Below are 115,343 nucleotides of genomic sequence, written 5' to 3' on the forward strand. Positions count from 1 at the left end.
ATATGGTGAAAAAGTTCGGGCAGGACCGTATTGTGGCAGGCGTTGACGCTAAGGATGGTATGGTAGCGGTGGAAGGCTGGGAAAAGATCAGCGGAATCACCGCATCAGAGCTTTGCAACAGGATGAAAGAATATGGTGTCCGCCATATCGTTTATACCGATATATCCAGGGATGGGATGCTGACAGGCCCCAATGTGGAGTATACGAAAAAGCTGACGGAAGAAACCGGAATGGATATCATTGCGTCCGGCGGAATGTCTTCCATGGAAGATTTAAGGCAGCTTTATCATGCAGGTGTCCGCGGTGCCATCATAGGGAAGGCGTTGTATGAAAAGCGGATCGATTTAAAGGAAGCCATTGAAGCCTTTGAAAAGCAGGATCATCAGGGGAGGATATGATGATGGAGTATAAAAAACTAATTGCAGGTTTTGGAATCCGGGAGGGGAAGGCAGTAAGGCTTGATGATCAAAAGGCGTGCTATGGAGAAAATCTTTTGACGCTGGCATGTTTTTTCGGTGACAGCGGAGCAGATGAGCTCTTTCTACATGATCTGTCTGAATCAGAGGAAGATCATGAACGTACAATCGGCCTTATGAAGGAAATTGCAAGGCTGTCAGATATTCCTGTGATTTTAGGGGGAAGAGTCAGGCGGCTGGAAGATGTGAAGAAATACCTTTACGCAGGAGCAAAAGCAGCATTTCTTGACGTAAGCCTTGATGAAAATGTGGATTTGATGAAAGAGGCGGCAGACAGGTTCGGAGATGATAAGATTTATGCTTATCTTCCGGACTGTTCGTATTTGGAGCGGACTAAGGAATACGCCCAGTTGGGTGCTTCCGTCATGATTCTGGGGGATAAAGTCACAGAAGAAAAACTCCAGGCTGTTTCAGCCTGTGAAGAGGCCTTTTTGATCACCAGCTGCGGGGAAGATGCAGATCTCTTTGCTTATGCCCTTGGAGTGGAAAATGTGGAAGGCATGGTGGGAAGCTTTGACGGGGAAGTGAACTGCATGGATTTGAAGCAGGATTTAAAAGCCCTTGGAATCGGAGTAGATACCTTTGAAAGCCCGGTAAGCTTTGACCAGTTTAAGCTGGGCGATGATGGCCTCATTCCAGTAATCACCCAGGATTACAGGACAGGAGAAGTGCTCATGCTGGCCTATATGAACGAAGAGGCCTTTCACGAAACGCTAAAGACAGGATGCATGACCTATTACAGCAGAAGCCGTAAAAACCTCTGGCGGAAGGGAGAAACCTCCGGCCACTTTCAGTATGTGAAGTCCCTGGACATAGATTGCGACAATGATACGCTGTTAGCAAAAGTGAACCAGATCGGTGCTGCCTGCCATACAGGGGCGAGAAGCTGCTTTTATCAGAATCTGGTAAAAAAAGAGTATCAGGAGAGCAATCCCTTAAAGGTATTTGAAGAGGTATTTAATGTAATCCTTGACAGAAAGACAAATCCAAAGGAAGGTTCCTATACCAATTATTTATTTGACAAAGGTCTTGACAAGATATTAAAAAAGCTGGGAGAAGAGTCAACGGAAATTGTTATAGCAGCTAAAAATCCAAATCCGGAGGAAGTAAAATACGAAATTTCAGATTTTCTTTATCATATGATGGTGCTCATGGCTTATAAAGGAGTATCCTGGGAAGATATTACCAGAGAACTGTCCAATCGATAAACTTTATAAAAACGCTGGGAAGGCTGCTTGCTTTTCCGGTGTTTTTTGTGTACATAGAGCCATGGACAGCCTGATTGTTCCATGGTATAATAAAAAAATGGAAATTATGGGAGGCTATGGGTATGAAAGAACAGATGTCTGGCAGGATGAAACGGATGACACGGATTTACAACTGGGTGTTACCGGTTATTTTCCTGTATATCACCGCCGTTTCCTTTTTTGGTGCAGGAATGGGCATGAAGCTTTTGGGAAATACGAAGCCTGGTGTGGAACCGATGGAGTTTCATGTATATGATGGCGCAGATATTTACAGCAGCTTAAAGGCCCATATGATGACATGGGAGTTTGCGTCGGATTTTAAAGAAACCAATCATTATTACTTTGCTTACGATGAAAACCTGCTTCCTTATATTGTACAGGTCCATGGGGACCTGCCGGAGGAATATTTACAGATTCAATCCTATTTGTACGATGAGTCCGGGGAAGCACCGGAACCAGCGGTATTTTACGGAATGTCGTCGCACATTGAGGCTGATATCCGGGAGTATGCCATGGAAAGCTACAATGAGATGTGGGGAGAGAAACTTGTAACGGAGGATAATTTTTCGGATTATTTCGGAGAATACTATCTGGATACCACCAGAAAGCCGGCCTCCAATGCTTCGGAAACAATTTCTCTGATTTTTTCATACGGATTTCTGGCCGCCCTGGCAGGGACTCTGCTTTTGGTATGGAAGCTTAACAGCCGGAGGTTTAAGATAAGCCGTACAACCTTAAAGGCATGGACGGGAGAAAGACTGCTTGCATTAGACAGACAGCTTAATGGGGCCAGTACCTCCTCCTATGAAAAAGAACAGCTTTACCTGACCAATGATTATATCATTGCCAATGCAGAAGGATTTGATATCATCCCATATGAGGCTGTTGTGCGGATTTATGATACCTCCTATGCAACTGGAAAAAGGCTTATGGTTGAAACGAAGGATCAGAAATACCATACCCTTGCTATGGGGGGAAGAAAGAACAAAGATGGATTCCAGGAACTCATCAACCAGGTGAAAAGGAAAATTGAGGATAAAAAAGAGGATTTACCGGAAAATATTCTGACCGGGGAATCCCACAAGTATCCTGAAAATGTGGATCCAGAAGCGATTCTTCAGGTATCCGCCTCCCTTGAGCAAAAGCCTTCCAATCCTTTCTTTGGCGTAATCGGGGCGCTGTTTGCCTCTCTTATAGGAGTGGGACTTTGGGTGCTCATCGGTCAGGTGGGATTTGTTGCCGGAATAGCCGGATTTGTTATGCTGAAGCTCGCCTTAAGCGGCTATCAGAAGCTTGGAGGTTCGCTGGATAAAAAGGGGGCCGTCATTTGTCTTATCATAACAGCCGGAATGATCACCGGAGCCAATCTTCTGGATTATGCAGTATCCATGACAAGGGGATACTTCCAGTATGAAGCCAGCTTTGAAACCTTAACCTATGTTTTCTCCAACTTTGGAAAACTGATGTCCGATATGGATATGTGGAGAGGATTCATCATTGACCTTGCCATTGGCTATGGTCTGTCCATATGGTCCGCGGCAGGAGCTATAAAAGCCATTTTAAATATGGAAAAATAAATTTTAGAAAAAGAGGCGATTTGATTATGTCACAAGTATTAGAAAATTTTTTAAAGTATATATCCTTTGACACGCAGTCGAAGGAGGATATGGAATCAGTTCCAAGTACGGAAAAGCAGCGGGTATTAGCCAGAGAACTGGCAGCCCAGCTTCAGGCCATGAAGGCGGAGCATGTGATGGTGGATGAGCATAGCTACGTTTATGCTACCATACCTGCCACCATGGAAAAGCCTGTTCCGGTGCTTGGCTTTATTGCCCATATGGATACCGCTCCTTCATATTCCGGAACGGGAGTGAAGCCGCAGATCGTGAAAAATTATGACGGCAGTGATATTCTGATGAATAAAGAAACCGGACTGGTCATGAAAGCAAGCGATTTTCCGGATCTATTAAAGTACAAGGGACAGGATATCATTACAACGGATGGAACCACCCTGTTGGGTGCGGATGACAAAGCCGGAGTTGCCGAGATCATGGCTATGGCGGAGTATCTTTTATCCCATCCGGAGATTCCCCATGGAACCATCCGCATTGGCTTTACACCGGATGAAGAGGTTGGAAGAGGCGCAGATTTCTTTGATGTAAAGGGCTTTGGCGCAGATGTGGCTTATACCGTAGACGGCGGTGGCTTAGGAGAGCTGGAGTATGAGAATTTCAATGCAGCTTCCGCAAAGGTCCGGGTGCACGGCTCCAGTATCCACCCAGGATCTTCCAAGGGAAGAATGAGGAATGCCCTGCTTATGGCTATGGAGTTCCACAACATGCTTCCAGCTGCTGAAAATCCTATGTATACGGAAGGATATGAGGGGTTTTTCCATTTGGATTCTATGAGCGGAACGGTGGAAGAAGCCCGTATGGATTATATTATCAGGGATCATAACAAAGAAAGATTTGAAGAGAAAAAGATATTTATGGAGAGGGTGGCGGAATATCTCAACAGCCGCTATTATGCAGGAACCGTGGAACTTACTTTAAAGGACAGTTACTATAACATGAAGGAAAAGATCCAGCCTCACATGTACCTGATCGATATAGCAAAGACTTCCATGGAGGAAATCGGAATAGAACCTCTGGTAACTCCCATCCGCGGAGGTACGGACGGAGCCCGTTTGTCTTATGAAGGGCTTCCTTGTCCAAACCTGTGCACCGGAGGCTACAACTACCATGGAAAGTTTGAGTTCATTCCTGTTCAGTCCATGGAGAAAGTGGTAGAATTGCTTCTTAAAATCGTAGAGAAGTTTGCAGAAAGATAATATGCAGAGGGAATAGTACTCTGCAATTCAGATTAAAAAAGCAGCTATTGATAAAGTAGAATTCTACTCATATACCATTGGTAGAATTCTACTTTGATTTTTGGAGGTGATTTTATGCTTTCAACTTTAAGTAAACCAAGTGCTGATTTTTATATCCAGAGTATTGCGCTGTCTTTGCGCTATATGAACGATCAAAAGTTAGAGGAATTTGGCATAACGAACCAGCAGGCCCGGCTGTTAGGTGGAATCAGCAGTAGTCTTTACGATGGAGCTAATATCAGCCGCAAGTTTTTGGAGGATATGATGCAGCTTAAAGGCCCCTCTGTGACCAGTTTACTAAATGGCTTAGAGAAGAATGGTTTTATAATTCGCTATAGCCGTGAAGATGATGGCCGTGCAATGAATATCAAAGTTACTGAAAAAGGTGATAAGGTTTTAGAAGCACTGCGTGACATATTTAAAAGCACAGAACAGCAGCTGCATAGCGGTATGACGCCTGCAGAGCAGGAACAATTTCTGATGTTACTCCAAAAAGCTCATGATAACCTTTCGAGGAATAAGCATTCAGGAAATACAATACCGGTAGATGCAGGGAAGGGGTAAGCAGGCACATTGAGTGGTAGAAAACGAAGATGTTGCTTGCTATTATCTTCGGTGTTTATGGAGTTCTATATATTTTTTAATCTATTATGTAGGGTTCTACATATATATAAGACCAGGCTAGGAAATTATCTAAAAATTGGTTAATTGTTCATGAGATGAAGAACGGTAGGGTAATAGGAATGACAACATCAGCACCTGCAGCTTGTACATCTTCACATCTTACGGCATCATGAATCTCCAATCCTATATCATCGCCAACCTGGATGCTCATTGTTGAGGCCGGAAAACAGAGAATGTCATTTATATATGATAACTAATGTGGTAAAATAGTGGTATATTATGGAAGAAAGATTGAATTTACATATTTGTAGGTATGGTTTTTGGACAGGGAGAAAATAGCAAAGGAATGTGAGTAATTATTTAAGAAGCTTTGAATATGGCTGGAGGGATTGGTGAAGAAAATGTATGAAAGAATGATGGATAAAAGTGCTCAGCCGGAAATAAACGACATTGAACAGCACATCGGATTGAACGGCTGTAAATTCTTACAGATCTTAGAAGACGCATTAAAGAAACGGTATGATTTAAAACGTGAAATACGTTTTCCATTTGGCAATAATTACGGTTGGGGGTACAAATACTCCCATAAAACAAAGCACCTCTGCTATACTTTTTTTGAGAAAGATGCAATTACAATTACCTTGCAAATAGGCGATAAAGAAGTGCAGTTGCTCAATCAGGTACTATCTACGCTTTCATCAAAAACGCAGTCCCTTTGGGAGAACCGCTATCCTTGCGGTAACAATGGCGGCTGGGTGCATGTCAGGATACTCTCGGAAGATGATTTAGATGATGCGATAAAGCTGGTTGAAATAAGAAAGAAACCTCGTATTGTACAAGAAAAATAAAAGATATAAATAATATAGACAATATATAATCAAAGCGATACCTTGCAGCTATGAGTTGGACTCTGGCTCCTCAGGATCGTATTTAACCTATCAAGTAGTGAAGCGGATTGCGAATATCCGATTGACTGATATGGTTTCATACTTTAAAAGCTAGTAGAAAGGATGGAATAAGAACTATGAAACAATATTTTGTTATAGGCAGTTACACGGAACCGATTTTATTTGGAACAGGCGAGGTATTTCAAGGAAAAGGAAAGGGAATTTCATTCTGTACGTTTGAAGACGGCAAAATAGAAATAAAAAAAGAAATTGCAGTCAAAAATCCTTCTTTCCTATGTGTAGATGAGATAAATAAAAAGATTTATGCAGTTAATGAGATGAAAGAATATTTGGGAAAGACCGGCGGCGGTATGACCCAGCTCACTTATGATGAGGAAGGCAATATGAGCATAGAAGGAAGCTGGAATACTTATGGGGAAGACCCGTGTCATATTGCAATTGGGCCAAACGGACAATTTGTTGCTATAGCTAATTATTCCAGCGGCTCAGTGACTTTGTATCCAATGGATGAAAAAGGAAATGTAAAAAATGATTACCAGTTATCTAAACATGAGGGCAGCAGTATTTATCAGTCACGTCAGGAAAGCCCCCACGCCCATAGCTGTATTTTTGCGCCGGATCAGGAATTGCTTTATGTCGCTGATTTGGGAATCGATAAGCTTGTAGCATATCGATATGAAGGAAGCGTTGCATATTCTGAGGATAGCGCCTCGGTTCGTATACCTGCAGGAAGCGGCCCCAGATACGGAGAGTTCGGAAAAGATGGGAAGCATTTTTATTTGATTAATGAAATTAGTTCGCAGGTAATGCATTTTACATATGTTGCCGGCAAGATGGAATTTCAGAATGCCGTGAATACACTTCCGCCGGATTTTACTGGGAATAATACATGCTCTGATCTTCATATTACTCCAGATGGAAAATTTCTCTATGCATCAAATCGTGGACATGATAGTCTGGCATGCTATCAAATCGAAGTGGATGGTAATCTGACATTCGTAGAAAGACAATTCTGCGGTGGAAAAACGCCTCGGAATTTTGCAATTGACCCGACTGGAAACTATATTTTAGTTGGCAATCAAGACAGTGATACAATCACAGTATTTGAAATCAAAGAAAATGGTCATATGAATCAGGTAAACCAAATGAATACCGGAACGCCAGTATGCATCCGTTTTTTCAAGCTGTAACTAGTGGAAATGATACATTTTCCATCTGGTTCAGTAACGATCTATCTTGAATATAAAGTAGGTTTTAATGGAGATTTTATCTATTGAAGCCTACTTTTTTACCTTTTTTTCAACTTTACAGAACATAACCTTAATCCTCATAACGATAAGTGTTGAAACAAATACGAGTCAATTGAGGACAAGACTTTACATTACAATAAGAGGATGTATTTTATTAATAACATAGCAGGATATAATAAAATAAGTAGTAGGTGCCCTTTCCGGAAATACTCTAGCTTAAAATCTTTGAAGTCATCCGGAAAAACCGTCAATAAATATAAAATAATATAAATGAGAAGACAGGGAAACACCTATATCATTAACTCGGAAAAGAAATGTTCCAACAGCAGAGCCTGCCCCATTTTCAAAGGGGTGGGCTTTTGAGGTCTTTGTAGGGCTTTTTTCATGAGCCCAATTTTGCGCAATGGAGAAATTGATAATTGTACACAACGCTTGTGGCTAAGGGGGTGGTCCAATGGTATAATTTGCACATAACAAATTGCTTTGATTATTACCGGTACATGATAAGCATTAAAGGAGGTTACATTTGAAAAAGGATATGTTATTTCGGGATCTGGTTCAGCTGGACTTAGAAGCGGCGGACCAGACCGAAGTGTTTAGACGGATGGCAGACATTCTGTTTAAAAAAGGATTTGTAAAAGAAACTTATCTGGAGTCACTAAAGGTAAGGGAAGAAAGCTATCCCACAGCACTCCCCATTAAGCCTTATTCGGTTGCCATTCCCCATACAGATATCAGCCAGATCATCCGGCCGTTTATTGCTCCTATTCGGCTGAAAGAAGCTGTTGAATGGAGGGAAATGGCAAATAATGATGAAGTCCATCAAGTCAGATTTATTTTTATGCTGGGATTTTTAAAATCAGATGAACACATTGATCTGCTTCAGATATTAGTGGAAAGTTTTCAAAGTGAGGAATTAATGGAGCGCTTAAACAATGCCAAAACAGCAGATGAATACTTTGAGCTGGTCTGCGGCATCAAGGGTATGGAATCGTAAGGATCCCATATGAAATCAGAGGAGGGTTTAGAACATGGGAATCAGAGTTATTGTAGCCTGCGGAAGCGGTGTGGCTACTTCACAGACAGTAGCAAGCAAGGTAAACCGTATGTTAAAGGAAAAGAAAGTGGATGCTTTGGTGGAGGCAGTGGATTTAAAGTCTGTTGACCGTTATATGGACGGCAGCGCAGCCTATATTACCATAGTTAAAAATGCCAAGGAATACCCGATCCCTGTGATCAATGGAATCGCATTTCTCACAGGAATTGGGAAAGATCAGGAGTTTGATAAACTGTTAAAAGCAATCGCTGATTACAAAAAGAAGAATCTATAAAATTAGAGTTTGTAAAATAAGGAGGTAAAGAGGATGCAGATGTTAGCGAATACTGTAAATTTCTTTCTGGGGCTTGGGGCTGCTGTATTTGTACCGGTAATTATTATCATAGCCGGATTAATTGTTAAAATGAAAGTAAAAGACGCTGTTTCATCAGGCATTACCCTTGGTGTGGCATTTTCGGGAATGAGCATGCTGATCAACTACATGACCGGTGTGATCACACCGGCGGCAACTGCCATGCTGGAGTTTTCCGGTATTGATCTTCCCATTACCGATGGGGGCTGGACCACAATGTCCACGATTTCCTGGTCCTGGCCTTATGCATTTTTGATGTTTCCCCTTTTAATCGTAATTAATATTATCATGCTGGCCATGAACAAGACGGATACCTTTAATGCGGATCTATGGAATGTATGGGGGAAAATCTTTACGGCAGTTGCAGTATACTACATAACCGGCAATGTAATCGTGGCGTTTGTCGTTGCGGCAGTTCAGGTTGTTTTTGAACTGAAATCCGCTGATTTCCATCAGCACCGTATCAGTAAGCTTTCCGGAATTCCGGGAGTCACCTGTACTCATAAGATGGTTTTTCTTGCAGCACCTATGTATATTGTAGACTGTATACTCCGCAAGATTCCCGGGCTCAACAAATCATTTAATGCAGAGGACTTAAAAGAAAAGCTTGGTATTTTTGCGGAAAATCATATTTTGGGTTTCCTTTTAGGGATTATTTTCGGAGCTTTGGCAAGGTACGATATAGCAGGAATATTAACTCTTGGAGTACAATGCGCCACTGCCCTCACTTTATTCCCGGTGATCTCAAAATACTTCATGCAGGCTTTGGAGCCGATCTCCAACGCGGTTTCGGAATTTATGCAAAGCAAATTTGCAGACAGAGAGATGTATGTAGGTTTAGACTGGCCGTTTCTTGGCGGGGCCAATGAGATTTGGCTGGCTGTTATCTGGACGGTGCCTGTGACCCTTATTATGTCCTTTATCCTTCCTGGCAATAAGATATTGCCTTTTGCCGGCATCATTAACATTGCCATTGCAGTGCCTGCATACCTGGTGTGCAGGGGAAACATCCTGCGCATGCTGATTCAATGTACCATTTTTACACCGGTATTTTTATGGGTGGGTACTGCCTTTGCCCCCTTTATGACAGAGCTGACAAATACCACAAAGGCTGTGGAGCTTGCGCCTGGGCAGATGATTTCCAACTCAAGCATTGACGGCCCTATATTTACGTATGCATTTTCACACGCAGTAAAGGCGCTGCAGGGAGATTTCCTTCCGTTAATTATTCTGGTTCTGTGGATCGTGTCTTTTGTACTCTATTCGAGAAGCCTGATTCAGGAAAAGAAGGAAGACCTGGCAAAGGAAAGATTATAACATGAAAATCGGCCAACGAAATTGCTTGATTTTGAAAGAAATTATTAATCATAGTGCATCTGTCACGGGAAAGGCTCTGGAGGCAAAATTACATCTCTCAAGAAAACAACTGGAGTATGGGATTACTAGAATTAATGAATATCTGGAGGAACAGCAGCTGCCGATTTTGGAACGAGTAAATAACGGGAGGATTCTCATCCCAAATGAGGTCATAGAACAGCTGGATTTCACCCAGCTGGAACAGGAGAATCAGGATGTCTGGCTTACTAAGGAAGAGCGGGGAGATATCATTCAGTTGATGCTGCTTACAAAACAGCAGGAACTGTCGCTGCAGCATTTCATTGCTGAGTTAAAGGCCAGCAAAAATACGGTGCTGTCGGATTTAAAGCGCTTAAAGGAAGAACTGTCTGATTCAAGCATTCGCTTGATATACAGCAGGGAAAAGGGCTACCAGCTGGAAGGCCGGGAATATGATTTGAGGCAGCGGCTGTTTCTGGTACTGCGAAATATTTTGTCAGGACGAGGGCAGCAGGCAGAGGTTTTTCGGATCGGAAAGATCACTCAAAAGCAGATGGAGCATATGCGGAATATGACGGAAACCATTGAAGGGGAATTGAAAACCCGTTTTACGGACGAAATGATTGAAGTGAACCGGTGCTTTTTCACCCTGGTGTTAAGGAGGATCCGGGACGGTATGGCTTTAGATACGGTTCCGGAAACCTTCCGCCATGTGGCAGGAACAAAGGAGTATATGGTGATCAAATCCTGCCTGTCTGCCGAGGGCGTAAACAGCATCCAGGAAACCATGTATTTTACCGCCCATATCCAGAGCATGAAGATCAACACCCATTTGGAGGCTGTTGCAGGGCAGGAAGAGGTTTATCAGGCAGTGGAGGAAACCATCCACAATTTCGAACGGATCGCCTGCATTTGCTTTGAGAATAAAGAGAATACCTTACATTTGCTCATGAACCACAGCCTGCCTGCCCTGTACCGCATCAGATATAATTTTCATATCGGTCCCGATATTTCTGAATACGTACTTCCTGCTTATCAGGAAGTACATGATATGGTGAAAAAGTCCGTGACACCTCTGGAAAAAATCATCGGAATGTCTTTTCCGGAAAGTGAACTGGTTTATATTACCCTGATTTTTATTGCCCAGACCAGCAGGGAGGATGAGGAAGAGAAAACAGACAGACGCCCAAGGGCTGTGGTGGTATGCCAGAACGGCATTACCGTATCCCACTTTCTTCTGACCTCATTAAAGCACACCTTTCCGGAAATCGACTTTTTAAACTATATGTCGGCGCGCCAATTCTATCAGTACGAGGAAGACTTTGACCTGGTATTTACGACAACATCCTTAAGAACATCAAAAAAACAGTTTGTGATCGAACCTTTGCTGGACAAGGAAAGAAGAAGGAAACTTCGTAAAAATGTATTTGATAGCCTGAAAAGTTCAGGGGAGATCTTTCCTCAGGTAGAGACAATCCTTCAAATCATAAAAAAGCATACTAACGAAAGTGTGTTTCAGAAGCTGAGAATGGAAATTGATTCGTACATGGTACAGTCTGACCGGAAAGCAGGAGAAACCATAGAGAAAAGGAAACCGGACTTAAGGGAATTGCTGACAAGATCCAACATCAGGATCATTAAGGAACGCATGGGCTGGAAGGAAGCCATAGAATTTGCAGCAGTACCCCTGCTGTATAAAAATATTATCAAGTACCAATATGTTGAAACGATTATCTCTAATATTATCGAACATCAGCAGATCATGCTAATTACAGAGCATGTCATGATTGCTCATGCGGGAATCGATGCAGGGGTATATGATGTGGGACTTTCCATGCTTTTGCTTCCTCAGACCATAATGGTAAATGATTACATGGAGGTAAAGGTGATTTTTGTGCTGGCAACTCCGGATTATGAAAGTCATTTGGCAGCGTTAAACCAGTTAATCAATATTTTAGAGGATGAAAAGAAGCTGGCTTCCATGAAGGAGGCCAAGACAGCAGATGACATTTTGGAATTACTATAGGCTGCAAAAATGTAATAGAAAAGAGGAGATTAGAATGCTTGAAACATTGAAAAAAGATGTATGTGAAATTGCAAAACGTGCTCAGAGAGATGGTTTGTGTAAGCATAAGTCAGGAAATTTCAGCGCACGGGATTTAGAAACGGGTTATGTGGTCATTACTCCAACCAGTGTTGACCGGGACTTGCTGACTCCAAGGGATATGGTGGTCATGGATCTGGAGGCCAGGGTTATTGAAAACTTGTCCGGTTTAAGACCGACCAGCGAATCCCTGATGCATCTTATGATCTACCGGCAGAGATCAAAAGCGGCGGCTATCGCCCATACACACTCTGCCTATGCCACTGCATTTGCCTTACTTAACAAGCCGATTCCGGCAGTTGTGTATGAAGTAGCTAACTTAGGCCTGACAAAAGCCCGTGTCCCTGTCGCCCCCTATGGACGTCCGGGAACCACCGGACTGGCGGACAGCGTCATTGAAAGCTGCCTGGAGGCAGATTGCTTTTTGCTGGAAAAGCATGGAGCCGTTGCAGTGGATGAGCGTGATGTTTATGAAGCGTTTTTAAAGGCATCTTATATTGAAGAACTGGCAGAATTATATTATCTGGCATTGACCGCAGGCGGGGGAATAGAGCCGGAAGGTTTTGCTCAGGAGGAGCTGCAAAGGTGGGAATATCCGAGAGAAATTTCGTTTCCCAGTGTAAGATAAGGAGGAAATGATCTTTGAAGCTGTATCTGATCCGGCATGGAAGGCAATGTGATAAACGATGCAATGTGGATGTGTCTCTTTCAGAAGAAGGGATCCACCAGGCTAAGCTGGCTGGAATGCGGATGAAGGATTGGGGCATCGAGATGGTTTATTCCAGTGACATGCTTCGGGCTAAGGAAACCGCTTACTATGCAAACCAATACTGGAATGTGCCCCATGAAATTATTCCGGAATTCCGGGAGCTGTGCTTTGGCGATATGGAAGGACTGTATGGCGAAGAGATCGAAGGTAGGTTCCGGGAGTTTAAAGCAAAGCAGGACGAGATGAAGGAGGATATCCCCTATCCGGGAGGGGAATCTGCAACAGAGCTGGTACGAAGGGCAATGCCCAAGCTGATAGAAGTTGCCGGACGGCATAAGGGCAGCATCGCCATAGCAACCCATGGGGTATGGATCCGCGCGGTCCTCTGCCATATTCTTGGTATGGATATGGCAAAGTGGAGGACCATGGGAGTCACATTTGAGAATGGGAGCATTACCGAGCTTCATTACCGGAAAGAAAAAGGGCAGTTTACATTGGAGCGGTTTAATGATTATGCCCATTTGGAACCATATCAGGAGCTGCTTCGCAGTGCATGGGGAGTAAAGGAAAATTAGGTAGATTTAAACCATAGAAAGAAAGGGATTATATGAAAAAGATTATCAATAGTGCGGACACGTTCGTGCAGGATACCATGGAAGGCATTATCTGTGCATACGGTGATAAGGTGAAGCTGTTACATAATGATTTTCAGGTGCTTGTATCCAATTACCCGGCCAAGGAGGGAAAGGTCGGCGTGGTAACAGCCGGGGGAAGCGGCCATCTTCCGGTATTTTTAGGATATGTTGGAAAAGGACTGATGGACGGCTGTGCAGTAGGAGAAGTCTTTGCCTCCCCGGCAGCAGCTAAAATGGCTGACATGATCCGCGCCTGTGATAGAGGAAACGGAGTGCTGTGTTTATACGGAAATTATAACGGTGACCGCTTTAATTTTACCATGGCTTGTGAGGAAGTGGAATTTGACGATATTAAAACAAGAGCAGTCCTTGTAAAGGATGATGTTGCCAGCTCTCCTCAGGAAAATGCAGAGAAGCGCCGGGGTGTTGCAGGCATGGTATATGCTTTTAAAATAGCCGGGGCGGCTGCCGATAACATGATGAATCTGGAAGAAGTGGCGGCTGTGACCACAAAAGCTTTAAACAACATCCGTTCTATGGGGGTTGCCCTGTCTCCCTGCATCGTTCCCAAGGCGGGAAAACCGACCTTTGCAATAGAGGAAGATGAGATTGAAATTGGAATGGGGATTCATGGAGAAGCAGGTATTGAGGTAAGGAAGATGATGACCGCTGACGAGATAGCGGAAACACTGGTGAATACGATTATGAAAGATATGTCTTTGAAAGACGGGGATGAAGTATCCGTTATGGTCAATGGTCTTGGAGGAACCCCCTTGGAGGAACAGCTGATTGTGTATAGAAAAGTGCATCAGATCCTTTCCCATTCAGGAGTCAGCATTGTAATGCCACACATCGGAGAATATGCAACTTCCATGGAAATGGCCGGCCTTTCTGTAACGATATTTAAACTGGATCAGGAATTAAAGGAATTGCTACAGGCTCCGGCAGAATCTCCGTTCTATACCAATTCTAATAAATAGGGAGGAATGTGGCATGAATCGGGAATCAGTAAAGAAAATCATGGAGGCGATCAGCAAGGAAATGTCTGCAAACCGGGGTTATCTGGTGGAACTGGATCAGGTAAACGGGGATGGGGACTTAGGGATTTCCATGGATGACGGCTACCGGGCAGTGGTGGAATTTTTAAAAACTGCAAAAGAAAAGGATCTTGGGAAGCTTTTTAAGGCATGCGGCAAGGTATTCAATGCCTCTGCTCCGTCTTCCCTTGGAACAATCACTTCTTTTGGCTTTATGGGCATGGCAAAGGCGTTAAAGGGAAAAGAAGAGGTGGGTTTTGATGAGGCAGCAGGGGCGATGCTTGCAGCAGTGGAAAATATCATGGAAAAGGCGGAATCAAAGGTGGGAGAAAAGACCATTCTTGACTCCCTGTATCCGGGAGCAGAAGCCCTATTAAAGCATGCATCTGACCCGGAAACGGCAGTGATGGAAGCGGAGAAGGCAGCAGGACAGGGTTCGGAGGCTACACGGCAGATGCGGGCAGTCCATGGGCGTGCCGCTTATTCGGCAGATCGCAGCATCGGCATTTTAGATGGCGGTTCTGTTGTTGGAAAATTGATATTTAAGGGGATTGCAGGTTATTATAGGGCTAAGTAATTAAATATAATTAACAGGGGAGTATTGATGTGGAAGCGTGAAACTGGCAATGTCAGTTTCACGCTTTTAAACATGGATTTCACGGTTAGGGCTTAGATTTGGTTTCACATTATCCCTGCTGCCCTTGTACTTGCTGAAGGAATGTACTATAATGTTAGGAGGCCATGGGCATTAGGAAGTAAGGAGATATTGGCATATGGGAAATGGATCAAATAAAAAGTTTACTGACCACATCGGATTTCACATGCTTTTGGCTGCAATAGGCGGATTAATGGATGCGTATTCTTATGTTGACAGAGGCAATGTATTTGCCACCGGCCAGACAGGGAATTTCGTACTGGCTGCAATTCGTTTCCTATCAAAGGACTATAAAGGCATGGGGCGGGCATTTGTGCCCATCGGAGCGTTCTGGCTGGGGGTTTTTCTCGCAAGACATATTTATTATAAAATTTATAATGAAAAACACACCCATTGGATATCGGGTATTTTATTTCTGGAAATTGCCGTATTGTTTTTGGTCGGATTCATTCCTCACACCCTGCCGCACCTGTTTGCCAATACGGCGGTGTCATTTGCCGCTGCGGTGCAATTTTGTACCTTCCGAAACTTTGGAGGGAATGCCGCTTATGCGCCGGTTTTTTGTACGGGAAATATGCGTTCCTGTGCGGAAATGTATTACGAAGGTTTTGTCAGAAAGGACAGAGTATGCCGGATAAGAGCATATCATTACTCGGGAATCCTGTTGGCCTTTTTCACCGGAGCCCTTACAGGGGGCTGGCTATCCTTCCGGTTGGGAGAAAAGGCGATTTGGATGGCTTGTGTGCTGCTATTGGTATCCTGGATAACCGTTGGTATAGAAAAGAAAGGACAAAAAGCTGGCCAGCCTCTGCTTTAGTAAATTAGGGATTTCGGAAACGGATACCGGGACATTTAACTCATCAAGTAGCGAGTTGGATTGCGAATATCCGAAAGACTAATAATAAGCCCCATGGATCGCTGCCTTTTTCTGTGTTCTATGGGTTTTTCCATGTCCGGATTCCCATAGGTAATTTTTGAGTTGATTAATCCCCGAAAATATCCTATAATTATGCAAAGTATCATTAAGAATGGTTCGTTGGAGAAAATAAAGCGGCTGCAGTTTTATGCGATCGCTGGTTTTCATTGACAGCTTTATAACAGATAGCTACTAATAAGCTTCATAAACTGCAAATAATAAAAAGGAATGACCATGAGAAAACTAGCATTAAGCGATGAGATTTTATTGAGAATTGAAAAACCGGCCCGCTATATCGGCGGCGAAGTAAATATGGTAAAAAAAGACCTGTCTGCTGTGGACATCCGTTTTGCCATGTGTTTCCCGGATGTTTATGAGATTGGGATGTCCCACTTGGGAATGCAGATTTTATATGATATGTTTAACCGTAGAGAGGATATTTACTGCGAGCGTATTTTTTCCCCCTGGACGGATTTAGACCAGATCATGAGGGAGCAGCATATTCCTCTTTTTGCTTTGGAATCCCAGGATCCTATTAAGGAATTCGATTTTATTGGAATCACCCTTCAATATGAAATGTGCTATACAAACATCCTCCAGGTTCTTGATTTGGGGCAAATTCCCCTTCACTGGGAGGACCGGGCAGAGGAGGATCCTATTATCATCGGCGGAGGCCCGTGTGCCTACAATCCTGAGCCCTTGGCGGAATTCTTTGACATGTTTTATATCGGCGAAGGAGAAACCGTTTATTTTGAACTTATGGACCGTTATAAGGAAAATAAGAAGAAGGGAGGAAGCCGCCGGGAATTTCTGGAGATGGCTTCAGAGATTGATGGTATCTATGTACCGGCTTTTTATGATGTATCCTATCATGAGGATGGCACTATAGAGAGCATGAAGCCCAACAATCCCCACGCAAAGGAAAAGGTAACGAAGCAGCTGGTCGTCACTATGGATGAGGCTTATTACATTGAAAAGCCGGTAGTTCCTTTTATTAAGGTGACTCAGGACCGGGTGGTCTTAGAGGTCATGAGAGGCTGCATCAGGGGCTGCCGTTTCTGTCAGGCCGGTAATGTTTACCGTCCACTAAGGGAACACAGTCTGGAATATTTAAAGGATTACGCCAGCAAGCTCTTAAAGAGCACCGGACATGAAGAAATTTCCCTTAGCTCTTTAAGCTCCAGTGATTACACCCATTTAGAGGGAATTGTGAATTTCCTGATTGATGAATTTAAGGACAAGGGAGTCAATATTTCCCTGCCTTCCCTTCGTATTGACGCTTTTTCCCTTGATGTCATGAGCAAGGTCCAGGATATCAGAAAGAGCAGTTTAACCTTTGCTCCTGAGGCTGGTTCCCAAAGGCTTCGTGACGTAATTAACAAAGGACTGTCAGAAGAGATCATCTTAAAAGGAGCAGGAGAAGCCTTTCAGGGCGGCTGGAACCGGGTAAAGCTTTACTTTATGCTGGGACTTCCAACAGAAACCGTAGAGGATATGGAAGGAATTGCAGAACTGTCGGAAAAGGTGGCGGAAGTCTACTATGATATTCCAAAGGATCAGAGAAACGGAAAGGTCCAGGTAGTAGCAAGTTCTTCCTTCTTTGTTCCAAAGCCATTTACTCCATTCCAGTGGGCGAGAATGTGCACAAAAGAAGAATTTTTAGAAAGAGCTTATATCGTTAAAGATAAATTTAAGAAGATGCTGAATCAAAAGAGCTTAAAATATAATTATCATGAAGCTGACTTGACGGTTCTGGAAGGTGTTTTGGCACGTGGGGACAGAAAAATCTCTTCCCTGATTGAAGAAGTTTATAAAAACGGTGCCTTGTATGATTCCTGGTCCGAACATTTTAAAAATGATATCTGGATGAAAGCTTTTGAGACCTGCGGCCTGGATGCGGATTTCTATACGGTCAGGGAAAGGGATTTAGAGGAAGTGTTCCCCTGGGACTTTATTGATGCAGGCGTATCAAAAGAATTTTTAAAGAGAGAATGGCAGAATGCCATCGATGCGAAAGTTACCCCCAACTGTAGGGAGAGATGTTCCGGCTGTGGGGCTATGAATTTCGAGGGAGGAGTCTGCTATGAAACTGAGAATTAAATTTTCCAAGCAAGGTCCGGTCAAATTCGTAGGTCATCTGGATGTGATGCGTTATTTTCAGAAGGCTATGAGAAGGGCTGGGATTGATATCAAATACAGTGAAGGCTTCAGCCCGCATCAGATCATGTCTTTTGCAGCACCTTTAGGAGTGGGGCTTACCAGCAATGGAGAATACATGGATATTGAAGTGAATTCCATGGAGGATTGCAAAACCATGGTGAGCCAGTTAAATGAAGTAATGGCAGAGGGAATCCAGATCATGGAATGCCATATCCTTGAAGAACGGGCGAAAAATGCCATGTCTCTTGTTGCTGCCGCAGACTATACGCTGACGTTCCGGGACGGAAAGCAGCCAAACGATTTGGTTGCATTTCTAAACGGCCTTTCGGATTTTATGGGACAGGATCATATCTTTATTACCAAAAAAACGAAAAAGGGCGAAAGAGAAATAGATTTAAAAGCTTTTATCTATGAACTCTCGGTTCATGGAGAGACGATCTTCATGAAGATATCTGCCGGAAGCGCAGATAATATAAAGCCAGAGCTGGTGATGGAGGCTTATTATCAGTGGCTTGGACAGACCTGTCCGGAGTTTGCCTTCCAGATTCAGAGAGAAGAGGTTTACGGCAATAAGGTTGACGAAGAACATAGAATGCTTGTGCCTTTGGGGCATATAGGAGAATCCCTTGAATAAGTTAATCATAACAAGATGGAACGGCTCGGTCATCACCCTTCTCCAGTCGGGAAAAGAGACGGTTCAGGTCAACATCGAACCGGAGGAAAACCAGTCTGTTTTGGGTAATATCTATATAGGAAAAGTAAATCATATTGTTAAAAATATCAATGCGGCTTTTGTAGATATTGGAGGGGGACAGATGGGATATTTAAGTCTGTCTGACGCCAATATCCTCTTTGTGGACCAGCGGACTTATAATGGAAAGCTTCGTCAGGGCGATGAAATCATCGTCCAGGTAGAACGGGACGCGGTGAAGACAAAGGCTCCGGTTCTCACTGGAAATTTAAATGTTACCGGCCGGTATTTTGTACTGACCTCCGGAAAGAAACAGATTGGATTTTCAACCAAGATCACGGATCAGGCATGGAAACAGGAGATGAAGTCCTATCTGGAATCCAGGAAGGATGAAGACTTTGGTATGATTGTCCGCACCAATGCCTATAAGGTTCCAAAAGAGGAACTGGAGTCGGAACTGATCCAGTTAATGGATTCTTTTAAAGAGATGCTGGACAATGCAAAGCACAGAACCTGCTACAGCCTTCTTTACAGTTCAGCCCCTTCCTACCTGACCGGCTTAAGAGACAGTCTTAAATCTTCCCTGGAAGCAGTCATTACCGATGAACCAGATATATACGATGCTATAAAAGATTATCTTACCCAGTGCCAGCCGGAAGATCTGGGGCTTCTTACATGGTATGAAGACAATCTGCTTCCTTTAGGAAAGCTTTACCGGATAGAAAAGACTATGGATGAAGCGTTGGGGAAAAGGGTCTGGCTGAAATCAGGGGGTTATCTGGTCATTGAACCTACGGAAGCCCTGGTAGTCATTGATGTAAATACAGGTAAATATTCCGGAAAAAAAGAACTTCGGGAAACGATCAAAAAAGTTAACTTAGAGGCTGCCGAAGAAATCGGGCATCAGCTTCGGCTTCGAAATTTATCCGGTATCATTATTATTGATTTTATTGATATGGAAGCAGAAGAAGACAGACGGATCCTTATGGAACGCCTGGAGGGGATTCTGTCCAAAGATCCGGTTAAAACGACCGTTGTAGAAATGACAAAATTAAATCTGGTGGAAGTGACCAGAAAAAAAATACGAAAGCCTCTTTATGAGCAGGCATTGCAGATGAAGGAGAAGGTTTCACTATGAAAATCATAATCGTGGGTTGCGGTAAGGTAGGTGCAACCCTGGCAGAACAGCTGAACAATGAGCATCATGATATTATGCTTATTGATAAAAGCGCAGATGTCATTAACTCTATTACGGAAAGAATCGATGTCATGGGCGTCGTGGGAAATGGGGCAGTTTATAAAGTACAGATGGAGGCTGGGATTCAGGAGACAGATCTTTTAATTGCCACAACTAATTCCGACGAGCTGAATATGCTATGCTGCCTGATTGCGAAGAAGGCAGGAGACTGTCATACCATTGCCAGGATCCGTAATCCGGAATATCACTCTGAAATCAACTATATCAGGGAAGAGCTTGGACTTTCCCTGGCTATTAATCCGGAGATGGCTGCAGCCATGGAAATCGCCAGGCTGCTCCGGTTTCCGTCTGCAATCAAAATTGATACATTTGCCAAGGGCAGGATTGAAATCTTGAAATTCCTGGTACCTGATCATTCCATCCTCAATAACATGAGGGTGCGGGAGGTCCTGTCAAAGCTTCATTGTAATGTGCTGATCTGTGCCATTGAGCATGGCAGTGAAGTTATCATCCCAAGCGGAGAATCCGTCATGATGGCAGGAGATAAGATATCGTTTATCGCATCACCTGCGGAAGCCAACGAGTTCTTCAAACAGGCAGGGATTGATAACAATACAATTCGGACAGTAATGATGGTTGGCGGCGGAAAGATTACATATTATGTTGCGAAATTGCTGGAAAGTACAAAGATCAACGTAAAAATTCTGGAGCAGAATATGGAGCGCTGCAATGAACTGAGCGAGCTTCTTCCAAAGGCTATGGTCATTCATGGAGATGCTTCTAATCAGGAACTGCTGCTTCAGGAAGGAATCGGTCAGATCGATGCCTTCGCTTCTCTTACCGGCTTTGACGAGGAGAACATCATGCTATCTCTTTATGCAGCAAGCCAGTCCAAGGCAAAACTTATTACAAAAGTAAACCGGATCGCTTTTGAAAATGTCATTGATTCCATGAATTTAGGCAGTGTGATTTATCCCAAACTCATCACGAGTGAGACCATTCTCCAATACGTCCGCGCCATGCAGAATTCCATGGGGAGCAATGTGGAGACCCTCTATAAAATTGTGGCGGACCGTGCGGAAGCTTTGGAATTCCGTGTTGCAAATGAGCCAAGTATCGTAGGGATTCCACTTGAAAAGCTTGAGCTTAAAAATAATCTTCTTGTGGCCTTTATCAACCGGAAGGGACAGTTTATCAGTCCCCGCGGAAAAGACACACTGGAGGAAGGCGACCGGGTGATCGTAGTCACCACGGTGACCGGGCTTAATGACTTAAAGGACATACTAAGGTAGAAAAGGCGAAAAGGCTATGAATAAAAAAGTTATCATCTATCTGATGGGCTGGATTTTAAATATTGAGGCAGTTTTTATGTTGCTGCCTTGCGTCACTGCATTGATCTATAAAGAAACCAGCGGTTATTGGTTTCTGGCAGTTATGGCAGTCTGCGGAGGCATTGGAATTATTTTAACACGCAAAAAGCCTGAAAACATGGTTTTCTTTGCAAAAGAAGGCTTTGTTTCCGTTGCACTAAGCTGGATTGTTTTAAGTTTTTTTGGGGCAATGCCCTTTTATTTAAGTGGGGAGATCCCCAGATTTGAAGATGCCATGTTTGAAGTGATTTCCGGCTTTACGACTACCGGATCCAGTATTTTGACGGATGTGGAATCTCTTTCCCAATGCATGATCATGTGGAGGAGCTTTACCCACTGGATTGGAGGTATGGGAGTTCTGGTATTTATTCTATCCCTCCTGCCTCTTTCTGGCGGTTATAATATGTACATTATGAAGGCAGAAAGCCCTGGCCCTTCCGTAGGAAAACTGGTGCCAAGGGTGCGGTCGACCGCTAAGATCCTTTATACAATCTATTTGTTTATGACGGTGCTGCAGATCATTCTTCTGCTGATAGGAGGTATGCCGCTGTTTGATTCCCTGGCAATCAGCTTCGGAACAGCCGGTACCGGTGGATTTGGAATCAAAAACAGCAGTATGGCTTTTTATGATAGTTACTATCTGCAGGGAGTTGTTACCGTATTTATGATTTTATTCGGTATAAACTTTAATGTGTATCACCTGCTTTTAACCCGCCATCCCAAAGAAGCCTTCCGCTGTGAGGAAGCCAGGGCATATCTTGGAATCATTGCGGCGTCTGTTTTATTTATTACCTTTAATATCCGCGGCAGCTTTGGAAGCCTGTTTTCCGCTTTTCATCATGCGGCCTTTCAGGTGGCCTCGATTATTACCACAACGGGCTATTCCACCGTTGACTTTGATTTATGGCCGGAATTTTCAAAGGGGATCCTGGTTGCACTCATGTTTATCGGTGCATGTGCAGGAAGTACGGGCGGAGGTTTTAAGGTATCAAGAGTCGTTATCCTTTTAAAGGCTGTAAAAAAAGAACTGGGATCCTTGATCCATCCCAGAAGCGTAAAGGTATTAAAGCTGGATGGAAAGCCCATTGAACATAACGTACTCCGGTCCATCAATACATTTTTATGCGCTTACATCGTGATTTTTACGTTCTCCGTTCTGATTGTCAGTCTGGATAACTTTGATTTTGCTACTAATTTCACTGCTGTTGCTGCAACCTTTAATAACATTGGACCAGGACTTGCAGGAGCCGGTCCGCTCCAGAACTTCTCTAAATTTTCTGCTTTGTCTAAATATGTCATGATGTTTGACATGCTTGCGGGACGTTTGGAGGTATTCCCATTGCTATTGATTTTTGCACCTTCTACATGGAAAAACAGTTAAGAAAAGAAAAGGCCGCAGCTATTTTAAGCTCTGCGGCCTTGCTGCGTGGAGAGGGTAATGAAATACTACAGGATTCCCTTTGTGCCTTTTTCCGGAAGACTTTCATTTCTGTTTCCGTTATGATTGCCGCAATAGACTCCTTTCTTTATTGGTGCGAATAAAAAGCCAAGGACGCAGCCAAACAGAAATGCTGACACGATTGAAAGCCGTTTTTCAGGTAAACTCCATTCTCTGTTAAAAAAGTTTCTCATAGTCTGAACTCCTTTCGTTTGCTTATGAAAAATGTTAAGCGCCATAAACCGAACGCTCCTTATACTGATAGCATGTTTATGACAGAAGCTGGTAAATATGTGATTATTTATGCCCAACTGTTTCTATTCGTATCCCCTTGTTTTATCTGATGGCTTCTATTATACTGGACACCAGAAACAAATATGAGGAAAAGCCTTGCTGCAGGCGGAAAAACTGATTATTTTTTATTTAAAAGATATTGACAGAACAGTTTGGGAATGATATATTAATAAAGTATGCCGCACAATGAGGTTAAAAAGTTTCCATTTATTTGGAACACCGCAGTTGGCGAGTAATGATAATAGGAGGTGCCATATGTACGCGATTATTGCAACAGGTGGAAAGCAGTACAAAGTAGCGGAAGGCGATATCATTAAAGTGGAAAAACTTGGTGTTGACGCTGGCGAAGCTGTCACATTTGACCAAGTACTTGTTGTAAACAATGGTGAATTAGCAGTTGGTTGCCCAACCGTAGCAGGTGCTACCGTAACAGGTACAGTTGTGAAGGAAGGCAAGGCTAAGAAGGTTATTGTTTACAAGTATAAGAGAAAATCCGGATACCATAAGAAAAATGGTCACAGACAGTCTTATACTCAGGTTAAGATCGAAAAGATCAATGCTTAATTATGATAAGAGTAACCGTATTGGTTGATTCAGAACAGCATTATGCTGGAATCCAGATGTTAGGACATGCCGGTTTATCTGATGATCATCAGGAAGGACAGGAACTAGTCTGTGCTGCAGTGTCGGCACTTACATTTAATATGACTAACAGCGTGGAACAGTTTACTGAAGATTCCTTTGAAGTGGATCAGGAAGAGAAGTCAGGTGCTTTTCATTTCCGTTTTACATCAAGTATCAGTTCAGGATCACAACTCCTAATGAATTCTTTGGTATTGGGTTTACAAGATATTGAAGAAGAATATGGAGAACCATATATTAAAATCCGATTTAAGGAGGTGTAAGTAATGTTAAGAATGAACCTTCAATTTTTCGCTCATAAAAAGGGTGTTGGTTCTACCAAGAACGGTAGAGATTCCGAGGCTAAGAGATTAGGTGCCAAGAGAGCTGACGGTCAGTTCGTGTTAGCAGGCAATATTCTTTATAGACAGCGTGGAACTCACATTCATCCAGGCATCAACGTAGGCCGTGGCGGTGATGATACATTATTCGCTTTAGTGGATGGCGTTGTAAGATTTGAGAGAAAAGGCAGAGACAAAAAGCAGGTTTCTGTTTATCCAAAAGCAATTAACGAATAATTGGACCGGCTTCATACCTTAGACGTATGGAGCCGTTTTTTAAAATACAGGACCTGCCTGGCTGCCTGTATTCAAAAATTCGCTGCTCATGCTCAATTTAGGGTTGAACCCTTTAAGAAAGGGGCTTAACCCTTTAAAGGAAGGGTTAAACCCTAATTTTAATCGAAAAGAAAGGTAACAGGTGAATGAATGTTTGCCGATAGAGCAAAAATATTTATAAGATCCGGAAAAGGCGGTGACGGTCATGTCAGTTTCCGGAGGGAACTTTATGTTCCGTGCGGCGGTCCTGACGGCGGTGACGGCGGCCGCGGCGGTGATATTATATTTGAAGTAGATGAAGGCCTTAACACATTAAGTGATTTCCGGCAAATTCACAAATATACCGCCCAGGACGGGGAATCAGGCGGAAAACGCCGATGCCATGGAAAAGACGGCGGAAACTTAGTGATCAAGGTTCCGGAAGGCACGGTGCTCAAGGATTTTGAGTCCGGAAAAGTTATTGCCGATATGTCCGGCGAAAATCGCAGGGAAGTTATATTAAAAGGCGGAAAAGGCGGACAGGGGAATATGCATTATGCAACTCCTACCATGCAGGCCCCCAAGTATGCCCAGCCTGGACAGGCTTGCCAGGAACTTTGGGTACAGCTTGAATTAAAGGTGATTGCGGATGTAGGCCTGGTTGGTTTTCCAAACGTAGGAAAATCCACCCTTCTTTCCAGAGTCAGCAATGCAAGGCCTAAAATAGCCAATTACCATTTTACAACCTTAAACCCACATTTGGGCGTTGTAGATATGGATGGGGGAAAGGGCTTTGTTATGGCTGACATTCCAGGGCTTATTGAGGGCGCTTCTGAGGGTGTTGGATTAGGACATGATTTTCTCCGCCATATTGAACGGACAAGAGTCCTGGTTCATGTGGTGGATGCCGCATCTACAGAAGGAAGAGATCCCATTGCGGATATCCATGCCATTAATAAAGAGCTGGAGGCTTATAATCCGGAGTTGATGGAACGTCCTCAGATCATTGCGGCCAATAAGACTGATGCGATCTATGATGACGGTGAAGATCCGGTTGAAAAGCTTAAGGCTGAATTTGAGCCTCAGGGTGTTAAGGTTTATCCTATATCCGCAGTAAGCGGCAAGGGCGTAAAAGAATTGTTATATGCTATTTATGAACTGCTTCAGACCGTGAATTTAAGTCCGATTATATTTGAAAAGGAATTCGATGTTAAGAGCCTGCGTGATGCACTCCTTCCATATTCTGTAGAAGTAACAGAAGATGGAGTTTACGTGGTAGAAGGTCCCCGCATTGAAAAGATGTTAGGCTATACGAATCTGGAATCAGAAAAAGGCTTTACCTTCTTCCAGAAATTCTTAAAAGAAAACGGAATTTTAGATGAGCTGGAACAGGCGGGAATTGAAGAAGGAGATACGGTCCGCATGTATGGTCTTGAATTTGACTATTACAAATAGCAGAGGAGAATAATATGACAAGTAAGCAGAGATCCTATTTAAAGGGATTGGCGATGAATATAGATCCTATCTTCCAGATTGGAAAGTCCAGCCTCACACCTGAGATCACCAATGGAGTTGCAGAGGCACTGGAAGCCAGAGAGTTAATAAAGATTACGGTACTAAAGAATTGCCTGGATGATGGAAGCAGTATTGCTGCAGTATTATCAGAGAGAACTCACTCCGAGGTCGTTCAGGTGATCGGAAGAAAGATTATCCTTTATAAGCAGGCGAAAGAGGAAAATAAGAGGAAGATTGTGCTTCCAAAATAATCCTGTTTCATTTTTGGGTCAGGGAGTCAAAGATTATGGGTAGAATAGGCATTATGGGCGGTACGTTTGATCCAATCCACAATGGACATTTAATGATTGGCGGGCAGGCATATAAGGAATATGGCTTAAAAGAAGTCTGGTATATGCCTTCCGGACATCCGCCTCATAAAAAGAATCGTAATGTGTCAGATCCGGCTACCCGTCTTGCCATGACAGAACTTGCCGTGAAAGATCATGAAGGCTTTGTCTGTTCGGATTTTGAAGTAAGGCGAACCGGAAACACGTATACGGCGCAGACGTTAAGATTGCTGCGCGAAGAATACCCGGAGCATTCCTTTTATTTCATCATTGGAGCTGATTCTTTATATGAGATTGAGAATTGGTATGAGCCGGACCAGGTGTTGGCTCAGGCAGTCATATTGGCTGCCCGGCGGGAATATGAGGAAGCGGACCGTTCCATGGACAAGCAGATCGCTTATCTGGCCTCTAAGTATGGCGCGGATATACGCACACTTCACTGCGGGGAAATGGATATCTCTTCTGCAGAGTTACGCCGCATGATTGCCAGGGGGCAGTCTATATCAGACTATGTATCGCGGGAGGTCATCGAATTTATCGAAGCCCACGGTTTATATCAGGAGTTGGAACCATGAAAGATCTGATCTTAGAGTTGAGAAATGATTTAAAGGGGAGATTAACTCCTTCCAGGTTTGAGCATACGATCAGTGTATCATTTATTTGCACCGCATTGGCTATGCGCTATGGATGTGATTTAAATAAAGCGGAGCTGGCCGGCCTGCTTCATGATTGTGCTAAGCCTTATGGAGATGAAGATATTATCAGAAAATGCAGGAAACAAGATCTTCCATTAACTGATGACGAACTGGGGGCCCCGGTCGTGCTCCATGCGAAATATGGGGCATGGCTTGCAGAGCATAAATACCGTATCAATGACGAAGAGATCATAAACGCGATCCGATGGCATACCACCGGCAGAGCGGAGATGTCTATACTGGAAAAAATCGTTTTTACGGCGGATTATATTGAACCCAGACGTGACAGAGCGGTGAATCTGGCTCTTGTGCGGTCTGTAGCATTTGTGGACTTAGATGAGTGTGTTTATCAGATCCTTAAGGAAACCTTGGATTATCTGGAAGGAAGAGGCAGTTTTGTGGACTCTATGTCAAAGCAGGCATATGCTTATTATAAGCAGGTTCACGAAGAAAAGAAGGGAGAACAAGGATGAATCAGTCAGTTGAGATGGTAAAAACCGCTTATGCGGCTTTATCAGATAAAAAAGGAGAAGATATCAGAATTATTGATATCTGCAAAGTATCCGTAATGGCAGATTATTTTATTATTGCCAGCGGTAACAATGCAAATCAGGTACAGGCTATGGTTGACAATGTAGAGGAAGAACTTGGAAAAAAGGGATTTGTCTGCAAACAGATAGAAGGCTATCAGTCTGCTAACTGGATACTCATGGATTACGGTGATATCATTGTCCATGTATTTGATCGTGAAAATCGTTTGTTCTATGATCTGGAAAGAATCTGGAGAGATGGAAAGAAAATTGAGGCTGACGAATTGGAAGCTTTAGCATAAGAACGGAATTTAATTAGGTAAAACGGCTTAACAGAATCTGTGAGCCGTTTTTTTTATTACAGTTTTCATTGCAGCTCTAAAGAAGTGTGAAATTGCTAATATTTATGCTAAATCAGTTTTGTCTTATTTTATGTTTTATTTTATGTCTTGTTACAAGTCTTGTAATGATTGGATTGATGAATGTAATTGATTAATCAATATTTTAGTCAGCCAAAGGTTTACATAAAAACATTATGTAAACCTTTGGCTGGAATCACGTTTCTCAAATAAAAATATCAATGTATTCCCAAACGGAACAAACCGATTACCTTGCCCAGGATCTCTACATTGTCTACAATAATCGGATCCATGGAATCATTCTCTGGCTGCAGGCGGTAATGTCCTTTTTCTTTAAAAAACCGTTTTACAGTTGCGGAATCATCCACCAATGCCACCACAATTTCTCCGTTATGGGCTGTCGGGCAGTGTTCAACAATAATCTGATCACCCTCAAGTATGCCTGCATTGATCATGCTGTTTCCCTTAACTTTTAACATGAAGGTCTCGGCGTTTGGGAGAATATCAGCTGGTATGGGATAATAATTCTCAATGTTTTCCTCAGCATAAAGAGGCTGTCCGGCCGCTACGGTACCAAGAAGCGGAACGTTTACAACTTCCCTGCGTGTCAGCTGAAAGCAATCGTCTATGATCTCAATGGTTCTGGGCTTGGTTGGGTCTCTTCTTATGTATCCTTTTTCTTCAAGCGTCTCCAGGTGAGAGTGTACGGATGATGTTGATTTTAAACAGACCGCTTCGCAAATTTCCCTGACTGCCGGTGGATAACCCTTCTTTAAAATTGTTTCTTTTATATATTCCAAAATTTCTTTCTGTTTTGGGGTAATTCTCTCTTGCGCCATAATACGGCCTCCTCAATCCTTATTCATTAAGACTATAGTAACATATGTTCGATAAAAATGCAAACCTTTGTTCGAAAAAATGCAAAATCAATTGACAAACATATGTTCGCAGTGATATGATAATGACAGAAAAAGAACCTATGTTCTGTTTGGGATTGTTTTAAAGGAGGTATGCATATGATGAAGCAATTAATTGCACTATCATTGGTCGTTTTACTTGGTTCTCATTTTTTTGGCAATTCTTTAATGAATGCCCTTGCCGGAGAGACGGAAATTCCGGCATTGGAGAAGTATTATACAAGCATTGAGATCCAAAAAGGGGACAGCTTATGGAGCATTGCCGGAACGTATCTGGAGAACAGCGGTATGACCACTGCCCAATATGTAAAAGAATTAAAGAATATTAACGGATTAAAAGAAGATACCATACACAGCGGACAGTATCTGACTGTCGTATACTTTGCATCTGATTCAAGAGTGAGATAAATAGAAAAACCAGACTGCCGCTATTTTTAAATCCATTGATTTTATTGGAATTATATCTTAGAATAATAGAAGGGGCGTCTCTTAAAGAGGCGTTAAACAGGTATTATTAGGTTCAGAATTATTCTTATAGTCAAAGGATTAAAAATAATTATGAAGATAACTTTTGGAATATTAGCCCATGTAGATGCTGGAAAAACCACCTTTTCGGAGCAGGTTTTATATAGAGAAGGGGTAATCAGGGCTCTGGGCCGTGTAGATGCTAAAAACGCATGTATGGATCATGATATTATCGAAAGGGCGAGGGGAATAACCATATTTTCGGATATGGCCTGCTTTACCCATGACGATAATACCTATTATCTGATTGATACGCCTGGCCATACAGACTTTTCTGGTGAGATGGAACGGGCCCTGGAGGTAATGGACTATGCAGTTCTTATGATTAACGGTACGGACGGTATTCAGGGACACACAGAGGCCATCTGGAACCTGCTGGAGCGTTATCATATTCCTGTTTTTTTATTCATTAATAAACTTGATGTAATCTCTGCATCTTATGAAAGGGTTTTAACTGAGATTCGAGAGCGTTTTTCCGGTAATATCCTGGATTTTCAAGACATTACCCTTAAGAAGGGAAATGAGGTTGCCCTGACAGACGATTTCATTGAGAATGTATCTGAATGGGATGAAACATTACTGGATAAATGGTTGAATGGAAGTATTACTTTTGAAGATTTAAGGCCTGCCGTAGTTTCTCAGATTAAAAACCGGAAGCTATTCCCCTGTTTTGGCGGCAGCGCTTTAAACGGAGAGGGGATAGAAGCATTTTTTAATATCTTTTATAATTATTCAGAAACTTCCTATCCGGTATCAGTTCCATTTAGAGGGAGAGTGTTTAAGATCCGTTATGACGGGCATGGAGAGCGAATGACGTATATGAAGATATTAAGCGGCATTCTCAATGTCCGGGATTCCTTATCAACGGATGAGAAGGTTCATCAGATAAGGATATTTCAGGGAGAACGTTTTACGGCGCTTCAGACGGCCTCTGCAGGAGATGTGGTGGCTGTTACCGGGCTTCGGACTACCAGGGCAGGCCAGGGGCTTGGGGAGTGCTATGATACGGTAGTTCCGACACTTCAACCAACCCTACAGGCAAGAGTTCTGTACTCGTCTGAGATACCCGACCGGGCAATCTTACAGATGTTTCACATATTAGAGGAAGAAGAGCCTGGGCTAAGTGTGGTATGGGAAGAGTCTTTGCGGCAGTTAAAAGTGAATATCATGGGTAAAATTCAGCTTGAGGTTCTGGAACAGGTTGTGTTAGAAAGGTTTCAGACAAAGATAACCTTTGGGCAGCCAGAGATCATCTATATGGAAACCGTAGAGGAACCGGTAACAGGATATGGACATTTTGAACCTCTTCGCCATTATGCAGAAGTAGCATTAAGGTTAGAGCCCGGTGAGAGAGGGAAGGGGATTACATTTGAGAGTCAATGTCATGTAGACAGGCTTGGGATCAATTATCAGAATCTGGTACGTACCCATGTGTTTGAAACCATTCATAAAGGAGTTTTAACCGGATTAGAACTGACGGATATTAAGGTTATCCTGGTTGATGGGATTTCTCATATTAAGCATACTGAGGGCGGGGATTTCCGTGAGGCAGTATATCGAGCGATTCGCCAGGGTCTTATGAAGGCCCATAATCTAATACTGGAGCCTTATTACAGCTTTACGATCTTAATTCCAGATCCACTAGCTGGAAGGGTATTAAATGACATCACAAAATATTCCGGCCGGTTTGAAGCTCCGGTTCCGGATGGAAGAGGAAAAACTGTAATAAGAGGTCAGGGTCCTGTTGCTTCATTTATGAATTACGGGGAAGAGCTGATGATAATGTCCGGAGGCAAGGGAAATATATCTATGGTGTTTTCTCATTATGATAGATGTCATAATGAAACCCAGGTTATTGATCATTATCAATATAACCCAAATGAGGATATTAATAATCCTTCTTGTTCTGTATTCTGCCAAAAGGGAACTTCGTTTGTAGTTAATTGGGATCATGCAGAAGAATATATGCATACTCTTAAGTAATTGTTGCTTATTAATTTTATTCTTAGTTTGAGTTTATGGATTGATAAAGATTATGAAGTCTGAAAAAAGCCACATAAAGAAAAGCGGCAATAAATTGTTTGCTGCTTCAGGCTGTCAACATTCGATATGTTGATAGCTTTTTTATATCTTTCAATAACAACGAGCTATGTTATAATGAACATTAGTAGGATAGGAAGAAAATAATTAATAAGATCAAAGGAGATATTATATGATTACATATAAAAAGGTGGATAAGACATATTTCGCACAATATGACTTAATTCCTATGCGTGTTCATGTTTCCAGTTATTATAAAATAGATAAAATTAATCGTGGGTTAGATGGTATTAATCTTGTCGAAACCCCTATAGAACCATATTTAAAAGACTTTTGTACCGGCGAAGACGAAACTGTAATGTGCTGGGAAAGACAATGGGATATTTCAAAATGGGCTTTTTTTATGGCTTTTGATGGTGATAAGCCAATAGGAGCAGCAACTATTGTATCACGAACAAAAGGAATAAATATGCTTTCAAATAGGGATGACCTTGCAGTATTATGGGATATTCGTGTGGCTGATGCATACAAGCAGCAAAAAGTTGGTCAAACATTATTTGACATGGCTGCAAATTGGTGTCGCAGTCAAGGATTTGTACAGATGAAAATAGAATGTCAGAACAATAATGTTCCTGCCTGTAAATTTTATCATAAGCAAGGAGCAACTCTTAGTGTGATTGATGAGTATGCGTATTATAATGAACCTGAATCTAGGCATGAGACTCAGTTTATTTGGTTATTAAATTTATAAATAATCCTAAACAGTATTATACCATCTTTGCCTTATGTTCTGTTTGTTAAAACAGAAGATGCATTGTATAATAAGTTTAATATGATATTATGACGGGGGAAGAGTACATATGGTCAAATTAGAAGAAGTCTTTGGAGTCAGTAGAAAACCTGTGCTAAGCTATATTGAACGCCAGGAAGTTGATGGCGCATTTGAGAACGCATTAAGATCGGATAAACAAATAATAGTTTATGGTGCATCAAAACAAGGAAAAACTGCTTTGGTCAGTAAATATTTGCCATATGGCGAATGCTTAGCTGTTAGCTGCAGTCCTAAAAGTCAAGTTTCAGATATTTATAAATCGATTCTTAGAAAGCTTGGTATCGAAATATTAACCGATAAGCAGAAGAGTAAGAGCGGAGATGTTGAAATTGGAGCTGTAGCAAAAATTAAATCAAAATTACCATTTTTAGCAGCTGCGGAGGTCGAAGGGTCTGCAAAAGTTAATGCATCAGCTGAACAGCAGCTTAATTATCGATCAATAGAGTTTAACCTGGAGCTGCCGCAAGACATTTTTGACTTGTATAAACAAGCTAATTCTGATAAATTTGTAATACTTGAAAATTTTCATTATCTTTCTAGTGATGTTCAAAAGCAATTAGCGTTTGATTTGCGCACTTTTCAAGAGCTAGGATTAAGATTTATAATTTTAGGTGTATGGAAAGAGAAAAACAGGCTTATTCAATTTAATGGTGATTTACAAGATAGGATTGCAGAAATACCTGTTGAGCCGTGGGATAACACAGAATTTATTAGCGTGGCAAAAAAGGGAGCAGAAGAGCTTAATGTTGAAATTTCAGATGAAATATTACTAAGACTCTGCGAGGAATCGATGGGAAGCATAGGAGTTGTTCAGGAGTTATTAAAACTATTATGCTTGGAAAATGGTATATTACAAAAGCAAGGACTTAGAAAACATATTGTTGACCAGATAACTCTTGATCATGCTATTACAGCAAAATGTGATGATTATTCTTCAAGACATGTTCGTGCACTGGAAGATATTGCGAAAGGGCAGAGTGATGTGAAAGATAAGGAGAAAAAGCCTCTTTTCTTGCCATACTACTTTGTTATTGCAATTTTAAGTATGGATTTTTCAACTATATTAATGGGTGTGCCACGTAAAAAGATAGAAGAAATAATTAAAAGCCGTCATCACAGAAGTGCCGATATAAGGCCAAGTGATATTGGGTATCTATTGAGTAGTTTGGCAAAATTGCAAACAGCGAAGAAAATTCAGCCACCATTATTTGATTATGATATTTCTCAACGTACTATTAATATAATTGATTCAACATTTTATTTCTTTTTAAAACACTGTGATAGAGGGGAAATAATAGAAAATATTGAAAATCCATTAGAATAAGTTAATGGTTTTTAATATTGTGCAAAGAACTTGAGTTTCTCGAACTGCATCTTTATATTCTTTTAATCTTTTCATCAGGAAAAATATGTTATACAAATCGAAAACTTGACAATTGTCAGATTTATACTATACTATTAATTATATGTTATTTAAAACTCTATGTGATTTTTTAAATAATAAATAAAATAAGTTTGTATTAAAGAAATAAATTCAAATTTAAATCTACGATAACTTATTTAAAATACATTTTCTTTGAGAAGTTTATTTTCTTTTGACAATTTATATTTTGTTATGTTAAATCACATTGAAATTTAGGTAACAGGTTTTCATCATTGAATCATAAGATTTTAGATGATTGCCATAATATAATTATAAATCAAGGAGGCTTATAACTATGGAAAATACTGGAGTTATGAACGTTGAGTTAAGAAAAAGTACCAGAAAGGGTGACAATAATCAGTTAAAAAGAGAAGGATATTTACTGGGGAACATAGCTGGTAAAGGTGTTGATTCAATATCAATAGCTGTTAAGAAAGATGTATTTAGAAGATCAATGAAAGAGTTTGGCCGGAATGGCATTTTTAAACTGGTTGTTCCTGATGGCCAGAGTTATACCGTAATGGCAAAAGAAATACACATTGAACCTGTTAAGAACGAAATCTCTCATTTGGATTTTCAAATGGTATCTTTTTCGGAAAAAATCAAACAAGAAGTGGCCATAAAAATTACCGGAGCAGAACTTCTTGAGTCAAAAAGATTGTTGATTAACAGTACCATAGATTCAATTTTACTGGAGGGCTTACCTCAGGATATTCCCGATGAAATAGTAATTGATGTTTCTAATATGGAGGCTGGTGAAAGTATTCAATTTAGTGATGTTAAACTTCCGGAAGGACTTACCTCAACTTTTGATCCGGAACAAAAAATGATAACAGTTGTTGGCTCTAAGATACGTGAAGCAGTTGAAGGTGAAGAAAAGGCCGAAAGCTAAGAGGAATAACGGCATTCACTTTTCGTATGAAAATATTATAAGAGCCTGATGATAAAGGTGAAAAAAGAAAGCTCTAATTTAGATATTAGATGCTTTCTTTTCTCTTTAAAATTTTTTTTACTTATTTACTTTACATTTTTTCCCGCAACTTCACCTTATTTCTGGCACTGCGCCGGCGTTCATCCTCCAAAGCAGCATAGTGTTTTTTCGTAGTGTTAACATCTGAGTGTCCCAAAACGTCTGCAACCAGATAGATGTCACCGGTTTCCTTATACAGGCTTGTTCCATAGGTGCTGCGCAGTTTATGTGGGGTAATCTTTTTTAAAGGTGCTACGAGTTTGGAATATTTTTTTACCAAATTTTCGACGCTGCGTACTGCAATCCGTTTCTTTTGAAGGGATAGGAAGAGTGCTTTTTCATGGCCTTCCTCAGGAATGACGAAACTGCGTTCGTCAAGATAATCAAGAAGGGCATCCTCAACTTCGGAACCAAAGTACACAGTGACTTCTTTTCCTCCTTTTCTATGAATCCGGATCCCGCCATTTTTTAAATCAATATCATCAACGTCCAGACCAACACACTCCGATACCCGGATACCGGTTCCCAGCATTAGAGTTAATAGTGCGAGATCACGGATCTTGGTTTTCGCATGGTAAGCTTTTTGCTTTTCTGTTAAAGATTCCCCGTTTTCTACTTCATCGAGCAAAAGAGCTACCTCATCAATATCTAACCGGATAATATCCTTTTCATGCATCTTTGGAAGCTGCACCAGAGAAGCGGGATTTGTTTGAAGCCGTTCATTTCGGTAATAATAATTATAGAAGCTTTTCAGTGAAGAGACTTTTCGCATGATTCCTCGCTCTTTGTTGGTCACTTCCTGATTTTTATCATTAAAACGGTATTTTAAATATTCCATGTATTCTTCAATGTCCACGACCCGAAGCGAATCCAGGTGGTCTAAAGTAATATCCTGAACCTGAAGTTTGCCGATTACGGGGTTTTCCTTAATTAGAAAGTCAAAAAATACCCTTAGATCATAAGCGTAAGCTATCCTGGTCCGGGAAGAAGTGCGAGGTTCAATTCCCCTGAAGAAATCTCCGCAGAAATTTGGAAGTTCCTTTACCAACTGGCGCAGGTGCTTAACGTTTTCAATATCTTTTTGCTGATGGTAGGAGAGAGAAGAACTCATAATTGGACCTCATTTCTTTAAGTATTTGGTTTGTAAATGATTTTTGAAAGACCAGTCATTTATATTTCCCTCATTAATTAGTTTTTCTTTTTCAGGCTTAATATATATAGTCTGAGTCTTAGGTAAAGGTGTTTATAGAACTTTACATACTCTGGTATAAAGAGGGTAAGTATTGGGAGCATATCAGAGTAATAGTAATCAAGGATATGAGAGGTAAAGTTCGTTAAGTTATAAAATTAATTGTGTAATTAATAGTTCTATTATTTTCTTTTCCAACTATTCGTTAAACTAGACTTTCGCGAATAGTTGAAACTCTCTGTATCTATCTTAGCATTTCTTTCGTTCTGTGTCAAATTACTTTATTACTCAAGTTTTTCTGCGTATTCCTCTACAATACAGTTTGATAACCGAAAAAAAATTCACTGCTGTTTTGTCGTTTTTCACTGTTTTTCCCGGAAAACCGAAAAACTCAAATCATGGGGGTTTTGTCGTTTTTCTATTTAATACTATCATTAAGTATATCATATTGGCATTATCTTAGTCCAATGATATTCATAAAAAATGATGCATTTTTCTGCGCAATCCTTTACAATACGGACAAGGCTCCTTTTTCCTCTTTTGATAATATAACCTCTTTTTTGGACTCATAGCATAAGAATTTTGACACTCGGAACAAGTCCACCAAACACTATCCGAATAATTTTCTATAATATCATCTGGATCAATAAAGAGCCAGTTACCTAAATTCCATTCCTTCATCAAATCAGAATGTAATGCTTTGAATGAAGTTTTTCCACGTATAGCTTCTCTTCCATTACAATAAGGACAATCTATTTCTTCGTTCACTCTATCTTTCACTGAGCCTTTCCAAGACATTTTACAAACGAGACAATCCCATTCAACTAGAGGTGAATATGTAGATAAAATAGTATCTGAAGTTACTTCATTATTTGAAGAATATTCTGCAGCCTTTTCAGGATACAGTGCTTTAAAAGAGGTTTTGCCTGGAATGGCTTTCTTACCACTACAATAGGGGCAGATTACACTCCTATCTACTCTATCTTTTACAGAACCTTTCCAAGCCATAGCGCACTTTGAACAATCCCAAGTAATAGGTAGACTATATGTTGGAAGAATGTTATCGAGATCCACTTCATTCGTTATAGAGGCTTCTGCATCCAATTCGGGATACAGTGCTTTAAAAGAGGTTTTGCCCGGAATGGCTTTCTTACCACTACAATAGGGGCAGATTACACTCCCATCTACTCTATCTTTTACAGAACCTTTCCAAGCCATAGCGCACTTTGAACAATCCCATGTAATAGGTAGACTATATGTTAGAAGAATGTTATCGAGATCCACTTCATTCGTTTCAGAGGACTCTGCAGCCATTTCAGGATACAGTGCTTTAAAAGAGGTTTTGCCTGGAATGGCTTTCTTGCCACTACAATAGGGACAGATTGCGTCCCCCTCTACTCTATCTTTTACAGAACCTTTCCAAGCCATAGCGCACTTTGAACAATCCCATGTTATAGGTAGACCATATGTTGGAAGAATGTTATCGAGATCCACTTCATTCGTTTTAGAGGATTCTGCAGCCATTTCAGGATACAGTGCTTTAAAAGAGGTTTTGCCCGGAATGGCTTTCTTACCACTACAATAGGGGCAGATTACACTCCCATCTACTCTATCTTTTACAGAACCTTTCCAAGCCATAGCGCACTTTGAACAATCCCAAGTAATAGGTAGACTATATGTTGGAAGAATGTTATCGAGATCCACTTCATTCGTTTTAGAGGATTCTGCAGCCATTTCAGGATACAGTGCTTTAAAGGAGCTTTTGCCTGGAATGGCTTTCTTGCCACTACAATAGGGACAGATTGCGTCCCCCTCTACTCTATCTTTTACAGAACCTTTCCAAGCCATAGCGCACTTTGAACAATCCCAAGTAATAGGTAGACTATATGTAGGAAGAATGTTATCGAGATCCACTTCATTCGTTTCAGAGGACTCTGCAGCCATTTCAGGATACAGTGTTTTAAAGGAGCTTTTGCCTGGAATGGCTTTCTTGCCACTACAATAGGGACAGATTGCGTTCCCATCTACTCTATCTTTTACAGAACCTTTCCAAGCCATAGCGCACTTTGAACAATCCCAAGTAATAGGTAGACTATATGTTGGAAGAATGTTATCGAGATCCACTTTATTTGTCTTAGAGGATACTGCAGCCATTTTAGGATACAGAGCTTTAAAAGAAGTTTTCCCAGGAATGGCTTTTCTACCATTACAATATGGGCAATCTATTTTACCATCAATTCTATCTTTTATCGAACCATTCCAAGACAATCCACAAGTTATGCAATCCCAAATTACTGGAAATGCACGGGTTGGAAGAATGGTATCTGGATCTACATTATTTTCTACAGAAAATTCCGATGCGAGTTCCGGATATAATGCTTTAAAAGAGGTTTTTCCAGGAATAGCCCTTTTGCCTTCAACACAGGCACAATCTCTTGCTTCAATATAACGTTCTTTCATAGAAAATATAAAAATTTTATTGCATTCCTTACATAACCATTTGAATGGTGCCGTATAATCTGGCAATATAAGATCATAATCTGTGACATTTCCATTACTAATATGAAATTCACTTTTTAGGAACATATAACGTTCGACTGATATTGGATTCTCACTGTTGCAATTTTTACAACCTTTTATTCCCTGAACTTTATCGTATACAGTGGCAACATGTAAAGTATGACATTTCTTACATCTCCATATAAAAGGCATTAAGCGGTTGTCTGGAAATATAGCATCTGGGTGCATCATTTCATTTGCTTCGTATACCCACTCTTCTGCTACACCTGGATATAACGCCATAAATGAATTTATTCCTGGAAGAGGAAGCTTTTTACTGCAATAAGGACATGATCTTGTGCCAAATCTTCGTTCTTCTATCATTGAGCTCCAAAGATTATTACAAATTTTGCATTTCCATTTAACTTCTAGCGGATAATAAGATAAAACTTCTGTCACCGGGAGAATATTGTCTGTTGCCCATTCTTTAGCTAATTCGGGATACTCTTCGGCAAAACTTATCTCAACTACATCCTCATCAAAACAATTACTACAGTAAGTATCTGTAGGAATTGTATCGCTACTTTCTGTAAACCAAACTTTTTTACATTTCTTACAATGCCAAGTATTAATGACATAATTCATGTTTCGGCGCCTACTCTTGAACCCCCTTTCAACAGCTAATAATTCTGGACCATTTTTATACATCTTAATATTAATACAAATCGGGCATTCAATATCAGTTTGTGCTTTCGTATATATATGAGATGCCCAAACATGTTTTAATTCATTATTGCATTGCCAATAAACAACCTCTTTTGATGAAGATGATATGTTTTCCAAATTTAATCTTTTATTTTTTTCAAAATGCCATTGTTTATATGCAATTTTGCTTACTTCTTTTAGTTTCATTTTGTACTACTCCTAAATTTTATCAAACAAGTCGTTTAGAACAGAAAAATTGGTTTTATTTTCTTCATTCTTCTTTATGGCCATAAGTATAGAATCTTGATCTTGAATAACATTTTTGAATCCTTTCGGAGATATAATCTGATCCCCTCCATCTAATAATCTATTTTTACGTAATAGCTCATTTGCAATTTCCGGATATACATGTACTTTCAGTACATTGAGCATTGTTTCCAGTTTCTTTTTAAACTTCTGATTTTCTTCAAGTAATTCATTTTGAGTATTATGTAGTTGCTCAATTTTCTTCTCGTTTTTACTGTTTATTTCTCTTGATTTCTTTAATTCTTTAGTGGCAAACTGAGCTTTTTTTATATTGTCAACTGCATAATCACAAATATCAGAGTAATAAGCATCTCTTTCTGCCAAAGCACTCCGTAAACTATAAATATCATTGTTTCGTTTAAGGAAGTCATTAATATCAAGACTTTGAAATACAACAGTATTATTATCTAAAGATTGGACAATTTGATTACTCCCTTTTAATTCTTTGATATAGTTGGCTACTTCCTTGTTACGTCTAAGGTCGTATTCTTTTATTGATAATCCGTTTTCTTCAAGATAAGAGGCTATCATTGCATATTTTAGCTTTTGTGGGTTTCTATCACATCGTTCAAGCCAGTATTCATCAATTATAGGTATTATATTTTCAGTGATTTTCTTTGGACGTGCCATGGTTACTACTCCTCTCCTCTTCCCAGCTTTTTACCAATTTTTGCATATAATAAGATTCGTACTGATTAGAACTGGCTTCTAATCGCATATAAGCAGATTTTACATCTTCTTCATATCCCATGTTTTTCCGGTACTTTTCAAGGCTGTTGATAAAAAATTGAAGTTCTTTATCTATTCTAGATTTATAAATATCATCGTTATCTAAAAAATATGACATATGATTTTTGCGATAATATGGGCAATTATAGCAGTAGCCAATTTCTCCGTTATCCCCTACTACTTTTTTACAATCAGAGATATCAGAATTAGCAAAGGCGACGGAATAACATCGGCCGGAATTTTCAAGTTCAACATAAATATTTCTTTGTTCGATTTTTGCTGACGGATAATAATTAGTACCTAAGGTGTATTCACTGTTTTTTTCCAGCATTGATTTATATTTCATATAAGTACGGCATTCAATCATATTACTTAAATTGGCATAGTAATGTGAGCTGATTTCTATATTGGCATGTCCAGCAAGGAGCATTGCCATAGTAGGTGTTCCACCTTCTGCTATGATATTGATCATTGCAATATGCCTGGTATCTCCAAGATAAATGTACTCAATGTCATTATCTCCAAGAATGTATTCAGTTGTATCATTCCCTTTTATCACATGAAAGTGCAACATTTTTGATATTATTTCATGATAAAACAGACGCAAGCAACAGCTTAAGTTTGTATAGGTGTAAAAGCGGTTATTTTTATGTTTAGGTTGCCTGAATTTTGCAAAATGTGGATCTGTACGAAATAATGTATCGAGAGCATTTGCTTCATATGTTTCTGTTAGATCAATGTATCGTACAATTTCTTCCTTAAGTGAATCAGGGATTGTATACAATACCTCCACATAATCTTGGTTGATGTTATAATGAACTTTTCCTCCGGAACCTTTTAGCTTATTTCGTCTTAACTTTATCTGAGTCTTTCCATTTTCAACAGTCATCAGACAAGCTCGTGGTGTTAAAAGAAATTCTCTGGGTCTAAGGGGAATAACTCCGGTTATTTTCCACCACAGATAAATAGGATAAAAAAATAGACGTTCCTCTGTACTGATATTTTTTACCCAATATTCATTTAATAACTTATCAAATCGAAAATAGCTCTGGAACTGGGACAAGCTTCTTCGGTTCATTGAGTATTCCTTGAAATTAATATCCACAAGTTCTTCAATGTAACCGATTACTTCATCTCGCCGATCAGGGTCCACACATGGCAACATGATTAGAAATTCAGTAATATGATAAGGCAATTTATAGTTTGGAAAAGAATCAAGGTCATCATTAAAAACATATTTTAAAAGCATTTTCATATCATTAACGATGTTTTGCAATGTAATCAGTACTCTTTTTCCAAGTGTTAGTATAATATAAGTTTTTTTGTATTGGATAAATTGAGCAAATGGAATTCCAAAGATTGATTCCCATTTTCGTTTATAAAGCAATTGCGAGAAGTTAAAACGAATTCCTACGTTTGAATATTCATCATGTAACTGCCATCTTTCATCTTGAAATTGGCAATTAGATATAACGCCTTTCTGCTTATAAATTTCAAATAAGTCCATGGCGGACTGTATACTGGAGGAGTCCAACTCTTGTTCAATAAGTATAGGTTCGTATAGCGTCTCGTTTTGTTTATTAGCCAGGGAATTCATCTAAAATCTCCTTAATCATTTGAATATATTCTGTTAATGCCTGGTCGCCATACTCGGCAGATATAATTGAAAACATCTCACTTAATGATGGAGCAACCGTCTCTTTTATTAGTAAGGTATACTTCTGTTTAAGATGGTCACTAATTGCTTGATTCCGTAAGGCAAGTAAACGTTGAAATTCTTTTACTAAAGTATATACAGATGCTTTGGTTGTGATTTCATATGGACATCCAATACACTGTTTAGAGTCTTTGAATGGACATTGCCTATTCATTGCAGTCATTAAGCACAAAAAGTCGGTAGACTTTGAAGCCGCTCTTCCTGAACCAATATTGTGGAGGATTTTTAGGATTTCGTCATCTCTTCTCTCTTGTGATTCTATTGGAAGTATTCTGCTAACAATGCTTTTTGCAGATTCAAAAGAACTGTCCAATGCTGTAATAAAGGTATCCGATTCCAATACTGATAGGCCAACTTCTTTAATTAACTGGGTTTGTTTAGAGACATTCAGTTTTTTATATTTGCCTTCCGTCACAATGTTAAGAAGCATGGATACAACAAAAGAACAAACTCCTCTTTCCAAAAGTTCTTGTGCTATCTGTTCTGCAGAATATCCAGAAAATACTGCATCCTTTAAATAAATCTCCGTAGTCTTACAAAATTCTCCATAAGAGCCTTTATGGGAGCGCGCCAAGGCTGCTAACATATAGCCTTTTGCATGTGGTTGTTGAGTATCTGATATCTCTCCCTCCAAAACAGTATCACTTAATAATTCGATAGCTTGCATATAGGCTTTATTTGCACTTCTTGCTCGGAAATCATTTTCCAAGAATAGGTTTCCAATATCCTCTCCTAAATACCTGGTAATTGCTTCATAATCTTTCACCGGTGTAATAAATGCAGATTCACTTTGCTTCCTTTGGTGATGAGACTCAGAAATTATAAACATCATTCCGAATAACTCCATGCTGCTTTCTGGGATCATCAATTTAATATCAGAAATATTTGAAGAGGAAGCAGTTTTCGAAGGTGTTATTGGTCGGCTTTTCAATTGCCATAATACACTGTTTACAGCAATTATTGCAGATCTTGTATCAAATGTATCATCGATGATAGACTGTAATATTTCATCTGGCATCTGCCGGAGTCTGGGGTGAGGAATTCTGATAATATCGGTATCACGTAGCGCACTAATACAATGTATTGCTAAATATATCCAACAGTTAGCAATCCCCGGATTTCTAGCAGCATGAATAAAGAGATTATTTTCTTGAATATATGATGGATTAAATAAATAATAGACCATTTGTAGAATCGTATCGCTGTCATATGCATTTGTTTTATTTGTATTTAATCTTCTACGCGCTAATTCGAAATCAAGAGTGAAATTAGTATTATGCTTTTTACGTAACCAAGACATAAAATAGATCAACTGTTTTCCAATATAAAGTGGCAGTTTTTCACAAGTTGTTTGAACAAGTTTGTCTATTTCTTGATTATTATATAAATAAATATCTTTCTCTAAAGTATATAGTAAAAAGTCATTAATCATGTACTGCTCATTTTCATCAAGGTCATACTCTATATAAAATGAAGTTAATACACCTGATGTAAGTGGGTATTTTTCTTTTAAAAGCCGTAATAATATTTCTACTTTCTCTGGAATTGTTTTTCTGTAATGTTCCAAGAAAAATTGAATATTAGACTCCATTTTTGCAACATTTTTATCAGAAAATAAAAGCTCTGTCTCATCTCCTACATTAGAAACGCTAATCTCTATTCCATACCATTCGTTATCAATTAGCAGGGCAACTATATCTCGTAAGAAATTTTGCTGTTCATCTTCCGCTATATTCCGTCTATTCATTTGCTCTAACAAAAAGGATTTTAAGCTGACATGCCTATTCATAATCAAAATCCCCTTTTGGTATCATTTTATCAGAACTGTATTTTAGAAAGTCAAAAAGCTCATCATTAATATACCTTAATTGTTTCTGTAATTCCCCTTTGTTTTGTAAGTATGTCAGTGCACTCTCCGGGCTTTTATCACCTCTCCAGTACTGAAGGCCAGCCACGTCTTCTCCATAAGTACATAACTTTACCGTAAACCAGTGTCTCAAGATATGCGGAGCAATATTGTGTTCCTGTAGATCATGCGCATATTCAATTACTTCCTGACTATTTGATTGTAATAGCAAAGGTATGATATCGCGTGAGAGTTGTCTGAATTTTATTCTATAATTGCCATAGGTCATTGCCTTACCCTGGTAATTAATGTTCATTGGGCAATAGTCAGTTTCAAATTTACATGTAGATAAGTATTGTTTATGTAGTTCATATGCATCCATAAATGCTGATAAAAATCTTGGATAAATTTGCTGCTTTCTTTCCTTTTTGATTCGTCCTACTGGTAATAGATCGGAACGTAAATTTTTTTCCACTGTCAGATCTATAACGATACGAGTAACTTTTCCATTGGTTTTCCTCATTGTAAGCCCACTTCCTAGAGGACTGCATTCCTGGCGAACATTACAAGCTTCTGACGGCCTCAAACCAGCAAAGGCACTCAGCACCATTAAGAAAAAGATGTCTTTATAGTGTTGTGCAGCATAAGCGAGAAAAATATGTAACACAGCATCTGGTATATCTCGAAAAATAGATTTGAAATTATGGTTATATAAGACCTCAAAAGCAGGTGCGAGCCTAAATTTTATTTCTCCATGACGGGTTTGATAACGTTCTTCTTTTGTAAAATCAGATACTCTCAATATACTTTCAGTTTCATAGCTTTTCACATAACTAGTTAAAAAATCAATAATAGATGTAGCACAACGTTCAACTGTACTTTTACTATGACTGCTATTCAAACTATAGTTTGTAAAAAAGTCCTGAATCATTGGTACCGTCAGTTGTGTCAGGCAATCAATTCGATTTACAGTATGTTTTTTTATTAAAACATGATTCAAAAAAGCAATAACAAATGCAAACCGGTTATTACTGTCATCAGATATTGATTTGATCCATCTGGTTGATTTAATATGATTATGGAAAGTAGTAAATGCAATAATAATATTATCTGGATCTTTAAGCACGATAAATTGTCTGGTAATTAGCTGGTCATCGTGTATAATTAGGCGGTGCCTATAAATAGCAAAGCGATATCCTTCCATAGGATTAATGTGAGTAATACTACTCATATTTTCCTTACCTCGGCTTTATTGGGAAATTTTCAAAAAATGATGATAGAAATATATAGACTTATAGCCGGTATGCAGTAAGATCTGCAGAGTATGTCACTTGATTTTTTGCGCATTTTATGGTAAGATGCAAATCAGTGATAATTATATAAGTCACCATCAGTAAGCATTAATAACTTCTTTGGTCGGGAGAGTTAATGCTTATTTTCGTATAAATGTTATATTAGTTTTTTAATATCATATCAGTATTGTCTGAACAGTTCAAGTTTTTTATAATATAAATCTAAATATAGATTTGTGCTAATTAATAACTTTTATATATTCAAGTGAAATGAGGGAGTATCTTATGTCTAAAACAGAAGCGGCAATAAGATTATATGAACTATGTAAAGATATGGATATTGAGGAAACGCTGGATTTAGTGCTAAATGCTGAAACACAAGAGCAACAGGATTTCTTTTCTATGCTAAGCGATTTTATTTTGCAAAAAAAGCAAATGAAAGTTATTGCTCAGAAAATATATTGAAAATATTTCTTGACTTTCTCTAACTAAACGATGGACTCACACGTAGAATATTCAATAATTTACTTCCAATCTGTATTATCCCGATCGATATGAAAAGAATAAAAAAGAGAGCATCCTTTGAGATGAATCTATGCTCCAAAAGATGCTTTCGTTATACGATTTAATTTTATTAGGTTTCCTCTTCATAGGAAAATATAGTTTCAATTGGAACATTAAATACTTTTGAAATATCCATAGCAAGTTTCAAAGACGGATTATATTGTCCTTTTTCTAAACGGATAATAGTTTCTCTTCGTACACCCACAATTGAAGCAAGTTCAGCTTGACTTAAGTTAACTAGATCCCTATTTTTTTTAATTTGAGTTATTAATTTAGACATAAAATCATGCCTCTAAAATTATGGAGTTTTTACGCTCAATCCAAATGTAAGTGATGGTTTGAAATAATCCTACAAAACCCAAAATAACAAAGATTAAACTTGGAGTTATAATAATTTCCTTTTTCATTATTAATAATAGCAACCCAGCTATCGCTATTATTATACATATCATATTAAACGTAATTCTTCTGGCCCGACTATAATAGACCATAGTCATTTCATCCCAAGGCTCACTTTTAACCTTCTTTAGTAGAAAACTCATAATCATAATTATTAACAAGCCACCAGCTATCACTGTTCCCATCATTGTTTTCTTATAAAAGGTACTTACAAGCCCCATAAATAGTAGGGCTCCATTGGATAAACCATCTGTTAACAATTCTTTTATTACTGTTATTGGCTTATTTATCATATATGGCCTCCTATGTGATATATTTGTATCATGTTGCAAATATATCACATATCAATGAAATTATCAAGCCTATTTTCATTCAAATATAAATAGATTTTATTATGCCAGATAAGTTATGCCAAATAAAATTATTGGGTAAGCCTCTTTTTTTTAGCGATAATTTTATGGACTGTCAGTAACTTCTCAGCTTTATCTTAGTGCTACCCGTGGGTCCGGGCTGATTCAGAGGCTACTCTTCTTTCATTAGAAATGTAATAAATTCATAGCCTCTGTTTAATTCATAATTTAAATTCTTATTTATCATTCAAGGAATTTAAGATTTTATCAAAGAAACTAACTAAGTTCTTTCTTTTATATTTTGCTTCTACTTCCTTTGTGATAAAAATTGTGAGCTTATCCAGTGATCTGGTTAAAGCCACATAAAGTCTATTTTTTGTCGTTGTATCATCTGCCTTTTCGCCAAGTAGATATGCTGCTAGATCTGTAGTCAAGATAAACACACAATTTTTTCCTTCTTGCCCCTTTATGTTATCAATGGAATTGACCACAACCTTTTCTTCGTCTTGAGTAATTGAGTTATCAGGAAGCATATTAATAATGACACCATAAGCCTTTTTGCCTAGTGTTTCATGTTTGAATGTTTCATTCATGGCTTTCATCTTGTCATTAGTTGTAGCATAATTTTCCAATAAGAATTCTGCATAATAATATGATGCTCTGAGCATAACGAGCTCAGTTTTATCTGGATGAAGTTTACGCATCTCACGTTCTATTTCTTCCGACAATGCAATGTGAATACTTTTCGAAGTTTCTTTACCATGTGTCTCATACTTTCCATGTTTTTTCGAAATATAACTCAGGTCAAAATTCTCTTCCTTTATCAGTTCGCTATATGGTTTGTCATTTTCAAACAATATAGCGATAAGTCCTCCATCTTTTTCAGAATACTGCTGCTCCTTCTTACTTACTATTGAATTTGAAAGCACTAAATGTTTTTTTGGACAGCGGTGACATACACTTATGTAATCAACACTTTCCTTGTTTTTTTCAATAAGACTCTTCAAGCATTTGTGTCCTTTTAGGTCTTGCTTGGGATCCCCCATCAAGATAAGTGGAATGCCCAATTCGTTTAGTGTCTCAATAATGAGTTGCATATCCGAATTAATATCCTGCGCCTCATCAATACAAATTCCACCACAGTATTCTTTGAATATATTCTTGATTACCTTCCGTTTATCACTCACGGCTTTTCTATCGTCTGATTTCTTCGCTACAATCCACTTTGCTCTCTCTGGAATTACAGTTTGATGTAAAATGTTTCCTTCTTCCAACCGGCTAATCTTTGCATTTTTATATCCTGGGCTCGGCGGTAAGGGGGCTATAGAAATCCGCTCATACTGCTTTCCGTATAACAGATAATAATATGGTTTGATGAATTCCCTATATAAAAAGGAATGAATTGTACTTACAATAATGTTGTTCGGGATAATTCCATAATAATCCTGCAATTTTTGTTCAATGCATGACACTGCATTGTTTGTAAAAGTAATGCAAAAAATATGCTTACTTTTATCTGTTCCCTCACGGAGTCTCACTATAGTATCTACCATTGCAGTGGTTTTTCCTGCTCCGGCACCAGCTATACCAATCAGCATATTTGCATCACCTCAAACATTTTATTCTATTTTAGAAAATCAAAGACATCTTGTATGTGCTTTGGCATCTGTAAATCGGAGAGTTCTCCATTAGCAATGTCTTTACAAATAGTAAGCATATCTGAGGCTTTTGCTTCTCTCCATGCCTTTTCCATTTGATCTGGCGTCATATCTTTCCAACCAAATCCCTCACCATATTTATCTTTCAGAACAGTGAAGTTGTTTCCCGTTTTTACAATCTCTGGTTCCAGCGTATACTCTGAAGTGGTTCTAATACAGATACTTGTTCCATCATCATATTTATCATGTTGCTTTTTCGCCTTTTCTTGATTATCATAATCACGAATAATTCCCAGCTTATTGGAATTATTCTTGTTTATTTTCTTCCATATTTTTATTATTTCAATAAAACCTTTGTGGAAGGAAAGCACTTCTATATCGCTTAATTCTTGCTTTGAATCTATATAAGCACGTAGGAGCATTTCTTCTGAGATTCCTTCAAATAGAATACATTTTTTTGAGAAGAACAACTTGAACAAATCCAGGTTCGGATTCTTTGTAAGGTAATCTCTTCCTGAATCATCCAGTTCATCCATAAAAGAAAACGCTTCTCCATTGTGCATAACCACAACATTTTTCAAATTCATCTTATTTATGAATTCAGTACTATGTGTGGAATAGAATAACTGCATTGTGGGGTTTTTTGCTGTAAACACCTTTAGGAAACTCACCATAAGCCTAATATTATTTATGCACAGATGAGCTTCTGGTTCTTCTATTGCAAACACATTCAGAGCAACATCATTCTGCCTTCCCACCAGTGAATTTATTAGAACGAAAAGTAAAATTAGATTTCTGTATCCAAGTCCTTGTAATGAAAGTTCCTCATCAGAATAGCCTAAACGAATACTACTTAATATACTTTGCATAGGTGGCATATTAGGCAGTATGCTAATATGTGAGAAGAATTCCTTGGCATCAGCTAATTCTGACCCTTCCTGCCAATTAATCACTCTGTCCATATTACTTATAGATTTGAGTTCTTCAAAAAAATGATTGTATTCTTTTTCGACCTTCAGTTTGTCCTCATTTGTTAAGCCTTTTTGTAACAGTTTTACCAGCGACCTTGAACCCAACCGTTCTTTTGTTCTTGAAAACTCATCTCTTTCCGCTTCAAGTGCAATATACTTATATAGCTTTAGAACATCGTATGTAACAGATCCCTTACTCGGAACCGAAACAGAAAATGAGTAATACTCTGTAGGCAATAAATTCATCTTTACATTATTTATTGACTTTGCATCTATCTTTCCATCAGATAGAACCTTTTTTACAATACTGTAAATATCGTTAATCTTTGAAGGCTTATATTCGTATCTGAGCCCATATTGCATTTGACCATCTTCTACGGAAAAACTCAAATCTTTTACAAAGTATCCCTCTGTCTTATCAGGTTTCAAATGGACCTCCACCATAACAATGGGTAAATGCGTAATGAATTCTGTACATGATACTATTCCGTTTGTTATGGCTGTTTGATTATCGATTATATACTGATAATACTCCCTTCTTGCGATATCATTAATATCTATCCAATTTAAATTCTTTCCAGTAAAACTTGATTCATCAGTTAAAAATGGAAGCGTTACTGCTCGTAAAAGATTACTCTTACCGCAGTTGTTTTCACCAATTAAAGCTACAGTATCACTTAAATGAATGTCAATTTCCTTTAAATTCCGGTAGTTCTTAATTATCAGTCTTGATATTTTCAAAAAAGCACCTCCGACTATTATTTTATACTTTTCATATATTACTCCTACGAAGCTACTTCGTATTCTTAAAAAGTTTATATGTTGTCTGATATCCTTTGATACTTCAACACTGCATCCCCATTGAATTGCCCATTATTGTTTTGACTGGCTTATTAACGGTTTATAAACACAACTGACAGTTCAGATGGAATCATAGTACACGACTGATCGCTGTGGTCATTGCTTGATCAGGTCTAAAAATCGGTGGTATCTTTCTTGCGCTTGTTTTTTATGCCGCGGATTTATATACGACTTATCCCACCTATCGGAAATTGCTAGGGGATCTAGTACGGAAATAATATTTTCAAAGATATCTTTATCGCACTCACGTGTCAACTGCAAAAATACCAAGCAACCATCATCATCAAAGTCAATTGCAGAAGAAGCATTCAGTTGTTTGATAATTGCAGATGCATTTGAGGAAAGAATTTCTTTTGCCACTGCTTCATCTGTCTTGATCAGCTCCCTCAAGGCGCAGAAACTGATTTTCCACCAATGTCCAGTCAGCAACTCCACAGGGACTCCATCTTCGAATACGCTGATGGTACTTTGCGGCGCAATCATCGCAAGAGGCGAGTACACGACCTGTATCCTATCCTGATTGTATTCTATAAAACGGTGCGCTATTTTCCTATCGCCAATATGGAGTCCAATACAAATGTCTGTAATCTCGTAATATTGACACCAACTGTCTTTTGCCATATCCGAAAGTTTGACTATGTCAACTGTGGCGACAATTTTCTTAGCTTTCTGCCTGTCATATTGTCCCACAAGGCACATGATATCATGAATGCTTTTCCAATCCCGCGGAATACTATTTGAAATTGCGGCTGCAAATTCTGCTACCGGTAACACCTCCACCAAAGCTGCCGCCGTTCTGCGCTCCTCTTTTGTGGCTCTATGTCCACCCAACAAACTCATTCCGCATATGTACAGAAAAAAATCAAAATCGAAGAGATAAATTGCAGATATCATATCTTTTTTAAAATATTCTCTATAAACAGGCAGTAGCTTCCTTACTGTATCGTGTACACATGCAGGGGCGAGATGGGCGATGGCACATAGGAATCCTGACAAATCAGCTATATTAGATATGGCAGTTTTGGAGCGCATATCCACCAACACCGGACATAGTATCTCTTGAATACACGCATCCCCCTGCTTGGGGAGAGCAAATGTCAAGCGGTTTAACAATTGCCCCCATACATATAGGTTGGGTCTTCTCTCTTGCCTCATGGATTGTATGGTTTGCGCCCAATCAACCTTCTGTGTGAACTGTCGATATCGCTTTTTGTCGGTGTTAAAAATCGTGTTAATAAGGCAAGAATACGAGTATGCCGTCTTACTATCGGCATGGGCGATCCAGTCAAGGAGCAAGGTCTCATGTTTATCCAAATACCATTGCCCGTTCTTTTCGTATCCCACTGCAAACACTTTTTCCATGAAGAACGTAATACCAGCGCGTTCGTGAGAGGTTTGCACATCCTTTAGGCACTCTAACGCCGAGGATATCATCTTTTCATTGATAAAGGCCTCATCATAACGATGAGCGAAAGTGTAACCTAGCAGTCCATTACACAGCCAAACAAGGCCAAGCGGCATAATCTCCTTGTCCACAAAAGATGTCTCGATAGCTGCATATAGCATCTTTTTCTTTTCTGTTGAGGTATCTTGGAGAAATTGTGCAATAATTACCTTTGCGCTTTCCATATGGACAATGCGTACATCATCTACAGATAGTACGATTTTTTGACTCACCAGATACTGCAAATCACTATCATCCCATACAAGAGAACTGTCAACACGCCGCAGGCAGTTGCACAGCCAGCGATAATTCACGCCGTTATCCAACTTCATAATTTGAAATACTGCAATTGACGCAGCCAGCAGACCGCAGTCATGATGTGAGCAAATCGTTTGATACTGTTCTTTCATCGTCTGCCAACCACCGCGAAGAATGTAGTTGAACTGCCATGGTGTGGCCGCTTTTTCAGCTCCCTCCAGACGCCTTTCAATTGGTGAATCCATAAAGTTAATACCGATCTGGTTATCGCACTGATGAACAATGGATGTAATTTCCTTTTTCCGTGAAAGAAAGTTGTCGCGCAAAATTCTTACGGCATCCTTATTTGTCAGCAGGATTGTATCGTGCTGTATAGCAGATGAAATTGTCTTTGCAAATAGAATTTTTGTGTTTGGACGTGCCTGTTCAGTGATTACCTCAATTGCTTTTTCCGAAAGCCGCTGTGCATCATCAATGATGTAGAGCGAAGGTTCCGTGTTGTGTTGAATCATTGGAACATTAAGATTTTCTATTGCCTTATAGCGGTAGACTTTCCAGCTTTTTTGATAGAAGTCATAAGCTGCCTGATAAACGGAGATGGATTTTCCACAACCGGTCTCGCCTTGCACCACTACATGATCTACAATTGTCAACTGTTTTTCGATTCTCTCTACTTGCGGAAACTTAGGACACGCTTCCACATCTGCTGGCGTCAAACGGTAACCCATGATAGCATGCGATATGTTACGTTGGTACGAAAAATCTAGCTCTTCCCAAAGCTCTGTATCTACCGGCTCATAGAAGAACTCCTTCGTTTCTGCTTTCAGGGCATCAATTCTCCTTAATATTTCATCAACATGTACTCTTGCTTTTTCATGGAAGAAGCGCAAATTAGCAGCCGTGTAAACGCGGTTGTTCTTTCCAATGTTGCACGCCGGGCAAGACGGAAGATAGTTTTCAATAGAATCTACGATAAATCCGGCTTTCTCCAGTTCCAAAAGATATTGCTTAACCTCGTCATCATGGCACTCCCCTATGTTGGATGGAATAATGTGATCCACATGCATATCGCGCTGTTGTATCGTGCGACCACAGTAAATACACTTCTCTTTGTGGGAGGCTAATATGGCTGTCCGCAAATGCAAACTGTCTTTTCTATACGAATGAAACATGTACCAATCCTCTGCTAATATGGTTGTCTTGAAATACCAGCCTTATCTCTGATATTAAACCATCAGTCTTTCTCACTTGTTTAAAAATCAAACTTCTCAATATTACTATAATTAGAATCAAATCAGAAAAGATAATTTCGCATTATAAATATAATGGGCAGTTGAAAATTTTAGCTTAATTCTGAGTTTATGGAAAATGTACAGTCAGTGGTTATTGTTTAAGCAGTCCCAACAATAAACGGGGCATCCTTCTATCGGCTCAAAAGATACCTTAGCCATCTACTCCATAAGAAGAACACTTAACAATAGAATATTCTCTTGATGCACGAGTGGCATTTTTACGAGCCGTTCGACAATTTATGCATCGTTTAGGTACATAGAAACCTTGTTGAGCATAGAATTCCTGTTCGCCTGCCGAAAATATAAATTCGTCACCGCACTCTATACACTTTAAAGAAATATCTGCTTGACACAGAGGTTGCGGGTTTTCTAGTGTTACATTGTCACTAGCGTAAATGTTAAACTGTTTGTCTTTTCTCCCACTTATAGACAATTCAACATTTAAAGATGGATGAATAATCATTTTCCATGGTGAATCAATCAATAAAGAATACTTCTCCTTATATTCCCATTGGGTTGCAGTATCTTTATTCAAGTAATTCCCAATAAAGCCAATCCTGTATAAATCATTAAGAACCGTAACCAGTTTCTCGGTTAAGAAGGTATTGGGAAACAGTTTTCCTATTCGCTCATTGATTTCATCATATGAAAATGTAGTTTTATATCCTCGAAAACACTGAACAATACAATCTATTTCCTCTGCAGTATAGAGGGCACGCATCTCCTCTTGCACTTCTACCAAGCATTGTTTAGAGTAGACGTGCATGAATGTTTCAAATGAATTTTGATTAAACGAGTAGAATCTTTTTGAATTTTTAGATTGAGCTGCAAGGATTAACCGTACTATATCTCGAGGTCTGTGCCACGTATTATCAAGAATATATGTACATATATGTGTATTGTAAACTTGTGGCACAAACCATCTTTTTATAAGCTCATGCTGTGTCGAATTGACAATACCAGCTTTTTCTTCTGCCAATTCTATCCGTCTTAATAGTATGCTAATAATTGGGTGCTTAAACGAGTTTGTATTCGTATATTCCCAAGTAAGCCGCTTATCATATCCTTGCATAATTTTGTGTAACTGGTTGGATTGTACAAAACGATTTATTGAATTAAGTATCTCCAATCGAACAGAACAAACAAATTTTGTTCTTTCACGAAATGTGTCATTCATCCTCTTCGTGGTAAAAAGAAGGTCTCTAATCATTCGTAAGTCCCGATAGAATACATCACTGTCACTTCTGTAGGCTTCCAATTCATCAATGAAAATATAGTATGGTATATCCGTTCTTGTTACGTTTAAAATAAGTTCATCCGCCTTTTGAATGATATTAATGAAGTCGCCATAACTTGCCGTATTGTTAAAGTGAGGTTTGGATAAATCCAAAGGTTCAATACCGACACTTGGCTCTACGGTTCCAAATTGAGGATTGGTAGTTGCTGAGAATGAAATTTTAGCTGGAATACGCATTTTCCCACCATAGATAGTTTTGTCGATTTTTGATATCTCATGGCAAAATTTAGACCAGTCGTTATCGTCTATGAAAAGGTTATTATTAAAACTATTATTATCATCAATAATCTTTTGATAAAATTGCCATCTCCAAATGTACGTAAAGTCGCACTCTAATTCTTTACCAGATGCAGCTATAGATGCATCCACAGCGATTGGTGTTGAGATAGCCCGGGATATTGTATTTAATTTTGCTCTATCTACCTGCGAGTATCCGCTTTCAAAAAAAACAAAGGATGAGCACGCTGCATCATCTAATGTCCTAACATAGTTTTCAAGAAAATGTAGTAACGCCGTTTTTCCTGTTCCCTTATCACCCATCACAAAATATGGAGAGCCGTATTTTGTGATTGCTATTTCCTCAACATCTATTCCTGTTGGTTCGATATAACTGTTAACAAACTCATCATATCCTTGCTCTTTTATTTCATCATTAGCATCTGGTTTTCCAGCGTAAATATCCCCAATTGTCAACAACTTCTCATCAATTTTCATAAACATCAACCTCCTAATTTTTATAAATACGTTTTGGTCTATTACTTCTGATATATATCTAAAGGCAAAAGTACTGCTTGCTTTTTAAAACCATATGGTGAAGTGTCACATAAACCTTTTGAAATACAGAACACCGAAAGCGGGCTCAGTAAATATACCTGCTCTTGCTCTCTACATCGATGATTGTAAAAAACTAAGCTCTTACCTGCCTGATAATAAGAGATCAATTCATTGGGTATTATGTATTTATCACTTTTATTTGATTTTTGTGATACGCTTTTTACAATCAAACCATTTTCCGGAACACAAAATATTATGTCAGATTCCGATAATGTTTATAATGACTTCCTAAACCATATCGATCTTATAAAATTTTCTGGTGGAGACGATAGTCCTCTTATCAAGTAATTCTAAGCTACATTAAACACAATGCCTACATGTGCTGAAGGTTGTTTCCTTTCCCAGGCTATTGATTTACAGCCCTCCTTTTTAAGCGGAATATCGAGTTTCAATTTCAGAAAGCCTATTCTTTATATCAATAATCTCTTTCTGCAAGCGAGAAGATGTTATGTCTATTGCTGGTTGAAAGATATTAATATTTCCTTCAAAATGATTAAATTCATTAAGAAGAGTTTTACGTGAAGCAAAGAATACTCTGTCTGCACGTTTTGTTTCGAACTCAGGATCCCCAACATTACAGCGGAATGCTTTCTGGATAATATCTGTTAACATTAGAATTTTGCCTGGTCGAATATTGATATTAAAGATATCAATCAGCTTTCGTTCTACAGTCATTCGTAAATAGTAATAAACCAAAGACTGCCTTAATGCATCGGCTAATAAAGGGTATTGCACCGTATCAAAGAAATCCAAATTAGAGCAGTCTAAAGATAAAATATCTGATGCCAATACTTCTTCAGTTCCTCCAAAATCCCAGCCAAACAGTTCTTTGTAAATAGGGACTAAGTCAACATTTGCCGTCCCATACCCATGCATTACTTCTGATAGTCTTCCATAAAAGTCGTTAGGATCTAAGCTTATGTGAGCGTATCCTCTCATAAATGGAATCATTGAAATTAAATATTGGCGTCTATCTTTTATTGCATTTATTAAAGAACCATCGTTATTTTGGAAAAAACTAATGAGTTCAGAAAGATCTATAAGTAATTTCTGTTCTTCCTCTTTTACGCGGATAAATCCATTACGTGCACCATCCATGTTATTTAACATATATAGATTGAAACAGCCTTTCAGCTGAAATTCAAGCAATCTAATTAGTTCTAAATTATGGGTAAGAATTATTTGCTTTTTCGACTCCAAGAACTTGACAATGCAAAATGCAATTTTGTTTTTATATATCGAATCAAAGCTAGATATCGGATCATCAAGGACAATATATTCTTTACCTGAATTCTTTGCAAGCAACAATTCAAATGTCAGCGAGATGAAATTCTGTTCCCCCGTGCTAAGACACATCTCATGCCTTTCAACATTAAGAAGAGGTGCATCCCCTAACATCAGCTTAAAGTTCTTTTCATTATCGTTGTCTCGAATAACTCGAATATCGCGATCGATATTTTCACTAATAACATCCTGAATATAAAGCAAATCATCTGAGTCCAAAGATGGTTGCACATTTCTCAGTCTTGACAGTTCATCAAAATCTCGAACCATGGTTGTACTGTCGAAGCATTTAACCAAATCAAAAATCATTGCTGATGCAATATTATTCACATATGTGGTAAGTATTCGCTGCAATTGAATCAATTCATCTAGATCTCCTCCTGAAATAAAAGTCAATACAATTTGCTTAATATTAAAAGGGTCATTATTAACTAGTGACAAATCCATTGCAACTTTATCTAGCAGGTTTTTAGTCTTCTGATCCAAGCTATCATATATCAGTCTTTGACGATTTTTCTTCTGACTAAGTAACACATCTCCATCAAAAGCCTCATTATCACAAACAACACAAGAATGAAGCATATGATACTTATCCAAGATTTTGATTGCATCACTATGTTGTTCAATAAGTGGGGCCTCGCTACTTAGAATAATTGTATTGGCATCAACTTCCAATAACCTTTGAACCACTTTGACCTTAGAACAATCTTGAATAACAAATTTTGTTTTTTCCTCATCTAGCTCCAATGGTTCTTCTCTGTTAGCGAGATTTTTTATGTAAGAAATAAAATCTTCGTGATTGATATCTTTTCCTCGATAGCGCATATTGACAATACTCTTGATAAAAGAATATCCAGTTTCATTGATTGCTTGAACACTACCAAGCAAATAATCCGAAATCTTTGTTACACCATATTTGCTTTTATAAATTCCAGGCAAAGAGACTTTAAAAACCGAATCAAAACCATCACTAATCTTCTTCTTAAGTTCGTATTCCCTTCTTATGTCTGTGCCGACAAGATACTGGGACTCATCTCCTAAGATAATATGCCTACTAATTTGATCAGCAACAATATGAAATACCTTACTAGATGGGTCTATTACCGCTCCGCAATCATCTGTTGCCAGAAAATCTACAGCAGCTGTAGATTCTTCACTCTTTAAAACTTCAGTAAAGCTAGACTTTCCAGTTCCATTTGGAGCATATACTACCGCTATACCACCAGACGTATTTTTTATTTTAAATTCAATTGTTCCACTATCTTCCTTCAGATTATCAAAATCCGCATTAAAAATTGATTCTCTATGAATTTTACTAAAAGTCAACTTCATTTCGTATCTATCCTTTCTTTGGTCCTTTAATCCGCAATGTACTTATAGCATATTAACTATCTCAGATTCTGATGTTATTTCCATATTTTACCTATCAATGGTTCTATTATATCAAATTATTGTTTGAAAATATAGCAATAAGTAAATAAATAACTTTTGTAAACGTGTAAATAATTACTAGGTTTATAAACACATAAGTCCTTTTATAGTTTCTTAAAAGTCACAATATACGAGTGGTATACAGCTTGAGAGATTTTTATATTTGCTTTTATAATTAATCATTATAAAAATGTAACACAGTTTTGCTAAAAAATAACTTCATAACACGCTCTTTACCTTTGAAAAGTTTTGTCGATTTTTCTATCTTTTTAGATGGTTTAAGCATACAATTAACTAAAAAAAACGACAAAACTAAGCCAATTTGTTTTGTCGTTTTCGGGGTTTTGCCGTTTTTTAAATATCAGCGACAAAACCCTATCAGCCCTGTAGTTATAAGGGTTTCATGACTTCCGGAGTTTTGAAAACCGAAAAACTAAAATCATGGGGTTTTGTCGTTTTTTTATTCGATACTATTCATTAAGTATACCACATTGGCATCATACTGATCCATTGATATTTATAAAAAATGATGCATTTTTCTGCGCAATCCTTTACAATATGGACAAGGCTTCCTTTTTCTCTTTTGATAATATAATTTCTTTTTTGGACTCATAGCATATGAATTTTGACACTCGGAACAAGTCCACCAAACACTACCCGAATAATTTTCTATAATATCATCTGGATCAATAAAGAGCCAGTTACCTAAATTCCATTCCTTCATCAAATCAGAATGTAATGCTTTGAATGAAGTTTTTCCACGTATAGCCTCTCTTCCATTACAATAAGGACAATCTATTATTTGTTCACTCTATCTCTTACTGAGCCTTTCCAAGACATTTTACAAACGGGACAATCCCATTCAACTAGTGGTGAATATGTTGATAAAATAGTATCTAAACTTAATTCATTATTTGAAGAATATTCTGCAGCCATATCAGGATACAGTGCTTTAAAGGAGGTTTTGCCTGGAATGGCTTTCTTTCCACTACAATAGGGACAGATTATGGTACTTAGTGTTAAACGCAGAAACACAAGAAGAATAGGATTTTTTCTCTTTAGTAACGTATTTTGAGCGGGGCCGTATACATTATCCTTGGTGGATATACTAAATAAAAGGACCAGCTACTGCCGGCCCCTAAATTATTTATTTTCTATCAACATAATTCTTTTGCTAAATCTCTAATTTTTGTTTCAATAATGCGGATTGTTTCAATAAATTCCAGGTCACTCTTTCCAGTCGGGTCGCTCAACCCCCAATCCACACGGCTCTTACATGGTAGGAATGGGCATTGGACGTTGCATCCCATTGTCACCACAATATCCACGGGCGGGATTTCCGACAAGAGTTTGCTATATTGCGTCGCCTCCATGTCAATATTGTAAAGCTGTTTCATTAGACGCACAGCATCTTGATTAATTTGTGGTTTGGTTTCTGTCCCTGCTGAATAGCATTCCATAACATCACCCGCTAGATGGCGGCCTAATGCCTCTGCAATTTGACTACGGCAAGAATTATGAACACAAATAAACGCTACCTTTACCATATCTTCCGTCCTTTCAAAGCGTTAACAAACGGTCGCCTTTGATTTCTTCGCCACTCCATATAATTAACGCAAATTTACCATCAGCATGTTTATCAACACGGTTAAGCCATTCAACCTCATTTGCCGCCTTTGCTGCCAACATTGGATTGGTGGTGTCTGTGCCGTACAAGGATTGATTGATAATCCACCACTTAGCGGATATTCCTGCACGCTTCAAATCGTCCTCCAAACGCAATGCCTCATAAACAGGTGTTGCTTCGGGCAGAGTTACAATAAGAACTTCGGTTTCATCAGATTTCAGCCTTGGTAGAAGCTTCTGCAAGGATTCCGGGATTTCACCTTTTGTTCGCTGGATTTCATGATTGTAACTTTGAGTGGATTCCAGCAAAAGAAGGGTATGACCAGTAGGCGCCGTATCAATTACCACTACCTGATCATCGGCTTTATCAACTATTTCTGCAAATGCACGAAACACTGCTATTTCCTGAGTACAGGGAGAACGCAGATCTTCCTCAACATAGGCTATATCCCCATCGCTCATACCAGACGCACGGGCCTTACCTATTACTTCGGACTGGTACTTTTTCAGCTCTTCGGCCTCGTCAATATGGCTCATAGAAATGCCGCAGTTTTCATCCAGTACAAATTTGAGATGTGCAGCTGGATCGGTGGTTGTAAGATGAACTTTTTCTCCACGCTTTGCGAGACCCAATGCAACAGCAGCAGCAACAGTTGTCTTACCTACGCCACCTTTACCCATCGTGAAAATAACACGCTTACCGCTTGTTGCCAGTTCATCAATCACATTATTCAACGAAGGAACATGAACGGCGTTCAGCGTTTCGGTGTGTACAATTACATGATCAGTATTCAGTAAGGCTCGCACATTTTCCAGCCCTGTGATGTTATAGGCACGTAAGGGCACCATATGAAGCGGAAGCGTTTGTAAACTTTCTGGCATAGTGTTAATTGCAGTCTTCTGTTTTTCAAACAGGTTCAAAGAAAGTGAGTCGCTGTATTCAGTCAGTACACCATTGATAACCAGCATTTGATTTCGGACCCCTAGTGAGGAAAGCTCGCCGGAAGCCCGAGCTGCTTCTTTAAACGGTGCTGTTTCGGGGCGTGTCACAAGAATTAATGTAGTCAGGTTTCCGTCTGCTAGAGTTTCCACAGCCTGCTTGTAAATCGCTTTTTTGCTCTCCAAGCCGGAAAGCTGGCCCAAACAGGACGCACCATGAGTGCTCTCGCTGATAAAATCACTCCATGCGGACGGAAGCTGGAGCATACGTAGAGTGTGACCAGTGGGCGCGGTGTCAAAAATAATATAGTCATATTCCTGTTGTACCTTGCCGTCTGTGATAAAATTGGAAAATTCATTGAATGCCGCGATCTCCACGGTGCAGGAACCGGAAAGCTGTTCTTCCACGTTAGCGAGAACAGCGCCAGGTAGTTTGCCGCGATAAGGTGCGATTACGCTTTCCCGATATTCAGCTGCGGCTTTAATTGGGTCAAGATTCGCCACAACTAAATTAGGCACGTCGGGAATCGGAGTCCCCTTGTTTGTTAACTCCATAGAAAAGACGTCCTGTAAATTAGATGCCGGGTCGGTACTGATTAGCAGCACCCTTTTTCCACTGTCTGCCAGCGATACAGCGGTGGCGCAGGCAACGCTGGTTTTACCAACGCCGCCCTTGCCGGTATAGAAAAGGTATTTTGTAAGTTTAATAGTACGTGGATCGAATAAATTCACTTTAGCAGCAACCTCCTTTGCAGCAACAGCCATCATTTCCCTGTGCCTTTTCCACTGGTTTTCCCAGCAGATCGACGGACAGACCTAACCACTTCGTAAATTCCGCATTGGTGGGGTATTTCCCGGTCAATACAATCTTTCCGTCTATCACGGTAACGGGCAAGCCGTCCGGCCCTTTGTCATTGATGAAGTCATTCACAACCTTATTATTAACAAACTCCATTGGTGCGCTGTTGAGATTAAAGCGATCAACGTTTACGCCGTTCTTTTTTAACGTATCAAGTACAGTAGATATACGAAGTAATTCGGGATCAACTCCTACTCCGCAAAGTCCAGTTGAGCAGCACATAGCAGGTTCAAAAATTTGCATTGTTTTCATAAAATTACCTTCTTTCATTGAATTTATTTTAGAATCGCGTCCCATGAAGAAGCGTTCCAAATTAGCAGGCAGTGTGTAGGGAAGGCTTTCATTCGAGAACTTCCCATTAATTGTACGCAAGATACCATCTATAATCATTGCTTTTGGCGGCTGGTCGTGTTTGAATACTATTTGTGAGTTTACTATTGTTAACCAGACGGCACTTTGGTCAAGACCCGTATCAGCTTTTACTACACATATTGTTAATGCTGTACATCTTAGTATTATCCTCTGACACTCCATTCATATTGTTTAAACTATATGGAGTTTTTATATCATTTGTAGTACTGTTCATATTATTTAACCCGTAAACAGCCTGCTGGTTGTTTGATACATCATTCATGTTGTTAATGCTCAATTCGCCAACCATATAAATCCTCCTTATCAATGTGTCTTTGCTCAAATTATTGTTTGGCACTGGATTCTGGGAACCAGTGGGTAGTTTTATTAGCAATTTTTACAAGAAAAAGCATCACGGGTACTTCAGTCAAGACCCCAACGGTAGTAGCAAGCGCAGCGGCGGAGCTGGTGCCAAACAAGGCGATTGCCACAGCGACAGATAGTTCAAAAAAGTTAGACGCACCGATCATTCCAGCTGGAGCGGAAATGGAGTAGGGCAGCTTCAGCAGTCGGGCGGCAAAGTAAGCGATAAAGAAAATAAGGAACGTCTGAATAATCAGAGGTATAGCAATTAAGACAATGTGTAGAGGATTGCGGATTATGGTTTCGCCTTGGAACGCAAAAACCAGTACCAACGTTAATAATAGTCCTATTGTTGTAACACCATCAAATTTATTAACAAAAGTATTGTTGAAATATTCTTCCCCTCTCTTTTTGATTACCAGTGTACGGGTCAGCATTCCACCTACCAGTGGAATTACAACAAACAGCACCACCGATAAAATCAGAGTATCCCACGGCACAGCTACATTGGAAACGCCGAGCAAGAATTTTACAATGGGCACAAAGGCTACTAAAATAATAAGGTCATTGGTTGCTACCTGTACGACGGTATAAGCGGGATTCCCTTTCGTTAAACTGCTCCACACAAAAACCATTGCAGTACATGGGGCAGCTCCCAAAAGTACCGCGCCTGCCAGATATTGTGTTGCCAAGTCTGGCGAGATGAATGCTTTGAAAATCACAAAGAAAAACAGTGAGGCGATTGCATACATGGTAAATGGTTTAATAAACCAGTTAGTAATCCATGTGACAAACAATCCTTTAGGATTTTTGCCGACATTTTTAATACTTTGAAAATCTACTTTCATCATCATAGGGTAAATCATCAGCCAGATTAAAACTGCCATCGGTATAGATACTTTGGCATATTCAAACTGATTCATAAAATCGGGGATAGCTGGCAAAAACCTTCCTATTAATACGCCTATTACCATACAGAGAATAACCCATACGGTGAGATATTTTTGAAAAAAGCCTATGTCTGTCTGTTTATCTGATTTCATATAATTATGCTCCTGTCATATTGAATTTTTTCTATATAACGACAATTTTTTTATCGGTGCCAAATTTCCCCTAAGGAACATGACACCGACAGCTGCGGTGACAGTGATGCATCTATATATCACCACCTTTACGATGGCATATGCAATCGGGTTCTGAAGTAAATATCTCCCCTAACTGCTGATAAAAAGCTTTTAGGTGTTCATCATTCAATGAGTAATAAATCCATTTACCCTCCGGCCTTGCTTTCACTAAACCAGCGCCCATCAGCACTTTCATATCATGGGATAGAGTTGGCTGGGTAATATGAAATCTCTCCAAAATACTACATGCGCACAGCTCACCGCAAGAAAGCATATCGACAATTCGTAATCGTTTTGGATCGGACAAAGCCTTAAGGACTTTGGCGTTCTGAATATATTTTTCTTCCATAGTACAACCTCACATAGAATATTTTCTATATATTATTGTATGCTGTAAAATTTAAAATGTCAATATAATTTTATTTTTTTAATGATATGAGCATTGTTGGCCATCTTCATACCTGATAGCATCTAGCATCCGGCTGACCGATAAAGGTTATAGTACTCCCCTCCTGATCTAGTGATATCTCCTATACAGGCATACCTGAAGACATAGAGATGCATTTGTTTGTCTGATGTCTATGATTGTCAATGGCGATAATTTAGTCTTAATAGTTTGGCGGCATTGACTTTCTAACTTCATGGAGTAGTTTTGTCGTTTTTATCTACTGAACCGATCTTAAGTAATATATTTTGAAAGTAAATAAACGACAAAACCATGTAAATTAGTTTTGTCGTTTTGGGGGTTTTGTCGTTTCCCAAATATTTGCGACAAAACCTTTCCGGCCCTGTCTTTATAAAGGTTCCAGGACTTCCGGAGTTTTGTCGGAAATTTTTCGGTTATGGACAAGGCTCAATTCACTACTGTTAATCCATTACTACTTTGGCACATTAAGAACAGGACTATTCATTACCGTAGATATATCTACTTTAACAATAGCCCCGTCTTATAATATTTTATACTGATTCTTACTGATCTTAGAAACTGAAACAATCAACAATAACTTATTTTTTGTCTTCAAATACTATCCAAATTGGGAATTTATAAATTTCATTCCAATCTTTATCCCGATATGAGAATCCAAAATACATAGGCTCTTTAGATAAACTTTCAAAATCGTCTGATAAAACTGGAACGTAGCTGACACGACCATTTTCAAGATCTGTCATTAAATCGCCTGCATATTCTTCTTTTGAATTATAAACAGTTGAAGTAATGGATGTTGCATTTGTATCAGTTGTTACGATATCAAAAATACGATACTTATTATCACTACTTTTCTCTGGCTTTTGAACAACAATTGCAGGTGTGGTTTGGCCGTTAATTGTAATATCTCTTCCCTCAATAAAACCTGGCACCATTATCTGATAATTTGTATCTCCCCAGTTAACAGCCTGATCTTCAGCGGCGCTTGCAGGAATAATCAACATACCAGCAAGTAATATTGTTGCAAATATAACCCTAAAAAACCCCTTCATACTTGAACCTCCTTTTTTAATCATAATATCATAATAAATCCATATTTTCAATTAATATACAATACTATTTTATAGAAGTTTCTTGGCCAGCGTTCCGATCTCAAGATGAAGGAGGCGCTGGTATTCTCGCTGTTGATCTTTATTTCTGTGTCGCATATAACATCAAGCAGTTTTGTCGTTTTTCTTTCCCTATCCCCTCTTCTATCTTTTATAATGTTAATAAAAAAACGACAAAACTATGTCATTACATTTTGTCGTTTTCAGGGTTTTGTCGTTTTTCAAATATCTACGACAAAACCCTCCTGGCCCTACTGTTTTGTCGTCTTCCATTCGCTGCAATTCATTACGTATACAATTTTGGCATTATCCTAGTCCAATGATATTTATAAAAAATGATGTACTTTTCTGCGCATTCCTTTACAATACGTACAAGGATCCATATTACTTAAATTGGCAAAATAATTCAATCAAACGTCTCTACTGTAACTTCATTTGAAATAAACCGATATTTAAAACGCACTGCCATATTATCTTTCTCCGTGGTAAAATGTGCCTTATTGCCTGAGCCGCTTCTGGGATATCTGTCTTCCTGATAGGTAGCTGACAACGTTCCGTAAGTCGCTACCGAATAATCATAGGTCCCTGCAAACGGTATCACCACAGACAATGTATAGGTGTTGTTACCTATGTAATACATCCGGGTTACTTCGCTGTTAGAATCATTTTTTACTGCACCCACATGAGGCTGAAAACTTCCATATACCACAATTTTCTCCGGCAGCTTCATTCCGGTCCTTTCATCATAGACTTCTCCGGCTCCATAACGGATGAGCATCTCAGGATTGGACGCTTTTTTTCTCAATTCATGTTCAGTGGCCCATAACCGCTTCGCTGTCTCCTCCTGACTGAACCCCATGGGGCAATCGGAACTCTTCCGGTTTATCTGATAAAATTTCTGACGGTCTGGTTCTCCGTTGTCAGCTCTTATTCCTGTGACTGCCCCATCTCCAAGCATACGGCGAAATGGCAGTTCAAAGTAAGCATTGGGATTATTAATCTCTGTCCATTTGTAAGTATACTCCAGAAAGTGATTTCGGCTCTCTTCTGACTGATTGGCAAACCAGGCAATCTGATCATATCCCCACCAATCTCTCCATGCCAGCTCTTCTCTTGAATTGGAATCCCGGTCTTCCACCACTAAACCGCCCCAATTATCATACTCCATCAAATAAGGCATGGTGTCTGCCGACCAACCATTGGGGTTTTCTCCCCCTTCACTGTAGCCCTCTCTCACCAACACCAGCTTCTCTCCGGGTACTTCCAGAAGAGGAACTCTGGTAAAAGGCATTGCATGATAGTCAAACAGCAGCTTTCCACGGATATTTACGCCATGGGTATGGGCATCCAGAAGCACCTTGTGCCTTCTCCCATGTACTCTGGCATATTCCCGTATCATGGCAAAAAGCTGCGCTATCTTTTCCATACCCGGATCATGCGCTGTGTATAGGTGCACCTGTCCCATATGCAAAGCTTCATACCCGCAGTCAATATATCTGGTTGCACGGTAATAAAACCACATCTGCGCTTCCCGGCGGGACAGATCCGGGATACCTCCATTTTTAGACGGATCTTCTCTGCGGCTTATATAACCGGATGATTCATCCATAAACAATGCCTCCTGCATCCGAAAGGTTCTCTCTTCCGGCTTCATCCCAAAAGCTTTGAATACATAGTCCGGTATCCGGATCTCCTCCATCCGCTCCACAATCCACTCAAACACGCATGCCTGAAGAATAATCTCAGGATCCACAGCATGGACTTTTTCTGCCAGTTCTCTGGAAAGACGAAAATGCACTTCATCCTCCATTGGCATATACCAAATACCGGATGCCCTTCCCAGAAATTTTACGCCCATCTCTTTGATAACGCGCAGATCATCCGTAAGGGTTTTGCTTTCAAATAATCCTGCTGCAGTTACACCACGTGACAGATAGCTCTCCAACACTTCTTTTGATATTGTTTCATAAAATACAAAATCCATCTATCGTTTCCTTTCTCACTGTTTTTCCAGAAATTTCACTATAGTAATAATGCCGGTCCCGCTGGCCCCCTCTCTCATTTCCTCAGTTTCAGAGCGTATCACAGATGGTCCCACCATATCCAGATGAATCCACCGGGTTCCCGGTTCCACAAACTTCTCCAGAAAGCAGGCAGTCACACTGGCTCCGGCGCCTTTTCCCGGCGCATAATTGGCAAAGTCTGCGACTGAACTTCGCTCCAGAAGCTTATGATAACAGTGTTCCGGACGTATATTTCTGCTTTTGGGGATAGGGCTGCGGGTGATTTGAATTCTCTTGTTCACACTCCTTCTTTATTCCAGTTCCAGCAGCAAAGTCTTTATTTCATAAGGCTTTAGCGGTACTTGAATCTCTCCCGGGTTAAATGTTGTTTCCTCTTCCATCAGATTACACTCACACCATTGTTTCACCGGCAGTCTGCTGCTGATTTTCACATCACATCTTCTTCCTTCAAACTCATGGAAGCGAAGTATGATGCGTTCTCCGTTTTCTTCTCGTTTCAGCGCATCCACAACCAGATTCTCCTGATTAAATGAAATCCAGCTTTCACTTCCCAGTCTGTTTTGACCCGGCTTTCCGGTCAGCGGATTATTTAAATCAAATGCCTGCTGCTCAATGCCCGCCTCATACCATTCCTTATCATGAGGCAAAATTGCATACGTAAATTCATGGGTTCCAAGGTCTGCCGTATAATCAGGATCTACTGCAGATTTTAAAAGAGTCAGGCGGATGGTATCCTCTTTCACATCGTGGCCATATTTGCAGTCATTCAACACGGCCATTCCATAACCGGTTTCCCAGATATCCACCCATTTGTGAGCTGCCACCTCAAACATAGCAGCTTCCCAGGTTGTATTTCTGGTAATCGGCCTGCGGATATTTCCATTTTGAATATCAAACCGGGCATCTACCGCACGTACATCCACAGGAAAGCTGGCCTTTAACAACTTCTGACGTTCTTGCCAGTCTACGATTGTCTTAAAATCAATCCGCGGACTTCCTTCATACAGGCACATCGTCTGCCGAATCCGGGATTTATGATACAGCCAGGTAAACTCCACCTCCCAACCCAGACTGTGTTTTCTGGTATTGACTTCAATGCAGTTCTCCACTGTCTCTCTTTTTAAGTCAATGGTAGGCTCCAGTTCCCAGGCGTCAAAACATCTGGGTTTGTCTTCAAACATCTGAAGTACGTTGGCGCATTTCCCTTTCGGAAGAACTTCCCGCTCCGCTTTTTTATCGTAGATACGGTTCAACTGACCCTTTTCATTCCACGAAATCGTGTAAAATGGCGTATCAATCTGAGATGCTCCTACCTTAGAATCTGTAAGCTCCGCACCGGTATGCCCGGTTTTTGGGGTCACCAGGCGGAAGGCGGAAAATGAGAATGGCTGTATCTGGAAAATCCATATAAGCACCCCCTTTTCTTTCCAGACTGCTTTTACTTCCTGACCGTCTTCATCTATCACCATATCCCCTTTATAATGAGAAAGCTCTGCATCGGTCATATGGAGAAAGGCTGCTCCGCTTCTCACCCAGTTCGAGTTATTGAACACCGTATAACAACCTGCTTCCGGTACATAAAGCGTCTGATTCACCGCTTCCATGGTTTCCTTAATCAGCTGCAGGGCCCGGCCGTATTCTACATGGCAGTCCTCATACACTTCTTTAATAGCAGAGCCTGGAAGAATATCGTGGAACTGATGACACAGCACAATTTTCCACACTTTTAAAAGATTATTATAATCATAAGGTACTCCCGCAGTTACCCCGGCCAGTACGGAAAGCATCTCTGTATCACGAAGAAGATATTCCATTCTCCGGTTCATCTTCTTATTGTAGGCCTGGGAAGTATAGGTCCCCCTGTGAAACTCCAGATACAATTCGCCATCCCACACGGGAATATAGCCATCCATCGGATTTTCTTTCAATGTCCGGTTTAGACGGCGGAAATATTCCGTAGGCATCTCCATCTTTACATGGGGCAGACCGGGAATCTTGCCGGCGGCTTCTGCCTGTTTTATCTGGGTTCTGGTAGGGCCGCCTCCCCCATCACCGAATCCAAAGGAAATCAGCAGATCTTTATTGGTATCCTTATTTTTATACTGCTCCCACACACCCTTTATGGCGTCCGGACTGGTATTGCCGTTATAGGTATAGTAGTCCTCTCCCGGATCTGTTGTTGTGATAAAATGGGCCGTCACTTCAGTTCCGTCCATTCCTTTCCAGCGGAAGGTATCATAAGGCAGACGATTGGTGTCGTTCCAGCTTATTTTTGTGGTCATAAAGGTATCTATCCCCGATTTTTTTAAAATCTGGGGCAGTGCCCAGGAGTATCCGAACACATCCGGGAGCCATAAGTATTCGCTTTCATAACTGAATTCCTGTCTGAAGAAATTTTTTCCAATAAGAATCTGACGAATGATAGATTCTCCGGAAGCTAAGTTGCAGTCACACTCCACCCACATGGCTCCGGAGGGTTCCCATCTTCCCTCTTTCACACGCTTTTGAATATATGTATAGATATCAGGATAATCATCCTTGATAAACTCGTATAACTGTGCCTGTGTCTGAAGAAACCGATATTCAGGATACTTCTCCATAAGACGGTTTACGGTAGAAGATGAGCGTGCAGCCTTTTCTCTTGTATGGCGCAGCCGCCACAGCCAGGCCACATCGATGTGCGTATGTCCGATCAGACTTACGTTCACGTCCGGCTTTCCCCTGCCATCCATCTTTGCGTCAAGGAACTGCCAGGCTATTTTCACAGTCTCGTAAAATTCTTCACTTCCGGGCTCAGTAAAGTTAATCTTGGTAAAAGTATGGACCAGAATATTTAAGATCCATTCTTTATACTCATTTCCCACCGGCAGCAAGTCATAAGTCTCAAGTACCGACTTTGCCAGATAATACAGATCATCTGTGGGATGATCAAGAATTCCTATCTGCGCCCGACGGATTTCCATCATCTTTTCCTCAGGAATTCCGCCGCCGCTTAGTCCCGACCACAGACGAAATTTCAGCTCCTGGGAATAGCCATTTACTGCCGGCTCCAAAAATACTTCATGGTGATTTCCGTCCACTGCCTGATAAGGCTTTCCGTTTAAGTACAGTAAACTCTCGAAATCCCCGTTATTTCCTGTTCCGGTCCGGGCACCGAAGTCAAACAATCCCAGTACCTCTTTAGCTTTCCATTCCTGGGGAATTTCTACGTCAGCAGTCAGCCAGTTATAGCGATCCCATCCCTTCCAGCAAAAACCAGTTTCCACCGGCTGTCCTGCCCCTTGGGGAATTCGGTTGCCTATTGTTCCATGATCCTCCCATAATAATAACCCTTCCAGGTCTTTTCTGTCTCTATATCTAAGGCTTTCCAGCTCCTCTATGATATTTTTAATTCTGTCCCGATTGTGAAAATCAAATGGCATTCTTCGTTCCTCCATACGCCTCATCGTATCGATCCACCAGCTGCTTTGCCAATGAATAAGAATTTACCAGAGGATGCAGCGTCAGCGCTCTGATGGCAGTTTCTCTTGACTGTGTTTTCACAGCTTCAATCGTAAGTTTCTCATACCTCTTAATCAGGCGGATCAATAAATAACAGTCTTCCGGCATCTTTTCGATCTTAACCGGACAAATACCATCCTTGGATACCAGACAGGTGGTTTCAATCACGTCCTGATCTAAAAGCCCCGGAATGCTTCCGTTATTTTCGATGGAAAGCACAAGATACTTTCCCTCTTCCCTCTGCATTCCCTCGATGCAGTCCAGCATAACACCGGCATATCCCATACCCTCAGGAACCACAAGCTGTCCCTTTTCAATCAGCGGCCGCTTTTCAAGACCGGTTTCGATGCTCATGTAGGAGTTTTCCCTGAGCTGCATATAATAAAGGAAAACCTGCAGCGCTCCTTCCGGATCCCCATCCATATCCATGGCTTGCAGTTCCTCCATCATTCTGATATTGACGGCTTCAATCGTCTTTCCTCTGGTTGCTCCCGATATTTTTATATTTTCAAGTGCCTTTTCCCTATGGTAATAATAATATAGGTATTCATTGGGAAAGTATCCAATCGAACGCAGCAGTTCCGGATCAAAAATGGAAAATTCCTGTATATGCTTTAAAAACCCGTCATCAGCCAGAAGCTCCGGCAAGATTTCTTTTCCTTTCTTTTTTACGCTGCGAATCCAGGAGAGATGATTCAATCCGAAAAACTCCACGTAAAGCTCATCTTCCGTCACTCCCAGTGCCTTTGCCATGCGGTATTTTGTGCTGCTTGGAGCATCACAGATTCCGATGATCCTGGAATATCCGGCACTATGCAGCGCCTGAGTTACCAGACCCGAGGGATTCGTAAAATTAAAAATCCACGCCTCAGGTGCGTGTCTTTTTATCATCTCGCAGTATTTCAACAACACCGGTATTGTTCGCACAGCCATGGAAAATCCCCCTGCTCCAGTGGTTTCCTGACCAATAACTCCCAGGTCCAGTGCGACTGTCTCATCGATTACCCGGGATGAATCTCCCCCCACACGAAGGGTCGTTACAATAAAGTCTGCCCCCCTTATAGCCTCCACCGGGTCAGATACAGCCCATACCTTCAAATCTTTCTGTTCCCGATTTACCACATGCTTACAAAGCTTTTCAATAATTTTCTGCTTTTCCTCCTGGTTGTCATAGAGAACAACTTCATCGATATTTAAATCTTTATAGCGCTTCAAAAGACCATTTATAAAAATAACGGTACGTACGCCCGCTCCTCCAATCACTGCAATCTTCATTTTGCCATCCTCCTTTCTTTATAAGTCTGTATAAACTCCATAAGCCTGCTCTCTGTGGGAAACCCTGTGTTTCCTCCAAGTGCAGTTACTGACAAAGCACCGCAGCCATTCCCGTACCGCAGAGAATCCTCTGGTGATTTTCCTTTTAAAAATCCATACAGAAATCCCGCATTAAAGGAATCTCCGGCTCCGGTGGTATCTATTGTCTCTACCGTATAAGCGGCTGCCTCATAAATATCCTTCCCTTTTACGGCAATGGAACCCTGTTTTCCCATTTTAATCACTGCCAGTCCGCAATACGCTGCAAAATCCAGCGCGGCCTCTCTGGCATCATCTTTCCGCCCGTAATGCCGGGCTTCTGTTTCGTTCATAAATAGTACGTCAATATATGGAAACAGCTGATAAATCTCACGTTTCCATTCCCCTGTGGAATCCCAGCCTAAGTCAAAAGAAACCGTAGCCTGTGTCTCCTCTTTGATTCGCCGGAGGAATCTTAGATAAGATTCGTGATTTGCCGAACCCGCATATCCTGTCACATGAATATGAGAAGCGTCATTTACCTTCTCTACATCCACGGTATCAATATTAATTCTTTCATTCGTTCCGCGAAAGGTTAAAAAAGACCTGTCTTTTTTGTTTGTAAAGCTTAAAGAAATGCCTGTCTTTTGTGTTTTGCTTGTTCGGAGAAGGAAATCGTCTATATTATTTTCCCGAAATATCTTTCGGATGAACGTTCCATAGAAATCATCCCCCACTTCCCCCTGGAACACCGGATGCAGCCCCAGTTTACCCACACCCAATGCAAACAGGGCGCCTCCGCCGCCTACAAAAGTCTCCATAACCGGAACCTCGTTCTCCTGTCCCGGTTCAGGGAACTTTTCTACACCAGGTATTACAATATCAATATTTACATCACCGTAAACGTATAAATCCCATCTTTTTTCGTTCATACTCACTCCCCTGGATACTCACCCTTTGACCGCGCCAATCATAGCGCCTTGGGCAAAATATTTCTGAATAAAAGGATAGACACAGAGAATCGGTACTGTTGTTACCACAACTGCTGCCATTTTTAATGAATCCGAAGTTACGGATGCCGTGTTATGGGCCAGTGCCTGCGCCACGGAAGTAACCTCACGCTGAGAACTCATGGCTTTCGTCAGCATCTGCTGCAATACGGTCTGAACCGGCCATAACTTCGTATTACTCATATAAAATGCTCCGGCAAACCAATCGTTCCAGTGATTCACCGCCGTATAAAGTCCCACCACAGCAATCACCGGTTTACTTAAAGGGAGCATGATTTTTGTATAAATCTGAAAATAACCGCATCCATCAAGTTTTGCTGACTCTTCCAGACTGTCCGGTATCCCCTCAAAGAAGCTTCTCACCATTATAAGGTACGTTACACTCACCAGACTGGGAATTACGTATACCCAGAAAGAGTTCAGCAAATGCAAATTCTTATACTGGATATAAGTAGGAATCATACCGCCGCCAAACAACATGGTAAAGGTAATCAGAATCGTGATGGACTTACGTCCGGGAAGATCATACTGTTTCAGTACAAAGCCTGCCATCGTAGTGACCATCAGACTTAAAAAAGTTCCGATTCCTGTTCTCGCCAAAGTGATGCTATATGCATTCATGATGCTCCCGTCTTTAAATACCTCTTTAAAATTGTTTAATGTAAATTCTCTTGGCCAGAACCAGATACCGCCCCGGGCGGCATCCTTTCCATCATTAAAAGAAAGAGCCAGTACATTTAAACACGGGAGCAGAATAATCAGACAAAGTGCAATGATTATAATATAAATCAATATCTGCATTGCCAGGTCCATTGGGTTTGTCTTTATAATTTTTTTCATTCTCTGCCCAATCCTTTCCTCTTTCTTCGGGGGCCGCAAAATGAGTTCTTCATACAAGACATAAGCCGCATTTTATTGAATTTTTGCATTTTGCGCCCCCTCCATATCTTATTTATAAAATGTTACTGATTCCGGATTTTCATCGTAAACTTTTTTTACATGATTTTCAAATCTTTCCACACCTGCTGCTTTAAGCTGTGCGCGGAAGGACTCAATAATGGATTTTACCTCATCATCTGATTTTGCGAAGCATGTCTGTATGAAGGTTTCCTTCCAGTCCAGAAGCTCCATCTGCATCTTAACATCCGCCAGTTCATCTGCTGATAAATATGCCGTGGCATCAAGCCCCGGAACCAGTTTCTTTTCCACCGGATAATCCCTGGCAATCGTTACACTTCTTGCAAAAGCGGACTCACCTGCGGAGGCACCGGGACGTGGCTCCCCAAAGTTATCAATGTTGTTTTTATTGGTCAGCACAAATTCAAAAAAGTAATTTCCTGAACCGCCAAGACCTGAACCAACGATATTAATCAGATAATCGGTATCGCCATCATTCAACTTTTTGACAACCTCATCCTTTAGCCGCGGATAGCCGTCTACCATGTCATAGGATACTCCCTCAGCACCATACTGGGCGATGACCTGTCCTTCCTTTGTAGACAGCCAGTCAAAGAATTTGAAGATCTCTTCCGGATTCTCAGCATTTGCAGAGATTGCCATACACCCACGGTGAGACTTTCCGTGTACCACTTCCTTGTTGTCTCCCTGAATATCATTCAACGGCCCAAGAGGTACCCAGTCATCACTTCCATATACAATTTCTTCATAGTTATGAACATCTGCCATGATTGCCGAGCTGTGATTTCTGGAAACTTCTTCTGCACGGGTAGAGTCCATAGTAAAGAACTCAGGATTCATAAGTCCTTCGTTAAGAAGCTTTCTAACAAAGTTAATCTGCTCATAAGCATAATCTGTTTCAGCAATGTGTTTAACTTTTCCATCTGTATCCAGATTATAATTATCACTGACACCCCAATGATATCCGGCGGTGATAAATTTCAGGGGATCTGCAGAACCACCCCAGTATTTCGGCCCCAATGGATATACATCATTGCCGTTATCATCCTTAAAACCGCCTTCTTTAATCTTAACCAGCAGGTTATAAAAGTCGTCCTGTGTATTAATTGTTCTCGGATCAATACCAAGAGCATCCGCTATGGCAGACTGGATGTACATACCGCCAACATACTCTTCATCCGCGTTGTATTCCAGAGAACGGTCAATCTCGTCGATATTCATCTGCCACATATAGACACCGTCCAGATTTTTTCTGAACACAATATTATCATGGGTATCCTGCGGAAGGTAACCATCTTCATAATATTTGGAATACACCTTACTGTTCTTCATATAATCGGAAACATCTGCAAACATGCCATCCTTGGCAGCCTTATACAGCAATGGGAATTCCTTTCTTGTGGAATCATCCAGATAGCTGACAATCACATCCGGGATGGTTCCTGATGCAAATTGGGAAGCCATTACTTTTGAGTCACTGTCTCCGGGTGTATATCGGACCTCCAGTTTAATGCCCGTCAGCTCCGTAATCTTCTTCATTGTTTCCGTGTTGTTAATATCATCCGGAAGCGTATTTCCGATATCATCCACATAGGCCTGAACCGTAATGGTACGGTCTGCAATCCAGGTATCTGGCTTATTTAAAGAATCTGTGCTGCTTCCTTCGCTCTTTGCAGTACTGCTGCTGTTACCCTGGCTGCTGCATCCTGCCAGCGTGGTCAACGCCATGGCTCCGGCCATAGACACTGCCAGCCAGTGTTTTAAGGTTTCCCTTTTCATGTTTAATACCTCCCTTAAAAATATAATTATAAATACATTACCAAAGTCCGACCTCAGTAACCCTCTTACTGAGTTTATTGCATACTACGACCAATACAAGGCCTACAAATCCCTGTATCAAGCCAATTGCAGTCGCATAACCAAACTGTCCGCCCTGAATACCGGTTCGAAGTACAAAGACATCGAGAGTATCCGCCAGTGACATGTTACCGGGTGTGCGCAGAAGCCAGATTTGCTCTACACCGGAGGAAAGCAGTCCTCCCACTCCCATGATGAACAGAAGGCCTATGGTTCCGCGTATACTGGGCAGTGTAATATGCCACATCTTTTTTAACTTGCCGCAGCCATCCATTTCCGACGCTTCGTACAAAGAAGTGTCCACCGAACTGATTGCCGCAAGATAGATGATGGAATCCCAACCGATATTCCTCCATAAATCCATGGAAAACAGAATGCGGAAAAAATATTTTGCATCCATCAGGAAAAACGTACTTCCATCTCCTCCCAATGCTGAAATTGCTTGATTCAGCACACCTGTATTGGGCGCCAGAATTCTTTGCAGCATCGTAACGATAATAATCGAAGAAAGAAAGTGAGGCAGATATGTAACCGTCTGTGTAACCTTCTTGAACTTCATGCTGCGAAGCTCATTTAACATCAGTGCCAGAATTATGGCAAACGGAAATTCCAGGATACATTTAATCACACCCACGGTTAACGTGTTTTTTACCAGCCTTGGAGCGTCATAGCTGGAAAAGAACGTCTTAAAGTACCTAAGCCCCACCCATGGGCTTCCCCAGATTCCTTTCTTAAATGAATAATCCTTAAAGGCCAGTACCAAGCCTGCCATGGGTACATAGCAAATCAATATGTAGTAAACAATACAAGGCAGAAGCATCACATACAGCGGCCAGTAGCGAAGCAGCCTTTTTCCCAGCGGCTGTTTTGGCGGCTCATATTGCATAAAATATCCCCCTTTTTTATGACTTTTTCATTTGATCCATTCCAGCAAAGCGCAGACAGGATAGTGGTCCGACAGCCACACGCCATCTTCCTTCTCCTCCCATTTATCCACAGACCGGCATCTAAGGCCTGTGTTTTCACCTTTTGAGTTTCTGATAAAAATATAGTCAATACGTTCCGGTTCATCTTTCGGTTCAAAGCCGTGATAAGTAATTCCAATCCCATCTGTGATATTCCGATATTCCGGACGCTGCTTTATCTCAAGAAATTCTTCGTCATCCGGCTCTGCATTAAAATCACCTGCCAGAATTACAGGCGCTTCGGGAAACAGCTTTGCTTCCTCTGCCTTTTTAAGTACCTGCCTCAGTCCAAGAATTCTTGCCTGTAACCCCTGATGGTCCAGATGAAGATTTAAAAGACGGAACACCTGTCTTTCCTCCAGATCTTCAAACAGCGTTTCAGTGCATACCCGGGGACAGATTGACTGTTCTTTATATCTGCTGGCTGGCCGGTAAGGCTGTAAAGAAAGCCAAAAGGTTTCCATGGAGATCAGATTCAGCCGTTTCTTTTTGTATGCCACAGCCACCTGTTCGTCCTCCAGCGTTTCACTTCTCCCGCATCCGACCACATAATAATCCTCTAATACGTCCTTTAACCATACTGCCACATGAGGAAGCACCTCCTGGAAACAGACCAGATCCGGTTTTTCCTTTTGTATTTGTTCCAGGATCAGTGATTTTCGATATCGGAAACTATTGCCCTTATCCTGATCGTAATCACATCTTATATTGAATGTTACGAGTTTCAGCATCTTAAGCCCCCCTATAACCAGAGCCATACTGGCTGACTCCACGCCTTTTTCCCATGGGAATCCTTAAGTGTCACACGTACATATTCCTCGTCGCCTTTCAGTTCAAACTTCCCCTCTGTTAAGTTTTCTGCATCACTGTGCAGATGGCCGCCCCGGTGAGGTGTCTGAAAATAGATGTCCTGGCAGGCTGCACAGGTTACCACTGCCTGTTGATCTTTTACATAAAAGTCCTCGATCAGAGGACCGCTGGAAGCGAAAAAGCTGCCATCTTTCAATGCCTCCATGATCCCTCTGTGAGTAAATTCCCTGATTTTAACCATAACAAAACCGCCCAGACTATGTTCTTCCAGATCATGTGCATCGTCTGTGGCAAAGCAGTTAATCCTGTTTCTCACGAAGAGGAAATGGTCAAAGTACGTTTCCGAGCTGCCGTTATTTGATTCAAATTCTGATCCATGATTATAGATTTCCATTCCTATCATGCCTTGCAGATACTTGATATCAACAGAGTCCACTTTCGACCAGTACGGATGTGCATATAATGTGACATTTCCCTTCTGCCCAAAATATTCTATGATCCTCTCGGGGGTACTTAAGGCATTTCGCTTTCGCTCCTCCAGAAACGTATAACCTTCCGGGATTTTATTGGTTTCCGGCAAGCCCAGCCCAACCAGATGATGATCCTTTCTCGCAGGAAGTTCTATATTCAGTTCTGTGCCCGGGAATACCAGAAAATCTTCCCTGCAAAGCCCAGGATGGATTCCATAGACCCAGTGATCCGTGATCGCCAGAAAATCATACCCTTTACCGCGGTAATGTTCCGCCACTTCCTCTGGCGTATTCACCCCATCAGACCAGGTAGAATGGGTATGGAGGTTCCCTTTTTTATAGCTTCCCTCTTTATACAGAGTTCTCTTTTCCAAATAAAGCTTCCTTTCCGGCCCTTCTCCTGGGCCTCTTGATTGTCTTCCAATATATGTAGTATATCAAAACATTGTTTTTCTCATAATGCACTCAACTTTCAAAAAAACTGGATATTTCTACGATTGTTCTCCGACTCTTGACATTCCAAAAATGATTGCTTATTCTTGACTGGAATCAACAAAAAATATAAATGGAGATATACGACTATGGTTGATATGAAAACGGTCTATCAGGTCCAGGGAAAACTGTCAAAAGATTTTGTCGGGCAGATTTCCTATACCGTCTGTCTGGAGGAAACCTATGAAGAACTGGATATCGAATTTTCCTTCGGGCCCAGGCACTTTTCTCCCGAAGATATAACGCCGGGATTGAAACAAAGGCTGCTTGCTTATTGTAAAGAAGCCTATGATTTAACCCTATCTTCCCCGAAAGAACTTGAGGATGCCATCTATGACCAGATGAAAACTGAGATTCATACCCTGGCAATGTTAAACGATGATTTCATCGGATGCATCCACCGGCAGCTGACCACCAGGCATATGCACTTTACTCCCGAAGAAGCTACAGAAGGCTGCATACCGCAGGCCTCCATTGAAGGCGTTTTAAAGGTTACAATTCTGGCTTTTTCCGTGCTCCTTGACAACACGGATTACACCCTGACTGTGCGGGTACGATAATAGGAGGAAGCTGACATGTATAAAAGACTGGAACTACACAATCATACCAACGAATCGGATGCTTCCTGTACCTGCCGTGAACTGACGGAGCTTATGGCAGATGATCAAGTGGATGCTTTTGCTCTCACCGATCACAATACCATATCCGGACATAAAAAAATTCAGGCAATTTTGGAAGAAACGCACCTGCCCATATCATTTATTCCGGGCATGGAATATACAACCTACTATGGGCACATTCTCTGCCTGAACTTAAAGGAGTATGTACCCTGGGAGAATATCAACAAACACAAACCGGAGCTGCTCTTTTTTGCTGTCCGCGCCAAAGGTGCACTGGTGGGTATCGCACATCCCTTTTCCTATGGATGGCCTTTTGCCCAGGGCTGCCGGTTTGTAATGACTGTTACTGACTATTCCTGCTGTGATTTTATCGAGATTTTCAATAATCCCGAACCCCTTCATGAGGTAAATGAAAAGGCTGTGATGCTCTGGGAATCTCTGGTGCTTTCCGGCGAAAAACTGTCTGCTACCTGCGGCATGGATCTGCATGGCAACGGCTCTTTTTCCGGACATTACGCCACCTACATTCAGGGTGAAAAAGACGGTGACGTAAGCCAGGAACTGGCTGATGCCATACATACGCAAAAAACCTGGGTATGCAAAGGTCCTTTGCTGGAAATCCATAGGGAGAACGGCATGATTCATTTTTCTCTACACCAGACAAAAAAAACGGGATACACTCCTGCCCTGCCGGATGATTATATCATCACTCTGAAATCTGGTTCAGCCACCTTAACCTGCCATGTGTATGACCGGATTCCGGTAACTGAATTCGGAAAGGATACCATAATTATTCCAAAGCTTTACGAAAAAGATGTTATTTTAGAAAACCTGGTGTGTGTAAGTCCGGTAATTTACTTATGACTATGGGGTCAGGCGCATATCACTAACGCAGATAGAGTTACTCCCGATGGTAGGGGTTAAAACTGAAGTTTAAAGGTACGCAATGGAATTGAGAAAACCTGATACGGTTGATATAATAGAAAAAACACCGTTTTTTAGTAGAGATTCTACAAAATTTAACGGTGTTTCTCTTTTTATATCCTGTTTTGTTCCCGATAACCAAGAGGAGTCATACCTGTGTGTTTTTTGAATACACGGAAGAAATACTGACTGTCTTCATATCCGGTCCGCTTTGCGATATCCACCACGCTGAGTTCCGAATTCTCAAGCAGTTCCTGTGCTTTTTTGACTTTTAGTTCCGTAATATAATTCACAGCAGACTGTGAGGTCTCCGCTTTAAATACAGACGAAAAATAATTTGGACTCATACCATAGCTCATTGCTAAATCATTAATTGCGATATCTTCACTGTAATGTTCCTGAATATACCGGACCGCCATCTGGATTTTGCTCCTGGCATTCATGTCGTTCACAGCTTCTGCACGGACACACTCCATAATGATATCGGTAATACGCTGCTGGATTTCAGAAGCCGACTGAATCTGATCCGGCAGATTAAAACTCATCAACAGTTTTTCCATACTGGAAGCCTTTCTTTTCTTATCATAATGTTTAAGAATTACGTTTAAAATCCGCACCCACATAATTCTCAGATAAGGCGTCCCATACTTACGCATCAGTTCTTCCGAAAAAATTTCCTGCAAAAGATTTTTTATCTTATGAATTTCATTTTTCTCCAAATAGGAATCAAGCAGATGAATCTGAGAAACCGGAAATTTCTGTTCGCTGAAGATCCCGGTATCCTCATAGAAGTATAGATTGGAATCTCCATAAATGATTCTCTGTTTCAAAGCTCCAAGTGCTTCTGAAGCTGACTTTCTACCAAGTAAAAGCGTGTATCTGCTCACCCCTAACGTCAGATAAATATTCATCCTCTTTTCCAGAACAGACCTCATCTCAAGGAAAATACGCTCCACTTCATTCCTCAGCCTCTTTTCGTCCTCCATAAAAAAGATTGCATACAATTGATTATTGTCAGAAAGGCTGTTCACAATCTGTTTTCCGCAGGAAGATTCCAGTTCAAGGAGAACATTTCGAACAGAAAACCGTATTAAATCACAATCCATCCGGCGAAACTTCATATTGTCATAGGTTTCCCCGCTGATATGAATAACAGACAGCATCATAAACACATCTCTGCCGCAGTCACCGGCATTTATTCCGCAGACTTCGATTAAATCCTTATAATCCATGGTTTCAGCTGAAGTGTCAAAAAGCAATGCATTGATTGCCTTTTCCTGAAGGTATTCCTGCTTTTCCCGATCCATTCTCGTCTGCCTCCACATGGCGCTTATGATTTTGGAATCCCGCTCCATATCCTGATATAGCTTCTTAAACGTCTTTTTTAATTCTTCATTGGACAGAGGCTTTAGCAGATAAGCTTTTACTCCCAGGCGAATTGCAGTTTCTGCATAAGAAAACTCTGCATAACCGCTCAAGACTACAAACTGCATGTCTTTTTGAAGCTTTTTAATTTCATGAATCAGGGTGAGCCCGTCCATGTCCGGCATCCTTATATCCGTAATCACGATATCAATCGGATGATTTTCCACAGCCTCCAAGGCTGCCATACCATTTGCTGCTTCAAATATTTCATGAGTATCAATTTTCAGATACTCCAGCCGTGCCCGCAATCCCTGGCGTATTAATTCTTCATCATCTACAATCAGTAAATTATGTCTCATCCGCCTCACCTCCTTTGACTACAGGAAGACGAAGTGTAAACCGGCTGCCCTGATACGGATGACTTTTTATGATTATTCCATACTGCTCCCCACAGAACAATTTAATCCTCTGGTTTACATTCTTGATTCCTATGCTTTTATTTTTCTTTTTATCCGGTTCGGTGCTGTTAATATATGCACTTAACGCTTCCACACCCTGACTGTCCATGCCCACGCCATCATCCTCAATACAGATGCAGAGCATATCATCTTTTTCATAAGCGAAGATTTCAAAAGTTCCTGTACTGGTCAGTTCACCCAAACCATGAACAATCGCATTTTCCACAATCGGCTGCAAGATAAACCTGGGAAGGTAATACTTCTGGTCATCCACCTCAATATTGTAGAAAACCTCAAAACGATTTCCATACCTGATTTTTTGAATAAAAATATAGTTCTTAATATGGGCCAGCTCCTGTTCCAGTGTTACGATCTCACCATAATCTTTTCCCAGGCTGTACCGGAAAATCTCCCCCAGCCTCTGACACATATCACAAACCACGAATACCTGCTTCACTGCTGCAATAGAACTGATCGTCTCCAAGGTATTATATAGAAAATGAGGATTAATCTGCAGCTGCAGATTCAAAAGCTGGTTTTCCTTATTTTCCAGCTGTTGGATATAATTCTTTTTGATTAGTTTATCCAGCTTAAGCAGCATATGATCAAACTGGTGATCCAGTTCTGCAATCTCATCTTTTCCATTAATAGGAGCCTGTATGGTCAGATCTCCGGTTTCTGCTGTGCGGAACTTCTGAAGCAGAAGGGCAATCCGGGAGGAAAAACCTCGGCTGTACACATACGAACAGCCGATGATGATCAGGATCAGAACACCTATTAACGGGAGCACCAGCCACTGGATTTCAGCTCTTCTTTCCAGTATTTCCTTATTGTTAAAAAGGAACAAAAGCTTCATTCCGTAGCTGTCTAAGTCTTTCTGCTCGACCACATAGGTGTTGATTTCCTGAATGGAACCGCTCTTTGAGTTTTCTTTGTCATGGTTCTTTAAATATGCCTGTAAAACCGGAGCAGTATCTGCATTTGTGGAATATAGTATCTCCGAATCCCCGCTATATGCAATTACATCATAGGCTGCATTGCTGTCATGGCTTAAAGCGGCCGGTGCAAACAATTTTGTCATGTAAACATCCAGTTTTACAATTCCCAGCTGTGTTCTGGTAAGACTATCCGTGTCCAGTCTTTCTACTTTTTTCACTATGGATAATAGAGGCTCTTTATCCCCCAGGACAAAGTATGAAAACCACCCCTCATCTACCGATTGTTCTTTCGGATACCATATTTCCCTGCCGGCCTCTTCTATCATAGAAGCCCTGTTTCCATAAACGGGATTCTCTTTAACCATGGAGTAAACCATACAGTTTCTGATTTCGCTGTTTTTTTCCAACAGCAGAGATTTTGTTACCTCTTCGCTGATAATCTCTCCCCTGACATAAGGGTTTTGGCTTTTATCTGCCAATGTGCTTAATATCATCGTATTGTTGGAGATAAATCTTAAACTCTTCTGGTATTGTTCCAGCTTTTCCTCAATATTTTTCGTATACTGGGAAGTGATTTGGGCATGGTAGTCTTCCATCTCACTTATCACCATATTTTCCAGCATTCTGAACAAGAAAGTACCGACAATCAATATCGGTATCAGGCTGATCAGGAGAGAAAAAGCAACCAGCTGTATAAATATAGGCTTCGAATGTATCCATTCCAATTTCATTCCAGGTATTCCTCCCGGTGCAGATATTCATAATTCATCCATAATTGTTCAGGACCAGAACCCTTGAATTGATAATTGATCCAGCAGTTCTGCAAATATTGAATTAGCCCAGGCAAACCAGTCCCTGGTAAACTCTTCCGGGTTCTCTGGGTTAAAGGACTCATGCATATAGTTTAGACCGGCATGGGTAGCCGCTATCATTCTCAGACATTCCAGTATCTCATCCCTGTCAGCGGAAGTAAGTGCCTGCATCGTTAATCCGATGTGCCAGATAAAGCCTTTTGGTGTATGCGGGCTTCCAATGCCCCTGGCGTATGTACCGGTATAAAAATAAGGATTGTCCTCTGACAGGATGAATCTGCGGGTATTCCTGTAAATCTCATCCGAAGCATCTTTGCAGCCCAGATAAGGAATCGCCAGAAGACTGGGGGAATTTGCGTCATCCATCAGAATATGATGTCCCATACCGTCTGTTTCATAAGCATAGATATCACCGTACTTTTCGTGATGGACAACTCCATATCTCTCTATGCCCTCTCTGATTTCCGTCAAGAGCTTTTGGCAGTTCCTGGCCAGTTCCTCATTCTGATAAACCGTTCTGCATATTTCCTCTGCATAGGTAAGCGCGGTCACTGCCATCATATTTGCAGGAATCAGATACCCATAGACACACCGGTCATCCGAAGGGCGAAATCCAGACCAGGTCATCCCTGTATAGACGACCGGATTCCCTTTTCCCTCCATAGGAAGTGTATCGGTTTCCACGCAGTCACTTCTTCGGAAAAAGTACTCAGATGTCTCATGGTGCTGCTCCGTAGTAAATACTTTTAAAATATTGTGAAGCATCTCTAAATACTTCTCGTCAAAGATATCCGCCTCTCCTGTATCTTTCCAAAACTGCCAGGAAAGATAAACAGGGGCACATAAGGAATCCACTTCATATTTTCTTTCCCATACAGAGTCATTTAACTTTGTATCATCTTTATGTCCCGCACCGTTGGCGCTCTCATTAAACGCATTCGCATAAGGATCGATACAGACCATCTCCGCTTGCTTTCGAATAATGCCTTTGATAATCTGACACAGCTCCCTGTCCATACCGGCATATTTTATATAGGGTTTTACCTGCGCTGCGGAATCACGCAGCCACATAGCCGGAATATCCCCGGTGATTACAAAAAAGCTTTCATCATCCAGTCTTTTTACAGTGGTATCCATCGTATTTAAGAAGCATTGTTTTACTAAGGGTGCCAGTTCGGGATATACCTTTTTATATTCATCCTCCAGCTTCGCTCCCCTTGACAATAGAATATCCGGTGTTTTTTCTAACATTTTTTGCATCCGTTCACGTCCTTTCTATTAGTGATTTTATTATACCAGATGGGGCGATATGTTGGCTAGAGTCAATATGTACGTTCCAGTGTTGAGTTATATTTTTGCATTTCTGGATACAAAATGGTGTGAGTTAAACGTAAATAGTATAAAAGCGCAGAAAACTATCTGCCCTGCAGCTTTATTTCTTTTCTGCTGCCGGGCAGATTAGAAGATTCAAAATGTTTTTACCGTTTTCCTATATCAATGACCTTTTGTGCCCAATCCTGATAAAATGCTTCTTCATGTGAAACCAGTAAAACGGTCCCCGGAAATTCCATCAAGGCTGTTTTTAAGGAGTCTTTTGCATGAACGTCTAAATGATTTGTCGGTTCGTCCATAATCAGAAAATTGCATGGTGTTAATGTCAATAGACACATTTTCACTTTTGCCTGTTCTCCGCCGCTTAATGTCCCGATTGATTGCATCGCGTGCTTGCTCGAAATACCACATCTGGCTAATTTTTTTCTAACGTCTTTTATTACCAGATTCGGATAGGAATCTGAAACAATCTGAATGGGTGTTCTTGTTTCATCAGACCATGAGAGATCCTGTTCAAAATATCCAATAGTTACTTGCTCAGAGTATTTATATAAACCCTGCAAGGACGGAATTTGCCCAACCAGAGTTTTTAATAGCGTTGACTTTCCTATTCCGTTAAACCCGGTAATCACTACCTTTTGCCCGCCTTTTATGCTAAAATCAATATCAGATAATACAGGGTAATGGTAGCCAATTGCTAAGTGTTTAACTGCTAAATGCTCTGTATTCGTCAAAGGTAATTCTGGAAAATAAAAATAGGGCTTTATATCCTTCTGCGCTAATGCTTCCATTTTATCCATGCGATCAAGCTGCTTCTGGCGGCCTCTTGCCATTTTTGATTTTCGCCCGGCAATATTTTTTCTTATAAACTCCTCTGTCTTTTTGATTTCTTTTTGTTGTGTTGAATATTGCCTAATATAATCTTCACGCAGCATAGTTTTCTTTTTCAAAAACTCAGAATAAGCGCCATAATATTTTGTAATGGTATCATTGTCTATATCACAAATACGATTTGTGATTTTATCTAAAAAGGCAAAGTCATGTGACACTATCATAAAAGCATTTTCCAATCTTGATAAATAATCGGCAAGCCATGAAATGTGTTCTTTATCCAAAAAGTTTGTAGGTTCATCAAGCAAAAGGACATCTGGTTTTTCCAGAAGTAATTTTGCTAAAATGACCTTTGCACGCTGACCTCCGCTCATTTGCTCAATCGGACGGGCAAGACCAATTGCAAGCAATCCCAATCCGTTTGCCACTTGTTCGATATGTGTATCGATCGAATAAAAATCATGCCTTTCAAGTTCTTCCTGAAGTTTAGCTGCACGCTCCAAGTATCTCATATCGCCGTTTGCGGCCATCTCATATAATGCGCCCATTTCATGCTCAATCTCATATAGTCTTGAAAAGGCTGACTTCAAAAATGCTTTCATAGTTAAGCTATGGTCTATTTCCGCATACTGGCCGAGATAACCGACAGAGATATTGGACTGCCAGATAATTCGTCCGGCGTCCGGCATTACCTGCTCGGTGCAAATTTTAATCAAAGTGCTTTTTCCAGTTCCGTTCTGTCCAACGATACCAATATGTTCGCCTTTGTTGAGGGTTAATTCTGCATTTTTGTAAAGTAGATTATCTCCAAAAGAATGTGATAATCCGTTAATTTCTAGTAAGCTCATGTTAATCAAAGTCCTTTCATTTCTGTTATTAAATCAGCAGCCATGTGTAAAAATGCAAAAAGGCAGAAGACAATACACATAAGTGTATCTGCCTTCTGCCTCTCAGTTCTATAAAAACCGATATTTTAAAATCAGTACCGCCGGTAAAACCGGCGGTTTGACATACCCCCTATAAGGGGGTTACTCCGACCTACGCCTAAAGGCGCATAGAAAGGTTCGCCTTTTGTACCACATTCTCTTGCTAGCCCTTTCGGGCCTATTTTCTATGCACCTTTATCCATTATCCCCTTGGGATCTTCTGCCGCCCCTTCTGGGGCATGCTCATTTTTTCTTTTTTACCATTTCTCCGGTAAACGGATCAATATATTCCGTTATACTCATTTGATCATACAGCAGATCTTCCTGCATCTGATTTTGAATATATTCTTTTATCTTCTTCTCATTTTTTCCTATTGTATCCACAAAATATCCTCTACACCAAAATTTTCTACTTCCATATTTATATTTTAAATTAGCATGTCTTTCAAATATGATAAGAGTACTTTTTGATTTTAGATATCCCATTATTTCTGAAATACTATATTTCGGTGGGATATTTAACAGCAAATGAATGTGGTCTGGCATCAACTCTCCCTCTAATATTTCTATCCCTTTTCTTTCACATAACATCTTAATAATTTCTCGGATGTCTTCTCGCAACTCTCCATAGATTGCCTTTCTTCTAAATTTAGGCGCAAAAACTATATGATATTTGCAATTCCAAGTTGTATGTGTTAATGTATTCTTATCCATTTGGATACCTCCAGTTTTTTATTTGTGGCTTGCGAACCCACATTTATTATAGCTGGAGGCTTTTAATATAACTATAAGTTTTATACCTTCCCCCTGTATAACAGGGGGTTTTATTGTATCCCATACAAGCAAAAGGCTACGGACAAAACATTGCCCATAGCCTTTTATACGCTAAATTTACACACGGAAAGAAGCAATAGCATACTAATTGTATCAGTATGAATATTGCCCTGCTTTCCGATGAAATCTTAATGCGTCATCTATACGCTATACTCTGTACAATGTTTCACCGGCATGAATTGTACAGAGTTGAGTTTCTTAACAAGTTGATTGGTCAAATAGAAGTTCATAGTATTCTCTCCTTTACTGAAACGCCATCATTATATCACAGCATTTCGGTACTGTCAAATCGCGGTCTGTTGCAAATAGGAAAGTCAAGCTAAGATTTGCAAGACCGCAATCTAAATGCTCTCAACCGAATCATTTAGATTTTTAAGAATATCAAATAAATTGTCCACCTTTCTATCTTTTATTTATTTCACCTAATATTTTTACGATGTTTTTCTGCTATCTCTAATAATTCCGTCTCATTTACATAGCGCGTTAAACATCCAATCCCTTCTACACATAATCCGCCGGTAATGTTACCAAACAGTATGGCATCTTTCATGTCATAGTCATGATATAAACCATAAATGAAACCGCTTAAAAATGCATCTCCTGCTCCTGTAGCATCTACCGCTTTAATATTCTCTAACGGCGGAATGATATGTGTAGTATCACCTTCTACAAGCATACAACCGTTCTTGTCAAGTTTGATAATAACCTGATCAAAATATTCTTTTAGTTTATCCGCGGCATCCTGCAAATTCTTTGTTTTCGTAATCTCTAACGCTTCTTTTTGATTTGGCGTAAAGTAATCTGCAAGCTTAAGATACTCTGAATATTTTTCTAAAGACATTCCGTCCTCCCAGCCCACATCAAAAACCAGTACTGTTCCATCCACTTTTAACCGCTTATATACTTCTAAATACCCCAGTTGCATATCTGCTATTTTTGCACCTTTTAGTTTATCGTATATCCTATCCTGATCTTCTTTATTAAGTGTAAAGTGATTACGATATGAGATAAAGGTACGATCCCTTTGTGTTGTGATGATAGAGGTTATGGCCAGGGGCATACCGTTTCCATTGTAAATATTATGATATGATGTATTATAGTGTTCTAACTGGGCTTTTGCATAATTGGAAAACATATCATCTCCTAAGAAAGTACATAGCTCAGTAGGAACTCCAAGGCGTGCTAGGTTAATCATAGTTGCCGGAATTCCCCCACCTAACTGAATATCAAATCCCTTGGAATATATTTCTTCCCCTTCATTGGGAATTCTCTCAATTCCTGAATAAAGGATATCCACATTAACCATTCCGACTCCTGAAACGTGCTCCATTCTACTTCCACCCCTTAATATATTCTGTATTGATACTTAGGTATTGCTCCATTAAGGCCCTGGCCAGGGAATAAGAATTTACCAGCGGATGCAGCATGAGACAATCCACTGCTTCTTTTTTATCCCGGTTTCGAATGGCTGAAGAAGCCAGTCTTTCATAAGACTTTATTCTTCTTATCAGCTCCATTTGAAGTTCACCCGGTTCTTCAATTTTGTGAGGAATATAACCATCTCTGGTAATGGTACAGCTGATTTCGACCACATCCGTATCCTTTAATCCTTCAATAGCCCCGTTGTTGGGAACGCAAAGAATCATATCTTTTGGCTCTCCGGATAATTCTGCTTCAATGTATTTTAAAGCAACCCCAGCATAGCCACCATTATCTTTCTCGTTAATATCAAACTTAAAAGGAGGTTTATGGCTTTTAATCCCTGTTTCATTAGCCATATAAGCGCTCTCTCTTCTGTCATACCATTGTTCATAAACTTTTAAACAGTTATCAAAGTCACCTTCTATATCCATCTTAGATAATTCTTCTGTCATATGTAGATTAATGTCTTTAATCACTTCACCTCGGGTTACTTTTGCTACAAGAATATTGGCTATGGCTTCCTCACGGTAGTAAAAGTAATATAAATATTCATTTAAGATACAACCCAAATGTAAAGCTAATTCTTTATCAAAAAACCGCATATCAGTAGATTCATAAACACGGTCATCTGCCAGCAGGTCTGTCATAATCTCTTTTCCATTTAACTGAATGCTTTTAAAGAAGGAAAGATGATTAAGTCCATAACATTCTCCTGTTATTTCATCCTGACTGACACCGTACAGTTTGGCAAAGGAATGCAGCAAACCGCTAGGTGCATCACAGATTCCATAAGTAAAATCAAATCCCATATCCCTTAATGTCTGGGAAACTACTCCTGCTGGATTGGTGAAATTAAATACTTTTACTTCTTTTTTTGCATGTTCTTTTATTAGCTCACAGTATTTTACCAAAGCAGGAACGGAACGCATTGCAAATGAGAAACCTGCCGCACCTGTTGTCTCCTGCCCTAACAAATCATGGGAAAGGGCTATTCTTTCATCTTTAACTCTCATGTCATCTTCTCCAACACGTATGGTAGTAATGACATAGTCGGCATCTGTTACTGCTTCCACAGGATCGGTTGTGAGAGCAAATATAAGAGAAGGATCAATTCTTTTTGCAACTTCTCTTGCCATCTTTCCATAAATATTTAATTTTTTCTCATTATTATCCATGAAAACAAGATCAGTGATTCCTAATCTTTTTGCATTTTGGGACAGGCTCTTTGCAAGAAACATTGAGCGAACCCCTCCCCCGCCTATTACTGTAATCTTCATTCTTATTCTCCTATCCTTTTTATTAATAATCAGACTCACTCATACGGAATAATTTATTAATTGCAAAAACAGCAAAGATACCTAAGATAATCAATAAAACCCCCATCATATTGGCATATCCATAATTGTTATCTGTCAAAGATGTTTTATATAGATATAGAGGCAGATTAAGGGTAGTATCACCAGGTCCGCCGTTGGTAGTTAGATAAATTAATTCAAATTCTCTTAACATACTGGTAGCTGATATAATGATACAAGTACCAAGAATTGTCCGTACCAGTGGCAGCCTTATTTTAAAATCAATTTGTAAGCCGGAAGCCCCATCTATTTTCGCCGCCTCCATTACTTCATCAGGAACAGACATGACACCTGCCAGAACAAGTATCATAACCAGACCGGCATACAGCAACCAGCTCCAGGTCACGGTAAGAAATGCTGAGTTCTGATCAAAGTACCAATTTTTAGAAAATTCATTACCGGTAATAGTACTGATCATGGAATTAAGCAGTCCGTATTTGGGGTTAAAGACATTTAAAAAGATAACGCCTAAGGCAGCTGCTGATATCACATTGGGTATCATGAATATAGTTCGAAAGATCTTCCAGCCTTTTATTTTACGGGATAGGATAAATGCGGTAATGGTACCGATTCCTACGTGGACAGTTGATTGAAGCAAAGCCCATATTCCAGTATTTTTTAATGCCTGATGCATTCTCGTATCATTTACAAAGGCCTCAATATAATTACGAAGACCAATAATATGAAAAACCCCGCCAGATTTCCACTCAAAGAATGAGGTTACAAATACAATTCCCATGGGTATTAGATAAATTAAAGAAAACAACAGGATACAAGGTAATAAGAAACATACCATCATTCTTTTTTTTACACGCAATCTCTGTCACCTCTATTCTTCTCTCCCCTGCCTGTAAAGGCAGAGGAAAGAGTTGATATTGTCAATTAATTTTTCTCTGCTGTTTTTGTTAATGCGGTTGCAAATTCTTCCGGAGTTATTTGTCCTTGGGCAAGCAGTGGATATTGAATGCTTATCTCATCAACCACGTTAGCATACCATAAACTTTGAAAATCATTGATATTTCTTGCTGCCTGGTTACTATTTTCCACAACATCATTTACAAGTGGATAAATGGTATCGGAAGTCACATGATTCTCAGCCGGAATTTCTCCTGTCATTTCCAACATTTTTTGCTGGCTTTCCGCTGATGTCATAAATTTAACAAATTCAAGAGAAGCTTTTAATTGATCTTCTGATTTAGAAGCAATATTAAAACCAATCTTTCCACTGTTATACATTACATCTCCCGGGAACATTGCTGTTCCTATCTTGTCAGCAAAGCCTTCTTCTACCATGGAAGTATCATAGAAATCACTAACCATCCAAGGTCCATTTGCTATCATTGCTGTCTGTTCCATAAAGAAGTTACTTGCACCATTCTCATATTTTCCGCCAATCGCATCCTGAGTTGTATATTTCTGGAACAATTTTTGAATCATTCCGGCTGCATCTATGAATTCCTGAGTATTATAGTTTTTAGGAAGTGACGTATTCATAAACTTTTCGCCTTCGTCATTAGTGGCAATCATAGCACCCAACAATAATGAAGTCAGCCAGCCTGAATCGGCAGTATCCATTGATACTGGCGCAATACCTGCTGCTAATAATTTGTCACACTGCCCAAAGAATTCATCCCAGGTTTTTGCCGGTTCTTTGATTCCCGCTTTTTCAAAAAGCTCTTTGTTATAGAAATATCCAATCACCTGTCTGGAATACGGGATTCCATAGATATGTCCGTCTCTTGAATTTACATCCCAGCATACTTCACTGGTAGAGTTTTTCCATTGATCGTCAACAAAAGGCGTTAAGTCAACCAGCTGATCTTTCATAGAATCAATTAAGTTGTAACCACCTGTACTAATGACATCCGGTAAGGATTTGGAGGAGTATAAAACTTTTAATTTATCCACATAAGCCTGATCACCGGCAATCTCTTCTACTACAACCTTGTATTTATCTGAATATTGTTCATTAAATGCGCTCAAACGATCATTGAACCATTCTGTACTTGAACTTACTCCAACCCAGGAGGTAGGAAAATTAATTTCAATTATCTTGCCAGATTCGATACCGCTATCCGATACCTGTGTATTGCCGGTACTGGATTTGTTTCCGGTTTCATTGTTTTTTGCCCCACATCCTGACAGCATACCTATGACCATAACCCCGATTAATAGTACCCCTACTACTTTCCTAAGATCTTTCTTCATAATAAATCCCCTTTCATTGATACATTATATTTGAGACACCATCGTGCCAAAGCCCCATTTACTTGTATGATGTTACTTTTGTAAACAAGCGGATCATTAAATCAAAGTGATTTTTTTCAGCCTAACCTTTAATTGAACCGGCTACCATACTATCTGTCACTTGTTCCTGCAGCAGAGTATAAATTAATATACTTGGAATGATCACCATAGCTAACGCTGCAAACATCGCCGTGTAATTAAATGAAAACTGAGATGTAAAATAATTGAGTGCTAATGGTAATGTTCTTGCCAATGTACTTTTTGTTAAGATTAATGCGAACATGAATTCATTCCATGAAGTTAAGAATTGTAGTATCGCTGCAGTTGCCAATCCCGATTTAGCAATTGGAAATACAATTAAAAAGTAAGTTTTAGCAAAACCCGCTCCATCTAAATAAGCTGCTTCTTCCAATTCCACCGGTATACTCTGGAAATAACTCTTTATAATAAACAGCGAGGAGGGAAGCCCTAATGCTGCGTATACAATGATTAGTCCTGTTTTCGTATCATACAGACCAATCTTTGTCATAATAATATAGATTGGCATTAATAAGGAGGAAGTAGGTATTAATAACGAGGAGGAAAGTAATAATGTTAAAAATGTTTTCCCTTTAAACCGGCATCTTGCCAATATATATGCTGCCATTGATACTACAAGTATATTAAGAATTGTACTAGCCATGGAAATCAATAAACTGTTATTGTAAAACTTAAAGATAGGGGCCAGTTTAAGTGCTGCATGATAACCTGCCAGACTAAAATTTGAGGGTAATGCGAATGCAGATGATAAAATTTCTTTGTTCGTCTTAAATGAAGACATTATAATCCATAATAATGGTCCAATTGAGATAAACACGAAGAATATCAGATAAATCAGTCTTAATATCTCAGATACAAATGCCCCTATTCTTTTATTTTTCATATATATTTACTCCCTTATTTACAGTGCATGTGTCACGCTTTACAATCTTATATGGCAGTGTAATCTCTACTTTATCATTTACATTGTCTAAATCCTGAAAAGCCTCTAAGGTTTTCGTAACAAATTCTTTGATCGGCTGATGGATCGTGGTTAATCTTGGTATGAATCTGCTTGCCATGGCAATATCATCAAATCCCAAAACCGATACATCTTCCGGTACCCTAAGCCCAAAATCATGCAAAGCAGATATTCCTCCCATTGCCATCTCATCACTAAAAGCAAAAATAGCGGTAAAGTCTGTTTTCTTGTCCAAGAATTGTTTTGTTAACCGATAACCAGTTTCATAAGTAACAGTGCCGCATCCTAACATTTCATTTTCATTTAAGTCAACTCCTATCTCATCAAGTGCGCGTTTACAACCAGTAAACCTCTGAAAAGAAGATCCGATATTTTTCAAAAAATCTGATAGAATAATTATCTTTTCATGCCCCAGACTAATTAAATATTTAGTTCCTTCATAGGCAGCTGCAATATCATTGATATGAACCATTTCTGACCTGCTGTCAAGAGATCCTCCGGCAAACATCACAGTTTTAATTTTCTTGGAAGCGATGTAATTAATAATATCAAGATCAATGAATTCATCAAAATATATCACGCCTACAATGTTCATTTCCTTAAAGAATATCTTATAGTGTTCACTGTCCGGTATGGTTGGTATAAATACGATTCTGTAATTATATTTTGGAATCTCTTCTATCAATTCTTTTAACACTTCTCCATAAAAGCCTAGTTGTAAATTAGGAATCAAAACAGCTATGACGCCATTATCTTTGCACTTCTTAAATCTTGGTGTATACCCCAACTCTTTGGAAGCATGTTCAATCTTTCTGGCCGCATCTTTACTCACAACACCACTACCGGAAAAATATCTTGAAACAGTAGCTGGAGAAACACCTGCAATTTTTGCAATTTCTCTAACTGTCAATGGCATTACTTTCACCTCTTTCAATTTGTTTCAGAAACAATAGTTATATATAATTACCATATTTCTCATCTTCAAACGAATAATTATATCATAATTAACAATTTGATCATAAGATAATAAAATATCTTTGTCAATATAGTCATAAGTTTTACATTTGTTTCATGATTGTTTCATTTGTTTCATGGATTTTCAGCTATATAATATCCTAAAAGGGCGTCAAAAGGGCATAAGAACTTTGCTTCATCATTTTTTTGATATACATTTGATCATATGAAAAAAGAATTACTCCTCTGTAATATTCAAAGGAGTAATTCTCTATCTAAGTAATATTCTGATTTAATATAGCCGCTTTTATATTTTGTCTTTCATGCTCATTTTAGAAAACCACTTGCGGCATGTATTTATATAAAGCCTCAGCTATTCCATCTTCATCATTCGATGCAGTAACATATTGAGCTGCATTTTTCAGTTCCTGGACAGCATTCTCCATTGCAACACCTATTCCAGTGTACTGAATCATGGATATATCGTTCATTCCATCTCCAAATCCGATCATTTGCGCCGGAAGAAAGCCCATTGGCTTTAGCACAGTATCCAAAGCTTTGGCTTTATCGATTCCCTTTGCTGTATATTCAAAATAGAAATCTGCTGTAAACATACAATTAAGCTTCTCTTTAAACGGATCCATCATGTCTTTATAATGCTCTTGCAGATAAGATGGATCCCCGGCCGTCAATATCTTATTTACTTCATAATCCAGGAATTCCGATAAATCCTCTTTTTCACAGAGCAAATAGCCCCCGCCTCTTGCTTCATATTCAATAATGTTAATTGAGCAACCTTTCCATTGTATTGGATCTGCATATACATTATTCACATACATATAATTATCTTTATCGATCATCGGATAAACATCAAACTTCTTTAAGTGTTCTAAAACAGCCTTTCCATCCGAAATACCCAACGGTTCATTAAAAAGAGTTTCCATAGTTTCAAAATCAATTACTTTGCTGCCATTATAAGCAACAAACAATCCATGGTGATGATCCATTTCTAATTCTTTTCCTATTTGAAACAATCCTGCCGTGGGTCGTCCGGAAGCAAGAATAAGTTTCACCCCAGCCGACTGAGCCTTTCGTAATGCTTCCTTTGTTTTAGCGGTAATCATCTTTTTACTGTTAAATAATGTTCCGTCAACATCCATAATAATAACTTTAATATCACTCATCCAATCATCCTTCTATTTCGTTTTATTATAGTAAAAGAGCATTACCAAAGTAAAATCAATCCCAATCATCCTGAACACTGTTTTCTTATTTAAGAAGGATATCTTTCTTATCAAGGATCGCTGCTGCAGACGCACAAGCCGGACAATCGCAATATTTCGCTCCAGCAGACTTGATTTCCTTTGCATGTGCCGCGATATTCTTAGAAATGTCTGCTCCAAAAACCTGAAATCCAGCATCAGATTCAGCAAAACCGATTAAACCGTCAATCGGCATAATATCCGCCTCAAGTTCATCAATATACTTTTTGGTTTCTTCGGCTTCCTTTTCAGTTCCGATAGCGTCCAACCAGGTCTGAGCTGCTGCTTTTGCCTCACTGCTACATGATGAAGCACTTATTAATTCGTTTGTTTTTTCAACAACATAATTTAATACTTCCTTGTCCATAATTGTATGCCTTCTTTCTTCTGGAATTTTTCTATATTTTACCATAATTATTTTACCTTTGCAATTCAAAGATATATTCCGGTTATTCAGTTTAAACTGTTGTACGCCGATATGGGCAGCCGTTAGATTTCAGGTCTGACTTTTGGGGTTTTTTCAAAGGGTCAAGATTTAATTCTTATCAATATGCAAAATCGTATTTAAAAGTACATTCGCCCCTTTTAAACAGTTTTCTACCGGAGTATATTCGATCTCACAATGGCTGTGTCCTCCTACACTTGGTACAAATATCATGGTAGCAGGAACCAGATCTATAGCAAACTGGGCATCATGACCTGGGCCGCTGTATATTCTACGATTGGAATAGCCCCATTCCCGTACACTTTTTTCCACATAATCAACCAGTTCAGCAGTAAAGCTCACGGTCTTACGTGACCATGCTTCCTCATAACTCACTTCGCATTGCTCTACAACACTTGGGATCTTTTTAATGACTGCAAGTACCTGCTTGAGCACTTCGGAATCCTGATGTCTCGCATCCAGGGTAAATTTCACTTCATCCGGTATTATGGTGTGAATGTTCGGATGGGCAGAAATTTTTCCCGTGGTATAAACCAGTTTGCTGTCTAACTGGTCCAGTTCATCATGGAGATATTGAATGGTTTTAACTGCTGCATAAAGGGCATCCTTACGATATTTCATAGGTGTCGTTCCTGCGTGGCCTGCCTGCCCGGTAAATGTAAATTCATAATTGATCATACCGCAGACGCCTTCGACTATGCCAATATCTATCCCTTCTGCTTCTAATACCGGGCCCTGTTCAATATGAAGTTCCACCAAAGCCTTTGTTTTAGATGGATCCAGCCGGTTTCCTTCCTTTCCTTTAAATCCGCTGTTCTCCAAAGCTTCTCCGAAGGTATACCCAGGAATGTCTTTTGCCTGTGAAGCCAGCATGGTTTCCTTGTTAAACTTTCCACAAACAACACCGGAAGACATCATTGCCGGTTCAAATCTGGCGCCTTCTTCGTTGGTCCATACTATAACCGTAATCGGATGCCTGTGAGGTATTTTTTCTTTTACTATGGTTTCTGCTACTTCCATTGCTGTTAAGACACCCAGAATCCCATCATAATTCCCGCCCTGGCGAACGGAATCCATATGGGAACCTGAGACAATGGCAGGTAAATCTTCTGTTCCGGCAATGGTTGCATATATATTTGCCATATCGTCTGTTGCGATGGAAGCACCGATTGCCTCCATGCGCTTTACGAATTCTTTTCTGGCGGCCAGGGCTTCATCCGATAAGGAAAATCTGGTAATTCCACCCTTTCCAGTATCTCCAAACCTGCTGAAGGTTTCAATCTTATCTTCCATTCTTTCATAGTTACACTGAATCATGTTACTTACCTCCTTTTATGTACAACACATGTAGTCGTTTTTTATTAATACCATTGGTTAAGTATACCATAATTGCATAAACTTAGTCTAATGACTTTATAAAAGATAATGCAGTTTACTACGTAAACCCTAACAGTAAGAAGATCTAATTTCTTGTTTGATAATATAAATACTCGTTACAATCTCTCTATCGGCCGATAGATTCACTTTATTGAATGTTTTTCCCCAAATTTCTTGCCGCTGCCAGGCTTGAATGTCCTTTAATCTCGTGTAATTCTGACAATTGCAGATTTACCACTTTTCGTAATGGATTTTATCAATATTATAACGATCTATAAAATGATTTTTATATTTATTGGGATAACCAATAGCAATCAATGCAAAAGGTATAATATTTAATGGCAGTTCGTACATCTCCCGTACATAATTTATAGCTGAATCTACAGATGTAATACTCATCCACACTGCTCCAAGTTCTAAATGAACAGCTTCTAATAAAATATTTTGGGCTGCAGCACTCATATCCAACGCCCAATCTGGTTCATATCTGAATGTATTGCTATTTGCTGCCAAAATCAGCGTTACCCCTGAGTGAGCAACTGGTTTTGCATCTGGCATAGCCTTGGAAAGTTTCTGTAAAGCTGTTTTACTTTCAACGACAATAAATTCCCATGGCTGTTGATTGACTGCGGATGGTGCCTGCATAGCTGCACGTAACAATTTGTCTATTTTTTCTTTCCCCACAGTCATATTTTTGAATTCCCGAATACTTCTGCGATTAAATATTTCTTTCACAGTACTACCTCCTATCTGGCATATCATAAATCACAACTAAGGTTGCATTTTACTTTTAATTTGTGATAACATAATAACACGATTTGTTCAATCGGTATAATTAATTGTTTCTATTGATACAATCGAAAAATCAGATGGGAAATTTATCATTATGGACATGCGTTTAATTTTAGCATTTGTAACGGTAGCGACACTGCGTAACTTCACAAAGGCGGCGGATCAGCTTGGATATGCTCAATCAACCATTACATCCCAAATACAACTTCTTGAGAAAGAGTTGGGCGTAAAATTATTTGATCGGTTGGGCAAAAAGGTCTGCCTTACACCCGAAGGCGAACAATTCCTCGTTGATGCAAGACAGCTACTCTTTTCATGGGAAAAGGCAAAAGGTACTCTATCTTTTATAAAATCTCCGCATGGTATTTTAACGATTGGAGTAAATGAATCCGTTTGCTCTGTCAAATTGCCTAAACTGTTAGAAGAATATCGCAAACGGTATCCAGAGGTTGAATTTCATATAAAAATCGGATCAACGGATGAATTAGAATTGTGGTTGAAAGAAAATCAGATCGATGTGGCTGTATTATTGGACAAGCCATGGCATGTCCCTGAGCTAACAGTTAAAATATACCAGGAAGAATTATTGGGACTTTTTGTTTCACCTATTCACCCTTTAGATGGTGTAGAAAATATACTTCCCCGCGATGTATCAAATCACCCCATGCTTTTAGTATCGCACAGCAGTTGCTGGAAGAATGTCTTTCAGGCGGTTATGGAAGAAGCAAATGAGTCATTTAGAATCATGTTGGAAACAGCAAGCATATCTGACCTTAAGCAATTTGCGATATTGGGCTTTGGAATAGCAGTTTTACCCTTATATGCTGTACATGAGGAAATAGCATCCAATCAACTTTCTATGATCGATTGGAAAGGGAAAAATTTAAGTTTGTTCGTTCAGGTTGTTCACCATAGAGATAAATGGTTATCTCCTTCATTGGAGGCGTTTTTAGAAATATGCATGGATGTTAAATGGTGATATGTTTTCACAACAAGTTGTGCGGCTGCTTGGGATATTATGCCTTTGATGGTGTAAATATTGGACGAATAGCTGCATACTGATTCAAAAATGGATGCTGCGTAACTAACATTCGTTAGCAAAGCAGCATCCATTGATTTAGTTAATTATTGATTCCATACTCCATTGCTGTCAACCAGCCAGCCATCTGGAGTCACTCCATTCATGTATAACGATCCACGCGGGCGTGAGTAACCTTCTGGCTTTTTATATTCCCATTTCTCCTGATTCATTGCCCAGCCGGATGAACCTTCTGCTTGTGTGGTTAAATAATACCATTTCCCATCTATGCAATTCCAGCCTTCTGCCATGGCTCCGGATGAATCCAGATAATACCAGGAACTGTCCATCTGATCAAAGACCCAGCCTGTCTGCATGGCTCCATCTAAGCTCAGCCAATACCATTTTCCATCGACCAGAAGCCAGCCTGTTGCCATATTGCCCTTATCATTGAAATAGTACCACTTTCCGTTCACTTTTTTCCAGACAGAGCTAACTATGTTTGATTCAGAGTTTCGATTTCTGTCCTGGCTTCCCTCTCCGTCCAGATTCGTTTTCCGGAATTCACCTGTAATATATGTATCCTGCAGGAGCAGGAACTCATATTTTCCGTTTTTGTCCGGTGATACTGTCTTTCCGTTAACAGATAGACGTTTTAAACGATATCCAATATCAGGAACTGTCTTTACAATTACCTTTGTTCCCTTTTTTCCCTCAGAGAGATTGGCAGTAATGCTGCCGCCTTCCAGACTGTCATCTATGGACACTTGAAAGTGTTCTTCTCCTCCTGTGGTACTGTTAATGATTAAGGTCACTGTTCCGTTATCCGTTAACACAAATGATATTTTATCTGTTTTGTGATTCCAATAAATGGGTAATTGTCTGGTTTCTCCACCTGACCCCTTAAATGTCGCAGTAATGGAACTGCTGTCCTTTCCCTGATCAGGAATGTCCATCCACACTTTCACCGGAGCATTTAACGATATAGGCTTTCTATTTCCGTACTTATCCTCCAGCTGAAGCTGAAGCCCGAAGGTTTTTCGGAACTCTTCTTCTGTTTCCGATACATTGCCGTCATTGACCGACATAATTGCAGTACGGATTTCCTGATCATCTTCCTCATCTTCAAAGATCAAGAAAGCGGTTGAGGGAGATGCCTTGCTTGCATTGGAGGCAGTCGCTCTTACTGCACTGGAAGGAGTTGCACTGTTTCCTGTGATTTTAATGGGTATGCTTAACGCAGCCCCTGCAATCTGTATACCAGTAATTTCTGTTTCAGTGGAATCCACTCTGCTGTCTATCATGCAGTCATTTGCAGCCATCGCAGCCTTATACAGTTCTTCTAATGCGATCAATTGATCCATTAAATACGTTGCCAATTCCTCATTCGAAACGGCAGTTAAGGCATTGACTGCTGACCTGATGGCTTTTTGTACCTTGTAATCACTGTAATCATCGTTGCTTATCGCCTCTTTTACTGCGTCTTCAATAAGAGACTGGACTTTTTGAATGTTTTTCGGTAATTCTGGTCCCACTTTTCCGCCCAAAGAAACAAAGGCCTGAAGCTTTAACCCATTTTCCAGTTCAGCGGTCACGTTTAACCGGCTGCTCTCTTCAAAATCATCAATATCAAGACAGCCCTCTTCATCGATGCCGGTACCTGATTCTAAAGACTTATCTCCTGTGACCTTCCAGGTAATAATCCCCGCATCATTGGTGTAATCATTGACTGCAAAGGACATACTTTGTCCGGGGGCAAGAGTAACGGCCTGCGGATACAGGGAAGCTGCCAACTGCATTGTTGCATAAGAATTGGAGCCGTTGGTTCCTTTTACCTGAATGGTAAGCTTTGCTCCGTATTCTGTCAGTTCTGCCTTTACATTCTCGTCTGATGATAGAATTTCTGTCACAGGTTTATTTATTTCGATTACAATAGTACCTGTATTTTTCATCGTAGGATCAGAGGCTGAGACAGTCAGAATTCCATTCTCATCTTCTTTTGCCATGAAAGATGCAGCACCTTTTATGGAGAAGTCACCAATTTTTGAAGCAGCATCTGTCCATACATTGGCTCCAAGTGTATTTTCGGATCTGTCGTAAACAGCCTGCATCTGTGAAGTGTTTGCCAGGACCGTGATTTGTGGCTCCCTGGAATACTGTTCGGTTTCTTCAGCGGTCATTCCTGGAAGAAGTACATACTCGTATGTGGCATCTTCAGGATTCTTTCCATGGTCAAACCACATTTCCAGATAGTTCTCTTCCGCTTTTCCATTTGATGTTCCAACCATTGACCAGTTTCCGGCATTCCTTGCTTTTCTTACCGATATGGTTTGAGAACCGGCAGGGAAATAATAACCGATATCGCTTCCGTCCGTATTCCCTTCCAAATGAGCCCATGAAACATCGGAAAGCGTTGTTCCTGACACATCCACTTTTCCGTCTACAATATCTACTAAAGATGCGGACTCAGTCATAAGATCTTTTGGCTCTCCGTTGATGATCAGCGCATTGTCGCCATCCTGTTTTAAACGCCTGTTTTCAATAATGCTTTCCACCGGATATTCTTCTCCGGAATTAGATATGCCGGCTCCAAGGCATACGATTTGTTCCCCAAGCATAAACCAGGATTTCTTAGCAGACAGATTAGGGGAATACGTCACGGCAGGAGAACCTTCTCCCTCTTTGACCCGGACTTCTCCGGTTAAAGACATTCCGTTTATTCCGTCATTTTCTATGCTGCTGCCTCCGACCCAGGATTCTCTTGAACGGAAATCTCCGCCTTGGGCAAAGCCTGAGCTGTCCGGCTGACCGTTACCGATATTCTTGGAAACGAGAGTCGTTCCCGCCAACCGGAGAGGATTTACAGTGTTCCAGAAATTTTCCGTATACTGCATGGTATCCTGATTGTATAAGTAGGTCATACCGCTTCCCTGATGCCAGCCATACCGGTTTTCATGATTCATGATTTCCGTATTCTGAATACGTTCTGAATACATGGATAGTACCATCAGGAACTTGTCTGTCCGGTGAATGGCCCGGTCCATGAGAGGCAGATTTTTATGTATCGGAGCAATGGAGGTGGCAATAGAATCATCTCCCTGAATTTCCAGGGCCTTTTCCTTTATCGATATATACTCTGCTCCGCTTAAGATCTTTATAAATCCGGGATCAATCTCCATCCAGGCTTTTAATGAACTTTTTAATTCTTCCTGCACTTCAGGAGAAACGGAATCCATAAGCTGGATCATAAGAATCATTGCTTCTCTTCCTGCATCCCGGTTACTGCCGGCAGGTCTTGATACAGAACGACCTTTCAGAGAATCCAGCATCAGACCATCATACATTCCATTCAAAAACCCTTCTTTCAAATAGAATTCCAGGTTTTCCTGCACTTCTCTGGGATATTCCCAAGGTGTTCCGGCAAATAGAGGCGGCATTCCTGCCCCGCCTTTCAGGAACTCAATTCCGTAGGACCCTAAATATGGCACATGGGAATGGTCAAGATAAGAACCATCTGCATAAAAACCGCTGGTGTAACCCTGATCCGCAATTTTGGTACTGTCTTTTAAGCTCTGGATTATAAATGTCTCCGAAGAAGCTTTTTGAGCCATGTAAACAAGCTCATTATCTTCTCTGATAATTCCCAGTCCCAAGGCGGTCCTGGAACAGTCAATGATATTGGCTCCCTGTGCCGTCCGGTATCCCTGAGCATGGGTGCTTCCGGTTCCAATGATGCCTTCATGATATGGATCCGGCTGAAAGAAATAAAGTCCCTCGGTATAAAGGCTGATTTCTTCCTCTGTCAGCTGGTCATATATAAGGACCAGTATTGGAATAAGGTCTTTGGGAACGCCGATTTCCCACGTCCACCAGTTATCTGTCTGGGTCTTTGGTGAGTAACATTGGGAACACAGATAGTTCATGATCTGTTTTATGTCCTTTATCAGCTCATCATTTTGGTAATAAAGGTTCCCCTTTGCTGCATATGCCTTTGCCATTGCCAGCACCTTTTTAAAAGCCGGACGAAACTCTACCGCATCATTCTCATAGGGAATCTCCGGGTTACCCTCAGCTCCTTCATCCTTAAGCCAGGGGATTCCGGCACAGGAATCCTGTCCTTTATAAGAATACGCTTCCCATGCAGATTTTGCCTGAGCCTGAATGTCGTCAAGGATCACTCTGCCTCCATCAAGTTCAGTTAAATCATTTCCGATGAGAGAATCTTTCCACCGTTTGCGGATTGTCTCGTAATCTTCTGGTTCTGTCTGGGGTAGATTTGCCGGATCTTCATATAGAACTGTTACGTTCCACTTTTTTTGTTTTCCGTTTTCATCAGTTGCCAGTACAGTGACATTTCCTTTTTCATTTGCCGTCAGCAGTGCGTCTTCACCGGAAAGCTTTTTAACAGAAGCGATGTGGCTACCATCAGCATCTCCGGCTTTTCTTGTTCCATCTGTTTCGCCTTCTAACAACTCTCTCTTAATCTTACTGCTTCCCGCATTGCGTACATAATTTCCGTCGGGCTTTGGTATTTTAACTTCCCAACGAATGCTGCCGGATAATTCAGCCGGTTTTTCAACCCGTCCGTCTTCTCCTCTTACCAAAACAATCTCATCTCCTGTTATTGCTTCAGCTGCCTTTCCTTCAATCGTCAGAACCACTGGCTCAGATCCCATTTCGGAAGCATCGAATTTAAGGAAAATATTAGAGCCAAAAGAGGAATCTGCCAATGCCTTTTGGTTTGAATTTGTTAGTATGCCTTTTCCCCGGGTTTCCAGTGTTACCTCCAGATAACCATCGGTTTGGTTCTCAGGCTTTGCAATATTTAGTGTTATATTACCATTAGAAGGATCTTTTTTTACGGTAAGTGACATACTCTCATTCATCGTTAAGGACACTACCTGATTATCCAGCCTGATGCTGTCGGAAGACCACTTGTTTACAGATATAAGCCCTTCTGTAATACTGGAAGCAGCCTGTATCTGCGGAGTATTTATCAGAAGCCTTGCATCGGTTTTGTAGAGACTTGAATTTGAATAATCAGCGGTTGTTTTCCCTGCGACCATGGTATACTGGTAGGTTTCTCCGGGAGCAATAAAAAACTCGGCCAATTGAGCCGTATCAGACTGTTTCGTGTTCAGTCGATAGTATACGTTTGAAGTAGTCAGGAACGATCCGGTCTCGCCGTCTCCAAACACATAGGACCATTGCAGTTCGTTATTGTTCAAGTCAGATGCGCTGAGCCAGTTTCTCTGGGTATGAATCCCTTTCGTCGGTGTATTAATGAGGGAACTCCACTGGTTTGTACTTGCTGACAGTACATTTCGGTATCCGTTGTTGGGATTTGTCAATGCCAGCTTTGTATCTTTTAAAACAGGAATATTATCTACAACGGTTATGAGCTGCCCGCTGCTTCCTGTTTGTGCCTTGAGGCCTGCTCCGGCACAAAGGATTTCGTCACCGAATAAAAACCATGATTTAACGCCATGAACCTCATTCCCCAGCTTTACTCCTTGTACACCGTAAGTTTCCGAAAGTGACTTCATTGACAGTTCTGTTGTAATTTCACCCCCTCGAAATTGGTTTCCCCCTTCCCAGAACATGGTTGTTCCAGGTATCAGTTCTTCATTCATGGTGTTCCATGCTAAAGTCGTATCACTGTATTTAGATAGTGACAGACTTCCCCCTCCCACTGTAGGATTAATGGACGCAGCATAATGCCGTGTGTTTAATAATTCTGATCCGGATATTACTGGTAATGTCTGTCCGGCAGCTGGAACTGTCATGACCATCTGCATTGCCAGACACATGCTTGTCACCCGCTTCCACTTGTTCCTAATCTTTTGCTTCACACAAAATTCCTCCTTTTTTATTAAAATAATTATATTAGTGATCTTGAACCTATTGGTAAGTTGTCCCACCTTTACCATAAAAACAGTCAGAGATATAATATAAAAATTTATTTAATTATATGGAATTTTTTTACTATAATAAATGAACTATTTTAAAAATAATTGTAATATTTTAATGTTTTTAATAATTATAAATTTAATTTTATAATATTTTTGTAAAAGATGTATTATTTGCGGAAAAGGTAACTGTATAAATAATCTAATTTATTATTTAAATACATCATACAAATGAAATAAAATCTTGAGTTTTATGGGATAGGTTTATTCATACGGTTGACGAAGCAACAACTTTACTGGTATAATTGAGTTGTTGCTTTACCTGATCTGACATTATAATCCATCATCATATCTTAAATTTATGAATACCAATAACGTTTCATTTTCCAACAAGCTAAAGCGTTTTGAGCTGCCTGGCGGAAAAACCACATGTAGTATCCAATCATCCCGCAGAAATACAATTAAGTGAAATTTAAACATACCGCTGATTGTTTCGTAAAAGGAAAGAAGCTTTCGTTTTTCGATGCAAAAATCTCCATAGGAAGTTTGTTTTTTACGGAGTGAATAATATATGTAAGGAGAAATTATATGGGAATAAGCAAAAAACAACAGGTATCAATTGAAAGAGCAGAAGAATTAAAGGGGCGGATCGAAGATTTTTTAGAGGCACGCAAGAGAATTCCAAAAGGAATGGATTTAGAGGAAGAATTTATTAAGAGGAAAACCAGAATATTAGAGGTACTGGATGCCACAGAAGAAAATTGGAAAGATTACCAATGGCAGTTAACTCATAGAATAACGGATGTTGAAACTTTAAGTAAAATCATTTTCTTAAGCGAGACAGAAAAAATGCGCATTAAAAAGGTGGAGAAAAAATTCAGATGGGCGGTTTCTCCCTATTATTTAAGTCTGGCAGATCCAGATGACAGATATGATCCTATCCGGTTATTATCAATTCCAACCTATAAAGAATTAGAGGATACCTGCATGGATCTTGATCCCATGGGGGAAGAATTTACAAATCCAGCAGGTTGCATTACAAGACGATATCCAGACCGGTTAATTATTAATGTGACCAATGAATGTGCCATGTACTGCAGGCACTGCCAGAGAAGAAGGAATATCGGGGAGGAGGATGCTCATCGGTCCCGCAGCATGATTCTGGAGTCCATTGATTATATAAGGGAAAATGAAGAAATCAGGGATGTGTTGATCACCGGCGGGGATGCCCTGTGCCTTTCTGATGAATACCTTGAGTGGATAATAAAGCAGCTGAAAGAGATCCCTCATGTTGATTACATCCGCCTGGGAACCAGGAGCCTGGTAACCATGCCTCAAAGGATCACAGACCAATTATGTTCCATGCTGAAAAAATATCATCCGATCTATATAAATACGCATTTCAATCATCCCATAGAAATTACGAAAGAATCGAAAGCTGCATGTGAAAAACTGGCTGATTCCGGGATCGTTCTGGGAAATCAGGCCGTATTGTTAAATGGAATCAATAATGATAAGTACATCATGCGGTTGCTCAATCATGAGCTGCTCAAATGCAGGGTAAGACCTTATTACATCTTTCATGCAAAACATGTTCAGGGAACCGCTCATTTTAATACATCCATTGAAGACGGTATAGAGATCATGGAATACTTACGAGGCTACACTTCGGGTATGGCGATCCCCACATTTATAGTAAATGCTCCCAAGGGATTGGGAAAAACGCCTATCTTTCCCAATTACATTGTATCCCGGGGACCGGGCTATGTTCAATTAAGAACCTGGGAAGGAAATATCGTAAAATACGAAGACCATGAAACAAAGGATATCCGGAATTATCTTGAATCATGAGTGAACTGATATATGTCAGGCAAGATTTCAAAGCCTGATGAATTTCCTGCCATACGGTTAATAATCCTATGCGGAATGATTATAGGAAAAGCATAGATTGAATACCGGACAAGATGACGAGTTTGTTAGTTTCTTGTTCGGCATTCAATCTATGCTTTTTCGTTTAAAAAATAAGTGATATATTTAACAGCAACTATTTGGCTTATTGAGGTTTACCAATGTTATTTCATTTATAAGCTTTTTCACATGCTCTGCCCCGGACTCACTGATTGAATAATGCATCCATTTCCCATCCTTACGCCCTACAACTATCCCGGACTCACAAAGAATTTTCATATGGTGGGACAAGGTTGACTGGGTAATATCCAGTTTTTCCAGCAATTCGCAGGCGCACTTTTCTCCGTCTTGTAATAACTCTAATATTGCAAGTCTTTGTTCATCACAGAACGCTTTGAATATTTTAGCAGTTTTCTTGTGTTTATCCATAATCACTCCACACATTCATATATATCAATTTGATGTCATTATATACTCCGATTTAAATTTGTCAATATTTTTATATGATTCTAATCTAACAGCTGTATTTAATCTTCTGTCTTATTATCATTTAGTTTTGCATCACAATTTCTTATGGAAGGTATGGCCAGACATAAAAATGAGGCAAATAAAACCAGTGCTCCTGCAATCAGAAACCACTTCTCCACCCCATATTTCTCTGCAAAAACTCCGGAAACAGAAAGTCCTATTGGGCCGCTTATTAAGCGGATACTGCTAGATAATGATATTACCCGCCCTAAATACTTCGCTTCAAAGTTGCTTTGCAGCAATGGTGTATACATTCCCCAATAAAATGGGCCGGATATTCCCATTAACCAGGAGCATATTGCAAATATTAAAAAACCGTCACGCGGCAAGAACCCAGAGACAAACAAACTAAAACTCATTAACAGAAAAGAACCGATTATGGTATAAATTCTATTTTTAGTTCCTCCCCATCTGCCCAATATCAAAGAGCCAATCAGCAGCCCAATGGAAAATACAATTTCAGTAACACTTGCATTTGTGCTGGTACCATGAAAATATGACATACTCATCAGCGGAAACAATGCACTGGTCGGCATCATTGCTAAGGTATAAAGGGTACCTATTAAAACCAGGCCCAGCATTCCTTTTTTGGTACGAAGTATTTTAAAACCTTCCTTTGCCTCTTCTATAATATGTATCTTCCCTATGCTTTCATTATGATTTAATTCCGGGATTACTGATATCACAAGCATGAATACTGCAATTAATGCTCCAATAACATCAAGGAAGATGATACTGCTTAAGCTCCATGACTGATAGAGAACTGCCGCTAACGCAGGGCTAAATAATTGAGAAACAGATTCTAATGCCTGTGAGTATCCGGAACATCGTGTCAGTTGATCTTCCGGTACAATCTGAGGCGTCACTGCCTGAAGGCAAGGCGTATGAAAGGCAGATCCTATGGAACGAATCAGCAAAACCAATAAAATCAGTTCTGTGGATAAAACGCCCATCTTCCCCGCAATAACCATGATAAAACTGGCCGCAGCAATGAATAAATCTGAGACTGCCATAATCATCTTTCTATTATAACGGTCAATGAACACACCTATGAAAGGACCTAAGATTCCTTGCGGCAGGAATCCCATCATCATTGCGGCAGATAAAACCAAGGCGGAACCGGTTTTATCTGTTAAATGCCATACAATCGCAAACTGAAGGACAGAACTTGAAAATTGAGAAAATGCCTGGCCTGCCCATATAGTATAAAAATTTCGTTTCCAATTTGTTATAGATGCGTTCATAATATTCCCCCAATTTTAGTAGCTAAGAAAACATTATAAGTTTCATATCGATAAATGTCAATATATAAAACTGTTATATGTTATAAATAAGATTTTAACACCATGGTGCTGTTAAGAAGTCATTATAGATTTAAAAATTTGTGTCCAGGTATTTTCAAAGTTTTATTCTTATACTATAATTGGAATACAGGCCTAAATTCGACATAAATAGCACATAATTTATAAATATATGTTTTAGGTTAGAAAGGTAAACAGAATGGAAAAGTTTGATGGAATTATCAATAATACACTTGTAAAAAAGATCTTAAGTATCGTATTGCTGGTTTTGTTTATGTATTTCTTTCGAGGCATGCTGAATCAGCTTTTACTTATTTTTATAGTTACATTTATTTTTGGTCAGCTCCAAAAATTTATTTATGATAAAGTAAATTCCCGTATGAAAATCAGCCGTAAACTGATTACTATTTTTATGTACATTATAATTGTATTGTTTTTCACGATATCCGGTATTGTCTATATTCCAAAGGTTACCCAGCAGCTATTTGATATCATCGGTTTGATTTCCACCTTTGATTTGAGCCAGGTTCAGTCAAAATTCGACATTAATCTGATGAATATCATTCCAGAGGATCAGATCGACGCTTATATCCGGTTAGCGGAAAACCATCTTTTGGGGTTTGTAGCTACAGCAGGTACTTTTAGTATCAATTTATTAATGTCATTCTTGATAAGCTTTCTTTTCTTACTGGAAAAGGATGAAATCGTTACGTTTTTTGGACACATGGAACAGAGCAAAGTTTCCTTCCTGTATGAATACTTTAAGTTCTATGGGAAAAAGTTTTTAAATTCTTTCGGTAAAGTAATAGAATTGCAGATCGTAATTGCATGCATTAACTCTTTTCTGTCTGTGCTGGCCCTGACAATTATGGGATTTCCGCAGACATTGGGGCTTGGAGCCATGATCTTTATACTGGGACTGATTCCTGTTGCCGGGGTGATCATATCCATGATTCCCCTTACAATTATCGCATTTAACATTGGAGGCGCCATAAAAATCGTTGAAGTTATTGTGATGATTGTTGTTCTCCATTCTTTGGAAACCTATGTGTTGAACCCTAAATTAATGTCTGCAAAAACAAAGATTCCCGTATTTTTGGTGTTTATTATACTAATGGTGAGCGAACATTATATTGGAGTCTGGGGTCTGCTTTTTGGCATTCCGCTGTTCATGTTTTTCCTGGATATTTTAGATATTAAGGTAGGGACAAATAATCGCTAGAAATAGGAACGATGAAAGTTATCATCAAAAAAGGAGACCAAAGCCGCCGATAAGTTCGGCTGGCCTTGGTCTCCTTTTTCGTTACAAATCCATATCCATAAAAACTTTTGAAGCCGTTGCACCCTTTTGACCCTGATATTTTCCGTTGTACGGATTTAAAGCATGATCATCTAATTGTGCAAAAACAAGCTGACCTACACGGCGGCCTGCACATAGCTCGATCGCACATCTGTTTGCGTTAAAAAGTTCTAATGTGATTTCGCCTTTAAATCCCGGATCCACCCAGCCTGCATTTTGAATAAACAGCCCCAGCCTTCCTAAGGAACTGCGGCCCTCCACAAAGGCCGTCAGATTATCTGGCAAAGAGAAATATTCCATGGTGGTAGCAAGTACAAACTGTCCGGGCAGAAGCAAATACCGATCCGTTTCAATGGTTTTATATCGAATTTCATCATTTAAGGAAATAATCCCATTGCTAGTATCCTCTACGACACAAAACGTATTCCCAAGTCTGATGTCTACGCTGGCAGGCTGGATCTGGTGCTTTTCCATTGGTGATATCGTAAGCGTTTTATCCTCTAGCATCCGAAGAATTGTTTTATCAGATAAAATCATAATATAATTTCCTTTCTCCTTATACTCCAGGACCGATCTCTCCGCCAGATCCCGGTCCTTCCTGTACTCCCGGATTTTCTTCGGTTTCTTTTTCCGGCTTTGTTTCCTTTTCCTTTTCCGTTTCTTTCTCCGGTTTCTTTTCTTCCTTTGTTTCCTTTATATTGGCCCCAGGCCCAACCAGGCTTCCGTCATCGTTGGTGGGAACTTCCGTCCTCTCCTGCTCGGTTGTTTCCGGAATCGCTTCTTTCGTGCTTTCTGCCGTGGTCTCTTTCACACTTTCTTCAGTGGCAGCTTCCGTTTTTGCAGGAGCGGTATCTTTTGATGACGAAGTATCTTTTTTCTTGCCTCCTGAACTTCCGCCGGATGGAGCATTCTTTCCAGGATCTTTCATGCCGCTTTCCTGGGCGATCTTGTCGCTGATCTTTTTCACCGTTGATGATGGAGAATAATCAGCCTTATTATAAAGAAACTGGTGAAGCTGGCTGACGTTACTCTCTAATGTGGTAGGGATAACACAATCCATTCTGCCGATCTTCATGGTAGTGCGTGAAAATGGGAAACCGTTTGTTTCTCCTATGTGATATTTGTTGATTCCTTTGGCTATGGACAGAACATCATTCATGCCAATGCTGGTAGATACCTGTGGGAATACGGTAGAAACCAGAGTGCTTAATGTTCCAAAATCAGCATTTTTCGCTTTTTCCATTGCAAGGCTTATCACCTTGCGCTGGCGCTCTGTCCGGTTAAAGTCCGTATCCATGAGACGGAGTCTGGAATAGGCCACAGCTTGTACGCCATCTAAATGGTTCATTCCTGCTTTTTTCAACTGATAAGAGCCGATTCCGGTGGAATTAACAGTTTCCGTAATAAAACCGTTGATATAGGCGAATTCTGAATCTGTAATTTCCAAATCGACCCCACCAAGTATGTTAATGGCATCAGCAACTGCTTTCCAGTTAAAGGTTGCATAATCGTCGATGTTAAGATCCAGATTCTCATTTAGAGCATCCACTGCCTGTTTATGGCCGCCTTTAAAATAGGCCTCATTAATCTTGTGATAGGTTCCTTTGCTGTCAATCTTTAAATATGTATCCCTGAATACCGATACCAGTTTTATCTCACCGGTAGCCTTATCGATGTTGCAGATCATCTCTACATCGGACAGAGCTCCCTTTTCAAGCTTTCCGTCCCGGGAATCAACGCCAAAAACGGCAATGGTCCAATAACCTTTCTGATGGGTGCGCTGTTTAAACAGAAAAAATACGCCAAATAGTACCAGCGCCAAAATTACAAGCTCCATTAATATGACTCGCTGCTTGTGTTTGCGTTTCCGTTTTTTATCCGATTTATGTTTGGCGCCGTTTTGCGGTCCATTATATCGGACTCGCGGATTTCTTCCGTCACCTGTACTATAATAGGTTCTATCTCCTCTTACCGTCTGCGGCTGGCGTTTTTTCCCTGTCGGAGGAGTTTTATCTGCGCTCCTCGTCCTTTTACTGCCCTCCCGGCTTTTGCGGTCCCGCATACGGTCTAATTCATCCTCATAATCCATGATCGAGTAATCAATCCTTTCCAATATTTTCTTTGGCAGATCCCATCTATTCTATCAGAAATATGCCTATGATATCTTGCTTTTCTCTTAATTTTATCAGTCAATCAGCTATTTATTGTAACACAAAATAGTTACCTTGACCACTATAAAAAATTATGATAGATGATAGATGAACTGCTCCAGAAAAGTACTGTTGAAACAATAAAAGCAACTGCACCGGTTTAGGCTGAGGTTGATAAGCAGGGTGTTCGTGAGGGGATTTACAACATTTGACAAAACAGTTTTGCCTGGTTGAACTACGGCCAATGGCCGTAACGCAGCCAGGTTTATTTGTACCTGTAATCTGGGGACTAAAAGAAAGAGAATAAGATTTGATCTATTTAAGATTGGTAAAAGAATCAATAATTTGCGGCTGCTTCCGAAAGGATCAAAGAGTCTATGGCGACTGCAACCCCATCTTCATCATTATTTCTGGTTATGAGGCGTGCGCTGCGCTTTATCACTTCCGAGGCATTGCCCATGGCTATGGTATATCCCAGAGGAAGGCTGAGCATGGAAAGGTCGTTTTCACTGTCTCCAATGGCAAGGATTTCCCTGGGATGGATGTTGGCGCTTGCCGCATATTCCATCAGGACAGATCCCTTTTGCGCACCTATGTGAGTCAGTTCCAGATTGGAGGGGGCTGATGAAGCAACTGAGATTCCTTCTTCTTTTTCCAGAGTGCAGCGGATCTGCATTAAGATCTCCGGATTTTCATGGACAACAGACATTTTATATATCTCCCATGAAGATCCAAGCAGCACTACTTCTGTTGTAAATTGAAACCGTTTTACAATGGTCTCATAGGTATGCTCATCGGAAACCATGGGAAGAAAAATCTTATCCTCAAAGCTTTTTCGAAAATCTTCCATGGTGGAGGTAGTGTAACTTCCCTCTTCTGTCATAAAATCATAAAGAACTGAAAACGGCCGGCAAATATCAAGAATGCGGCTTACCTGGCCTTTTAACAGCGGTTGTTTTCGCAGCTGTCTTCCATAACTGTCGAAAACAGCAGCACCGTTCATACAGATAATATCATAGGAAATTCCAGCTTCCTTTAGGGGGCTGTAGGCATCGGCAAAATTTCTGCCGGTGCAGACAACAAAACCGATGTTCTTCCGTTTAAGAGCTTCAATGGCGGCAATAGTTAAGGAGGAAACCTTTCCATATCGGTTTAAAAGAGTTCCATCCATGTCAGATGCTACTAATCGTATCATTTGATTTTCCTTTCTTGTCTACAATTTCCTTTGCAATATCAGGGTAATTGGTTATGATTGCTTCGATTTCCTGCTCTGCAAGGTATTCCATCATGTTTTTATCATTCACGGTCCATACATGAAGAGGAAGCTTCTTCTTTCCTGCTTCCTTAATCAGTTTTTTAGTCCGGAGGTGGTTGAGAGATGGATGAAGTGCATCTGCCCCTATTAATTTTGCGTATCCTGGAACATTAATAAAACCATCTGAAAAAAGAAGTCCGGTTAATGCTTTGGGATTTAATTTCTTCACCTTCACAATGCTGGGGTGATGGAAGGAGGAATAGATGACCCGTTCCTCCAACCCAGCTTTTTTCACCTGTGCTAATGCTTCCTTCTCAATACCTTTGTAGCGGAAGACTCCTGTCTTCAGCTCAATATTAACATTGAGATCAAAAGGCTTTACAAGCTCCAATACTTCGATCAGTTCAGGAATGACTGAGGTGCCAAATTCCGGCTGGATTTTGCTGCAGCGAAACCTTTTTAGTTCTTCCATGGTGAAATCTTTTACATAACCGGTGCCATTACAGGTGCGGTCAATGGTCTCATCGTGTATGACTGCCAGCTTTCCATCCTTTGTCATCTGTATATCCAGTTCAATTCCGTCTGCTTTCTGCCTGATGGCCAGTTCAAAAGCCTCCAGTGTATTTTCCGGCGCATAAGCGGAAGCGCCTCTGTGAGCCCAAACTTTTGTTCTCATCTGTCAATATCCTCTCTGAATTTAATTGTTAATAAGATTATAGTCTTCAATGGACTTATTAATGCTTTCTGCCATCTTAGCAACTGCATTTTCCGGGGTCCCCTTGTTGTTGATCATGTTCTCGATCTCTGTCTCCACGATCTGCCTTGCTTCAGGGAATACACTGAGAAGTGCTCCGGCGGACTGAGGGGTGGAATCATGAAGCTGATCAATGGCTGTTTTAAACTGAGGGTATTGTGCGATATTATCTTTAAACACAGCTTCATTGTGAGCGGCAACCGTAACAGGAAAATAACCAGTCTGGGAATTCCAGTAGGCCTGGCTTTCCGGGGAAACAAGGAATTTCACAAATTCCCATACAGCCTGCTGCTTTGCCGGATCCTCATTATTTAATGCCCATAAGGAACCTCCTCCAATAGAAACGCCGCCTTTATCATCGTCGCTCACCTTAGGAAAATATGCGGTCCCAACCTCGAATTTGCCGTTCACATCATTTAATATCTGCTTTAAAGATGCAGTGGATCCAAGAGTCATAGCCGCTTTGCCTGCACTGAAGTCAGCAAGCCCTGCATCACCGCCTCGTCCGACATTAGGAGCATAACCCTTATCCGCTAAGTCCTTCCATGCTGCTAAGGTCTTGACACCGGCTCCGTTTTTATCGAAATCTACAGCCGTTGCCGCTTCTTCTCTTCCGTTTCCATTGTCGGCATACTGAGCCTGCTGCTTGCAGGTGAATTGCTCAAAGAACCAGCCATAAATACCTAAGGATATTACCACTCCTGCTCCGCCCTTTCCAATAAGATCGTCACCGATCTTTACAATTCCCGGAAGGCTGTCAGGAATTTCCGTGATGCCGGCTTTCGTAAAGATGTCTTTATTATAATAGAGAATCGGGGTAGAGGAATTAAAAGGCATGGAATACAAATTTCCATTTACGGTGTAATAGGCTGCAATGTTTGGTTCCACCTGAGTTAAATCCCAATGATCCTCATTAATCAGCTCCTGCATGGGAATGACCCAGCCGGAATCGATCATGAAACGGGTACCGATATCATAAATCTGGACCAGATCAGCGCCCATATTGCCGATCTGAGCACTTTTCAGCTTGTTGATAGCATCGTCATAGCTGCCTTGATACTGAGCTTCTACGGTAATGCCGGAAGTGTTTTCCTTATTGAATTTCGTTACTAGAGTATCGATGGCTTCTCCGTTTACACCTCCCATTGAATGCCAGAAGGTTATGGTGGTGCTTGCCGGGCTGCCAGAGCTTTCAGCAGTCTGGGCGGCAGTCGTCTGAGCTTCCACAGCGGTCGAACCGGCGCTGCTCGTTTCTGTTCCTGTCTGCCTGGCGCAGCCGGACAATGCCCCTGCTGCCATCATGACTGCCATACTCATGGCAAGTGCTCTTTTCTTCATCTTCTTTCCTCCAAATTTTATTTTTTATATTGAAGTCCGATTTGCCTGGTGGGCTCGCCGGACGTCTGAACCAGGTCAGCCTTTGACTGCTCCTGAGAACATACCACGGATCAATTGTCTCTGCCCTGCAATGAAAACAGAGATAGATGGAATGATGATCATGACAACACCGGCGATCATCATGGAAATGGACTGGGAGTCCACGCTGTCCAGCATGCCGATTCCAATCTGAACCGTTCTCATTCGG

98 protein-coding genes (2 of these 98 only partly in view) are annotated in these 115,343 nt (G+C 40.2%); 40 read left to right on the forward strand and 58 right to left on the reverse strand.

Annotation, left to right across the window (positions count from 1 at the left end):
- The 21 genes from hisA to BMX69_RS07295 all read left to right on the forward strand — a co-directional run.
- Positions 1-398, forward strand: the 3' portion of a protein-coding gene (hisA, locus tag BMX69_RS07195) for a 1-(5-phosphoribosyl)-5-[(5-phosphoribosylamino)methylideneamino]imidazole-4-carboxamide isomerase (protein ID WP_100041975.1). 343 nt of this gene lie to the left of the window's left edge; 398 of the gene's 741 nt are visible here — the last part of the coding sequence; the start codon falls outside the window, past its left edge; it ends in the stop codon at positions 396-398.
- The gene (hisIE, locus tag BMX69_RS07200) at positions 398-1,684 is read left to right on the forward strand and encodes a bifunctional phosphoribosyl-AMP cyclohydrolase/phosphoribosyl-ATP diphosphatase HisIE (RefSeq protein WP_100041976.1); all 1,287 of its coding nucleotides are present in this window, start codon (positions 398-400) and stop codon (positions 1,682-1,684) included. The genes hisA and hisIE overlap by 1 nt, the downstream gene beginning before the upstream one ends.
- Positions 1,685-1,806: 122 nt before the next feature.
- Positions 1,807-3,300, forward strand: coding sequence for a hypothetical protein (locus tag BMX69_RS07205; protein ID WP_100041977.1), 1,494 nt, complete (start codon positions 1,807-1,809; stop codon positions 3,298-3,300).
- A gap of 26 nt (positions 3,301-3,326) precedes the next feature.
- Positions 3,327-4,553, forward strand: a complete 1,227-nt coding sequence (gene pepT / locus BMX69_RS07210; RefSeq protein ID WP_054791240.1) for a peptidase T — start codon at positions 3,327-3,329, stop codon at positions 4,551-4,553.
- Positions 4,554-4,667: 114 nt separating this feature from the next.
- Positions 4,668-5,156, forward strand: coding sequence for a MarR family winged helix-turn-helix transcriptional regulator (locus tag BMX69_RS07215; RefSeq protein WP_054791239.1), 489 nt, complete (start codon positions 4,668-4,670; stop codon positions 5,154-5,156).
- 461 nt (positions 5,157-5,617) lie between these two features.
- On the forward strand, positions 5,618-6,064 hold the full coding sequence (locus BMX69_RS07220; protein WP_100043790.1) for a DUF3788 family protein: 447 nt from the start codon (positions 5,618-5,620) through the stop codon (positions 6,062-6,064).
- A 176-nt stretch (positions 6,065-6,240) separates the two neighbouring features.
- The gene (locus tag BMX69_RS07225) at positions 6,241-7,314 is read left to right on the forward strand and encodes a lactonase family protein (RefSeq protein WP_100041978.1); all 1,074 of its coding nucleotides are present in this window, start codon (positions 6,241-6,243) and stop codon (positions 7,312-7,314) included.
- 586 nt (positions 7,315-7,900) lie between these two features.
- Entirely contained in the window at positions 7,901-8,371 is a 471-nt protein-coding gene (locus tag BMX69_RS07230; protein ID WP_100041979.1) for a PTS sugar transporter subunit IIA, read from the forward strand.
- Positions 8,372-8,405: 34 nt separating this feature from the next.
- Complete coding sequence (locus BMX69_RS07235) at positions 8,406-8,705, forward strand: PTS sugar transporter subunit IIB (protein ID WP_025233041.1); 300 nt, start codon at positions 8,406-8,408, stop codon at positions 8,703-8,705.
- Between the two features lie 33 nt (positions 8,706-8,738).
- A complete protein-coding gene (locus tag BMX69_RS07240; RefSeq protein WP_054791238.1) occupies positions 8,739-10,100 on the forward strand; it encodes a PTS galactitol transporter subunit IIC in 1,362 nt (453 codons plus the stop codon).
- 1 nt (position 10,101) lies between these two features.
- Positions 10,102-12,144, forward strand: coding sequence for a BglG family transcription antiterminator (locus tag BMX69_RS07245; protein WP_100041980.1), 2,043 nt, complete (start codon positions 10,102-10,104; stop codon positions 12,142-12,144).
- A 34-nt stretch (positions 12,145-12,178) separates the two neighbouring features.
- Complete coding sequence (locus tag BMX69_RS07250) at positions 12,179-12,850, forward strand: class II aldolase/adducin family protein (RefSeq protein ID WP_054791234.1); 672 nt, start codon at positions 12,179-12,181, stop codon at positions 12,848-12,850.
- A 14-nt stretch (positions 12,851-12,864) separates the two neighbouring features.
- Complete coding sequence (locus BMX69_RS07255) at positions 12,865-13,506, forward strand: histidine phosphatase family protein (protein ID WP_054791233.1); 642 nt, start codon at positions 12,865-12,867, stop codon at positions 13,504-13,506.
- 32 nt (positions 13,507-13,538) lie between these two features.
- The gene (locus BMX69_RS07260) at positions 13,539-14,546 is read left to right on the forward strand and encodes a dihydroxyacetone kinase subunit DhaK (RefSeq protein ID WP_100041981.1); all 1,008 of its coding nucleotides are present in this window, start codon (positions 13,539-13,541) and stop codon (positions 14,544-14,546) included.
- Positions 14,547-14,559: 13 nt separating this feature from the next.
- Positions 14,560-15,180 (forward strand): dihydroxyacetone kinase subunit L, encoded by a 621-nt coding sequence (locus tag BMX69_RS07265; RefSeq protein ID WP_100041982.1) that lies wholly within the window; start codon positions 14,560-14,562, stop codon positions 15,178-15,180.
- A gap of 196 nt (positions 15,181-15,376) precedes the next feature.
- Complete coding sequence (locus BMX69_RS07270; protein WP_100041983.1) at positions 15,377-16,075, forward strand: YoaK family protein; 699 nt, start codon at positions 15,377-15,379, stop codon at positions 16,073-16,075.
- Positions 16,076-16,408: 333 nt separating this feature from the next.
- Positions 16,409-18,274, forward strand: coding sequence for a TIGR03960 family B12-binding radical SAM protein (locus BMX69_RS07275; protein ID WP_100041984.1), 1,866 nt, complete (start codon positions 16,409-16,411; stop codon positions 18,272-18,274).
- The gene (locus BMX69_RS07280) at positions 18,258-18,968 is read left to right on the forward strand and encodes a TIGR03936 family radical SAM-associated protein (protein WP_054791231.1); all 711 of its coding nucleotides are present in this window, start codon (positions 18,258-18,260) and stop codon (positions 18,966-18,968) included. The genes BMX69_RS07275 and BMX69_RS07280 overlap by 17 nt, the downstream gene beginning before the upstream one ends.
- Positions 18,961-20,163, forward strand: a complete 1,203-nt coding sequence (locus tag BMX69_RS07285; protein WP_100041985.1) for a ribonuclease E/G — start codon at positions 18,961-18,963, stop codon at positions 20,161-20,163. The genes BMX69_RS07280 and BMX69_RS07285 overlap by 8 nt, the downstream gene beginning before the upstream one ends.
- The gene (gene trkA, locus BMX69_RS07290; RefSeq protein WP_054791230.1) at positions 20,160-21,515 is read left to right on the forward strand and encodes a Trk system potassium transporter TrkA; all 1,356 of its coding nucleotides are present in this window, start codon (positions 20,160-20,162) and stop codon (positions 21,513-21,515) included. Before BMX69_RS07285 ends, trkA begins: the two co-directional genes overlap by 4 nt.
- Before the next feature lie 16 nt (positions 21,516-21,531).
- Positions 21,532-22,974, forward strand: coding sequence for a TrkH family potassium uptake protein (locus tag BMX69_RS07295; RefSeq protein ID WP_054791229.1), 1,443 nt, complete (start codon positions 21,532-21,534; stop codon positions 22,972-22,974).
- A 65-nt stretch (positions 22,975-23,039) separates the two neighbouring features.
- Here BMX69_RS07295 and BMX69_RS07300 read toward each other — a convergent pair whose 3' ends face one another.
- The gene (locus BMX69_RS07300) at positions 23,040-23,225 is read right to left on the reverse strand and encodes a hypothetical protein (RefSeq protein WP_092249624.1); all 186 of its coding nucleotides are present in this window, start codon (positions 23,223-23,225) and stop codon (positions 23,040-23,042) included.
- Positions 23,226-23,580: 355 nt separating this feature from the next.
- On the opposite strand from BMX69_RS07300, the gene rplU reads away from it, so the two are divergent.
- From rplU to rsfS, 8 genes are all read left to right on the forward strand, one after another.
- Complete coding sequence (rplU, locus tag BMX69_RS07305) at positions 23,581-23,889, forward strand: 50S ribosomal protein L21 (protein ID WP_025233053.1); 309 nt, start codon at positions 23,581-23,583, stop codon at positions 23,887-23,889.
- Positions 23,890-23,891: 2 nt separating this feature from the next.
- On the forward strand, positions 23,892-24,230 hold the full coding sequence (locus tag BMX69_RS07310) for a ribosomal-processing cysteine protease Prp (RefSeq protein WP_025233054.1): 339 nt from the start codon (positions 23,892-23,894) through the stop codon (positions 24,228-24,230).
- A gap of 3 nt (positions 24,231-24,233) precedes the next feature.
- Positions 24,234-24,524: a 50S ribosomal protein L27 gene (gene rpmA, locus BMX69_RS07315; RefSeq protein WP_025233055.1), complete on the forward strand. Its 291-nt coding sequence runs from the start codon at positions 24,234-24,236 to the stop codon at positions 24,522-24,524.
- A gap of 189 nt (positions 24,525-24,713) precedes the next feature.
- Positions 24,714-25,997 carry a GTPase ObgE gene (gene obgE, locus BMX69_RS07320; RefSeq protein ID WP_054791228.1) on the forward strand — a complete coding sequence of 428 codons (1,284 nt, stop codon included), beginning with the start codon at positions 24,714-24,716 and terminating at the stop codon, positions 25,995-25,997.
- Positions 25,998-26,011: 14 nt separating this feature from the next.
- The gene (yhbY, locus tag BMX69_RS07325) at positions 26,012-26,308 is read left to right on the forward strand and encodes a ribosome assembly RNA-binding protein YhbY (protein ID WP_054791227.1); all 297 of its coding nucleotides are present in this window, start codon (positions 26,012-26,014) and stop codon (positions 26,306-26,308) included.
- Positions 26,309-26,343: 35 nt separating this feature from the next.
- Positions 26,344-26,961: a nicotinate-nucleotide adenylyltransferase gene (nadD, locus tag BMX69_RS07330; protein ID WP_054791226.1), complete on the forward strand. Its 618-nt coding sequence runs from the start codon at positions 26,344-26,346 to the stop codon at positions 26,959-26,961.
- Positions 26,958-27,554: a bis(5'-nucleosyl)-tetraphosphatase (symmetrical) YqeK gene (gene yqeK, locus BMX69_RS07335; RefSeq protein WP_092249636.1), complete on the forward strand. Its 597-nt coding sequence runs from the start codon at positions 26,958-26,960 to the stop codon at positions 27,552-27,554. The genes nadD and yqeK overlap by 4 nt, the downstream gene beginning before the upstream one ends.
- On the forward strand, positions 27,551-27,913 hold the full coding sequence (gene rsfS / locus BMX69_RS07340) for a ribosome silencing factor (RefSeq protein ID WP_100041986.1): 363 nt from the start codon (positions 27,551-27,553) through the stop codon (positions 27,911-27,913). The genes yqeK and rsfS overlap by 4 nt, the downstream gene beginning before the upstream one ends.
- A 275-nt stretch (positions 27,914-28,188) precedes the next feature.
- Here the strand turns inward: rsfS and lexA are convergent, their stop codons facing one another.
- Complete coding sequence (lexA, locus tag BMX69_RS07345; protein ID WP_025233061.1) at positions 28,189-28,809, reverse strand: transcriptional repressor LexA; 621 nt, start codon at positions 28,807-28,809, stop codon at positions 28,189-28,191.
- A gap of 177 nt (positions 28,810-28,986) precedes the next feature.
- On the opposite strand from lexA, the gene BMX69_RS07350 reads away from it, so the two are divergent.
- From BMX69_RS07350 to BMX69_RS07370, 5 genes are all read left to right on the forward strand, one after another.
- Entirely contained in the window at positions 28,987-29,295 is a 309-nt protein-coding gene (locus BMX69_RS07350; protein WP_025233062.1) for a LysM peptidoglycan-binding domain-containing protein, read from the forward strand.
- Positions 29,296-29,445: 150 nt separating this feature from the next.
- A complete protein-coding gene (locus BMX69_RS07355) occupies positions 29,446-31,395 on the forward strand; it encodes a GTP-binding protein (protein WP_100041987.1) in 1,950 nt (649 codons plus the stop codon).
- Positions 31,396-31,624: 229 nt separating this feature from the next.
- On the forward strand, positions 31,625-32,203 hold the full coding sequence (locus BMX69_RS07360; RefSeq protein WP_100041988.1) for a GNAT family N-acetyltransferase: 579 nt from the start codon (positions 31,625-31,627) through the stop codon (positions 32,201-32,203).
- A 109-nt stretch (positions 32,204-32,312) separates the two neighbouring features.
- A complete protein-coding gene (locus BMX69_RS07365; protein ID WP_054791223.1) occupies positions 32,313-33,608 on the forward strand; it encodes a hypothetical protein in 1,296 nt (431 codons plus the stop codon).
- Positions 33,609-34,002: 394 nt separating this feature from the next.
- The gene (locus BMX69_RS07370; RefSeq protein WP_100041989.1) at positions 34,003-34,599 is read left to right on the forward strand and encodes a 50S ribosomal protein L25; all 597 of its coding nucleotides are present in this window, start codon (positions 34,003-34,005) and stop codon (positions 34,597-34,599) included.
- 130 nt (positions 34,600-34,729) lie between these two features.
- Here BMX69_RS07370 and BMX69_RS07375 read toward each other — a convergent pair whose 3' ends face one another.
- The 6 genes from BMX69_RS07375 to BMX69_RS07400 all read right to left on the reverse strand — a co-directional run bounded on the left by BMX69_RS07375 (position 34,730) and on the right by BMX69_RS07400 (position 44,899).
- Positions 34,730-35,788, reverse strand: coding sequence for a tyrosine-type recombinase/integrase (locus tag BMX69_RS07375; RefSeq protein WP_100041990.1), 1,059 nt, complete (start codon positions 35,786-35,788; stop codon positions 34,730-34,732).
- A 552-nt stretch (positions 35,789-36,340) separates the two neighbouring features.
- Positions 36,341-39,277 (reverse strand): zinc-ribbon domain-containing protein, encoded by a 2,937-nt coding sequence (locus BMX69_RS07380; RefSeq protein WP_100041991.1) that lies wholly within the window; start codon positions 39,275-39,277, stop codon positions 36,341-36,343.
- 12 nt (positions 39,278-39,289) lie between these two features.
- Positions 39,290-40,006, reverse strand: coding sequence for a hypothetical protein (locus BMX69_RS07385; RefSeq protein ID WP_054791909.1), 717 nt, complete (start codon positions 40,004-40,006; stop codon positions 39,290-39,292).
- Positions 39,981-41,702: a hypothetical protein gene (locus BMX69_RS07390; RefSeq protein WP_100041992.1), complete on the reverse strand. Its 1,722-nt coding sequence runs from the start codon at positions 41,700-41,702 to the stop codon at positions 39,981-39,983. The genes BMX69_RS07385 and BMX69_RS07390 overlap by 26 nt, the downstream gene beginning before the upstream one ends.
- Positions 41,686-43,611, reverse strand: a complete 1,926-nt coding sequence (locus tag BMX69_RS07395; protein WP_054791913.1) for a hypothetical protein — start codon at positions 43,609-43,611, stop codon at positions 41,686-41,688. The genes BMX69_RS07390 and BMX69_RS07395 overlap by 17 nt, the downstream gene beginning before the upstream one ends.
- A complete protein-coding gene (locus tag BMX69_RS07400; RefSeq protein ID WP_100041993.1) occupies positions 43,604-44,899 on the reverse strand; it encodes a hypothetical protein in 1,296 nt (431 codons plus the stop codon). The genes BMX69_RS07395 and BMX69_RS07400 overlap by 8 nt, the downstream gene beginning before the upstream one ends.
- 346 nt (positions 44,900-45,245) lie before the next feature.
- Here BMX69_RS07400 and BMX69_RS07405 point away from each other — a divergent pair, with 346 nt between their 5' ends.
- Positions 45,246-45,425, forward strand: a complete 180-nt coding sequence (locus tag BMX69_RS07405; protein ID WP_054791916.1) for a hypothetical protein — start codon at positions 45,246-45,248, stop codon at positions 45,423-45,425.
- A 169-nt stretch (positions 45,426-45,594) separates the two neighbouring features.
- Here BMX69_RS07405 and BMX69_RS07410 read toward each other — a convergent pair whose 3' ends face one another.
- The 26 genes from BMX69_RS07410 to BMX69_RS07535 all read right to left on the reverse strand — a co-directional run bounded on the left by BMX69_RS07410 (position 45,595) and on the right by BMX69_RS07535 (position 77,623).
- A complete protein-coding gene (locus BMX69_RS07410) occupies positions 45,595-45,804 on the reverse strand; it encodes a helix-turn-helix transcriptional regulator (RefSeq protein WP_054791917.1) in 210 nt (69 codons plus the stop codon).
- 4 nt (positions 45,805-45,808) lie between these two features.
- Entirely contained in the window at positions 45,809-46,216 is a 408-nt protein-coding gene (locus BMX69_RS07415) for a DUF2178 domain-containing protein (protein WP_054791918.1), read from the reverse strand.
- A 293-nt stretch (positions 46,217-46,509) separates the two neighbouring features.
- Positions 46,510-47,871, reverse strand: coding sequence for a UvrD-helicase domain-containing protein (locus tag BMX69_RS07420; RefSeq protein ID WP_100041994.1), 1,362 nt, complete (start codon positions 47,869-47,871; stop codon positions 46,510-46,512).
- 26 nt (positions 47,872-47,897) lie between these two features.
- A complete protein-coding gene (locus BMX69_RS07425) occupies positions 47,898-49,643 on the reverse strand; it encodes an ATP-dependent nuclease (RefSeq protein WP_100041995.1) in 1,746 nt (581 codons plus the stop codon).
- A gap of 216 nt (positions 49,644-49,859) precedes the next feature.
- A complete protein-coding gene (locus BMX69_RS07430) occupies positions 49,860-52,526 on the reverse strand; it encodes a hypothetical protein (RefSeq protein ID WP_242941379.1) in 2,667 nt (888 codons plus the stop codon).
- A gap of 382 nt (positions 52,527-52,908) precedes the next feature.
- Positions 52,909-54,768, reverse strand: a complete 1,860-nt coding sequence (locus BMX69_RS25035; RefSeq protein WP_330387660.1) for a zinc-ribbon domain-containing protein — start codon at positions 54,766-54,768, stop codon at positions 52,909-52,911.
- Between the two features lie 489 nt (positions 54,769-55,257).
- Positions 55,258-57,504, reverse strand: coding sequence for an AAA family ATPase (locus BMX69_RS07440; RefSeq protein ID WP_100041997.1), 2,247 nt, complete (start codon positions 57,502-57,504; stop codon positions 55,258-55,260).
- Positions 57,505-58,120: 616 nt separating this feature from the next.
- The gene (locus BMX69_RS25220; RefSeq protein ID WP_100041998.1) at positions 58,121-58,327 is read right to left on the reverse strand and encodes a zinc-ribbon domain-containing protein; all 207 of its coding nucleotides are present in this window, start codon (positions 58,325-58,327) and stop codon (positions 58,121-58,123) included.
- A 74-nt stretch (positions 58,328-58,401) separates the two neighbouring features.
- Positions 58,402-58,539, reverse strand: a complete 138-nt coding sequence (locus BMX69_RS25225) for a zinc-ribbon domain-containing protein (RefSeq protein ID WP_147297056.1) — start codon at positions 58,537-58,539, stop codon at positions 58,402-58,404.
- 221 nt (positions 58,540-58,760) lie between these two features.
- Complete coding sequence (locus BMX69_RS07455) at positions 58,761-59,150, reverse strand: arsenate reductase ArsC (protein WP_054791926.1); 390 nt, start codon at positions 59,148-59,150, stop codon at positions 58,761-58,763.
- Between the two features lie 13 nt (positions 59,151-59,163).
- On the reverse strand, positions 59,164-60,936 hold the full coding sequence (gene arsA / locus BMX69_RS07460; protein ID WP_330387661.1) for an arsenical pump-driving ATPase: 1,773 nt from the start codon (positions 60,934-60,936) through the stop codon (positions 59,164-59,166).
- A complete protein-coding gene (gene arsD, locus BMX69_RS07465; protein ID WP_100042001.1) occupies positions 60,902-61,279 on the reverse strand; it encodes an arsenite efflux transporter metallochaperone ArsD in 378 nt (125 codons plus the stop codon). Before arsD ends, arsA begins: the two co-directional genes overlap by 35 nt.
- Positions 61,280-61,499: 220 nt before the next feature.
- The gene (locus tag BMX69_RS07470) at positions 61,500-61,688 is read right to left on the reverse strand and encodes a hypothetical protein (protein WP_054791927.1); all 189 of its coding nucleotides are present in this window, start codon (positions 61,686-61,688) and stop codon (positions 61,500-61,502) included.
- Positions 61,689-61,722: 34 nt separating this feature from the next.
- Entirely contained in the window at positions 61,723-62,784 is a 1,062-nt protein-coding gene (gene arsB / locus BMX69_RS07475) for an ACR3 family arsenite efflux transporter (RefSeq protein ID WP_100042002.1), read from the reverse strand.
- A gap of 112 nt (positions 62,785-62,896) precedes the next feature.
- Positions 62,897-63,214 (reverse strand): ArsR/SmtB family transcription factor, encoded by a 318-nt coding sequence (locus BMX69_RS07480; protein ID WP_054791928.1) that lies wholly within the window; start codon positions 63,212-63,214, stop codon positions 62,897-62,899.
- Positions 63,215-63,870: 656 nt separating this feature from the next.
- Positions 63,871-64,344 carry a hypothetical protein gene (locus tag BMX69_RS07485; protein WP_100042003.1) on the reverse strand — a complete coding sequence of 158 codons (474 nt, stop codon included), beginning with the start codon at positions 64,342-64,344 and terminating at the stop codon, positions 63,871-63,873.
- Positions 64,345-64,807: 463 nt separating this feature from the next.
- Positions 64,808-66,385, reverse strand: coding sequence for a pullulanase X25 domain-containing protein (locus BMX69_RS07490; protein WP_100042004.1), 1,578 nt, complete (start codon positions 66,383-66,385; stop codon positions 64,808-64,810).
- Between the two features lie 15 nt (positions 66,386-66,400).
- Positions 66,401-66,706: a hypothetical protein gene (locus tag BMX69_RS07495; RefSeq protein ID WP_054791932.1), complete on the reverse strand. Its 306-nt coding sequence runs from the start codon at positions 66,704-66,706 to the stop codon at positions 66,401-66,403.
- 9 nt (positions 66,707-66,715) lie between these two features.
- Complete coding sequence (locus BMX69_RS07500) at positions 66,716-69,847, reverse strand: alpha-mannosidase (protein WP_160117909.1); 3,132 nt, start codon at positions 69,845-69,847, stop codon at positions 66,716-66,718.
- Entirely contained in the window at positions 69,837-71,201 is a 1,365-nt protein-coding gene (locus BMX69_RS07505) for a family 4 glycosyl hydrolase (protein WP_100042006.1), read from the reverse strand. The genes BMX69_RS07500 and BMX69_RS07505 overlap by 11 nt, the downstream gene beginning before the upstream one ends.
- Positions 71,198-72,151, reverse strand: coding sequence for a carbohydrate kinase family protein (locus BMX69_RS07510; protein WP_100042007.1), 954 nt, complete (start codon positions 72,149-72,151; stop codon positions 71,198-71,200). The genes BMX69_RS07505 and BMX69_RS07510 overlap by 4 nt, the downstream gene beginning before the upstream one ends.
- 18 nt (positions 72,152-72,169) lie before the next feature.
- A complete protein-coding gene (locus tag BMX69_RS07515; RefSeq protein ID WP_100042008.1) occupies positions 72,170-73,069 on the reverse strand; it encodes a carbohydrate ABC transporter permease in 900 nt (299 codons plus the stop codon).
- A 108-nt stretch (positions 73,070-73,177) separates the two neighbouring features.
- Complete coding sequence (locus BMX69_RS07520) at positions 73,178-74,926, reverse strand: extracellular solute-binding protein (protein ID WP_100042009.1); 1,749 nt, start codon at positions 74,924-74,926, stop codon at positions 73,178-73,180.
- A gap of 37 nt (positions 74,927-74,963) precedes the next feature.
- The gene (locus tag BMX69_RS07525) at positions 74,964-75,890 is read right to left on the reverse strand and encodes an ABC transporter permease (protein ID WP_100042010.1); all 927 of its coding nucleotides are present in this window, start codon (positions 75,888-75,890) and stop codon (positions 74,964-74,966) included.
- A 27-nt stretch (positions 75,891-75,917) separates the two neighbouring features.
- Positions 75,918-76,700: an endonuclease/exonuclease/phosphatase family protein gene (locus BMX69_RS07530; RefSeq protein ID WP_157724399.1), complete on the reverse strand. Its 783-nt coding sequence runs from the start codon at positions 76,698-76,700 to the stop codon at positions 75,918-75,920.
- A gap of 11 nt (positions 76,701-76,711) precedes the next feature.
- Positions 76,712-77,623, reverse strand: coding sequence for a PHP domain-containing protein (locus BMX69_RS07535; protein ID WP_100042011.1), 912 nt, complete (start codon positions 77,621-77,623; stop codon positions 76,712-76,714).
- Positions 77,624-77,830: 207 nt separating this feature from the next.
- Here BMX69_RS07535 and BMX69_RS07540 point away from each other — a divergent pair, with 207 nt between their 5' ends.
- The gene (locus BMX69_RS07540; RefSeq protein WP_054791945.1) at positions 77,831-78,301 is read left to right on the forward strand and encodes a DUF6669 family protein; all 471 of its coding nucleotides are present in this window, start codon (positions 77,831-77,833) and stop codon (positions 78,299-78,301) included.
- A 15-nt stretch (positions 78,302-78,316) separates the two neighbouring features.
- Positions 78,317-79,225, forward strand: coding sequence for a CehA/McbA family metallohydrolase (locus BMX69_RS07545; protein ID WP_100042012.1), 909 nt, complete (start codon positions 78,317-78,319; stop codon positions 79,223-79,225).
- A 173-nt stretch (positions 79,226-79,398) separates the two neighbouring features.
- Here the strand turns inward: BMX69_RS07545 and BMX69_RS07550 are convergent, their stop codons facing one another.
- The 15 genes from BMX69_RS07550 to BMX69_RS07620 form a co-directional block, all read right to left on the reverse strand.
- Positions 79,399-81,009 (reverse strand): response regulator, encoded by a 1,611-nt coding sequence (locus BMX69_RS07550; protein WP_100042013.1) that lies wholly within the window; start codon positions 81,007-81,009, stop codon positions 79,399-79,401.
- Positions 80,999-82,777, reverse strand: coding sequence for a sensor histidine kinase (locus BMX69_RS07555; protein WP_100042014.1), 1,779 nt, complete (start codon positions 82,775-82,777; stop codon positions 80,999-81,001). Before BMX69_RS07555 ends, BMX69_RS07550 begins: the two co-directional genes overlap by 11 nt.
- A 48-nt stretch (positions 82,778-82,825) precedes the next feature.
- Positions 82,826-84,118 carry a glycoside hydrolase family 125 protein gene (locus tag BMX69_RS07560; protein ID WP_100042015.1) on the reverse strand — a complete coding sequence of 431 codons (1,293 nt, stop codon included), beginning with the start codon at positions 84,116-84,118 and terminating at the stop codon, positions 82,826-82,828.
- 218 nt (positions 84,119-84,336) lie between these two features.
- Positions 84,337-85,869: an ABC-F family ATP-binding cassette domain-containing protein gene (locus BMX69_RS07565; RefSeq protein WP_100042016.1), complete on the reverse strand. Its 1,533-nt coding sequence runs from the start codon at positions 85,867-85,869 to the stop codon at positions 84,337-84,339.
- Positions 85,870-86,190: 321 nt separating this feature from the next.
- On the reverse strand, positions 86,191-86,661 hold the full coding sequence (gene tnpA / locus BMX69_RS07570; RefSeq protein ID WP_100042017.1) for an IS200/IS605 family transposase: 471 nt from the start codon (positions 86,659-86,661) through the stop codon (positions 86,191-86,193).
- A gap of 538 nt (positions 86,662-87,199) precedes the next feature.
- Positions 87,200-88,111 (reverse strand): carbohydrate kinase family protein, encoded by a 912-nt coding sequence (locus BMX69_RS07575; protein ID WP_054790753.1) that lies wholly within the window; start codon positions 88,109-88,111, stop codon positions 87,200-87,202.
- Between the two features lies 1 nt (position 88,112).
- Complete coding sequence (locus BMX69_RS07580) at positions 88,113-89,480, reverse strand: family 4 glycosyl hydrolase (RefSeq protein ID WP_100042018.1); 1,368 nt, start codon at positions 89,478-89,480, stop codon at positions 88,113-88,115.
- Positions 89,481-89,502: 22 nt separating this feature from the next.
- The gene (locus BMX69_RS07585) at positions 89,503-90,297 is read right to left on the reverse strand and encodes a carbohydrate ABC transporter permease (protein WP_242941380.1); all 795 of its coding nucleotides are present in this window, start codon (positions 90,295-90,297) and stop codon (positions 89,503-89,505) included.
- Between the two features lie 143 nt (positions 90,298-90,440).
- A complete protein-coding gene (locus BMX69_RS07590) occupies positions 90,441-91,766 on the reverse strand; it encodes an ABC transporter substrate-binding protein (protein WP_100042019.1) in 1,326 nt (441 codons plus the stop codon).
- Positions 91,767-91,887: 121 nt separating this feature from the next.
- Positions 91,888-92,727 (reverse strand): carbohydrate ABC transporter permease, encoded by an 840-nt coding sequence (locus BMX69_RS07595; protein WP_054790748.1) that lies wholly within the window; start codon positions 92,725-92,727, stop codon positions 91,888-91,890.
- Entirely contained in the window at positions 92,717-93,721 is a 1,005-nt protein-coding gene (locus BMX69_RS07600; RefSeq protein ID WP_242941381.1) for a LacI family DNA-binding transcriptional regulator, read from the reverse strand. Before BMX69_RS07600 ends, BMX69_RS07595 begins: the two co-directional genes overlap by 11 nt.
- A gap of 370 nt (positions 93,722-94,091) precedes the next feature.
- Complete coding sequence (locus BMX69_RS07605) at positions 94,092-94,943, reverse strand: Cof-type HAD-IIB family hydrolase (protein WP_054790745.1); 852 nt, start codon at positions 94,941-94,943, stop codon at positions 94,092-94,094.
- An 85-nt stretch (positions 94,944-95,028) separates the two neighbouring features.
- A complete protein-coding gene (locus tag BMX69_RS07610) occupies positions 95,029-95,388 on the reverse strand; it encodes a molecular chaperone Hsp90 (protein ID WP_100043793.1) in 360 nt (119 codons plus the stop codon).
- A 168-nt stretch (positions 95,389-95,556) separates the two neighbouring features.
- Positions 95,557-96,783 (reverse strand): Zn-dependent hydrolase, encoded by a 1,227-nt coding sequence (locus BMX69_RS07615; protein WP_100042020.1) that lies wholly within the window; start codon positions 96,781-96,783, stop codon positions 95,557-95,559.
- Between the two features lie 291 nt (positions 96,784-97,074).
- Positions 97,075-97,605: a nitroreductase family protein gene (locus BMX69_RS07620; protein WP_465220359.1), complete on the reverse strand. Its 531-nt coding sequence runs from the start codon at positions 97,603-97,605 to the stop codon at positions 97,075-97,077.
- A 124-nt stretch (positions 97,606-97,729) separates the two neighbouring features.
- Between BMX69_RS07620 and BMX69_RS07625 the strand changes: the two genes are divergently transcribed.
- Entirely contained in the window at positions 97,730-98,614 is an 885-nt protein-coding gene (locus tag BMX69_RS07625; RefSeq protein ID WP_100042022.1) for a LysR family transcriptional regulator, read from the forward strand.
- A 146-nt stretch (positions 98,615-98,760) separates the two neighbouring features.
- Here the strand turns inward: BMX69_RS07625 and BMX69_RS07630 are convergent, their stop codons facing one another.
- Complete coding sequence (locus BMX69_RS07630) at positions 98,761-104,505, reverse strand: polysaccharide lyase family 8 super-sandwich domain-containing protein (RefSeq protein WP_100042023.1); 5,745 nt, start codon at positions 104,503-104,505, stop codon at positions 98,761-98,763.
- A 645-nt stretch (positions 104,506-105,150) separates the two neighbouring features.
- Here BMX69_RS07630 and eam point away from each other — a divergent pair.
- Positions 105,151-106,413 (forward strand): glutamate 2,3-aminomutase, encoded by a 1,263-nt coding sequence (gene eam, locus BMX69_RS07635; protein WP_100042024.1) that lies wholly within the window; start codon positions 105,151-105,153, stop codon positions 106,411-106,413.
- 183 nt (positions 106,414-106,596) lie between these two features.
- Here the strand turns inward: eam and BMX69_RS07640 are convergent, their stop codons facing one another.
- Both BMX69_RS07640 and BMX69_RS07645 read right to left on the reverse strand, forming a co-directional pair.
- Complete coding sequence (locus BMX69_RS07640; RefSeq protein ID WP_054790739.1) at positions 106,597-106,899, reverse strand: ArsR/SmtB family transcription factor; 303 nt, start codon at positions 106,897-106,899, stop codon at positions 106,597-106,599.
- A gap of 98 nt (positions 106,900-106,997) precedes the next feature.
- Positions 106,998-108,242: an MFS transporter gene (locus tag BMX69_RS07645; protein WP_100042025.1), complete on the reverse strand. Its 1,245-nt coding sequence runs from the start codon at positions 108,240-108,242 to the stop codon at positions 106,998-107,000.
- Positions 108,243-108,498: 256 nt separating this feature from the next.
- Here BMX69_RS07645 and BMX69_RS07650 point away from each other — a divergent pair, with 256 nt between their 5' ends.
- On the forward strand, positions 108,499-109,521 hold the full coding sequence (locus tag BMX69_RS07650) for an AI-2E family transporter (RefSeq protein WP_025233119.1): 1,023 nt from the start codon (positions 108,499-108,501) through the stop codon (positions 109,519-109,521).
- 81 nt (positions 109,522-109,602) lie between these two features.
- On the opposite strand, the gene dcd is transcribed toward BMX69_RS07650, so the two are convergent.
- From dcd to BMX69_RS07680, 6 genes are all read right to left on the reverse strand, one after another.
- Positions 109,603-110,136: a dCTP deaminase gene (gene dcd / locus BMX69_RS07655; protein ID WP_054790738.1), complete on the reverse strand. Its 534-nt coding sequence runs from the start codon at positions 110,134-110,136 to the stop codon at positions 109,603-109,605.
- Between the two features lie 19 nt (positions 110,137-110,155).
- The gene (locus BMX69_RS07660) at positions 110,156-111,712 is read right to left on the reverse strand and encodes an LCP family protein (RefSeq protein ID WP_330387665.1); all 1,557 of its coding nucleotides are present in this window, start codon (positions 111,710-111,712) and stop codon (positions 110,156-110,158) included.
- A 374-nt stretch (positions 111,713-112,086) separates the two neighbouring features.
- Positions 112,087-112,944: a Cof-type HAD-IIB family hydrolase gene (locus BMX69_RS07665; RefSeq protein ID WP_100042027.1), complete on the reverse strand. Its 858-nt coding sequence runs from the start codon at positions 112,942-112,944 to the stop codon at positions 112,087-112,089.
- Positions 112,922-113,680, reverse strand: a complete 759-nt coding sequence (locus BMX69_RS07670; protein ID WP_100042028.1) for a glycerophosphodiester phosphodiesterase — start codon at positions 113,678-113,680, stop codon at positions 112,922-112,924. Before BMX69_RS07670 ends, BMX69_RS07665 begins: the two co-directional genes overlap by 23 nt.
- A 21-nt stretch (positions 113,681-113,701) precedes the next feature.
- Positions 113,702-115,096 carry an ABC transporter substrate-binding protein gene (locus tag BMX69_RS07675; RefSeq protein ID WP_054790736.1) on the reverse strand — a complete coding sequence of 465 codons (1,395 nt, stop codon included), beginning with the start codon at positions 115,094-115,096 and terminating at the stop codon, positions 113,702-113,704.
- Positions 115,097-115,171: 75 nt separating this feature from the next.
- On the reverse strand, positions 115,172-115,343 hold the 3' end of the coding sequence (locus tag BMX69_RS07680) for a carbohydrate ABC transporter permease (RefSeq protein ID WP_408610338.1). It continues 704 nt past the right edge of the window; the window shows 172 of its 876 coding nt (coding positions 705-876); its start codon lies beyond the right edge, outside the window; the stop codon is at positions 115,172-115,174.

The sequence above is a fragment of the Lacrimispora sphenoides JCM 1415 genome (assembly GCF_900105615.1).
Classification (GTDB): domain Bacteria; phylum Bacillota; class Clostridia; order Lachnospirales; family Lachnospiraceae; genus Lacrimispora; species Lacrimispora sphenoides.

Coding starts and splice junctions, on each gene's coding strand:
- rpmA (WP_025233055.1), top strand. CDS start 24,234: ATGTTAAGAATGAACCTTCAATTTTTCGCTCATAAAAAGGGTGTTGGT.
- BMX69_RS07385 (WP_054791909.1), bottom strand. CDS start 40,006: ATGGCACGTCCAAAGAAAATCACTGAAAATATAATACCTATAATTGAT.
- BMX69_RS07590 (WP_100042019.1), bottom strand. CDS start 91,766: ATGAAGAAAGATCTTAGGAAAGTAGTAGGGGTACTATTAATCGGGGTT.
- BMX69_RS25035 (WP_330387660.1), bottom strand. CDS start 54,768: ATGAAAATTGATGAGAAGTTGTTGACAATTGGGGATATTTACGCTGGA.
- BMX69_RS07415 (WP_054791918.1), bottom strand. CDS start 46,216: ATGATAAATAAGCCAATAACAGTAATAAAAGAATTGTTAACAGATGGT.
- BMX69_RS07470 (WP_054791927.1), bottom strand. CDS start 61,688: ATGGTTGGCGAATTGAGCATTAACAACATGAATGATGTATCAAACAAC.
- BMX69_RS07540 (WP_054791945.1), top strand. CDS start 77,831: ATGGTTGATATGAAAACGGTCTATCAGGTCCAGGGAAAACTGTCAAAA.
- hisIE (WP_100041976.1), top strand. CDS start 398: ATGATGGAGTATAAAAAACTAATTGCAGGTTTTGGAATCCGGGAGGGG.
- nadD (WP_054791226.1), top strand. CDS start 26,344: ATGGGTAGAATAGGCATTATGGGCGGTACGTTTGATCCAATCCACAAT.
- dcd (WP_054790738.1), bottom strand. CDS start 110,136: ATGATTTTATCTGATAAAACAATTCTTCGGATGCTAGAGGATAAAACG.
- BMX69_RS07525 (WP_100042010.1), bottom strand. CDS start 75,890: ATGCAATATGAGCCGCCAAAACAGCCGCTGGGAAAAAGGCTGCTTCGC.
- BMX69_RS07645 (WP_100042025.1), bottom strand. CDS start 108,242: ATGAACGCATCTATAACAAATTGGAAACGAAATTTTTATACTATATGG.
- BMX69_RS25220 (WP_100041998.1), bottom strand. CDS start 58,327: ATGAAGGAATGGAATTTAGGTAACTGGCTCTTTATTGATCCAGATGAT.
- lexA (WP_025233061.1), bottom strand. CDS start 28,809: ATGGCGCAAGAGAGAATTACCCCAAAACAGAAAGAAATTTTGGAATAT.
- BMX69_RS25225 (WP_147297056.1), bottom strand. CDS start 58,539: ATGGCTGCAGAATATTCTTCAAATAATGAATTAAGTTTAGATACTATT.
- BMX69_RS07280 (WP_054791231.1), top strand. CDS start 18,258: ATGAAACTGAGAATTAAATTTTCCAAGCAAGGTCCGGTCAAATTCGTA.
- rplU (WP_025233053.1), top strand. CDS start 23,581: ATGTACGCGATTATTGCAACAGGTGGAAAGCAGTACAAAGTAGCGGAA.
- BMX69_RS07575 (WP_054790753.1), bottom strand. CDS start 88,111: ATGGAGCACGTTTCAGGAGTCGGAATGGTTAATGTGGATATCCTTTAT.
- BMX69_RS07625 (WP_100042022.1), top strand. CDS start 97,730: ATGGACATGCGTTTAATTTTAGCATTTGTAACGGTAGCGACACTGCGT.
- BMX69_RS07455 (WP_054791926.1), bottom strand. CDS start 59,150: ATGGTAAAGGTAGCGTTTATTTGTGTTCATAATTCTTGCCGTAGTCAA.
- BMX69_RS07675 (WP_054790736.1), bottom strand. CDS start 115,096: ATGAAGAAAAGAGCACTTGCCATGAGTATGGCAGTCATGATGGCAGCA.
- BMX69_RS07360 (WP_100041988.1), top strand. CDS start 31,625: ATGATTACATATAAAAAGGTGGATAAGACATATTTCGCACAATATGAC.
- BMX69_RS07400 (WP_100041993.1), bottom strand. CDS start 44,899: ATGAGTAGTATTACTCACATTAATCCTATGGAAGGATATCGCTTTGCT.
- BMX69_RS07265 (WP_100041982.1), top strand. CDS start 14,560: ATGAATCGGGAATCAGTAAAGAAAATCATGGAGGCGATCAGCAAGGAA.
- BMX69_RS07600 (WP_242941381.1), bottom strand. CDS start 93,721: ATGCCATTGACAGTTAGAGAAATTGCAAAAATTGCAGGTGTTTCTCCA.
- BMX69_RS07260 (WP_100041981.1), top strand. CDS start 13,539: ATGAAAAAGATTATCAATAGTGCGGACACGTTCGTGCAGGATACCATG.
- BMX69_RS07410 (WP_054791917.1), bottom strand. CDS start 45,804: ATGTCTAAATTAATAACTCAAATTAAAAAAAATAGGGATCTAGTTAAC.
- tnpA (WP_100042017.1), bottom strand. CDS start 86,661: ATGGATAAGAATACATTAACACATACAACTTGGAATTGCAAATATCAT.
- BMX69_RS07395 (WP_054791913.1), bottom strand. CDS start 43,611: ATGAATAGGCATGTCAGCTTAAAATCCTTTTTGTTAGAGCAAATGAAT.
- arsD (WP_100042001.1), bottom strand. CDS start 61,279: ATGAAAACAATGCAAATTTTTGAACCTGCTATGTGCTGCTCAACTGGA.
- BMX69_RS07355 (WP_100041987.1), top strand. CDS start 29,446: ATGAAGATAACTTTTGGAATATTAGCCCATGTAGATGCTGGAAAAACC.
- BMX69_RS07270 (WP_100041983.1), top strand. CDS start 15,377: ATGGGAAATGGATCAAATAAAAAGTTTACTGACCACATCGGATTTCAC.
- trkA (WP_054791230.1), top strand. CDS start 20,160: ATGAAAATCATAATCGTGGGTTGCGGTAAGGTAGGTGCAACCCTGGCA.
- BMX69_RS07615 (WP_100042020.1), bottom strand. CDS start 96,783: ATGATTCAGTGTAACTATGAAAGAATGGAAGATAAGATTGAAACCTTC.
- BMX69_RS07225 (WP_100041978.1), top strand. CDS start 6,241: ATGAAACAATATTTTGTTATAGGCAGTTACACGGAACCGATTTTATTT.
- yhbY (WP_054791227.1), top strand. CDS start 26,012: ATGACAAGTAAGCAGAGATCCTATTTAAAGGGATTGGCGATGAATATA.
- BMX69_RS07595 (WP_054790748.1), bottom strand. CDS start 92,727: ATGAAAAATAAAAGAATAGGGGCATTTGTATCTGAGATATTAAGACTG.
- BMX69_RS07300 (WP_092249624.1), bottom strand. CDS start 23,225: ATGAGAAACTTTTTTAACAGAGAATGGAGTTTACCTGAAAAACGGCTT.
- BMX69_RS07560 (WP_100042015.1), bottom strand. CDS start 84,118: ATGCAAAAAATGTTAGAAAAAACACCGGATATTCTATTGTCAAGGGGA.
- BMX69_RS07670 (WP_100042028.1), bottom strand. CDS start 113,680: ATGAGAACAAAAGTTTGGGCTCACAGAGGCGCTTCCGCTTATGCGCCG.
- BMX69_RS07490 (WP_100042004.1), bottom strand. CDS start 66,385: ATGGATTTTGTATTTTATGAAACAATATCAAAAGAAGTGTTGGAGAGC.
- BMX69_RS07370 (WP_100041989.1), top strand. CDS start 34,003: ATGGAAAATACTGGAGTTATGAACGTTGAGTTAAGAAAAAGTACCAGA.
- BMX69_RS07620 (WP_465220359.1), bottom strand. CDS start 97,605: ATGATATGCCAGATAGGAGGTAGTACTGTGAAAGAAATATTTAATCGC.
- BMX69_RS07375 (WP_100041990.1), bottom strand. CDS start 35,788: ATGAGTTCTTCTCTCTCCTACCATCAGCAAAAAGATATTGAAAACGTT.
- yqeK (WP_092249636.1), top strand. CDS start 26,958: ATGAAAGATCTGATCTTAGAGTTGAGAAATGATTTAAAGGGGAGATTA.
- BMX69_RS07605 (WP_054790745.1), bottom strand. CDS start 94,943: ATGAGTGATATTAAAGTTATTATTATGGATGTTGACGGAACATTATTT.
- BMX69_RS07220 (WP_100043790.1), top strand. CDS start 5,618: ATGTATGAAAGAATGATGGATAAAAGTGCTCAGCCGGAAATAAACGAC.
- BMX69_RS07480 (WP_054791928.1), bottom strand. CDS start 63,214: ATGGAAGAAAAATATATTCAGAACGCCAAAGTCCTTAAGGCTTTGTCC.
- BMX69_RS07240 (WP_054791238.1), top strand. CDS start 8,739: ATGCAGATGTTAGCGAATACTGTAAATTTCTTTCTGGGGCTTGGGGCT.
- BMX69_RS07310 (WP_025233054.1), top strand. CDS start 23,892: ATGATAAGAGTAACCGTATTGGTTGATTCAGAACAGCATTATGCTGGA.
- BMX69_RS07275 (WP_100041984.1), top strand. CDS start 16,409: ATGAGAAAACTAGCATTAAGCGATGAGATTTTATTGAGAATTGAAAAA.
- BMX69_RS07365 (WP_054791223.1), top strand. CDS start 32,313: ATGGTCAAATTAGAAGAAGTCTTTGGAGTCAGTAGAAAACCTGTGCTA.
- BMX69_RS07205 (WP_100041977.1), top strand. CDS start 1,807: ATGAAAGAACAGATGTCTGGCAGGATGAAACGGATGACACGGATTTAC.
- BMX69_RS07550 (WP_100042013.1), bottom strand. CDS start 81,009: ATGAGACATAATTTACTGATTGTAGATGATGAAGAATTAATACGCCAG.
- BMX69_RS07565 (WP_100042016.1), bottom strand. CDS start 85,869: ATGAGCTTACTAGAAATTAACGGATTATCACATTCTTTTGGAGATAAT.
- BMX69_RS07530 (WP_157724399.1), bottom strand. CDS start 76,700: ATGCTGAAACTCGTAACATTCAATATAAGATGTGATTACGATCAGGAT.
- BMX69_RS07555 (WP_100042014.1), bottom strand. CDS start 82,777: ATGAAATTGGAATGGATACATTCGAAGCCTATATTTATACAGCTGGTT.
- BMX69_RS07665 (WP_100042027.1), bottom strand. CDS start 112,944: ATGATACGATTAGTAGCATCTGACATGGATGGAACTCTTTTAAACCGA.
- pepT (WP_054791240.1), top strand. CDS start 3,327: ATGTCACAAGTATTAGAAAATTTTTTAAAGTATATATCCTTTGACACG.
- eam (WP_100042024.1), top strand. CDS start 105,151: ATGGGAATAAGCAAAAAACAACAGGTATCAATTGAAAGAGCAGAAGAA.
- BMX69_RS07545 (WP_100042012.1), top strand. CDS start 78,317: ATGTATAAAAGACTGGAACTACACAATCATACCAACGAATCGGATGCT.
- arsB (WP_100042002.1), bottom strand. CDS start 62,784: ATGAAATCAGATAAACAGACAGACATAGGCTTTTTTCAAAAATATCTC.
- BMX69_RS07520 (WP_100042009.1), bottom strand. CDS start 74,926: ATGAAAAGGGAAACCTTAAAACACTGGCTGGCAGTGTCTATGGCCGGA.
- BMX69_RS07650 (WP_025233119.1), top strand. CDS start 108,499: ATGGAAAAGTTTGATGGAATTATCAATAATACACTTGTAAAAAAGATC.
- BMX69_RS07350 (WP_025233062.1), top strand. CDS start 28,987: ATGATGAAGCAATTAATTGCACTATCATTGGTCGTTTTACTTGGTTCT.
- BMX69_RS07510 (WP_100042007.1), bottom strand. CDS start 72,151: ATGAACGAAAAAAGATGGGATTTATACGTTTACGGTGATGTAAATATT.
- BMX69_RS07390 (WP_100041992.1), bottom strand. CDS start 41,702: ATGAATTCCCTGGCTAATAAACAAAACGAGACGCTATACGAACCTATA.
- BMX69_RS07640 (WP_054790739.1), bottom strand. CDS start 106,899: ATGGATAAACACAAGAAAACTGCTAAAATATTCAAAGCGTTCTGTGAT.
- BMX69_RS07215 (WP_054791239.1), top strand. CDS start 4,668: ATGCTTTCAACTTTAAGTAAACCAAGTGCTGATTTTTATATCCAGAGT.
- obgE (WP_054791228.1), top strand. CDS start 24,714: ATGTTTGCCGATAGAGCAAAAATATTTATAAGATCCGGAAAAGGCGGT.
- BMX69_RS07235 (WP_025233041.1), top strand. CDS start 8,406: ATGGGAATCAGAGTTATTGTAGCCTGCGGAAGCGGTGTGGCTACTTCA.
- rsfS (WP_100041986.1), top strand. CDS start 27,551: ATGAATCAGTCAGTTGAGATGGTAAAAACCGCTTATGCGGCTTTATCA.
- BMX69_RS07405 (WP_054791916.1), top strand. CDS start 45,246: ATGTCTAAAACAGAAGCGGCAATAAGATTATATGAACTATGTAAAGAT.
- BMX69_RS07485 (WP_100042003.1), bottom strand. CDS start 64,344: ATGAAGGGGTTTTTTAGGGTTATATTTGCAACAATATTACTTGCTGGT.
- BMX69_RS07295 (WP_054791229.1), top strand. CDS start 21,532: ATGAATAAAAAAGTTATCATCTATCTGATGGGCTGGATTTTAAATATT.
- BMX69_RS07245 (WP_100041980.1), top strand. CDS start 10,102: ATGAAAATCGGCCAACGAAATTGCTTGATTTTGAAAGAAATTATTAAT.
- BMX69_RS07610 (WP_100043793.1), bottom strand. CDS start 95,388: ATGGACAAGGAAGTATTAAATTATGTTGTTGAAAAAACAAACGAATTA.
- BMX69_RS07500 (WP_160117909.1), bottom strand. CDS start 69,847: ATGCCATTTGATTTTCACAATCGGGACAGAATTAAAAATATCATAGAG.
- BMX69_RS07440 (WP_100041997.1), bottom strand. CDS start 57,504: ATGAAGTTGACTTTTAGTAAAATTCATAGAGAATCAATTTTTAATGCG.
- BMX69_RS07515 (WP_100042008.1), bottom strand. CDS start 73,069: ATGAAAAAAATTATAAAGACAAACCCAATGGACCTGGCAATGCAGATA.
- arsA (WP_330387661.1), bottom strand. CDS start 60,936: ATGATGGCTGTTGCTGCAAAGGAGGTTGCTGCTAAAGTGAATTTATTC.
- BMX69_RS07580 (WP_100042018.1), bottom strand. CDS start 89,480: ATGAAGATTACAGTAATAGGCGGGGGAGGGGTTCGCTCAATGTTTCTT.
- BMX69_RS07420 (WP_100041994.1), bottom strand. CDS start 47,871: ATGCTGATTGGTATAGCTGGTGCCGGAGCAGGAAAAACCACTGCAATG.
- BMX69_RS07250 (WP_054791234.1), top strand. CDS start 12,179: ATGCTTGAAACATTGAAAAAAGATGTATGTGAAATTGCAAAACGTGCT.
- BMX69_RS07505 (WP_100042006.1), bottom strand. CDS start 71,201: ATGAAGATTGCAGTGATTGGAGGAGCGGGCGTACGTACCGTTATTTTT.
- BMX69_RS07380 (WP_100041991.1), bottom strand. CDS start 39,277: ATGAAACTAAAAGAAGTAAGCAAAATTGCATATAAACAATGGCATTTT.
- BMX69_RS07585 (WP_242941380.1), bottom strand. CDS start 90,297: ATGGGAATTGTATTTGTAACCTCATTCTTTGAGTGGAAATCTGGCGGG.